Origin of the sequence: Gracilibacillus massiliensis (genome assembly GCF_001458115.1) — a bacterium.
In the GTDB taxonomy this organism is placed as follows: domain Bacteria; phylum Bacillota; class Bacilli; order Bacillales; family Amphibacillaceae; genus Gracilibacillus; species Gracilibacillus massiliensis.
In genome coordinates this window covers 173015-288357 of sequence record NZ_CZRP01000009.1, presented here as the reverse complement: position 1 = coordinate 288357, position 115343 = coordinate 173015, and the positions used below count along the sequence as shown (strand labels likewise).

Genomic DNA, 115343 nt, shown 5'->3' with positions numbered 1-115343 from the left:
TATCTCGACAGGTATACCGATTAACGGAAAATTAACAAATCAATTATTAACGAATATATTTATACCGAATACACCTTTACATGATGGAGCGGTTATTATCAATCGTGATGAAATAGTAGCGGCAGCGTGTTATTTACCTTTGTCGGAAAGTCCATTTATCTCAAAGGAATTAGGAACTCGTCATAGAGCAGCGTTAGGAATTAGTGAAGTTACAGATGCTGTAACCATTATTGTCTCAGAAGAAACAGGGAACATCTCTTGTACAAAAAACGGGGAGTTACACCGTAATTTAACAACAGAAAAACTATCAGAAATATTGGAAACAGAACTAGTAAACAAGTTTAAAACCTCTACGACAAAGGCATGGAATTGGAGGGGTAAGCGTAATGAATAAATGGTTAGAAAAGCCATGGGTAATTAGAGTTGTCGCTTTATTATTATCCGTATTACTTTTTGTTGTTGTTGCATTTGATGAGAATGTTGGTGAGGATGATGATGGTTTTGAAAATCCTTTTGGCATCACTAATAAAACACAACCTCTTGAGGATGTGCCGGTTCAAACACAAATAGATGAAGAAAAATATGTTGTAAGTGGTGTGCCAGAAACAGTCAAAGTTACACTACAAGGATCCGTAAGTATCGTTACTTCAACGGAATTACAGCGAAATTTTGATGTATTTGTAAATTTAGAAGGATTAGAGCCGGGTACACATACTGTGCCGCTTGAATACTCAGGGATTACAGATCGGCTTAATGTCTATATTGAACCACAGGAAGTGGAAGTATCAATTGAAGAAAGAGCAAGTCAAGAATTTGATGTTACTATAGATGTTGTCAACCGTGATAAGGTAGAAGCAGGTTTTGAAGTGGCAAATGTTATTGCTGATCCAGAAACAATTACGGTGACAAGTTCAAAAAGCATAGTAGATAATATTGCGATCATAAAAGGCTTTGTCGATGTGGAAGGCTTTAATGAAACACAGACGGTTGAGAACGTACCTATCAAGGTATATGATAACGAAGGAAATGAGTTGAATGTGAGAATTGACCCTCCTACTGTAGAAGTGACAGTCGATATGGCCAATCCAAACAAACAAGTACCAGTATCGGTTGAAACTACGAATGAATTACCTGAAGGTTTACGTTTGAATGGATTGGAGCCGGAAACAGAGGAAGTACAGGTTTTTGCATCGGAAGATTATTTAGCGCAGTTAGACCAAATTACAACAAAACCAATTGACTTAAGTGAAATTACGGAAAGTGGAACAATGGAAGTAGAGTTAGACGTTTCCTCCGATATAAGAAAGATAGGGACAGATACTGTAACGATTAATGTAGATATCGAGTCTATAGAAGAAGAGGTATTAGAGGATGTGGCAATCAACGTTGTAGGAGGATCAGAGGAATTTTCAGTATCCTTTGTGGAGCCTAGTACAGAAAGTATGAATCTAACAGTGCGAGGCTATCCTTCTGATATAACAAATCTTACAGCAGAAGATCTTCAATTATCCATTGATATTGGAGATCTCGCCGCTGGTGAACATCAAGTTCCAGTCGAGCTAGAAAGACCTCAAGAATTGGAAGAGGATGTTGAAATTGAATTGGAGTACGAACAAGTAACAGTAAACATCGAACAAGAAGAATAGTACATACATGGCAGAATGATTGGATAAGTATCGTAAAAGGAGAGAATTAGAAAATGGGAAAATATTTTGGAACTGACGGTGTCCGAGGCATCGCCAATAAAGATTTAACACCAGAATTAGCGTTTAAACTGGGACGATTTGGTGGTTATGTACTAACAAAAGAATCTGAAAAGCCGAAAATTCTTATTGGTCGTGACACACGAATTTCAGGAACAATGCTTGAAGGTGCTTTAGTAGCAGGTCTTTTATCAATTGGTGCAGAAGTAATGAGACTAGGTGTTATATCTACTCCAGGAGTAGCTTATTTAGCAAAAGTAATGAAAGCACAAGCAGGCGTTATGATTTCAGCTTCACATAATCCTGTAGAAGATAACGGTATAAAATTCTTTGGTTCGGATGGTTTTAAATTATCGGATCAACAAGAAGAAGAGATTGAAGCTTTGTTAGACAAGGAAACTGATGATTTACCAAGACCTGTAGGAGAACATGTAGGACAGGTCAACGACTATCTCGAAGGTGGTCAAAAATACATCCATTTCTTAAAAGAGACGATTGATAATGAGTTTGATGGTTTACATATCGCTTTAGATTGTGCACACGGAGCGACTTCAGGACTTGCCTCACATCTTTTTGCAGATTTAGAAGCAGATATTTCAACGATCGGTTCGTCACCAAACGGTTTGAACATTAATGATGGAGTAGGTTCGACGCATCCCGAAAAACTGCAGGCACTTGTTGTGGACAAGAGTGCAGATATTGGGTTAGCATTTGACGGGGATGGAGACCGGTTAATTGCAGTTGATGAAAAAGGAAACATTGTTGATGGTGATCAAATCATGTTCATCATCGGAAAATACTGGAACTCAAAAGGGATACTTCGTCATTCCAGTGTCGTTTCAACGGTAATGAGTAATATCGGTTTCTACAAGGCCTTAGAAGCCAATGAAATGCAAAGTAATAAAACAGCAGTAGGCGATCGTTATGTGATGGAGGAAATGCGCAAAGGCGGATATAACCTCGGTGGTGAACAATCAGGTCATATCATCTTTTTAGACTATAATACAACTGGTGATGGTATGTTATCAGCATTGCAACTAGTGAATGTAATGAAAGAAACAGGAAAACCACTATCCGAATTAGCGAGTGAAATGGAGAAGTTTCCACAAGTATTAAAAAACGTTCATGTTATTAAGAAAAATGAAGTAATGATGAATAAGACAGTTTTGGATGCAATTGATAAAGTAGAAGCGGAAATGGGCTCTCAAGGTCGTGTATTAGTGCGACCATCGGGTACAGAGTCATTAGTGAGAGTCATGGTAGAAGCACCAACATTAGAAGATTGCAATCGTTATGTGAATGAAGTAGTAGAAGTGATTCAGCAAGTAATGGGAATGGAAGAACAAGGTTAAAGAAGAAGCTGTGGGATATCCACAGCTTCTTCTTTTCACTTATATATGACAATTGCATAGTATTATAGTAAGTCATTTTACATTATTTGTTGATTAAAATAAGCTTTTCAAGTAAAATGAAAAGAGTCATTTCAGAAAATGACCCACTCAAATAGAGAAAGGAGTATCGAAGTATATTACTGTAAAGCGCCAGGGCTATGACGTTCGAAACAATCATAGCTGACGAGGAGGAGGTTTATCGAGTTTGATCGGCGGATACCTCCCGGTTGTACATCTCAACCGACATGTCTTTATTCGAAAGCGAAAAGGCAACTTTTTGTACAAGAAGAAAGACAAGATGCCTAATCAAACACGAGAAAGGGGCAGACGAACGCCCCTTGTTACATGTAAGGTAATTATCGGCCGTTTGTTTGCCCCTTATTATAAGGAGGAAACAACGCTATGTGCGGTATTGTAGGTTATATTGGAGCAAATGATTCGAAGAAAATTTTATTAAATGGATTAGAAAAATTGGAGTATCGTGGCTATGATTCAGCAGGTGTTGCTTTATTAAACGACGACGGTATGAATGTATTTAAGGTAAAAGGCAGAATTGCGACTTTGAGAGATAAAGTCGATCATGATGTGACCTCAACAATGGGGATCGGTCATACTCGTTGGGCAACACATGGGGAACCAAGTGAGGATAATGCACACCCTCACCAAAGTAATTCTGGCCGTTTTACGTTGGTTCATAATGGTGTCATCGAAAATTATTACGAAATTCGTGATCAGTTTTTAACAGGCGTTTCTCTTAAAAGTGAAACAGATACAGAGATTGTCGTGCAGTTAATTGAACAATTTGTTGCACAGACAAATGATGTGTTAGCTGGTTTCCGTAAGGCTCTTTCTATCTTAAAAGGATCATACGCGATTGCTTTAATTGATAATCAAAATCCAGAGCTTATTTATGTTGCGAAAAACAAAAGCCCATTACTTGTTGGTTTAGGTGACGGTTATAATTTAGTGGCAAGTGATGCGATGGCAACGTTAAAAGAGACGAATCGTTATGTTGAAATTGAAGATAAAGAAGTGGTGTTGGTACAACGTGATAGCGTGCAGATCCAAAAGCTGGATGGGACGGTAGTTGAGCGTGAATCCTATATAGCGGAAATTGATGCAGCTGATACGGAGAAAGGAACCTATCCACACTTTATGTTAAAAGAAATAGACGAGCAACCTTTTGTTATTCGTAAAATAATTCAAGAATATCAAGATAAAAACGATACAATTAAAGTGGATAAAGATATACGTAAAGCGATGAAAAAAGCGGATCGTATTTATATTATTGCAGCAGGAACAAGCTATCACGCTGGTTTAGTCGGGAAACAATTTATTGAAAAGTTAGCCGATATTCCAGTAGAGGTGCATATTGCGAGTGAGTTCTCTTATAATATGCCACTCTTATCTGATAAGCCATTATTTGTGTTCATCTCACAAAGTGGTGAAACAGCAGATAGCCGTTCCGTATTAGTCCAGACAAAAGCTTTAGGGCACCCGGCATTAACGATTACTAATGTGCCTGGTTCAACCCTTTCTCGTGAATCAGATTATACCTTGCATTTACATGCAGGGCCAGAAATAGCTGTAGCCTCAACAAAGGCATATACAGCTCAAATCGCTGTTTTAGCTATTCTAGCTGTAGATAGTGCTAGAGCAAATGGCATTGATTTATCATTTGATCCATTACAAGAGCTAGGTATTGTAGCAAGTGCAATGGAAACTCTAACAGATCAAAAAGAGGAATTCGAACGTATTTCGAAAGCAATGTTCGAAACAACGCGAAATGCCTTCTTTATCGGACGTGGTATGGATTATCATGTTGTCCAAGAAGCGGCGTTGAAATTAAAAGAAATTTCATATATACAAGCAGAAGGTTTTGCCGGCGGTGAATTAAAGCATGGAACTATTGCTTTGATTGAAGAAGGCACACCTGTTATTGCGATTTCAACACAAGAGAGTGTCAATCTTTCCATTCGTGGAAATGTTCAGGAAGTTGCAGCACGTGGAGCTAACACATGTGTAGTAAGTATGAAAGGTATGGAAAAAGACAGTGATTCTTTTGTATTGCCACAAGTGCATGAACTGTTGACACCATTGGTGAGTGTAATTCCAATGCAGTTACTTTCTTACTATGCAGCACTTCACCGCGATTGTGATGTGGATAAACCACGTAATCTTGCGAAAAGTGTGACAGTAGAATAAATGAGAACTGTCTCCCTGTAACTCTTTGTCACCCACACTTAATGTTTTTCCATAAGTCTTAATCTCTTTCCGTAAGTATTAATGTTTTTCCCTAAATGGGAAAGGAAAGAGCATTTGAGAAAGACATTTGGAGATGATTTGAGAGAAAGATGAAGTGAAATTGAAGTGGTTCAGTATCGAATAAAACTTGATATATAAAGGTTTAGAGCAGAAGTTAAGGGTATCCTTTATCTTCTGTTCTTTTTTCTATCTCCATTCAGCCTTTTCTCTATTACGGAAAAACAAAGTTACCGTTCGACAAAATTTGCAAGACGTGTTTCGGGTCAAAATCGGCTGTTTTACGGAAAAACATTAATTACGCACCATTATTTGTAAAAGCGGGTTGGAGTTAGGTGTGGTATGGGATTGAGGGGGATTTGGAGAGGGAAAGAGATTAATGTTGGGGGACACTCTTTTTACAAAATGAAAGTAAGTTTTACAAATAAGAGGTAGAGGCAAACCATTTATGTATGAACTTTATGATGGTGATTATCAGAATCGGGAACGTACAACTTGTACAGCTTCTCGGTTCTTTTTTGTTTTGATAAAAAGATGAGAAACCAAGCTTGACAAGGTTGAGAGGGATTTGGGGAGAGAAAAAGATTAATGTTAGGGACACAAATCCAACTTTGATATTATTGGGTGTTTTTTAGTTAAAAAAACAGCTCATCAATATAAAAAATTGACTTACAACTCAAAAAATAGTAAAATCCTTTCAGGAATTTACGTAAAAAGGAGGAAAATATATTGGCTACGATAAAAGACGTTGCAAATGAGGCTGGTGTTTCGATTGCTACCGTATCACATTACTTAAATAATACTAGATATGTAAGTCCAGATCTTGCAGATAAAGTGCAAACTGCTATTCAAAAAACAGGTTATTTTGAAAAGATTCAAAAAAAGCAACAGAATAATTATAAAGTGGGGAAATATTCAGAAATTGCTATCGTTATACCAAGCTTTAAAAGCACATTATATTCAAAGGTTGGAGCTGTCATAGTTAACGAATTAGAAAAAGAAGGATATCAAACTATTACATATTTTCACAATGATGATATATCCAAAGAATCAAATATTATTACCAATTTGTCACAAAAGAAAAGTATTGCCGGTGTTATCATTGTTCCAGTTAGTAGAGAAAAAAAGCAATTTAAGAAAATTATACAAAAGAATATTCCGTTAGTGTTTTTAAATCGACAAGTAGATTTTACAGGGCAAAATGTAATATTCACAGATAGTAAGGAAGCTATATATAAGGGATCTACACACCTTTTAAATGCAGGACATGAAGAAATTGCGTTTATTATTGAAGAAGATCAATTCTCCAACACAAAAGAAAAGATAGAAGGCTTCAAATTAGCATTTAAAGAATATAATATTCCTTTAAATAATGAGCTAATGATTATTGTGGATAAAAGTAATATGAAAGAGCTTGAACGAAAAATTACACATGTTTGGACACAAATTAAACCAACCACCTTCTTAGCGGGAAGTAACAGCGTCACTTTAATATTGATGAAAGTAATGTCAAGGTTAGGAGTTAATATTCCTGATGAAGTTTCTGTAATAGGTTATGGAGATGAAGAATGGACAGAAATAATTACCCCACCATTAACTAATATAAAACATAATATAAATAAATTAGGGATACAATCTGCAAATGTATTGTTGGATAACATTAATCAGCTTGCAGACATAGAGACAAAACTACAAATCCCAATGAATCTATCTATTCATCGATCAACACAAGTGATAGGTAAAGGACCATTTGGTGAAAAACCAGTATCTCCTGAAGAGTTAACTTTTTCATCAAAAGATGCAGAACTACTAAAATCAAATAATTTTAGAGTTGCTATTTCCTTCCATTTTGGTGGTACGGCCTGGACAAGGTTATATGAGGATGGTATACGACATATCTTAACTAAATATGGCGTATCCATTGTTTCAATAACGGACGCTCATTTTGATCCTGAGTTACAAGTTGCTCAGTTAGAAGGATTAAGAATACAAAAGCCTGACGCAATTATTGCAATACCAGCTGATGATGAGTTAACTGCTAAACAGTTTAAGAGTATTGCACAAGAGACAAAGTTAATATTTATGAGCCATGTGCCAGAAGGTATAGAGAAAAATGAATACTCCGCATGTGTATCTGTAAATGAGCGTGAGAGTGGATATAATACTGCTGTATTGCTAGGTAATTATTTTAAAGAAGAAGATAGTGTAAGGATCGGTTTTATTGGGCATGGGGCCCCTTTTTATGGAACACATCTCAGAGATGCAGTAGCAAAAGATCTAATTAAAAGCAATTTTCCTAACATAAGTATTGCTGATGAACAGTATTTTTATAAAATTGAAAGAACCTATGAGATATGTAAAAAAATGATTACAGATAATCCTGATATAAAAGGATTGTATATATCATGGGATCACCCTGCACTTCGAGCGATAGAAGCCTTAAAAGAATTAGGTAGAGAAGATATAGCCATTTTCACCTTTGATTTAGATAATGAAATTGCTACCTATTTAGCGAAGGACCATATGGTGAAAGGATTGTCTACACAAAGACCTTATGAACAAGGACTTGCCGTAGGGTTGGCAACAGCAAAAGCACTTATCAATAAAGACAAAGATAAATATATTGCCGTTCAGCCATATACGGTTGAGGCACAAAATTTACTTAAAGCATGGAAAGATATTATGTCAGAACCAGCTCCTAGCGAAATAGAAGAGATAGTAAAAGGAAAAATTACGTAAAAAATATAAAAAAGAAAGAAAAATTGAATTTAGTATTGACATACTTTTATAAATACTATATATTTTACGTAAAGATAACTTGACGCAAAGGCCTGGTTATCTTTGTAAACTACTTGAAAGCGCTTATCAAGTTTTATTTACGTAAAATAATCTTGGGGGGTAAAAGAAATGAGAAAATATTTAATTGGTTTTGTATTGTTAGCTTTGATGGCTATCACAGTAGCTTGCGGAAGTGATGCTAATGATGAAGCAAATACTGATAATGCAAACGGAAACAGTGAGAGTGAAGATGGTTATAATTTTGTATTTTTACCAAATACACAAAATAATACTTTTCAAATAGCTATGCATGAAACATATCAGCAGTTAGCTGAAGAACACGGTTATGGATATACGATGCTAGATCCTGATTATGATTTAAATACGCAATTGAATCAAATGGCGGACGCAGCAAATCAGGGATATGATGCAGCATTTGTTATTCCAGTTGACTCTGCTGGGATCAGACAGGGTTTAGAAAATTTTCAAAATAATGATGTTCCTGTTTTTAATGTCGACACTGCTGTTATTGAAGAAGACAGAGAATTTGTAGAAAGTGTTATTGCAACAGACGCTTTCATGGCTGGCAAGCTTATGGGTGAACAAGTAGTGGAGGATTATCCGGATGGAGCAAAAATAGCTATTCTTGATTTTCCGGAAAACGAAAGCTGTGTACAACGTGTTAATGGATTTATGGAAGGGTTAGCAAGTGGAGACGCAGACTATGAAATTGTGGCTCAGCAAAATGGAAAAGCTGCTCTAGATGAATCTTTACCGATTGCACAGGATATCCTGCAGTCGAATCCAGATTTAAATGCCTTCTTTGCAATTAATGACCCATCTGCTTTAGGGGTTGTAGCTGCATTAGATGCCAATGGTAAGCAGGAAGACGTTGATGTGTATTCAGTAGATGCATCACCTGATGGTAAGGAAGCACTATTAGATGGTTCCTTCACTTCAGTGGCAGCTCAAGTACCAATTGAAATTGCGAAGGAATCATTCCAAATGGCAATTGATCATCTGGAAGGAAATGAAATTGAAGAAGAAGTTTACTTACCATCACATATTGTGACAGAAGAAATTGCGGAAGAAACTTCAGGAGAATGGCAATAACTTTATGATAACTAGATAGAATGCGGATTGCATTCTATCTAGTTATTAAATTAAAAATATCTTCGGGGGTGAGCCAATGCCGTCTACTGTACTTGAAATGAAATCAATCTCCAAAAGCTTTGGAGGTGTTCATGCTTTAAGTGGAATAAATTTTGAATTAAAAAAAGGTGAAATTCACGCTCTATTAGGGGAGAACGGTGCAGGGAAGTCAACGCTTATTAAGGTGTTAGGTGGAATTCATAAACCTAATGCAGGCCAAATATTAGTTGATGGTAAACCTGTAACCATTGATAAAGTCCAAGATGCTCAATCATTAGGTATTGGTATTATCCACCAGGAAATTGTTCTTGTTCCTCATTTAACAGTAGCAGAAAACATATTTCTGGGAAGAGAACCTTTAACAAAATCAGGTTTTAAAGATATGAAAAAGATGAACGAACAAGCGCAAGTTATGGTGGAAAATCTAGGTCTTACAATAGATGTCAGAACAAAAGTGATTGAATTATCTATTGCGCAACAACAACTTGTAGAAATTACAAAAGCAGTATCATTTGATATTAAAATCCTTGTAATGGATGAACCTACCTCATCCCTTACCGGTGAAGATGTACAACGCTTATTCAAGACAATGGAAAAACTGCGAGAAAACGATATAAGCATTATTTATATTTCTCATAGGTTTGAAGAATTGTTTAGTATGACAGATCGAATTACGGTAATCCGTGATGGTACTTATGTCGGTACAACGATCACGAAGGAAACAGATACTGATACATTAGTAAAAATGATGGTTGGTAGAAGTATAGAAAAGCTATACACGAAAACATCCGTAAATATCGAAAAGAAAGAAATCTTGCGTGTTGAAAATCTTAGCAAAGCAAATTTCTTTGAGAATATATCGTTTAAAGTGCATACAGGAGAAATAGTTGGTTTTTCAGGCCTAGTCGGTGCTGGCCGTAGTGAAGTGATGCAGGCAATATTCGGGGCTCATTCATATGACCAAGGTAAATTATTTATACAGGGTGAAGAAATCAAAATTACCAATTGTATTGATGCTATCGATAATGGTATAGCCATGGTTCCGGAAGATAGAAAAGATCAAGGATTGGTTTTGAAAAACTCAGTAGGATTTAATTTAACGCTAGCTAACTTAAAAAACTTAATGAACAATCCTTTATTTATTAGTGAATCCAAACGTAAAAAATCAATTGATAAATATGTACAGGATTTAAAAGTAAAGACAGCCTCCTCGGATGCACTAGTTTCAAGTCTATCAGGAGGAAATCAACAAAAAGTAGTGTTAGCTAAATGGCTATCCATCCAACCGGATCTACTCATACTAGATGAGCCGACTAGAGGGGTAGACGTTGGTGCTAAAGCAGAGATATATGCCATTATCAATCAACTTGCTAATCAGGGAATAGGTATTATACTAATATCTTCCGATTTACCTGAAATATTAAATATGGCTGATAAGGTTTGTGTCATGAGGGAAGGTAAGCTAGTTAAAGAATTAGAAGAAGAGGATATCACACAAGAAACGATTATGAGCTACGCAACAGGAGGGGACAATATTAGCTTATGAATACACTAACTAATAACGCATTCGTAAACATTTTTAAAGAAAATAAAGGGATTATCGCTGTCCTTATTATATTATTTGTTGCACTATCTATTATTTCACCTGTTTTTCTTACCGCAAACAATATTATTACGCTTTTCTTACAGATAACGATTAATATGTTCTTAGCATTAGGTATGACCTATGTTATTATTCTCGGTGGTATTGACCTTTCCGTTGGTGCGATTGTAGCGATGTCAGGAACAATAACGGTCGGGTTAATGGTGAACAGCGGTTTACCAGTAGTAGTAGCCGTTTTAATCGGGCTTGCTTTAGGTGCGCTAATAGGTTTGTTAAATGGAACAGTTATTACACAATTTGGAATACCACCATTTATCGTTACCTTAGCAACTATGTATGTGGGGCAAGGGATTGCTTATATTTACAGTGGTGGACGATCTCTCAGAGTAACGGAAGAAGCTTTCACTCAGCTAGGTACGGCCAGGTTATTCGATGTCATACCTATTTCTATTATTTATATGGCTGTTTTCATTCTACTATTTTCTATTGTACTAATGAAGACTCGATTTGGTACAAGTATTTATGCAATGGGTGGTAACAGAGAAGCAGCACGTTTATCAGGGATCCGAACCAAACGAGTTGAAATCGCTGTTTATACTTTAATCGGTTTTATGTCAGCTTTTGCAGGTATTGTTTTAGCTGCTCGTATGTATTCTGGTCAGCCATCTGTAGGGCAAGGATATGAGTTAGATGCAATTGCAGCCTGTGTATTAGGTGGTGTATCCATGGCTGGAGGTAAAGGTAGAATCAGTGGGACAGTTTTTGGAGCCATTGTAATTGGTGTGGTAAGTAACGGGCTTAATTTAATGGGTGTTATTTCGTTCTGGCAATTATTAGTTATGGGTCTTATTATTCTGATTGCAGTCATCATTGATTCACAGAAAGGAAAGAAATTACCATTCAATTTAAATTTCTTAAATAAAAACAACAAAGATTAACACGTATAGGGGGTATCTTAATGGGGGATAATTTTAAAATTCAAATCATGCTTAACAACCCAGATGGTTTAAAAAGAAAAAACGAGCCAGTCATTACAAAGCTAAACTTTGATATTCACAAGATTCATAAGGATAGTCTGATTTTATATAATGATGCAAAAAAAGAAGTTGATTTTCAATTGATAGATGTAGAATTAGATGGCGAATATATTCAAGAGGCGTCGATCGTCTATCTAGTTAATATGGATAAGAAAGAATTAGTAACTTCCTATTGGTTGTATGGTAATAAGCTTCCTAATCAGAGTAAAAAGTCTATAAAGGAAGGGATAAAGATTTTAACGCCTACCCAAGCAGATGGTTTTAGAAGGCTGGATACTGGCAATTATGTGTTGGAGCTCTGTTCTGGAACAGCTGATGGAACTTCTTTCGGCAAGTGGGGTATTAGATATTTTGAAGAGAAAAATGAGAAAAGAAATTTAATAAAAGACTATTCTAATGCTATTGGTGGTTTTTATGGTCCATTTTTCACTCCGAAAAACGGCTTAATTAACCCACCTGAGCATACAACGGTACAATGTACAGTTGAAGAAGAGGGACCGCTTTATTGCCGCTATCGGTTTGAGGGAACGGTACCTGAAGGATTGGACCCTAATTTAAGGGATAAGAATTTCAACATAATATGGGAGTTTTTCTATAATACACCATGGTTTAGAAGAAAATATGAAGTAGATGATTTCTCCACTACCGTAGATGGCATTCCTGTTGTAAATAAAATTACTGTAGGGGATGAATATGAAAGTGGACAAGGCGATACAGTGTTTAATAGATTCGCTTGTTATGATGGCACGTATTATAGAGAGGGAGATTTGTACGCTAATATTCTTTATGATGGCGTGTATAAACTATTAGAGGAAGCAGATGAAACAAACTATCCAAACATTAAGAGATACAAGGATAGTATAGGAAAAGAGTTAAATGATGTTTCCTGGGATTATTTCTGGAGGTTATTCTGTATAAAAGAGGGAATCTTAAGTGCTGGAGAAATTGAAGAGCATATCTCTCACATTATTCCTGAAGCACATACGCAGGTTCACCAATCTGATAGAAATCAAGAAGTTTTATTTAGCGCGGATGGTGTAGATGTGAATAGTACACCTCAGCAGACTATCTTTCCTATGAGTGCAAATAAAACAGCAGAGATAAATGAAGAAACTGGTTATTCCATGGTTTGGTACACAAGTGAAGTAGTAGCTCGTTATCAAATTGTGCAAAGAAAAGATTCAGGATGGGTAAATTGGGGAACAAATGGTGAAAATGAATACCCTGAATTACCTACTGGCTCAACCATTTACACGGCGTACGGTCAATTTGAGGACTGGGAACGACAAGCAGACACGATGGAGAAAAATATTGATTCGAAGCAAGGTAAGGTTGAAATCGTATCATAGTAATATTATAGCTGTGCTATATAAGCACAGCTATTTAAATATAAATGTACTTAGAAAAAGGATGAGTTTAATTGTTAGGAGCTATTGAGGCAGGCGGTACAAAATTTGTACTAGCAACTGGAAATGATGTAGGAGATATTGAAGAGAAATGTGTAATACCAACAGAGCATCCAGATAAAACAATCCCGAAAATAGTAGATTTCTTTAAAGGAAAAGACATAGAGAGATTAGGGATTGGATCGTTTGGTCCGATTGATATTAATGAGAATAGTGAAAGTTACGGTATGTTGCAAAAAACACCAAAACTCGATTGGGCCTATTTCCCATTAGCGAGAGTTTTGAAAGAAGAATTGGGTATTCCGGTAATGGTAGATACTGATGTAAATGTTGCAGCTATGTCCGAAGCTAAGTGGGGAAACGCTACAGACGTATCTACATGTTTATATATTACAGTAGGGACAGGTATTGGAGCTGGTGCCTATTTTCATGGTAAAACACTAAAGGGACTATCGCACCCTGAGATGGGCCATATAAAAGTTCGTCGACACGCAGAGGATACTTTTGAAGGCTGTTGTCCTATTCATGGAGATTGTTTAGAAGGAATGGCATCAGGACCAGCAATAGAAAAACGATGGGGCATGAAAGGACATGACCTTGCAGAGGATCAAAATGTATGGGAGATGCAAGCTTTTTACTTGGCTCAGGCATTAACGAATTACATTTACATTTTGTCACCAGAGAGAATTATTTTAGGGGGAGGGGTAATGAAGCAGAAACAGCTTTTCCCTTTAATAAGAAGAAATGTATTAGAGATGTTGAATGGTTATGTTTCATCTCCTTTTCTTACAGAGAAGGAAATAGACAATTATATTGTGCCTCCTGGTTTAACAGATGAAGCAGGAATAAAAGGTGCCTTATCACTGTGCATTGGAACTCCTTTTTAAATTAGTTTTTGACCATGATAGGGGCTGTTAGTTATGAATAAAGATCATATATGCTATTAATCTAAAATAGCTAGCATACGTGATTAGCATGAAATTGGAATGAATTAATAAATATATGATTTTATTTGACTTATCAGCCCCGCCTATTAATAAAGATTGTGTGCTTGAGCTATGTTCCTTGTACAGAAAGAATCAAAGACGTTGCTTAATATAGACAATCGATTTAGCATTTTCTAAACTGAGGCATATAAAAAAGCAAAATAGACATTAAGATCGATATTCAGATGGTGTTTTACCATAATATTTTTTAAAGCTTGCACTAAAATAATATTGATTGGCATAACCCACTAGTTCACTAATATTTTTTATTTTAAGTTGTGGATTTTCAAGTAATTCTTTCGCTCGCTCCATTCTGATTTTAGTAATATATTTTGGAATGTTCGTGTCTGTTGCTCTTTTGAAAATTGAACCAAGATACGATGCATTGAGATTTATTTCTTCAGCAATACTATTAAGGTTTAAATTATAGTCCATGTAATGGTTATGGATATAGATTTTAATTTCCTCTGTAATAACCTCTGTCCTATTTGAAATGGATTGATCAAATTTACTACACAATTTTTCACATAGAATATAAAAATGTTTCGTGATTTGTTCAAGAGTTTCCATTTCATGAATGTCAACAAAAAATAAAGATACTTGTTGGTTCCATTTACTATCAATAATATTCGTATCCTGTGAGAATTTTATTATTCTGACAATTAATTTATAGATATGAGCATGAATAAAATTTTTCGATGCACCTTGATCAGTCCATTGTAATCGTAACTTATCAATAAATTGTTTTATTTCTGCTAAATTATTGGTTGAAATCAATCGTACGAGTAAGTCTTCTTCTTCATCTGTAAAAATGAGCGGAGGTTGTTGGAGATCATCTATCTCCTTAGCATTAAAAACATTTGTTTCAGGATATATGAATTGATGTTCAAGAGCCTGTTCAGCTCTGTTAAACGAAATCGAAATTTCCCAAATATCTTTTACAATGACTCCAATTCCAATTTTATATGAAAGTATTGTTTGAAAAAAGTTTGAAAATTTTTCTAAATCTCGATTAAGTTTCTTATACTGATCTATCTGAGTTCCAATAATGAAAATAATATTATCTCCTTGTTGAAAAGAGTATATGGAACCCATTGTAATGAATGAATGATAGAACGCATTTTTAAGTTGAATAAGAGAAATATGACACTGTTCAATATGATGAATTGTCATTAAATCACGCAAATTTTTGATGTCGAAAATAACACATATGTATGTTTCATCACTAGTATTGATTCCTAAAAATCTAGCTTGGTCAGCTAAATAATAGGAGGCATACTTTGGACTGGATTCAATTAAGTCAATAAAGAACTTTTCTGTTAATAAAGGTTTATTTTCTTTAATTTGATATAAAATGTCATTTTCTTCATTGATTTTTTCTATTGTTGATTCCAATAATGCATGAAGATATTTGAAATCTATCGGTTTCTCTATATAATCACATACATCTAATCTTACGGCTTCTTGAGCATAACGAAATTCATCATAGGCACTAATAAAAATTACTTTAATCATAGGGAGTAGAGCTAAGGCCTTTTTAGTCAATTCTATACCATTCATGGAAGGCATATTTATATCAGTGATGATTAAATCAATACTTTGCTTCTGTATGCATTTTAAAGCTTCTTCTGGGTTGGTGAAAATATTAACAACTTCTATATCTAGTTGTTTCCAATCCATATGACGATAAATGCCTTCACTTGTTTTGTAATTATCGTCAACTATAATAATCTTTTTCATGGTTGTTATTCTCCTTCTGAATCAAACTCGTCTTCAGAGAGCATGGGATTCATTCTCATTTCTATTGTCGTTCCTTTATGCAATTGACTGTATATTTTCAAAGGGTGGTTTTGATTTGTAAATCTTGATAATCTGAAATTAACATTACTAATACCAAAGAATTTATTGGAATCGATTTCTTTTGTTTTTAAAACATTTGTTATTTTCTGTAATCTTGTATACTCTATCCCAGCCCCATCATCTTGAATTTGGATAAGGATGTCGTCCTCGTCGTATAGGATGTTAATTTGAATATGAAGTGTATTTTTTCCATTATATAATCCGTGTTTAATAGAGTTTTCAATAATCGGTTGCAAAACAAACTTTGGTATCAAGAAATTTTCTATCATTTCATCGGTCTTAATATTCCACGAGAACGTGTTTTCTTTATTAATACTTTCTATCTCCATAAATAGTTGTACAATTTCTAATTCATCTTTTATTGGAATTAGTTCTTCTTCTTTACGTAATAATAAACGATAGAATCTAGCTAATCTCGTGATCATTTCATTAGCTTCCGATATGTTTCCAGAACTTTGACTGCTTTTAATCGAGTCTAAGATATTATATAAGAAATGTGGGTTTATTTTAGCTTGTTGCAGTTCAAACTGCATCTTTTCTTCAATTTCTTTCATTTCAATGATTTGTTCAAAATCTTCCTTCATTTTCTCCGACATTTCGTTAAATACTTGTGAAAGCAGGTCAAATTCATCATGGTATTCCGTCTGTTTTGATACAGGGAGATTTATATTGGTAAGTGCCAATTTATTACTATTAGATTTGTAACTTTTCAAGGCAGATGCTATTTTATTCACTCTTTTACTTAAATTCACAGAAATGAATAAACTACTAATAATTGCAGCAACAATCGTTAATATAACAGTAATCCATAGTATATTGATTAATATTTGTGTATTATCTCGAATGTACTTATTAGGTATTTCTGTGATCACATTCCACTGAGTGACAGGATTTTTAAGCGTAATAAGGGTAGTATCCTCTCTTTCTAATACTGTGACGCTTTCTGTTGTACTTGTCTGTATCGCATCAGCAACAGTGGCCTTATTTACAAAATTGGCGTTACCTATAATAGTTTCTCCGAATTCATTCGTAATAAAAATATTAATCGAATCTTCAAGTTCTCTTTCTTGTAATACTTTCTTGATTTCTTCTGTGGGTATATCAATAAAATAAACATACTCAATCTGATTACTGTCAGCTAGTTGAAACGCTTTATAGGAAGAGATGTAATTTTGTGGTGCATTTGAATTATATTTTACAAAGGGTTCTGTTATATCCGACATCACTTGCCAATTGTTTTGGTTCGCCTTTGCTTGTAGTTGTTCTATAGTGAGATTTCTATTTTGTAAATCATCAAAGGAAAAGAAAGTAATCCCTTCTCTACTAAAAATATAATTTTCGCTTGTATACACACTGATATTTTTGAAATTAAATGTACTACTTAAATTAAATAGACTATTGCGGACATTGCTGTAAGTGTTTAATTGACTTGTTAGGGAAGCCTTTGGCTGTAATATTAATGAATACATATGATATTCCATTACATCCGCAGCATTTCGCATTTGATTAAATCTTTCTGATAAGGAAGCGTTTAATTGTGTACTTGAATAGGTTACGGAATCAATTATTTTATCTTTAGCTATGCTATAAGCCAATACATAGGAGGATACACCAACTATAATTAAAGGGATAACAGCAATAATCAGGAAATTAACCATAATTTTATTTCTGAATTTTGAAAAAAATGATTTTATGTTTTTTTGTATTAATTGCAAATCTATTCACCAACTTTAGTGGATTCGTTATTACTTAATATACTATCTTCTTAACAAAAATTTAAGTGCACCTAGAATTTTTATAAAGAAAACCTATAAAATTTGCATTTTCTATTTCGTATGGACACTCTATAATGCAGAGTATAGGATCCTTAATACGATGTAAGCGCTTATAATTAAAGTGGGAGGTTTTATAAAATGTTAAAAAGTAAATTTCGCTCTAATTTATTGTTAATGGTCGTTGCAATGTTTTTGTCATTATTATTAATAGGTTGTGTTGGTGTGAATAATTCGAGTGAGGATGACCAAGATTCGAATAATGATGGAGAAACAAATTCAGAAGAAGGTTCTGAAAATGTAGAAGGTGAAACCATTACATGGATGACAAATGATTCTTCCAGAGAAGGATGGGAAGATTTAGAACAAAAAATCTTAGATGAAACGGGTGTAGGAATCGATGTAGTAGTTACTCCTACTAATCCCGATGATATGGTAGCAAGAATGACAACCATTCTTTCTTCTGGCGATACAGAAGTTGATATTATGCATATTAATGATGAGTTGATGACAGCTTTCTCACGAGCAGGCTATTTAGAGCCACTTGAGAATGATGTGATGACAGAAGACGTTATATCAAATTATGCAGAAGAATATATGAAGGATATACCTACTTATGAAGGAAGCGTATATTCTGTTCCAAGTTATTTAGAGATATTAGCATTCTGGGTCAACAACCAATTATTAGATGAAGCTGGAATGGAAGCGCCAACTAATAAAGAAGAATTTCTAGAATATGCACGTGCGGTTACTGATGTAGATGAAGGTGTGTATGGATATGGTGGTGCATGGGAAAGAAGTTATGTATTTAATGAAATAGGTACATTTATAAATTTATTTGGTGGAGATTATTTTGACTGGGAAAATCCTAAAACCCAAGAAGCACTGCAGTTTTTGCATGATCTAGCACATGAAGAACAAGTAACACCTGTTAGTCAACTAGCAGATATTTATGATCCAATGATTCAGAAATTTATAGATAACAAGTATGGCATGTTATTTATGTACACAGGGGCTATTCCAACATTTGATGAAGCAGGAGCTTATGGTCCTGATCAGTTAGATATTGCTCCAATGCCTACGTTTGAAACAAATGATGCTTATATTGCTTCTTGGCACCATGTCATTAATGGTTCTTCTGAGAAAAAAGAAGCATCGAAAAAAGTATTGGAATACTTGGCTTCACCAGAAGGTCAAGTAGCGTATTATGAAATGTCTGGACGTTTACCAGCAAGATTAGATGTATTAAATGACCCTGATTTTTCTGCTCCTGGATTAGAGCATGTACAACAATATATTGAAAAAAGTACGTTAAGAGGGCGCCCTTTAGTTCCACAATCTATGGAGTTTGTCACTGGAATCGGTAGTATATTCCAAAATTATGTATCAGATGAGATTACATTAGATGAAGCTGTTGAACAAGCACAATCCGAAATAGACCGACTAGCTAATCAATAGCATATTACTTATCGGGAGAAGGTAATCTTCTTCCGATAATTTTTAAAAGAGAGAGTGATCAAAATGCAAGGAACAATGAAGAAATCAGTAAAGTGGAAAATTGCCTGGTTATTAATTTTACCTGTACTGCTTGTTAGAGGTTTTACTATCGTATATCCCTTGATAGTAACATTTATTAATAGCTTTTTTGAAATTAATATGTTTAAAGGTGGGGAAGCAACGTTTATAGGTCTCGAAAATTTTTTCTATATATTCCAAGACGAAAAAATACAATCTTCTATTAACTTTACCATTATCTTTACTGTAGTCTCTATGGTTTTTCATGTGATTTTAGGTGTTTTTTTAGCTTTGATGCTTAATATGAAATTCAAAGGAAAAAAGTTTTTAAGAACGATTACTTTAATTCCATGGGCAATGCCTATGGTCGTTACGGGTATAGCAGCTAAATGGGCGTTCAATGATAGTTATGGATTAATCAATGATTTAGTAAGGAGAATTAACCCTGATTTTCATTTCGATTGGCTTATCCATCCTTGGTCTGCACAATTATCCGTAATATTAGTAGATTTATGGAAGGATATTCCGTTTTTCGCGATTTTAGTTTTAGCAGGTTTACAATTTATTCCAGAAGAAATTTATGAATCAGCCAAGATCGATGGTGCAAATGGATTAAAATCTTTCTTTAAAATAACGCTCCCTATGATAACACCTACTTTATTAACTTTATGCATCTTCTTTACAATGTGGAGAATAACCATGTATGACTTAGTGTATGCAATGACTTCTGGTGGTCCAGGCGATTCAACTAGTCTATTGGCATATCGAATTGCTGTAGAAGCATTTACAAATTTAAATATTGGTTATGCATCTGCATTAGCTTTGATGTTGTTCTTTATCATGATTGCGTTTAGTGCCATAAACCTATTATTTATTAAAAAGGCACAGTACTAGGAGGGATTTTATGAATGCAAAACAAAAGTATATTTTGCAATTTTTTGTAAGGTGGGGATTAACATTTGGTGTTGCATTTATCATTTTAGTTCCTCTATATTGGATATTTGTTTCTTCGATCACACCTAGAGGAGAATTATTTTCAACACCAATTAATTATTTTCCAAAGAATTTCACATTTCAAAATTATATTGATTTGTTTATTGACTTAGATGTAGAAGTAATGGCGTGGAACACGTTAGTTGTAACAGCGCTATCCTTAATTGCTACCATTATTTTAGGGACAGCGGCAGCTTATGCATTTGCTAGATTTGAAATATTTAGCAGCGTTAGTTGGGCTTTTAGATTATTATTATTTTCAGCATTAATACCACCTGTCATTACAGCTAGGCCACTGTATGACTTTATGAAGTCATTCAATTTAGTTGATACGTATTTAGGCTTAATTATTCTCTATACCAGTTTATTATTACCATTTTCAGTTTTGATATTATATAACTTTGTTAAGCAGATTCCAACGTCTTTAGAAGAAGCAGCGCAAATCGATGGTGCTCATTTTGGTCATATTCTATTTAGAATATACTTTCCACTTATGAAGCCTGCGATAGCAACTGTTTCGATTATTAATTTTATTCTTAGTTTAAATGAGTTTTTTACCCCACTATTTTTCACATATAAAATTAAAATGTTAAGTGTGGGAATTACAACAGTGCCAAGAGAGAGTAATTTTGAGGTGCCTTGGGATCTAATCAGTGCAATGGGCTGGTTTATCATATTACCTATTATTTTATTTGTATTATTTTTCGAGAAAAACATTATGGAAGGTATTACGCAAGGTGGCGTTAAACAATAATAACAAACTGTTTGAAGGAGTGAGAAGTTATGATGCAAGATATGTTTTTAAATAGTCTATCCACATTACCATTAACGAATAATGTAAAAACCAGAGCTATTACAGCAGAAAATCCTAAAGGAGAGAAAGGTGCTGGTGGCAAAGCGGCGAGTCATTTAGGTCCATCTCGAAAAGGATCACCTTGCTTAAGAGATGTACAACCTGGTGAGACAGTCACTTTATGTGATATAGAAGGACCAGGTGTCATTCAACATATTTGGATGACAGTTACAGATCAAACAGAAAAAAACTTTTTTGTATTACGAGATTTAGTATTACGTATGTATTGGGATGATGAAGAACATCCATCTGTAGAAACACCATTGGGAGACTTTTTCTGTAATGGATTTGGGAGAGGCTGTCAGGTTAATTCTCAACCGATTGCTGTGAATCCTACGCGTGGTTTTAATAGTTACTTTGCTATGCCATTTCACAAAAAGGCAAAAATCACCATTGAAAATCAACATGAGGGACCGATACCTGCTCTGTTTTATCAAATTGATTATGCTCTATATGATGAATTACCGAAAAACACAGCTTATTTTCACGCGAAATGGAATCGCCAAAAAATTACGAATAAAGCAGAAGACTATGTGATTATTGATGGAATTAAAGGAAAAGGACAATATATTGGTACGTATATAGGTTTAGCAACTTTGGAGAGATATTGGTGGGGAGAAGGGGAAGTGAAGATGTATCTTGATGGAGATACCGATTACCCTACTATTTGTGGTACAGGCTTGGAAGACTATTTTGGAGGAGCATGGAGTTTTGCATCTCAAGAAAATGGGAGAACGGTGGAAAACACGTATTGTACGCCTTACCTGGGTTATCCGTATTATTCACGACATGATGAAATTGTTCATAATCCTTACCATAATGATGATGTACCACCTATGCGAGGTTTTTATCGTTGGCATATTTTAGATCCTATTCGATTCGAAGAAGAACTTAAAGTAACTGTGCAACAAATCGGTGTTTACAAGAATGGACTTTTTGAAAGACAAGACGACGTTTGTTCTGTTGCGTATTGGTATCAAACGGAGCCCCATCATCCCTTTGAACCTATAGTAGATGCAAAAGAGAGGTGGCCTAGATAGTTTATTTGTTTAAAAGCTGTGCTTTGTGTAAGCACAGCTTTTGTATAAGGTTTATTATAAAAGTGTTTTTTCTGCAAGAAAAAAGTGCAATTTACAATAACTCGTATGATCAAGGTCATAGTCATATTAATATTAACTACTAACGGATATCTTAGTGGAGGTTTTAGATATTAAAGATTGATGGATAAAATATTTATAATTATATTTTTGGTACTTTTCAATGATTAAATTATTAATACATACAACAATGATTAAAAATTATATGTAATTATCAAAGAACTAAAAATATATGACAATTTTCAAAAATATTAGAATTTCATATATATAATATTTACTGTAAACTTTAATTATAGATGTAAGCGCTTATCATTTATAAAGATTTAATTATTGAAAGGGGTATCATTATGAGTAAAAAATATTTTTTATCATTAATGCTTTTATTGATTTTTGCTGTTGGTTGTAGCAGTCAGTCAAATACGGATAATGCTTCAAATAGTTCATCAACAGACGATAATACAGAGTCGCAACCAGAAAAAACTCTACGGTTCATGACAAATGGAAATGAAAATAATGGGGATTATTTAGTAGTTACTTCAATAGCAGAAGATTATAAAAATGAAGTAAATCCCAATTTTAATTTGGAAATAGAATCGATTCCAACTCAAAGCCAATATTTTCAAAAATTACAAACCTATATTGCCAGTAATCAAATGCCAGATTTTTTTAAACTACCAAACGGCCCAATTGCTGAGACTTTGGTAGAACAAGATAAATTAGTTGATGTTAAAGACACATTGCAAGAATTTGGGGAATTAGACAATTTTCATAGTTCAGTAATAGATTTTCTTTCATTTGAAGACGGTAGTTTGTATTTATTTCCAGAGGGTAGATATGGTGAAGCTTTTTGGTATTATACTGAACCCTTTGAAGAATTAGGGTTAGAAAAACCAACAACTTTTGAAGAATTTATTGATGTTTCAGAAACACTAAAAGAAGCAGGCTACACACCAATTAATGTAGCAGGCAAAGAAAGATGGCAATTAATTAGATATTTATCACATATCCCTTTACGACTTACTCATTATGATTTCATTAATGGTTTAAAAACAGGAGAAACATCTTTAACTACTGATATAGGAATGAAATCTCTTAATTTTTTACATGAATTAGGTCAAATGGAAGCCTTTCAAGTAGGATTTAGTAATACAGACTATACCGATTCAATAAATCAATTCATTGGCGGTGGACAAGGGGTGATGCATTATAACGGTAGTTGGGAAATAGCACAGTTTGAAGAAAAATATGCGGCTGGAGAAATGGATTACTTTTTTATTCCTGAAGTTGCAGGTGAAGACAACGTTGGCCCAAAGACGTCTATAACTGCTGGTCTTGCATATGCGTTTAATAAAGATACGTTTGACGAAACAACTAAAGACTTTTTTAAATATTTAGTTGAGAATTACCACGAGCGTGCAAATGAGGAAGGTTTTATGTCTCCTTTAAAAGGTGATGCCCCAGAAAATGCGAGTCAATTATTTGTAGATTTTTCTAAGGACTTAGACGATGTTGAATTGGGTGGATTATCTTGGGATGATAAGCTTGACCCTGCTAGTACAGAGGAAATGGGTGTTGCTGCAAACGAATTAGCTTTAGGAATGATTACACCGGAAGAGTTCGCTGAAAGGATAGATACTGTTATAGATGAAAATGCACCTGCATTTTTTGGAGAGTAAGCTTATCGATCATTCAACTGTTGAGCGTTTTCAATAGTCGAATGATCATAAAACAATTAAAAATTATATCAATTAAGGATTGAATGTAATGAATAAATTTTTAAGTAATAAATTAGCCGTAATAACCTTTTTACTTCCGGCTATTCTTGTTTACCTCTTGACAGTATTTTTACCATTAATATGGTCTTTAGGTTACAGTTTTTATTCTTGGAATGGATTAACGGAAATGAAATTCATTGGATTAGAAAATTACGGGAAATTATTTTTTAATGATAGTGTTTTCTGGAAAACTTTGTGGAATACATTAAAATTTACTGTGTTAAATACATTTATTCAAATTTTCCTAGGTTTAATAATGGCTATATTATTAACGTATATAAGAAGGTCTAGAGAACTCTTCCAAACAATATATTTCACTCCTGTCATTATATCAACTGTCGCAATTGCTGAAATCTTTTCTAATATATATTCCGTAAATCCAGTGGGATTACTTAATTATGTATTAGGTCTAATTAATGAAGACTGGTATACAATAGAATGGCTAACAAATCCTAACCTCTCCTTATTATCCGGAACTATTGCAGAAGGATATAGATATGCCGGAGTATATATGGTGATATTTTATGCAGCATTAATTGCTATTCCAGAAGAAATTATCGAAGCTGCAAAAATAGATGGAGCATCAGGTTGGAACTTATATAAGTGGATTAAATTACCGTTAATTAAACCTGTGTTCATCACATGTGTTGTCTTAGTATTAAATGGATCACTAAAAGCGTTTGATGTTCCTTATTTATTAACTCAAGGTGGGCCGGGGACTTCTAGTGAGTTAACAATAACTTATATGTATAAAGAAGCATTTAGCTCTTTATCTTATGGGTACGGAAGTGCAATCGCTGTTTTTATTGCACTGCTTAGTTTCTTGATAATTATTTTAATATTTTTATTTACTAGAAGAAAAGGTGATTGATCAGTGATAAAATCTTTTTTCAATAATAACAGTACTCTAAATAAGTGGAATAAATTAAACATTTCTTTCGCGTACAGAAAGCTTATATTAATCATTAGTATTCTATTAGTAACTGCTATCACAGTGTATCCCGTAATTTGGGTTGTATCATCTAGCTTTAAAACTTTAGAAGAATTTCAGACATCTAGTCCTTTAGCATTTCCAAATTCAATAAATATAGAAAACTACAAGAATGTATTTTTAAATAGTAACATTTTACAATACTTTTTAAATAGTTTCATTGTGCTAGTAGGTGTACTAATAGGTATTTTGGCATTAGCTTCTATGGCGGCATTTGCTATAGAAAAATTAAAATTCAAGCATAATCAAAAAATGTTAATGTTTTTCCTAATCGGTATTATGGTGCCATTACAAATTGCTTTAATACCACTTTTTCAAATTTACAGTGAGCTAGGGTTATTAAATTCATATACAAGTTTAATTTTACCACAAATTGGATTTGGTTTACCTATAGCATTATATTTATTTGTTTCTTTTTTTAAAAACATTCCAAACGAAATAATTGAAGCTGCTACTATAGATGGATGTTCAATTTATAGAATATTCTTCAGTATTATAATACCTATGTCAAAGAGTGTGATAGTGACTGTTGCTACATTATTTGGTGTTTTCACATGGAATGAGTTTATTTTTGCTTTTACTTTTATAAGTGATTCTAATATGTATCCAGTGACATTAGGATTAAGAGATTTCGTTGGAAACTATGGGTTAACAGATTGGGGTCAAACCTATGCTGCTATCACCTTAACTATTTTACCAACATACATCCTATACTTCTTTTTGAGCAAACATATTATGAAGGGAATGACAGCTGGAGCTGTTAAATCTTAATACACAAATTTAAATAAAAATTATGGGAGGAATTTGAAAATGCACAAATTATATTATCAACCAGAAGGATATTGGTTTGGGGATTGTATGCCTTTTTATCATGATGGGAAATTCTATTTATTTCATCAAAGAGATGGACGTAATCCAGGTCCATTACCAGTTTGCGAACCATTCGGATGGGACCTAGCAGTGACTGATGACTTTGTTAACTATGAAGACAAAGGTGAAGCCCTGAAAAAAGGCGGTAATGATGATCAAGATCAATTTATATTTGCTGGAAGTGTTTTTGAAGCGAATGGTACTTTTTACGCTATGTATACAGGGTTTAATAGAGATTATCCTAAATTAGGAAAAGCTTCTCAAGTATTAATGAAAGCAACTAGTAAAGATTTGATTAATTGGGAAAAAACTGATGATTCATTAGTTATACCTCAAGAAGGATACGATCCAGATGATTGGAGAGATCCATTTGTATTTTGGAATGAAGATACTGATGAATACATTATGATTTTGGGTGCACGGAAATTAGATGGAGACAAAGTTAGAACTGGTTGTACGGTATATTTTACATCTAAAGATCTTGAAAACTGGGCGTTCCAAGGAGATTTATGGGCTCCAAACCTTTACTCAATGCATGAAATGCCTGATATGTTCAAAATCGGTGATTACTGGTACCAATTAATTACAGAGTATAGTCATAAAAGTAAAACAGTATATCGAATGAGCAAAAGCATAGACGGACCATGGACAGCTCCAATAGATGATGCATTTGATGGTAGAGCGTATTACGCAGCAAGGTCTTTTTCAGATGGAGAAAAAAGATATCTTTTTGGTTGGGTTGCAACGAAGGAAGAAGAAAATGACTTGAATAATTGGCAATGGGGCGGAACATTAGTAGTTCATGAGGTTTATCAACGAGAGGATGGTTCATTAGGAGTCAAAATACCAGATGGTGTTTATAATGCTTTTAAAAATCCTCATGCATTAATCAACAAACCTATTACGTTATCCTCATTAGATGGTTGTGATGAAGTATATCTAGACAAAGAAGTATCTGATTTATTTAAGTTTGAAACTACCATTAAATTTACTGAGAATACTAGAGAATTCGGGATACGGTTATTTGAAGATGAAAAAACTGGTGATGCATATGCTTTTAATTTTAATATAGGTGAAAATCGCTTAACTTTTGATAGAACACCTAATCAGCCATGGAATAGATATTTCGATAAAGGATTAGATAGACCATTAAATTTAAAATGCAATAAAGAATATAAACTACAAATTATTGTTGATGATACTATTGCAACAGTATATATAGATGGTGTTGCTTTGAATACAAGAATGTATGATAAAGCAGGGACTTCTTTATCTATGTATGTTGTTGAAGGTGAATTAAACATAGATAAAGAAACAATAATTTCACAAGATATAAAATAACTAGAAATTAAAAGTAAGAGTAAGGTTCATATATAGTACCTTACTCTTATATGTATTATAAATTAAGGGAGATTAAGAAATGAATTTAGACAATTTTGTAAAAGGATTACAGCATATTGGAATTCCGACAACAAAAATGAATACTTCTATAAAATTTTATGAAAGTTTAGGTTTTTCTATAGAATATTGCGTTGAAAGTACTCAAAATCATCCGAATGTTACATTTATGAAATTAAATAGTTTAATTATAGAATTATATGAAATGAAAGATCCTATTAATAAAGTCGGTAATATTGATCATATAGCTTTAGATGTTTCAAATATTCTTGAATTGTGGGAAATTATTTATAGCGATGACTATAAAATATTAAGTAACGATATAGAATTTCTTCCTTTTTGGAGTAAAGGCATTAAGTTTTTTATTATCGAAGGTCCAAATTATGAAAGAATTGAATTTTGCCAATATTTATAATCCTAAGTTTGTAGAAACTAATAATTATAAAAATTCTCATGGGGTAAATGATTTGAGGAGCTGTTTGCAAATTGGATAAAATGAAACTACTAACAAATCCACCCTCAATTAAAAGGAAAATATTCCTGTTAGGTATTTTTTCTTCACTTATACCTTTAGTCATTATAAGTATTTTTAGTTTTATTTACTTTAGTAATATGGAAGAAAAGAAAGCGTTAACTACAACTACTAACTTCTTGAATATTGTAGATTGGAATATTGATAATTTTCTAACCGATATTGAAAGTATAGGTAAAATATTATTGGGTTCAACCGATATTCAAGAATTTCTCACACAACAAAATAATGATTTATACAGTATTCGAAGAGACACAAGTGATTTAATAGTTAATGTTGCAAACAATAAGCCATATATTAATAGCATTTATATTGGTAATGAAAGTGTCGAGTACACATTCAAAAATCATGGAACAAGCAGATATTCAAATAATATTTATAATCAAATTAAAAACACGGAAATTATTGAACAAATTATTGACAATAAGGGAAAAGGAATATTATTTGAATCAGATGAAATCAACTTATTAAGAGAATCCAATTCTATTACGTATGGAAAAGTAATAAATGACATTAATAAATTTAATCAAATTGGTATATTACTTATAAGTTTTGATGAAAATGTTTTTGAAGCTATGTTTGATGATTTAGAAACGACAGGAAGTATTATTGTTACAAGTAATGATTCAAATATAATCTATAATAAAAATCCTAAGTTACTAGCAGATAATCAAATATTTAACATGGTGACTAATTTAACTAGTAATGGAGTTAAAAATTATAATATAAACAAAGAAACTTTTGTTACTAATAATAAACTAAACGTTAGTTCTGGCTTCAAAATAATTAGTGTAATTCCATATCAAGAGGTAATAAATGAAGCAACGAATGTGCGGGATATTACACTTTTCTTAATGATTTTGTCATTTTTGATTGTGTTAATATTTGCATATTTAATAACTAAAAAGATTACAAAACAGTTAAATTTGTTAGCGAAAATTACTAATAAATTAGAAGAAAGAAAACAAAAAATTCAAAGAGTAAATTTTGATGTTAAAGATGAAATAGGTAAAATTGGAAATCGATTAATTTATTTATATAACAGAAATAATGATTTGTTAGTTCAGTTATATGAATCAAAGTTAAAAGCAAAAGAATCTGAATTGTTTATATTACAAAGTCACATCAATCCTCATTTTCTGTATAACACATTGAATTCTATTTATTGGATGGCTGAAAAATATAAGATTAAACCAATAGCTGATATGGCATTAAATATGTCCGATTATTACAAAATGATGTTGAACAATGGCCACTATATTACTACAATACAAGATGAACTACTGAGAGTACAAAGATATTTTGAAATTATGAATGTTAGACATGCCAATAAGCTAAATTTACTTTTTGATATTGATTCCAAAATTTTAGAGAAAAAAATATTAAAATTGCTAGTTCAACCCCTTGTAGAAAATGCAATAAATCATGGCCTGCCTATGAAAGAAGGAAACAAAAATTTAACAATAGAAGGTTATACAAAAGAAGATTTAATTTATATTGATGTAATTGACAATGGTGTAGGTTTTGACTATCAAGAAATGTTGATCAGTAATAAAGGTTATGCTCTTAAAAATATAAATGAACGTATAAAATTATATTATGGTCAGGAGTGTGGTTTATTTATAGAAAGTAAAAAAGATCAAGGTACAACAGCTCGTATAATAATTCGTGTTTAAACCCCAGGAGGTGATCTAATGTATAACATGGTTATTATTGATGACGAGGAAATTGTAATTGAGGGGTTAATGTCTGTTGTAGAGTGGGAAAAGTATGATATTAATATAATCGGGACAGCAACAGATGGCAAAAAAGGTTTAGAAGTTATTTTGAAAGAAAAACCAGATATTGTATTAACTGACATTCGAATGCCGGGTTTAGATGGCCTTCAAATTATTAAGAAAGCTAAAGACAACTTACATGATACAATTTTTGTGGTGATCAGTGGTCATGCAGAATTTGAATATGCAAAAAAGGCAATTAAATTAAATGTAATTGATTACTTAATAAAACCAGTAAACATTAATGATATTTTGTCCGTAATTAATAAGGCAATTGCTAAACATAAGGAAAAGAAACAAGAATTACTTATTGGTCAAAAAATTAATAAATATGAGTACGAATTAGTAGATAAGTATTATTTAGATTTGATGTTAGGTGTTAATGTTAATCCAGTAGAGATTAAAGATGAATTGAATGCATTCAAAATCATCTGTATAGGTAGTTATAAAGCGGAGTTCAAATTAGCTCTTCAACAAAAGGTTATAAATGAGCTTAAAAATGATAAGTTAGACGACTTTACATTTTGTCTTTATTATGCGATTGATGAAAAAGTATTTATTCTTATTGGTGATAAAAATAATGATCTGGACATACATGAGATCACTGCGAAAATAGAATCTGTTGTTAAAGAAAATTTATCATTACAGTTGAGAATCGGTGTAGGAAGAATTTACAACAAAAAGTATGAGATCTCTCAATCTTATAAAGAAGCACTAAAAGCCTTTGAATTGGCTAAATTTTTAAATGAAAATATTGTGTTTTTTGATGAAGTACTAGAAATTGAAGAGAAATTCTCATATAGTCATTTTTCAGAGATTAAATCGCTATTTAATCAGAATAATTTAAATAATGAATCTATTTATAAATTTATAGATAAGTTATTAGATTCAATAAAAAAACAAAAAATAAGTCCCAATAGTTTCAAAAAAACATGCTATGATTTTGTTGTTCAATATGAGAATTACTTACACTATGAATACGGAATTTCTATTGATCAAGTTATTACAGGAAAGGATATGATCATAGAAAACTTAGTATGCATTGATGATTATCATAAATATTTACAGAATATGATTGAGGAAACTGAAAAATACCTTAATAATAAAAGGATTTCTACGAAAGAAAAACTGATATATGACATCAAAAAATATATAGACCATAATTACCATAAACCTTTACAATTATCAGATATTGCTGTTGATTTCCATTTGAATGCGTCTTATTTAAGTAGCACATTTTCTAAGGAAGTTGGAGTTACTATATCTGATTATTTATTACAACTACGAATAAGCAAGGCTAAAGAATTACTACGTACTACTAATTTGAAAATTGAAACAATTGCAAAACAATTAGGATATGAGAATCCAAGGTATTTTCACCAGGTGTTTAAAAAACATGTTTGTACAACTCCAAATGAATATAGAGCAGAGCATGCTATAAAGCTAGAACACTTTTGAAATAATACCAGACAACATATAAAAGTATAGCGGGAGTGATTAGAATGTATTATGGCGCAATTGAAGCTGGAGGCACTAAATTTGTATGTGCAGTAAGTGATTCCAATTTAAACATAGTTGAAAAAATAAATATTCCAACAACTGAACCAAAAGACACAATGAAAGAAGTGTTTCGTTTTTTTAATAATTATTCTCTTCAATCAATTGGTATCGGATCATTTGGACCTATAGATGTTAATAAAGAATCAAAAAAATACGGTTATATCACTACTACTCCAAAAAAAGGATGGAGTGATTTTGATTTCGTTGGTTTCGTTCAAAATCAATTTGACATACCTATTGCTTGGACAACAGATGTAAATGCATCAGCGTATGGTGAATATAAATTGGGTGGCGCTCATCGAGCAAATTCATGTTTATACTTAACCGTAGGAACTGGAATAGGTGGTGGTGCTATTATAAATGATGGGATTTTAGAAGGTTTTGGTCATCCTGAAATGGGTCATATTCTAATTCGAAAGCATCCAGAAGACAATTTTGATGGAAATTGTCCATTTCATTCAAATTGTCTTGAGGGATTAGCTTCAGGTCCTGCAATTGAGAAAAGAATTCAAAATAAAGCTAACTCGTTAAAGGAAGACGATCCATATTGGAATATTGAATCTTATTATCTAGCACAAGCATTAGTAAATTATACATTTATATTAAGGCCGGAGGTAATAATTCTCGGTGGAGGAGTAATGGACCAAAAACACTTATTCCCTAAAATTCGCAAAGAATATAAAAACTTAATGAAAGATTATGTTAATACTTTAGATTTAGATGAATTTATTATAGAACCTGGTTTAAATGGAGATCAAGGTCTAATGGGGTGTTTGCTTTTGGCTAAAGATGAAATTAACAAGTAGCATCGCATTGAACTAAATAATATTGTTATTTAACAACTAACTTTTCTTTTTAGCACACAATACGACCATTAATTATCAAACTTTTTTATAAAAATTATTATAGGTTTTATTAGAAAGAGTCTATTTTTATCAATCATTATTATAATAGACTCTTTTTGTTTTAGATTAGAAAGCACTTAAAAGTAAGCGTCATATAATACACACCTTCTTTACTCATTCAATGCGTGAGATAATGTCATTACATTAAAACTTGTAGGAGGTTAAGCCATGACATTATCGGACAAAAGAATAGAATGGGAAGCTCGCATGAAGGAATGGAAAGAGAGTGGACGAAGCGTAGCCCAATGGTGTAGAGAACATGATGTCAATGTTCATCAAATGTACTACTGGAAGCAAAGGCTTCAAAAGGGAAATGCGGACGCCAAAGAGACAGCCAATTGGCTGCCCGTGCAGGTTACAGAAGGTTCACCTGTCATAAATAGTAGTCCCATTTTTATTCATGTACATGATTATGCAGTGGAAGTTCCTGTTGGTGCGGATCCCGTTCAAGTAGCTGAAATCCTTCGTGTTATCTCCTAATCATGCTACATAACAGAAGTTATGACCGGGTATACTTAGCGCAAGGAAATACCGATCTGCGAAAATCAATAGATGGATTAGCTGTCATTGTTCAAGAGAGTTTTGAACTCGATCCCTTTTCCCCTTGTCTATTTGTGTTCTGTAACCGCAAACGCGATAAATTAAAAGTATTAGAATGGGAACATAATGGTTTTTGGTTGCATTACCGACGACTAGAACGTGGAAAATTCCACTGGCCTTCAGGTGATAAAACCGAGGCTGTGTCTATTAGTCATCGCCAACTTCGTTGGCTCTTGGATGGTTTGCCCATTCATCAACAACATGCACATCGAGAAGTAAAAGCACGTACTATTTTATAAAATAATGATAAAAATGATGAGGATCCGACTAGTCAATTCGGATTCTTTTTCGTATACTTAGGGTATGAAAAATTCATCCACTAACCCAGAATCAATTGAATATTTTAAAGAGCGTGCCGAAAAGCTTGAAATGGAAAAGGAAGAGTTGGAGGCTAAAGTGAAATGGTATGAGGAACAGTTCCGATTAAGCCAACAACGCAGGTTTGGTGCTTCTAGTGAGAAAACTAATCCAGATCAACTATCTCTTTTCAATGAAGCAGAAGATACATCCAATAAAACAGTGGATGAACCAACTGTCGAAACGATTACATATAAACGCAAAAAGCAAAAAGGTCAAAGTGAAGCAAAACTGGAAAACCTGCCTACGGAAACGGTGGAATATCGTTTATCCGAAAAGGAACAGGTTTGTTCATGTTGCGGTGGAAATTTACATGAGATGAGTCAACAAGTAAGAAAAGAATTAAAAGTAATTCCAGCGCAAGTAAAAGTAGTGGAGCACGTTAATCACATCTATAGTTGCCGCCATTGTGAAAAGCATGAGATAGAGACGCCAATCGTCTCAGCACCTATGCCACAATCGGTATTCCCAGGAAGTTTAGCCTCGCCATCGGCGATGGCCTATATAATGTCGCAAAAGTATGTGGAAGGATTGCCACTCTATCGACAAGAGAAAAATCTTGAACGATTCGGCGTTTTTATTCCACGACAGACACTAAGTAATTGGATTTTACATGGGGCTCATACCTGGCTGGAACAGATTTATGATGAAATGCACAACCAACTATTGCAACTCGATGTTGCACATGCGGATGAAACAACCTTACAGGTTTTATCTGAACCAGGGAGACCAGCAAAATCCAATTCGTACATGTGGTTATACCGATCTGGTCATACCGATAATCCTATTATTTTATATGATTATCAACAAACCAGAGCCGCCAAACATCCACGACGTTTTCTGGATGGGTTTCAAGGATTACTACATGTTGATGGGTATCCAGGTTATAATGGATTACCCAATGTCTCATTGGTTGGATGCTGGTCGCATGCTCGTCGAAATTTCCGGGAAGCTTTGACAGCATTACCAGAAACAGCGACTACCACCAATACGAAAGCACAAGAAGGATTAGCCTTCTGTAATAAACTTTTTGATATAGAACGTGAATTAAAGGACACAAGTCCAGAAGAACGTTATGAAAAACGTTTAGAACGCAGTCAGCCAGTACTGGATGCTTTTTCAGCATGGCTTCGTGAACAAACACCACGTGTGTTGCCAAAAAGTGCATTAGGAAAAGCAATCAAATATTGTCGTAATCAATGGGAACGTTTAGAAGCTTTTCTGATAGACGGGCGTTTGGAGATAGATAATAATCGTGCAGAGAGATCTATCAAACCATTCGTGATAGGCCGCAATTATGTGCTGAACCTAGTTATGTGTTTAACATAAGTACAAAACTGTTACAGTGTGAAACAATTCTTCTAATTTCAGCACATAACAATATAAGTATTACTTCTTTTGGCAATAATAAAAATAAAAGGAGTCAATGCTTATGTGCAATGAAATCCAAATCGTTAATTTTGAAAAACATCTTGTTAAGAATGGCTATTCCAATCTCGTTATTGGGCAGTACATAAGAAAGGCAAAGGAATTTTTAAAATACAAAGATACGTATTCTGTTCAATGGACAGATTATGAGGAATTAAAGCAAGTTATATCGAAATATTTAAAGAACACCCCGTTATCGTCCCAGAAAAGTACAATTCAAGCTGCTCTCCATGCATATTATTATTTTCTTAGTGGTAACAAGATTTTTAGACGGTTAAACCTATCTGATTTTGATGTGGATATGTCTATTGAAGCTGAGATAGAAAGGTTTCGAAAGTATTTAACCGAAGTAGCTAAACTAAGCGATAGTACGATTGTTTCTCAATGCAATGCAGTAAAAATATTTTTATATTGTTGTTTTCCAAAAAAAGATTTTTCTCCTGAAAAGATAACTGTTGACCATGTTAGAGTATACCTGACTAACACGCTTCGTCATGTTTCAAATGTAACGAGGAAAACTATTATAGTCAGAATTAGAAGTTATGTAAGATTCCTTGAATTCAATGATGGTGTAAAATTTGATAAAATACTGAAATTACCAATGACTTCTCCTGTTTGGAAACAGGCAGGTATCTCAAAATATCTTACTGATTTAGAAACAAATGCTCTTTTAGCAGCATATGATCAATCAAATCCAACTGGAATTCGCGACTACGCAATTGCACGCTGTTTAAAAGATTTAGGTCTTCGCTGTTCGGAAGTGGCAAGACTTTCATTGAATGACTTTGAGTGGTTGGAGGGAACTGTAACCATTAGACAAACAAAAACAAACTCCGAAAGGAGTCTTCCACTCCACGTCGTTACAGGTAAAACTATTGAAAAATACTTATTACATTCACGTCCAGATACCCAAGAAAGAATTTTATTTGTGAGATTTAAAAAAGAACTAGGGCAACCAATGGGAACCTCCCAAGTTCGAAATACTGTAAGAAGGGCTGCTATTCGAGCCGGAATAGAAAATTTCACAGGTACTCATATGCTAAGACATACAGCTGCAAAAGAAATGATCAATAATGGTGTGGACTTAAAGATGATTGCAGATATTCTAGGCCACGAATCTATTGAAACTACCAGTATTTATACGAAGATAAACTTTACGGAGTTACAGGATGTGGCTGGAATCTGGCCAGAGGTGAGAACATGAATAATAACCTCATTTCAAGGCAAATTGAAAAGTACATTTCCTATAAAAAAGCCCTTGGATATCAGATTAAAATAGAATCCCAAGAATTAAGACGTTTTGCGTCATATACTGTCTCAATAGGATATGAGGGCTCGTTAACCAAAGATATTGCGTTCCAATGGGCTACTCTTAAACCAAATTATTCGCAATGGTATATGGCAAGAAGAATGGAGACAATCCGAACGTTTGCAAAGTATATTAGTGTTTTCGATCCTATGGCACAAATACCTCCAAACGGGATGTTTGGAAAATGTCATGGTCGGACAACCCCTTACATCTTTACTGAACAAGAAATATGCATTTTAATGCAAGCATCGTTGAATTTATATGCACCTGATGGTCTTAGATGTAAGACCATCTCAACTGCAATTGGCCTTTTATGGTCTACAGGGATGCGTCCAAATGAAGTATGTCAATTAATGGACGACGATGTTGATTTTAATGATGGCTTAATTACCATAAGGGAGACCAAGTTTTCAAAAAGCCGTATTATCCCTATTCATGAGACAGCCATTTCAAAACTAAGGTCATATGTAAATGATAGAGATAATCTAAGAAGAGATTTTTCAGATCTACATTTCCTTATTACAACAGGCAGTCGCAAACTGGTATTACGTAATTTTGAAAGTGCATTACAAGTAATCAGAGATCAGATCCTGATAGATAAAAATGAATGGGATAGACGTCCCCCAAGATTATATGATTTTCGTCATACTTTTGCATGTAACACACTGCTGCGCTGGCTTAATAATGGTATAAACATAGATAGGAAGATAATATACCTCTCCACCTATCTCGGCCATGTAAAAGTAGCAGATACCTATTGGTATCTTACGGGAACACCCGAGTTATTACAACTTACTTCTAGGAATTTTGAAGAATTCTTCTATGAGGGAGGGTGTCAGTGATGAAAAATAATGATTTCCAAGAGCTACTTCAAAACTTTTTCCTAAAATGGATGATGGGTCAGAAGAAAGTATCTCCTTCTACTATCCAAGCGTATAAGGATACATTTCGTATTCTTTTAAAGTATATGAACGAAGAACATGGCGTTAAAGCAATTTCAATAAGCATGGAAGCAATAGATGCAGATGCTATTATTAGATTCTTGCATTACCTTGAGAATAATCGAAGAAACACATTTAGGACAGTAAATAATAGGCTAGCAGCAATAAAATCATTTATGGAGTATGTATCCTACGAATGCCCGGAATATTCAGGGACTGTAAGAAAAATTAAGGCGATACCCTTTCGAAAGGTAGAAAAGAAAGAAATCTGCTATCTCACTAAAGAGGAAATGGATATATTACTTAATACTTGCGAAACAAAGAATCCTGAAGGAAGACGTGATTATCTTATGTTGCTTCTCCTTTATAATTCAGGGATGCGGGTTTCGGAAATGATATCGATACAAGGGAAAGATGCTCATTTTTCCGATAATGGAAAATGCCATTTACGAATTATGGGAAAAGGAAGAAAGCAACGAGTCGTTCCTTTATGGCAAACGACAACAAAATGTATTTCTGATTTTATGCATGAGAATGGAATTAAAGACAATGACTATTTGTTATCTGGCAGAAATGTAAAGCATTTAACACGATCTGGGGTACGTTACAGAATAGATTGCATTGTTAAGAGAGCAGCTACCAATTGTCTATCTTTAAAAAATAAATCAGTAACTCCACATGTATTCCGGCATTCGACTGCAATGAGCCTGTTGCAATCAGGTATTGATATTTCAACAATTGCTATATGGCTTGGACACGAGAGTATTGAAACTACACACAAATATATGGTAGCTGATATAAAATTAAAAGAACGTGCGCTAAACAAACTACATGAACCAGATTCGAATGCAGCTGACAATAGATATCATGCTACTGATGATATCCTTCAGTTTTTGAAATCATTATAATGAACATGTTATGTGTTGAGTTATAATAAAGAAAGTCGTTGCTTTAAAAGCACTTTTTACCCCCGGTAATAAACTCAGCACATAACTAGGTTCAGCACATAATTGCGGTTATGTGTTTAAGTACATAACCGCAAGGCCTGGCTTTTCAGCAATACCATAAAAGGTGCAAAAGCTAGTGCCATTACATACAGCGTTGTGGAGACAGCGAAAGAAAATGGATTAAATCCATTTCATTATTTGCGCTATCTTTTTGAAGTTCTTCCCAATATGGATACAACAAATAAAGATAAAGTAGCTACTCTCCTACCTTGGTCCAAGACTTTGCCGCAAGAGTGCTACGTTCCTAATGAAACTAAATAAAGCATACAATAAGTCCACATCTAATTTCTAGGTGTGGACTATCTTACGCTTACCTCTTTTTGTTTTAGATTAGAAAGCACTTAAAAGCAAACATTTTATCAAACTTTATTTTAAAGCTACAGGGGATTGTCCCCTGTAACTCTCTCTTACAAAAATGTAAGTAAGTTTTACAAATAAGGGGCAGCGGTAAACCATTTATGTATGAACTTTATGGTGGTGCTTATCAGAATCGAGAACGTACAACTTGTACAGTTTCTCGATTCTTTTTTTGTTTGGGAAAAAGGGTGAGAAACAAGCGTGACAAAATTGAGAGGAATTTGGGGAGGTAAAAAGATTAATGTTGGGGACACAAATCCAACTTTGATATTATTGGGTGTTTTTAGTTAAAAAATTCGCGCATCAATACGAAAAATTGACTTATAACTCAAAAAATAGTAAAATCCTTTCAAAAATTTACGTAAAAAGGAGGAGAATATATTGGCTACGATTAAAGACGTTGCAAATGAGGCTGGTGTTTCGATTGCTACGGTATCACATTACTTAAATAATCCTATTCTCAAATGCTACAAGGAACAGATGATTTATCAGAAAAAAGTATAGAAAAAGTAATGAGAATCCAAAAGGCATCAAAACAATTAGAGGATTTGACTGAAAATTATAGAGAATACATTAATAAAAAATCGATAGCATTTAAAATGTCTGATTTAAATACTATTATTGACGATTCGATTGAAATAACATCTGAGAGATTAAGGAAATATAATATAAATCTTGCATTTCAAAAAAGTATAAGCCTTTAAAAGCTTATGTGAACGAGGCCTACATAAAACAAGTATTTGTTAATTTAATTAAAAACAGTATAGAATCTTTTGAATCGCAAAATACATCTAATAAAATTGAAATTGTAACAGACATAAAATGGGACCATATCATCATTGAAATATCTGATACAGGTGAAGGAATACAACAAGAGAATTTTGAACTTATTTTCGATCCGCTTATTTCGTCTAAGGAAGAGGGAATGGGAGTAGGTCTTCCGTTTGTAAGAAAGATCATTTTTGAACACCGAGGAGAAATAAAGGTGAAAGAAAGCAGTGCAAGCGGAACAACATTTAAGATTACGTTGCCACAATATGAGTTTAGTGATTTTAATCAATGATTCCTTTTGCTTTTGATAAGAATAGATACAAGCAAAACGATTAGTGAACGTGTTGAATTAAAGTTTTAACTTAAACCTGAGATAAGCTGATTCAAATAAAGCGAATGTAATTGCTAGTACTTCATAGGACGTTATGGACGGTTGAAATGTGAAATTCTCTTTTATTAAACATGTATTTTTATTCAAATTATGATCTTAAGAAGAAAAAAACTCCTTATTGCGTCAATGGGGCTTTAGCGCAATAAGGAATAATCTCCTGTAATTATTATTAATACGCTGTCAACTCCATAAACGTCTCATTATTATAAATAGTGGATAACAAAGGATCATTATATGCTGTCTCTCTTAGTGTATCTTCTAATTCTATCGATCTAGCTAATTCCTCCAAACCTTGATCGGTCTCTCCTTGTTGAACAAGTGCTACACCTTTTCCGTAGTATCCAATAGCTTCATTTGGAAATTGCTCAATAATAGTGTTATAGATTTCTTCAGCTTCTTTGAAATTACCGGCATATGTAAGCATTAAACCTTTATAATCTAAAGCATTTAATGATTGTTCTGAGTTAAGCTCCATAATTTTGTCCAAATATGGAATCGTATCATTAAATTCCCCTAATGAATCATGGAGATAGACAAGGTACCATAGCGCGTCAATATCTGCGGGTTCTGCTTTTATGTATTGTTCTAAATAAGGGATTGCCTTTTCATCTTCGGATAAGAAGTAAAGTGAAACTCCTTTTCCATATAGAGCAAAAGGTGTACTGGCATCAATCTCTAAAGCTTTATTATAATAATCTAGGGCTTTTTCGTACCTTTCAAGCGAGAAATGAGCATTTCCCATGTTGATAAATTGCTCTGGTTCTTTATCGCTAATATCAATCGCTTTTTGTGCAGCGACAATCGCTTGTTCGTATTCGCCTAGTTCATTTAATGACAAAGCCTTGTTATTGAATGCACTATCCATTTGGTTCTCTAGTTCAATTGCTTTGTCTAGGGGGTGTATTGCTTCTTCATATTGCCCCATCAAATTTAGCACATGGCCTTTTTCATTATACAGTTTTGGATCGTCAGGGTATTTTTCCAATTGTTGATCCACATCTTCTAAAGCCAATTCATACTGTTCCTTTTCATACCATTTATCATATTTTTCTCTTGAAAAATCAGGATCTGCATCGAAAAAGCTACAGCCTGAAAGAATAATAAATGAAAACACAAATAAGGCCCAAACTTTTTTATTCATTTTATCACTTCCGTTTTCAGTTTGAAAATCTCTCTTATATTACCATATCTAAGGAGATAATGCATTGGATATTTTACTTGTGAAAATTATAGTATGCACAAAGCAGGTACAAAATTGCAACCTCCTTGAAACAGACATGACATAGTGAGTTCATTCCCTCTGATCACTGTTATTATGCGTTTTTTGTGGTATAATAAGGGAGTGAGATCTTTTCGGAAGGGAGCTTGTCATGCGTAAGCTAACGGTTGATTCGGTCGAATTTAAGCGCATTATGCATAACTTGCATATCGAGGAATTAGATATTTCATCTAAGAGGCAGCAGAGGTTGTTGGAATTTATTAATTCTGGTCAACAGATTACAGTTGGTGCTTTAAAGGAAATATATCAAAATGGATAAATACAGATCAATAGATAATGATCGATACTTATTGGAGAATAATCTTTTTGGTGTCTCTTCTTTAGAAGAACTCAGAGACTTGGAAGCAATCGCATTTGCAGCACGCGCAGCAGAGCTTGTTAGTGAAAAGCAATTTTTGGAGACTTTTTCGGAACAGTCCTTTAAAAAACTTCATTTCCATTTGTTTCAGGATGTTTATAAATTTGCGGGTGAATATCGCAATGTGCAGTTAACGAAAGGAAATACGAGATTTTGCCAGGCTGAGTTTGTTGCCAGTTATGCGACTAGCTTATTTGCAGAGTTAAATGATGAGCCAGCGTGGAAATCAGTTGAAGAAGCAGCGGATCGCCTTGCATATTATAAAACAGAGCTTAATTTACTACATCCATTTCGAGAAGGCAATGGGCGAACAATTCGTATTTTTATACACGCTTTTGCTTTATCAAGGGGTATCACTTGGCATTACGAAAATATTGACAGAGAAGCTTACATGCATGCGATGATTCAATCTGCAATAACTACGAAACCACTCAATCAATTGTTTGTAAATACAATAGCATTTAATAATTAATCTATATACTCTCTCTAAAACGTGAGGGTTTTTTTATTACATAGAAAGGCAACAATTGGATTTAGATCAGGAAAATTAAGATTAAAAAGGTGGAGAATGATGAACAAAAAATATAACATTTGGGCTTTTTGTTTAATAATTAGTTGTGTGGGATTAGCAGGTTATTCATTGTATTCGAATTTGAATAACACTTGGATTTTAGCCCCACCAAATTACATATTATTATTCCTTAGTTTGATAGCTCTCATTTTAGGCTTTCTCGGCTTCAAAGATAAAAGAAATGGGTGGACAAAAACAAGAAGTTGGATCACTATAATATTATCATCATTTACAACGATAGGATTATTCTTGATAGTTTCATTTACACTCCTCTTTTCATCAATGGGAGCGAATGAATACATAAAGACAGTAAGTTCTACCGATGACAATTACACGATTGATTTTTATCGTTTTAACGCAGGTGCAGCTGGTTCATTTGGTATAAGGGGAGAATTAAACGGTCCGCTTTGGTTTAAAAAAAGAATTTATCTTGAACATAATGCAGATGAAGCCAAAGTGGAATGGGAAAATGATCGTATAGTATCTATAAATAACCACACCTTAAAGTTGGATAAGGGCGAGACATACGGTTATCAATGATCAATATTCAAGATCAATGCAACAAGCAAAGTTTATTGTAAAGAAGGGTGTTCTATGAGCAAGAAAAAAATCGAACAAAGTGTCTATCGCCATGCTCCGGTGCTATTACATGAGAAAGGCTATATCAGCCCGGTTGATCTTTTGGTCAAAATGGAACGACTTACAGATAAGCAAGTAAAAGACTGGAGAATGAAAAAGATTACATATTTAGAACGTGTGGCTGCAGGAAATTTAGGGAAATTGAACCATGTGTTAAAGACATTAGAAAGGTTTGCAAAAGAGCAAAACCTCAAACCATCAATTACCACATATAAATCATGGGGGAAAGGACCAAAGAAGACTTTGCAATTTTCTAAAAGTCGCAATCCTCATATGGAAAAAGTGTATTCTACACATTATATCCGAGTCAAAAATAAATAGATGTAAAATCGTATTCTCCTATCATCGTTTTTGTTACTAATCGTATAATTTGTTTATTTTGTATAACTTTTGTATAATTAAAAAGTAGTTATTTCGAATTATAATTTTCCGCTAGAACAACTAAGAAGGGGTTGTAATATATGACGATTAACCTATCAACAAAAATAGAACATAGTAAATTAGAAATGTTTAATCAAGTTATCCCGATTATTCACGCGATGATACCAGATGTAGGAATTGGTATATCGAATACAACAGAATGGTTAAGTTATTATCCAGGTACAAAGATTAACCTAGGCGTAGAAGCAGGTTCTAAAATTGATCCAGAAGAACCACTGGCAGATTGTATTAAAAACAATAAGTTTATCAAAGAAGAAGTACCAGCAGAATTTTTTGGGTTTTCGTTTACTGGTCTAGCTAAACCTATTTTAGATGGAAATGATGTAATCGGTGCCATAGCTATTCAAATTCAAGAACAAAATGAAAAAGAACTTAAACGCATTTCTGATCAAATATTTCAGTCCCTTTCACAAGCAAATGATCGGATCAAAACGATTACAACAGGGGCGGATGATTTAGCCGAAATCACTGATACGCTTCTAATTCAATCGAATCAAGCAACAGAAGGTATGGATAATACGGATGAGGTCATTCTTTTTATAAAAAAAATTGCTAATCAGACCAATATTTTAGGATTAAATGCTTCGATTGAAGCAGCGCGAGCGGGTGATAAAGGCAGAGGTTTTGATGTAGTGGCAAAAGAAATTCGCAAATTATCGACTGAAACGGTAGCTTCTACGGATAAAATTAGCCACACGTTAACTGAAATGAAGGCTTCGATTAATCAAATACAGGAGTTAGTGAATAAAATCGTTTCGGTTAGTCGTACTCAGGCTGCTTCTACCAAAGAAGTTTCCTCGTCTATAGATGAAATTGAAGAGATGAGTAATCAATTAAAACAGTATGCAAAGGAATTATAATAATGATTTACAAGATTACGTAACTTGAAAAGAAGCACACTTGAATGTGCTTCTTTACGCTTTTCTAATGGCCCGTGTTAGATTCTTTCTAAAAAGCACCTGAACCACCACCGCCACCACCAACTCCTGCTCCACCGCCGGGAACACCACCATCACTACTGCTGGTAGAAGCTACAACGGTTGAATTTGCTTTATCAAATTGATTGTTAATGGTACTTGCTATCAGTATGAACATGACAATGTCATTTGTTTGCAAACTGGAATCAGTATGAGCAGTCGATGACAATCCGTTGCTAAGGTGTTCGCTTTTTTTCTGCATCGACTTGTTGCCGGTACCGAGAGCATAAATAAATGCTTGCATTTGTTCATCACTCATCCATTGATTCCACTCTTGTTCGCTGATGTTATCGTAGTTGGAACTGAAATTTGCCCATTGCTTCTTAATCCTAAGTCCTTGGACAGTTTTTGGTTGATAGAGAACCGCGAAAAGCAATAAAGTTAAACTTATAAAGATCGATAAAACCATCCAAATGAAAAGAGAATGAACGCCAAGCATGATAATAAATGGAATAAGGAGAAAACTTGCAACAGCTGAAGTCCATCGTATCCCTTGTTGTTTATCAACAAGATCGTGGTCATTTGTTTCGCTTTTTACAGCTTGTATCCACTTGTGAAAGTCACCATTGTACGTTGAATGGTTGTCTTCGATTTTTGTATAGGCTTCAAGTGCTTTTAAAGAGAAATTTCCATTGTCTCCGATTTTGTAAAATAGCCAATTTATAAGTATACTTTCATGCTGATGGTCTGTATTTTCATCTACAACCGTAAATTTATTATCATCCTCTCGCTGGACGTACCCTTTTCTAACAAGATCTAATAGAGCAGCGGATAAAAATTCAGTATTTGCTGACATATTTCGCATGTAAAGTATAGTAGCGGGTAAACTCATTTCTTGCTTCGGTAAGTATAGAGATTGTGAAGAGCTACGTTCTACTTCCCATAATTTCTTGCTCTTGATGCTTAGTGCCCTAAACAACAGTACGACTAAATATATGATAAATACACCGACAATATAAGGGGAAATACGGTTTAAAATGTCTTGTCTGCTTTCAAAAGCGGCTGCTTCTGCTTCAAACCTCGATTTGTCAGCAGCAATTTCCTCGCCTATTGTTTTGTTTTCTAAAAGACTAGTCGTAGGAAATAAAGAAGTATCATAAGCAACCCGGATATCTCCATTTGTCCCACTATCAACTTTTCCCATTGCAAAATGTACAACACCATCTGAATCTATAGTGGATGTATCAAATGCTTCATCATAACCTAAGGCCAGCACCTCTTCTTCAGTTGGTTGAGGCGGGTGGACATAAATATTCATATTTTCATAGTTAGATTCATTGCTTGTATCGAAGAATGGCCAATAGAATTGTGCAAAATCAGAGAACACTTCGACACCATTTGTAATCGTATAAGAAAGTTCGACTTCAACTTCTTCATATGAACCACTTCGATAAACGTTGTAAAAATTCTCTTCTTGTTCAACATCTAAAGTATTGCCGTTTTCAGAAGCTTGGAAGTCTACTATTTGCGTCTGTTCTTTAGGAATAAGTGTACGCGTAATGCCATTAAAATCATCATCAAATTGGTAAATGTGTTGTTCTGTTACTTGCACATCACCATTTTCTTGTAAGTGAGCATTGATTTCGGTATTCTCAATGGAAAAATCAACGGCAAAGACAGGTAGTGGTAGTAGGAAAATAGAAAAAGCAATAATAAGCAGTATCGCTATTTTTTTCATATGTATAAGCTCCTCTCTATATCTATATACGATTCTTAAGTGAATAAGGTTTCATCAGATAATAGAAAGCACTTCAATTCATAAAGAATGAGCGGATAAACAAAGTAAATATTATTTTTGGGTTACAAAAGGTATTAATGAATAGTTTAAAAATATGACTAACAAACATTATATAACCTTGAATAGGTAAATATTTTATGTGCTAGACCTGAATAAAAGTCATAATTAAATTTTTGCTAAGCTAATCAATAAACCTAAATGAGGTCAGGTTATAAGAAGTATGTTTATGAAATAACGTAATAAGAGAGTAATCGTTTTAATGAGATTACAAGATAAGCATATTGTCTCATTGATCCTTTTGTACTACGTAAAATTTTTCCAACAAAATTCACTATTATATATCATTTTTTGCAGAAAAGTTATATAATATGGTTATATGTGGATTTGAGTTAACAATTTACAAATAATTCTGTTAAACTATGAAACTTTCTGAACTAGATTTTACATAATTCAATCCATATGAAATCTTTCATACACTTAATTAACAGGAGGTCATAGTGAATGGCAAATAAAAAAGCAATCATGACAGTTACACTAGGTGCTGCCATTGCAACAGCAGTAGTAGGGACAGATGAAGCAGAAGCTGCGTCCCATAAAGTTCAAAGTGGTGACTCGTTATGGAAAATAGCTCAGAAATATAATACAAGTGTTCAAACGCTAATAGATATTAATAAACTTCGAACAGATATTATTTATCCTAATCAGGTTTTAGAAACAAGTACTTCTACGAGCAAGAAAAATGACAGTAATTCAAGTAAAAATGATAGTCAAAAGCAATCATCCTCGAGTAGCAGTGCAAGTAAATATACCGTAAAGAGTGGAGATACATTAAGTAGTATTGCTTCTAAACATAATATTTCTCTTAATAATTTGATGAAATGGAATAACTTAAATACTACTTTAATCTACCCTGGTAATGTTTTTGTTGTGGAAAAACCAAATTCTAATAATAATTCAAGTAGTAATAATAGTAATTCTAGTTCAAATTCAAGTTCCGATAAAAAAGTGAATAGTTCTTCTTACACTGTGTACACAGTGAAGTCAGGGGACACACTTTCTCATATCAGTAAAGACTATGGTGTAAAAGTGTCTAATTTAAAGAAATGGAACAAGTTAAGCTCAGATAGAATCTATATTGGGCAAAAGTTAAACATTGGAGCAAAACAAGATAAAAACTCTTCTTCTGATAATAAAAATGCTGAAAAAGAGCCGTCAACTGATATAGACTACAATGTTTCCAAGTTAATTGAAGTAGCAACAAGCTTGGAAGGGACAGGTTACAAGTGGGCTGGCACAACACCAAGCGGATTCGATTGCAGTGGTTACATATACTACGTTTATAAACAAGCAGGTAAAGAAATGGGACGTCATTCTAGTTCTGGGTATTATGATCGGTCTTATTATGTAAACAACCCCAAAGTCGGAGATCTTGTATTTTTTGAAGGTACCTACAAATCTGGTATTTCTCATATGGGCATATATCTGGGAGACAACCAATTTATTCATGCCGGTTCTAAAGGCGTCGAAATAGTTAGCTTAACTCACTCCTACTGGAAGAAACATTTTTCTAGTTTTAAAAGGTTCTATTAATCTTAAATAGCGAAAGTCCTCTTTAAATATAGAAGAGGGCTTTTTTATTTCGTATGCACGTTGCTTACCTTAGATCATTTTCCAATAATTATCTGATAAAGAGTGGAGGGAATACAGAAAATAGTTTATTTGTTCGAATATATTAAAGTAGAATTTGTTTAAGGAGAGTTTGAATGACAGGAAAAACACATATTATGGGTGGAATTGCTTCAACAGTCGCAATCTCCCACTTTTATACGTACGAACCCGTGATGTTTATCATCGCAGGAGCAATTGGAGGAATCATACCTGACATATGTCACGGTGGAAGTAAGATTGGTAGGAAGTTCCCGCTCATCTCGAGAGTGGTTAATACCATCTTTGGGCATCGCACGTTTACACATAGTTTATTATTTTTGGTACTGATGAATCTGGTATTATCATTGTTTATTAATAACCAATCGATTATTACGGGTCTACTAGTTGGAATGGTAAGCCATTTCGTATTAGATGCCGCAACTAAAAAGGGAATCAAACTTCTCTATCCTTTGCAGTTTACCATTCGCTTTCCGCTATCTATTAAAACCGGTGGACAAATGGAGACACTTATCTTATTAGCTTTAACTTTGGTAACCATTTATTATGGGAGGCTCGTTGTTTTATAGCATTTAGCCAGCTTATACATGGACTTTTCACCAGCTGCTTTGAAGAATGCTATATAATAAAATTATAGTCAATATTTAGTGAAGGGAGTAATTTATTTATGACCAGGTTAATAAGTATTTTACTATATTTGTTGTTTCTAATTGTAATGTCGACACTGTTATTTTTCTTAATCATTTCGTTTTTCCCAACGAATGAACCGGTTGTTGTTTATCTATTAACCTTAATTTTCACCCAACTCCTGTTAAAAGAGATTGGTACGTTGAAGATTGAAAAGCTTTAAAAATGGTTTGCGGGTGAAATGAGTTTTTTGGTGTCATCGCTATTTTATCATTGGCAACCGTTTCTTTATTTCAAGATTTGCGCATAAGCATAAGTGGTAAAATCAACATGTATTAAACTCCCACACTAATTGCCGTCTTACTTTCAAAAGGAGGAAAATCAATGTTTAACCTATTCGGTAAAAAGAAAAAGGAACAACCTGATAAAAAGCCAACCTATCACGATAAACTAGGAATATTAGTGGTATATCGTGATTTCGATCATTCTGAGGAAGCTTTATCGCAATATTTTGAGGAATACCCGGAAGAAGAATTGTGGCAATATTCTTCGGTAGGACAGTCAGGCCCTATGAGTTTTGATGAAGCAAAAGCGGAGCGTATACCTCTGCCTATTGTATTTACCTATCCACTTTTTGTTGTATATGAGCCTTCCGATTCAAAAGAGATTGAACCACTTTTTTCTTCTGTGGAAATAGAAGAAGTGAAGCGGTTTATTGAAAAATACGAGCAGTCTGCCAAGTAATTATTACACCTTGACAACTTTCCGGATTATATTAGAATAAAGATTGGCTCTTTTTTAGAGTGGGCAGGGAGAGGGAAAACTGAATAGAAGGAATTACATTGAAAAGAGATTTATTTCAATTAGAGCAACATGATACCAATGTGAAACAAGAAGTGACTGCTGGATTGATTGGTTTTTTCACGATAGCATATATTATTGCTGTGAATTCGCTTATTTTATCTGAAGCAGGAGTACCTCTTGAAGGAGCTGTTCTAGGTACAATCCTTACCTCGTTTGTTGGTTGCTTGATAATGGGAGTATGGGCAAATGCACCAATTCTCGTTGTCCCTGGTATGGGGATTAACGCCATGTTTACCTATACCTTAGTACAATCGATGGAATTAACGTGGCAACAAGCACTGGGTGTTACCGTTATTTCAGGTCTGATCTTTACACTAATCGCTTTTTCAGCCTTAACGACTATCATTAAAAACGCGATACCTAAATCACTAAAAGAAGCGATTAATATCGGTATCGGCTTATTTTTAATGCTGATAGGTTTAGAAAAGGGCAACCTGGTAGAACGTGGAGATCAATCGATCATTGCCTTAGGTAACTTTAGTGATCCACTTGTCCTGGCAACGATCATAACGTTAGTGATAGCGTTCGTGCTCTTTATTCGTAATGTAAAAGGCAATTTTTTATGGACAATTTTGCTCGGAACAGGTATTGGATTTGTATTAGGTGTACTTCCATCGAAAACGAATGATCCTTTTTCATTAGAGGGATATCAGGAAGTATTCGGAGCCTTCACCTTTACCGAATGGACCTCACTTCCATTTTTAATTGCTGTCTTTTCGATTATGATGGTGGTTGTGTTCGAAAATATTGGTTTGACTTATGGTCATGTTGCAGCGACGAATCGTCCGGAAAAGTTCAAAAAGGCTTTCCAGGCAAACGGTATTTCTATCATGTTGTCTGGTATGTTCGGTTCAAGTCCAACGGTGTCTACCGCAGAGACAACGGCGGCTATTACTGCTGGTGGAAGAACAGGGTTAACGACCATTACAACTGGTTTTTTGTTTTTAGGTGTAACTTTTTTTATACCGTATATTCAAATGATCCCTTCCAATGCGATTGCGCCGATTTTGATTATTATCGGGGGTCTCATGGTTCAAAATATCAGGAATTTAGACTTGAGTGATCTGTCTGAAGCTTTTCCTGCAATTTTTGTCATTGTCATGATTCCTTTCACATATAGCATTGCAGATGGAATGGCGATTGGGTTTATTTTATATGTTATTCTAAAATTAAGTACAGGAAATGCCAGAAGGGTATCATTCACTCTTTATGTGATAGCATTCTTGTTTTTGTTAAATTTTATTATTCATTTTGCTGTTTAGAGTCATGGTTTAGTCGTTATTTTATTAAAAGAGATCCATTTTGTTTGTAATACACAAAATGGATCTCTTTATGTTCGTATAGAGTGTTGATTAAATCAGTTATAAAAATTAAACAGATTTAATAGCATCTTCAACAGATGTATTTCCTTCGACAACTTGGAAGGCCTTGCCGATAGTTGTGTCATTCTCAAGTGCTGCTAAAATAACTCTTGCCACATCTTCCCTGGGGACTTGGCCTCTTTCTACTTTTTCAGCAAGCTGTACTTGATTTTTACCTGGATCATTTGTTAGTCCCCCAGGGTGGACAATCGTATAATCTAAGTCCGTGTTTCTTAACCATTCATCTGCATAATGCTTTGCAACCACATAGGGTGCAAATGCTTCTGGTGCAGATTGAATCGCTTCACGACTCGTATCAAAGGAGCTGACCATTATATATCGCTTCACATTTGCTTGTTTTGCAGCTTCTATAGTTTTTACAGCACCATCTAAATCAATCATAAGGGTTTTATCTTTACCAGTTTTTGGACCAGAACCAGCAGTGAAGACAATCGCATCTACGCCCTCAGCAGCTTTTGCAATTTCTTCAATCTCATCTTCTAAATCGACAATTGCAACTTCTGCACCTAACTCCTTAAAATAAGAAGCTTGTTCCTCTTTACGGATCATTGCTTTTGCTTCTAAGTTTTCATTTTCTTGAATGAATTTTACTAGATGCTTTCCAATTTGACCATTCGCGCCAACTACTAAAATTTTCACATGCTTCACCCTTTTCTAATATATTTCACTTTCTATTTTAAAGTCTATCAGCACAAAAGTTAAATGATCCAACTTGCTAACTTACATATGATTGGAAAAAAATAGCTTTTAAATGAAACCAATCGACTTATTAAAACGTCATATTAATAGAGATTATTGTCTTAGATATACCAGATTTGTGGTATACATAAAAAGAAAGACTATCCGTTAAAGAAATGGAAGGAGCATCACCGAATTGAGAAAAATTTTGATTTTCTCTATCCTATTTTTAAGTCTGCTAAGTGCTTGTAATAATGATGAAGAAAAAGTTACAATTGAGGATAAGAATTTTGCAAATATCCTCTATGTTCAAAAAATAGAAAATAATTATAGTTCAAGGGAATTAACAAAACCGATTGAAGATCAAGAAAAGATCCAAGAAGTGTTAACAATAGTAGAGGGATTACCAGCAGAAAAGATTTCAACAGATGAATTCATTCAGAAACTTGAAAATCAAGATGACTATTATCGGTTCGGTTTTGTTGGAGAAAATGGGGAAAATGTGCAAAGGGATCAGTATGCTTTTCAAATAATGGATGACGGTACCATTATATTTAATTTTGATCAAATAAATAATCCAGATCATCCTTTAGTTACTGTTACCGCTCATCATGAAATACTTGAAGAATTAAAAGAAGTTTTAGGCATACAATTTTAGAGAGAATGTACATAAAGCAAGTTAGATTGGGGGACTTACATTTGAAAACAGTAGCAGTGTATTGTGGATCAAGCTGTGGAAATGATCCGATATATGTTCAAGAAGCCAAACGATTAGGACAACTTTTAGCCAAAGAAAGCATTGATTTAGTATATGGCGGCTCGAATGTTGGTTGTATGGGAGCTGTTGCCGATGGGGTTTTAGAATCTGGTGGTAACGCGATCGGTGTCATTCCAGAAAAGCTGAGCAATGTGGAAATTGCCCATGATAAACTAACGAAACTGCATGTGGTGAACACAATGCATGAAAGAAAAGCGATGATGGCTGATTATGCGGATGGCTTTATTGCATTACCAGGTGGTACGGGAACACTAGAAGAGTGGTTTGAAGTTTTCACATGGGCGCAAATTGGCTACCACAATAAACCATGTGCCTTACTTAATATCAATAATTATTATGATCCGATTATGACTTTATTTGATCATATGATCGAGCAAGGTTTTGTCAAACCGGCATACAGAGATTTAGTTGTGATTGAAAACGAATCAGAAAAACTTATTCAACGATTAAAGGGTTATCAGGGAGAATATATTGATAAGTGGAAATAAAAGTGGAGCTCTTATAATTGATAGAGCTCCATTAATTTATGGCTTACTACTTTAATATCACGTTCAAGAGCTAATTGGAATCCATTTTCAGATAAATCAGGTAATCGTTGCTCTATAATATCCTTACTGGTTTGCTCGAAGTCTTCTAGTGTCCTTCCTTTGTAGACAGTCTGTCCATTCTGTAACCAATCCTTATAAATTGGTATATCCCTTATTAATATGGGTATTTTAGCGGCTAATGCTTCTAATAAAACGATCCCTTCCGTTTCCTCATGAGTCAAAAAAAGAAACAAATCACTGCCAGCATAAGCATCAGATAATTCTTGTCTTGAAATATATCCAGGAAAATGAAGGTTAGGTAGTTTGCGTTGAAGAGCGCGCTTCACATTAGCTGGAACCAAATGTAGATTTGTATATCCGAACCAAAAGAATTGATAAGTCGGCATTTTTTCTGCTAGTTTTACGAAATCGATAATCCCTTTTCGTTCCATATAATGTCCAACAGATAAGATGACTTTCTCTTCTTTATTTATACCATATTTTTTTCGAAAACGTTGACGTCCTCTTTCTGTCTTTTTAAAGTATCCAGTATCTATTCCGTTTGTTAAAGTATAGATCGGCCGTTTTATAGCATAGGTTTCTAATATGGTTTGAGAGTAGTTTGTTGGTGTGATTACAATGTCTCCATGGTTATAGCAAAACGTTATCCATTTCTTAAAAAGAGGTGCTAATAAATTGGAGCCAATAAATGAATCACGAAAATCCTCCATAGTAGAATGAGCATAATAGATAATCTTTTTTTTGCGGCGTTTTGCCAGCCATGCCATCCATAATGCGTTCGGAAAGATGGTGTTAAGGTGGATAATATCATATTCCTCTTTACTATTTAACGTATGTGGAATGTTTACTAATTCTAGTGCCTTCTTTTGATGCTTCATCGCTTGGCCGACTCCACTTTTATCCACTAACTTCAAGGAGCCGGCATATAATAGTACTTTCATATTTATCCTCCATTAACTCAACCATGATACGAGATGTTTGAAAATCCATTCGAGACCAAAACTAAAAATAATGATTGGAAGTGGCTTACCGATTAGAATGATTGTGATAAATTTTTGGTAGGTCATTTTTGTTGTTCCTGCTAGAAAACATAAATAATCGTCAGGTGCAATTGGTGAAAATATCGCCAATGTGAAGAGAAAGTGAAATCTGTGATGGTTAACCCATAGCTGATATTTATCCCGAAGTTTTTTACTGACAAAAAATGAAATAAAAGTAGTCCCGTAATTTCTGGCAATCGCGAAGGTAGCGATAGAACCTAAACAAATACCAATATAGTTATAAATTAAACCCATGATTGGCCCAAATATTAATATTCCTGCGAGACAACCAATTCCACCAGGCACAATAGGAAGGATCACCTGCATAAATTGAAAAATAATAAATAGAATGGGTGCCCAAAATCCAAATTGGCCAAGAAAGTTGTCTAATGCCTGCTCGGAATAAAAGAGAGCATGCTCAAAGCCATATATGATAAAGCATATCGATGCGATGAAAGTTAGAGTAGTTAAAAAGTGCCATCCAATCTTTAATAGAGATCTTCTGTTCATTTAATAAATATATTCCGTTTTTAAATAGTATGAGGCAATAGTATCGATATATATACCTTCCATTTTTACGGCAAAAGATTTTGAAGAATAATTCTGAATGGCTCCTTGCCTTGCATTATTGGAAAATTGTTGATAAAGCGTTGGAGTTGCTAAGAGTCGATCAACGATATTTTTAAAATCAGTATAATCATCATATTGCCAACCGTTCACCCCATTTGTAACTACATTTTCTAAGCATGGGTCTTTTCGGCATATAGCTGGAAGGCCACTAGCTAATGCTTCTATATACGTTAGACCTTGTGTTTCACTGTTTGATGCACTTACAAATAAGTCGGCAGCTTGGTAATAAGATGAAATATCGTTAGGTTCTATTAATCCTGTAAAAATTACTTGTTTCTCGATTGATAAGTTTTGTGCATATTGTTGTAAATAATCACGATGTGGTCCATCTCCTACAATTAACAAGCTTAGCTTTGACTGAGACAATTGGGCGAAGTAAGTTAATATCTCTTCTACATTTTTTTCCTTCGCGAGACGACCGACAAATAAAAGTAGCTGATGATCATACGGGATCTTATAGGCTTCATAAATATAACGTTTCTCTTTTACAATAGAGAACTGTTGTAAATTGATGCCGGTAGGGACAATATGTATTGGTCGATCTACTCCATAGCTAAGTAAGAGGGCGTGAACTTTTTTAGTAGGTGCTATGATAGCTGCTGCATGTTTTAATATTTTTTTACTAAATAGAGATACCATCGCTTTTCCCCATTTATGATTCGGTGAGAAGTAGTGGGTATAATCTTCATAAACAGTGTGGTAGGTGTGTAGAATAGGAATGTGTAACATTTTAGAAATGTGTTTTGCAATACGAAAGGTACTAAATTCACATTGACTGTGAATAATGTCAGGCTTCCATTCTAAAATCTCTTCTAGAAACGAATGATGGGTAGATAACGAAATTCTGGCACCAGGATATATTTTTCCAATACTTAACGAACTCATATAATAGATGCCATCTTGATGAAAGGATTTATTCTTAGTCGACAGTGTCAGAATGCGTACATCATGGTCCATCTTTTGTAATTCTTTGCGCAAATTAACGATGGATGTGACGACTCCATTAATAACAGGAAGATAACACTCAGTTGTGATTAAAATTTTCATTCGTAATCCCCCCAATGTTTTATTCATGAAAACAATATGCATGCCCGTATTAAAATAGTATAAAGAAATTTTATTAAGAAAATATAAAGTTGTGTTAAACATTTGCCAAATTTTTAGTTTTTGTTAAGAATCGTACTTTTTCTATCAGTTGAGATGAGGATTCCGTATAATGAGAAGAAGAAGGTGGTCGATTATGAAAAAAATTTCAAAGTGGATACTTTTGTTGTTGCTACTTTTTGTATTGGTTGGTTATATGACGGATTTATCAAGCTCAAAAGAAATAACGAGCATAAAAGAATTTGAAAATGATCGCTCTCAATCTCTGTTATCTCCCAATCGTATTGTAAATATTGCTCATCGTGGTGCTTCGGCTCATGCGCCTGAACATACTTTAGTATCTTATGAATATGCTCAAAAAATGGGGGCGGATTATTTAGAAATAGATTTACATATGAGTGCCGATGGTGAGCTTGTTGCGATTCATGACCAAAGTCTTGAAAGAACAACAAATCATCAGCAGTTAGTCAGTGAAATGGAATTAAAGGAGATTAAAGCGCTAGACGCTGGATCATGGTTCAACCAGAAAAATCCCAGTGTAGCGAATGATAATTTTGCTCATTTAGATGTACCTACTCTAACGGAGGTGATTGAGCATTTCGGCAATGAGGCCAATTATTATATTGAGATTAAAACTCCAAAGCTTTATCCAGATATGATTGATAAATTGCTTGAGGTGTTATCTGCTCATGATTTACTCAGAAAAGATAGAAGAGAAGGGTCCGTAATTATACAATCCTTTAGTGCCGAAGCTTTACAACAGGTTCATAAACACGATCAATCGATTCCCTTGATCCAGTTATTGAAACAACCACCAGAAGATCCAAATGCTATAAAACAATATGCAGTAGGTGTTGGGATTAATTTTAAATCGTTAGACCTGCAAAGTATCACAGAATTAAGAAAAGCTGATTTACTGGTTCATGCTTATACCGTTAATCAGCCAGATGAGATGAGAAAATTATTAGAATGGGGTGTGACAGGAATTTTTACGGATTATCCGGATCTGTTAGCGGGGATTTTAGGGTGAAAGTCTGGTAAAAAAAGGTAGGGTTATTAGTCTTATTATTTTTAACTCTTCTAGTTGGTATATCTTCCATAAAACAAAAAAAGAAGGACAAAATTGCCAGAAATGTCTAAAAAGAGTTTGAAAGTTCCATCAGAAAACGGCCGTAATGATCCATGTATGTGTGGGTCAGCAAAAAGTATAAGAAGGTGTTGAGGGTTTCATAAATAAGAGGTCTGTCTTTCTGGAACGACATAATTATGCTATAATTATGTCATGAAATATAACGGAGGAGATTTTATGCCGGAAATAAGACCGATTAAAGATTTGAGAAATACAACAGAAATTTCAGAATTATGCCATCAAAGTAAGGAACCAATATTTATTACAAAAAATGGGTATGGTGACATGGTACTAATGAGCATGGAGGTATACGAAGAACAAACAGCAAGATTAGAACTATATGAAAAGCTTGCCAAAGCTGAGGAACAATTAAAAACAACAGATTCATTATACGAAGCAGAAGCAGTATTTGAAGAATTAAGGAATAAATATGGAAAAAGGTAGCTTTTCATTGAAATTCACTGCTGTAGCAAAGGATGATATGGAAAGCATTTATCGTTATATTGTGGAAGAATTATACAACCAACAAGCCGCTGATGATTTAATGGTCACAATGGAAAATAGTTTTTTGAAGCTAATTCATTATCCCTTTCACGGTAGCTATGTTAAAGATAAAACACTTTTGCAAAAAGGTTATCGAAAATTAATCATTCATCATTATATTTGTTTTTATTTAGTTAATGAAAGAAAAAGAGAAGTGATTATTATGCGAGTACTTTATGGAAAAAGAGAATACCAAAATCTAATTTAACATAAAACAAGCCGCTCATCCATTGACCGACTTGTTTTATATCCTTAATATTCCAGAGTTCCGTTTTTATCTAAAATACCAACCTCACATGTATTGTCTATCCCTTTGAATGATATTTGAAAAGTAGTTTCAGCTCCAAAATCATACACATAAAGAAACGGTTGCCCTTTTTTCAAAGCTAACTCGCCAATACTAATTTCATCTGTATGGAACGGATTCATAACATCAAACGGACACGATATTTCCTGTTTAGAGGACCATCTTTTATTATCGAGAAAAAATGAATAGAGGTGATCATCTAGCATGTCGAATGCCTGCATAATCGCATCATGTAAGTGTTCCAATGTGTAATCAGCTGGCAAGCATACATCAGCCCAAATATCATCGGAATAATAAATATGAAATAAATGTTGCCCTTCTTGAAAAGCTAGTGTAAGATCTCGTGCTAATGATTGATGAAGATCATTAGGGAATAGTGGTTTAAAAGCATTAATAAAAGGCTCATATTCATCACTTTGATCCATGATACCTGGTATCGGATTCCAAATACCTTCTTGCGCCATAAGAGGCTTGTTCCAATATTCGATATTGCGTTTAGTATACAAAATGGTTAACAAATGTTTGCCGAAATCAGTCATCGTAAGTGAATGATAGACTTTACGAGGTTGGAAGTCTCTCATATTGTGAGCAATATCTTCATTTTCCGTATTCCAAAAACCCATCCATTCAAAATAAAGATACCAAATATTATCATCCACTAGTAATTCCTCTATTTTTAATTTTTTTTGACTTATGATCGCGTTACTACATTCAAAGCCGACATCATCTATAATGTCATAAAATGTAGCAGACGCTCTTTCATGAGACAGGTTCCAATCTAGGTCGATCCAAACCGTTTCTAACAAAACAAAATATTGTTCTACTTCATTTAATGTTTGAAACCATTCCCAATTACTTGTTACTTTAATTTCTTTTGAAGCGATTCGGATGAAATTAGCGGTTAACGCTATCGAAAACAGAAAATCAATCGTTGGATAAAAGTTTTGTCCAGCATTCTTTCTTATCCCATCCAATTTTATCGATAATAATTGGTTGATCTCAGGTAAGTATTTTAGTCCGATTTGCTTTTTTGTTTTAGTGAACTTGACATCATGTTTTTGTAAATAATCCATAAAGACATGAAAATCTTTTAAAAATGCTGTTGGAATTTGTGTTTTTTGCATAATTATCCTCCTCGCATGTATAGTTATTTTAATTTTTCTGGATAATCACAATACTCAATAATCGTTCCTTCTGTATCAGCGGGATTTAAATAAATTAAGCGTCTACCATGCTTATTGACACGTCGTGTATCTTCCATTACTCGAATCCCTTTTTCTTTTAAATCAGCTATTGCTGTATCTAAATTTTCGACCTGGTATGCAATGTGGTGGACGCCCTTGCCCTTTTGTTTAATAAAACGAGCAATCGGAGATGTCGTATTATTTGTCGGCATTAATAGCTCAGTACGTGCCCCATTTACATCAATGATCGCGATCTCACTCTCAACACCAATGGCCTCACTACGATAACGATCGATCAATTCTCCACCTAATATACCTATATAAAAATCGATACTTGCGTCTAAATCTCGAACAGCTACACCGATATGATCTAATATTTTTTTCATACAAATCACCTTCCTGCCGTTCATTGTAACATGCAAAAAGGGAGGGCTGATATGAATCAGTCCTCCAGTAAACCTTCTTCTTGTAAATAGTTTCGTGCTGTTTCTTCAGCACTTACACCTTCAACTGCTACTTGGTAATTCATTTCTCTCATTTGATCATCACTAATTTTTCCTGCTAATTGGTTCAGTACCTCTTCCAACTCTGGATAACGATCAATCGTTTCTTGTCTTAGTAGCGGTGCACCCTGGTATGGAGGGAAAAGATTTTGATCATCTTCCAAAACCTTTAAATTATATCTTCTTAATTCACTGTCTGTTGAGTAAGCATCAATTAGATTAATATCCCCTTCTTCGATGGCAGAATATCGTAGCTGCGGCTCCATTGTTGTAAGGTTTGGAAATTCTAAACCATATAAGTCTTGAATACCTAAATAACCATCCTCTCGATCAGAGAATTCTAAGGTGAAGCCAGCTTGCACTTCACTTTCCACCGCTTTTAAATCTGAGATGGTTTCCAAATCGTATTGTTCAGCGAATTCTTGTGTTACAGCTAATGTATAGGTGTTGTTGAATTCCATCGGTTGTAAGAAGGCCAGATCAAATTCTTCTAATAAACCAGCCTGTGCTTGTTTGTATACCTCTTCTTCATCATTACTTGTCGCAGTTTCATTTAAGAACTGTGATAATGCAGTACCGGTGAATTCCGGGTATAGATCAATGCTACCTGATTCTAATGCATTAAATAAAAAGGAAGTTTTACCGAGACTGGGTTCTAATTCTACATTTAGATCTGTTTCATCTTCAATTAAAAGTTTGTACATATTAATCAAAATCTCCGGTTCTGTCCCTAATTTACCACCAATAACCAACGTGTCATCTTCCTTATTTAAAAGGTTGGGTACGACGAGAAACAGAATCGAAATAACAGTGATAATGATCAGTGTAATGAATGATTTTCGGAAAGAAAATTTCTCCATCTTACGTAAAAGCAAGTCAAAGAAAATTGCTAACAATGCCGCCGGAATCGCACCTAATATAATTAAGGACGTGTTATTGCGATCAATTCCTAATAAAATGATATCGCCTAAACCACCTGCTCCAATTAGTGCAGCAAGTGTAGCTGTTCCAACAATTAATACCATGGAAGTTCGGATACCCGCCATAATGACCGGCATAGCAAGTGGTAGTTCTACTCTCATTAATCTTTTGGAAGTATTCATACCCATTGCCGTAGCTGCTTCTATTAATGAAGGATCTACCTCTTTAATTCCGGTATAGGTATTGCGCAAAACCGGCAATAATGCGTATAGGATCAATGCGATAATGGCAGGTACTTTACCGATTCCAAATAAGGGAATGAAAAGACCGAGTAATGCCAGTGAAGGAATCGTTTGTAGCACGGCAGCTACACCAATAATCGGTTCCGCAATTTTTTCTTCCTTTGTCAAATAAATTCCTAATGGAATCGAGATAAGAACAGCAAATAATAGTGCGATAAAAGAAATTTGAATATGTTCTAACAGAGCTTGCCATAACTGATCTTGTCTTGTTTGAAAAACGTCTGCAAAATTAGACATGTGTTTCCCTACCTTCGTTGAAAGACGTAGCTAAATAATGCATTAACATTTGACGATCGAGTTTACCGATAACCTCATCATTGGAAGTTACATATACTTCCTCTTCTTTTGCTAAAATCTCTAATACCTTTTCTAAGGATGTTGCAGCATCGATTCTGAAGTTATTAGATCCTGGTTGATCAGCTAAAGGTAGAATCACATTCTCTAAACGGAAATCATCGCCAATGTTTTTCGAGGAACCAACAAAATCCCGAACAAAATCATTGGCCGGATTTGTAAGAAAGTCATGTGGTGTTCCTAATTGCACCATTTTCCCATCTTTCATTAAACAAATTCGATCTGCAAGTTTCAAAGCTTCTTGGATATCATGGGTGACAAATATGATCGTTTTATTAATTTTTTTCTGAAGGTCGATGATATCATCCTGAAGCTTTTCCCGACTAATAGGGTCTAATGCACTAAATGGTTCATCCATTAAAATGATGTCAGGATCTGCCGCAAGTGCACGAATCACCCCGATTCGTTGTTGCTGGCCACCAGATAATTCACTAGGTTTGCGTTTGCGATAGGTGTGAGGGTCAAGGCCGACCATCTCTAATAATTCCGAGACGCGATTTGTTATTTTATTCTGATCCCATTTTTTTAATTCTGGAACGATCGCGATATTCTCTTCAATTGTTAAGTGTGGAAAGAGTGCTATTTGCTGTAATACATAACCGATATTCCACCTTAGTTCATTAATGTTGTAATCACTAATTCGTTTATTATCTACATAAATGGTACCTTTCGTTAAAGGAATGAGTCGGTTCATCATTTTGAGGCTCGTCGTTTTACCACAGCCACTCGGGCCTATTAAAACAAAGAATTCGCCTTCTTTTATGGCAAAATTCAGATCATTGACAGCGGTAGTGCCATCAGGAAATTGTTTGGTTACATTTTCAAAAGTAATCATCTTGTTATAGCTCCTTTATTATCAACATGCTTATCTATATACTATTACCCTAATATCAAAGGAAAAACTCCTTTTTAGTTATATATGTATGATATAGTAAATTAAACTAATTCTTTTGAGGGAGGAATGATGATGGAAGAAGCGAATATAAATCAATATTTAGAAGATAAAGATGAGAAATGGCATGATGCCTTTAGAGAATTGTATCACACCATCGATGCACGTATCCCAGACGGCTTTGAGTGTGTCATTCAATATGGGATGCCTTCTTTTGTCGTACCTTTAGCCACTTTTCCTGAAGGGTATCATTGTGAGGAGAATACACCCTTACCTTTTTTAAGTCTCGCTGCTCAAAAAAATCACATCGCTGTTTATCATATGGGAATTTATGCGGATCGACAATTGCTAGAATGGTTCGAACAAGAATATCCAAAACATATGACAACAAAGCTGAATATGGGCAAAAGCTGCATTCGTTTTACAAACCCTAGCAAGATTCCTTACGAGTTATTAGGAGTATTGGCATCGAAAGTAAGTGTCGATCAATGGATAGCTACCTATAAAGGCGGTTAAACATATATTTTTAGTGAAGAGAGGTGGCTTGATGGATGCTTGAATCTAAATATCTCACAGTATAAATTGGAAAGGATATTTAGCATGATAAAGCAATTAGAACCGAATCAAGAAGAATTAGATCAATTAATGGAGATTTGGCTTAATGCAAATCTTGAAGCCCACGCATTTGTAGGCAAGGAGTATTGGTTAGCCAAAGAGGAACACGTTAGAGAACTACTGCCGCAAGCTACGTTATATGTGGCATTCTCTAATCAGAGAATAGTTGGTTTTATTGGGATGACAGATGTGTATATTGCCGGATTATTTGTAGAATACGCTTTTCAAAAACAAGGGATTGGAAAGGCTTTACTCGCGTATGTGAAACAACTATCAGATGAATTAACAGTGAATGTGTATAAGGAAAATGAGCAAGCAGTTCGTTTTTATTTAAAAAACGGTTTTCGAATCACAGAGGAAGCTAATGAAGCTGAAACAGGTGCGATCGAATACACGATGGTTTGGAGCCGTGAGAGAGAGGGATAACATGAATCGAATTAATTTGATCTGTTTAGGTGTAAAAAGCATTCCAAACGCATTAGAATTTTATAAGAATATTGGTTTTGAAACAAGCGCCACCATGGATGCCCCAGTCGTATTTTTTAATAATCGTGGGACTAAGCTGGAATTATTTCAAATAGAAGCTTTAGCAAAAGATATTAATGAAGCGGATCCGCCGAAAATCGCAAGCGATGGATTTAGAGGGATGACGCTAGCGATTAACATGAAGTCGAAACAAGAGGTGGATGACTTTATACAGTTAGTTGAGCAACATGGTGGTAAAATTGCGAAGACTCCGGAAACGGTTTTCTGGGGTGGATATAGTGGTTATTTCATCGACCCTGACGGTTATTACTGGGAAGTGGCGTTCAGTGATGAATGGAAATTTGACGATCAGGATATGTTGGTTATTGAATAAGATAAAAAAGAGCTGATGACTTCAGCTCTTTTTTTATCTTAAGGAAACTAAAACATCACATATGAAGCAACAAAGTAGAGAATAATCGTTGCGGCAGAAGGAATTACATAGGCAATCATTCTTTTGATAGATGATCGTTGCAGTGAATAAATCGTAAGAGCAATCATCAGAAGACCTAATAAAGCTGTAGTGATATTCGACATGCTAGCTATATTCAAGATCGGTCCCTTTTGATAAAAGACATCCGTGACCACCAATAATTGCAGATTGAAAATATTACTACCCAGAATGGATCCAAATGCGAGTGAATATTTTGCCATTTGAAAAGCAGCAAATACTGTTACTAACTCTGGAAGTGAAGTAGATGCAGCGATCAGAAAGCTACCTACAAAACTAGCATTCATACCCGTTTGCTGTGCTATGGCATCACCTGCAACAGTTAGCACACTCCCTGCAATAAATACAACTAATGCAGCAGCAATAAATCGAACAACCCCTTGTTTTAATGTGAGATTTGAAGTTTGTTCAATCTCTTCTTCTTCACTATCCATTCGTTTCATAACTAGAATGTAAATAATGACAAGCATGTACATTTCAATTCCTATATTAAAAAGACTAGGCGAATTACTCCAAAAAATCGCTACAGCTAATAATGCCGTCATGATAAAACCAGTGTTGGCGATAGGGAGATGTGTTCTCGAATCTACCGAATTAAATACTTTTTTATGTCGGTAAATCAAGTCAAATACCATGAGAATCAAAATATTAAAAACGTTACTACCAAGCATATTTCCAACCGCTATATCGGGGCTGTCAATATATACAGCTGTGAGACTTGTCGTTAGCTCTGGTAAACTGGTCGCACCTCCGATTAATAATGTGCCAATCATAGCACCACTCATCGAGGATTTTTGATTAATTACATCACCGTATTTGTTCAGTTGAATAGCTGCGAGAATAACAATGATAGCAGCTAGAATAAATATGAAGAAATTCATGGGAGTCCTCCTACTAAAATAACAATCAATTAAAACTATAGGGGAAATTACGAGATTGTCAATTATTTTGAAAGATGTGGTAGAGGATTGTCGAGTGACCTGTAGCTAGTGTCTTCTTGCAAATGGAAGTGTTTTTCTTGCAAAAAAGGGAGCTCTTCTTGCAGATGAGAGTGTTTATCTTGCAAAAAAGGAGTTCTTCTTGCAGATGAGAGTGTTTATCTTGCAAAAAAAGAGCTCTTCTTGCAGATGGGAGTGTTATCTTGCAAAAAAAGGAGTTCTTCTTGCAGATAGATGTGTCTATCTTGCATTTGAACTTCTTATCTAGCATTTTTTAATCGAGTATTATCTATCAATCTAAATATAACAACATATTTTTGTAAAAGTAGCATATAATCTAATAAATGGGTAAATGTGTCGTAAATAACAATTAATTGGAACCTTTTGTAGTTTTGAATCGTATATATTATTGAAGGGAGGTTAAAATATCGAAGTATTAGATATATACTGGATACTTTTATGGACATGTTTAGGGTTTGCACTTCTTTCTATATTTTTAGGAAATATACTTGATGGTATATTAGATAGTATTTTTGATAGTTTAGGAGAGTTTTTTAATCCTTTATTGGTATTCGGTACATTGTCTGTAATCTCTGGGTCTGGTGTGTTATGGACGAAATATTCTCAAATCAATCCTGTCTACGTGTTGTTAATTAGCGTTTTTACAGGAGTAGGCGCCTATGTTTTAATCTATTATTTCTTAGTGATCCCGATGTCGAATGCGGAGTCTTCTACTTCGATTTCTGTAAATGATTTAAAAGGAAAGACTGGAGAAGTGATCACGACTATTCCTGCCACTGGAATGGGGGAAGTATTAATTTCCTCACCACAAGGGAGCAGGCATGAAACTGCGCTTAGTTTTGATAAACAAGAAATTAAGCAGGGTAAAACAATTGTTATTGTCGAAGTGAAGGATCAGCTTCTATATGTATCTGAATTAGAGGAATTATAATATTGTTAGGAGGAATAGGATGGATATTTTAATTGTAGTTGGTGTTGTAGTAGCTGTCATTCTGGCATTTGCCATACTTTTTGCTGCACGATATAAAACAGTAGGTGCAGATGATGCGATGATCGTAACGGGTAGTTTTTTAGGTAGCAAAAATGTACATAGAACGGAAGATGGTGGTGGAATTAAGATAGTCCGTGGTGGCGGTGCATTCATCTTACCGATTTTCCAACAGAAGGAGAATATCAGTTTACGCTCTCACAGTTTAGATATTTCCACACCGAATGTCTATACCGAAAATGGTGTTCCAGTAATGGCTGATGGAACAGCAATTATTAAAGTGCAAAGTACAACAGAAGGCATTGCAACAGCAGGTGAGCAGTTCCTTGGAAAAGATAATTCCGAACTTCGCAAGGAAGCGCAAGAAGTATTGGAAGGGCACTTGAGAGCAATTTTAGGGACGATGACGGTGGAGGAGATTTATAAAAATCGTGAACGTTTTGCGCAAGAGGTGCAAACTCAAGCAGCGGTTGACCTTAAGAAAATGGGTCTGCAAATCGTTTCCTTTACGATCAAAGATGTCCAAGATGAAAATGGCTATCTTGAAGCGCTAGGTAAACCTCGTATTGCCGAAGTAAAGCGTGATGCTCAAATTGCAGAAGCAAATGCGATGCGTGATGCTCGAATTCAAAAAGCATCAGCAGAACGCGAAAGTCAGAGTGCAGAGTTGCTAAGCGAGACGCAAATCGCAGAGTCCACGAAAGAAAAGGAATTGAAGGTGGCTGCATATAAAAGAGATCAAGATACCGCTAAAGCAGAAGCTGACATGGCCTATAAATTACAAGGTGCCAAATCTGAACAACAAGTAAAACAAGAAGAAATGCAGATCCAGCTTGTTGAGAAGAATAAACAAATTGAAATCGATGAAAAAGAAGTATTGCGTAAACAACGTCAATATGAAGCAGAGATTTCTAAGAAGGCCGAAGCGGAACGTTATGCGACAGAGCAAAAAGCAGAAGCAGATAAGGTTACACGAGTTAAGCAAGCAGAAGCAGAAGCAGCGCAAATTCGCTTAGATGGGGAAGCGGAAGCAGATGCAATCCGCCAAAAAGGTTTAGCAGATGCAGAAGCAAAAGAAAAATTAGCAGAAGCAATGGAGAAATACGGCGAAGCAGCTATTCTCGAGATGATTATCAAGATGCTTCCTGACTTTGCTGCTAAGATTGCAGAACCAGTTAGTTCGATTGATAAAGTGACGGTAGTAGATAATGGTAATGGCGAAGGTGATGGTGCTACGAGAATGAGTAGTTATGTTACCAAGTTGATGAGTCAATTACCAGAAACACTTAAAGATGTATCAGGTGTTGATCTAAAAGGAATGCTAGACAATGTTGCATCCAACAGTGAATCAAAAATTAAGAATAACTTAGCAAATTCTAAAACCGAAAAAGCAGAAGTTTCGGATACAGAATAAAAGTAAGAGGACAGGTTTGTGCCTGTCCTCTTAACTTTGATCAAGCTGGATAGCTTCTCTAATGTAAAATTCAAGCGTATACTCATCGATATCTTCTACCCTTTTCACTCGGATATGGCGCATTTGTTTACCCGTTCCTTCTAACAAATGGTACGTATCTTTTAATTGTGCCCCGTGATAGAAACCCAGATTCACATGATTTTTAGAAGCTTGAAGGTAACAAATGTTTTTGTGAATGCTATAGGAAGGCATCCCCCACTTTATTTCCTCCGTCCATTCACTAGAAGTATTAAGGATCAAGTGATGCAGGTCTACAGTTATTTCTTGAATGTTTTTCGGAAATTTTACAATATATTGTTCGACAGATTTTTCTGACATCTATTTATTCTCCTCTGAATACTCAGATTCTGCGACATGCTTCACTCTATCTAAAAATTTCACGACTACTTTATCACTAGCAAACAGCAAGAAAGGTTTCACATACCATTTAAGAGGATTATTTATTGTCGCATACGTAAATCTGGTTGTTTCGTTGTCTACTTTTTCTAACATATAATGGGCCGTGATGTCGAACATATTGGCAAGCTTGAACTGTATCATTAATTCTTTCTTCTGGTCCTCATCTATGTATCTAATCGTTTCAACCTCATATTCCTCGATGCGCTTGCCTTCTTGATATTTTTGGCGATAGATGCTTCCTACACCATTTTCAGTTAGCTTTATTGGTTCATGATCGACTACTTGTGGCATCATTTTTTGCATATTCTCCAATGATCCATTGAAATAGCTCCAAATTTGTTCGATTGGTGCATGGATCTCAATTGTCTTTGTCCACTTGTTCATGTTAGATGTCCTCTCTTCAATCAGTGATGGGATATCAATTCTAAGTCATAACAATAAGAATATGTGTATTTGTAATGCTAATAATAAGACTGTCCTCTAAATTTAACTGATATAATTATTATGAGATGTATTCCATTCAGCACATTTGGTTTCCTAATAATCATAGCATAGAACAAGAGAAATGTTACATCTTGATATAAAAAAATAGAAGATGAAGATACATACAAGTTCATTAAAAGTAGAAAGATTCAAATAAATCTAATAAATAGAAAAAGGCTGATCAAAGGGTGAGATACCTCTGATCAGCCTTCTTCGTTATTTAGTTATTATCATTGTCATTATTCTTTTTATTCCCTTTTGCGTATTTCCCTTGGCGGCCATATTCTTTGTTTGTATCTTCTTTGCGATTTTCACCGCTTTTTCCCTGATTGTTGTCAGCCATCTGATTTGTCTCCTTTCGTTTCTTTTGTATTCAAATAATACCCTTAATTGGATTTTATAAACATTTTCAAATATATTATTTAGTGAGTTTTTCTTGTATGGAACCATCTTTTTTATGAATAATAACAGTTGTTTGTTTATTAGCTGCTATTTCTTTTGCTCGATCAATAGCGTCTTGTTTATTTGAGAAAACATCTGATGCCTGTTTAGCATCCTGCGTTTTTACAGCCCAACCATCCTCATGGGGAATGACATGCTCCCCTTTATCTAATAATTCGGGTCGGCTTGACTGTGGATCTTCGTCACGTGAGCGTAAATCGTTATCACTCATTTGTTTGACTTGATTGATCTCTTTTTCTGTTGCATTGTTATACCATTCTTTTGCTTGCTCTGTAGCGATTGGAATCGCCTGTCCTTCTTTATATCCTTCATCAATCATTGCGTTTGCAATATCGATCGCTTTTTTGCGTGTGGCAGTATCTAAATTTTTTAAAGAGCTAGGATAATCCCCTGTATCCCAAGGCATTTTTTCACGCTCCTTTACTTAATATTATGAAAGCTTTTTACAAGCTTCAGCACAGTTAAAACATGCATCAGCACATTTTTGGCAGTGATCGTGTTGGTGCTTTTTACATTCTTCCCCGCAAGCGGTACATATTTTTACACATACAGCTGCCAATTCTTTAATAAATGGAGAATTTCTTGATATTGCAGCTTCTAAATAGCCACAGATATCGGCGCATTCCCGGTCGAGTCGAATACATTCGGCCATCATCTTTACATCATCTTCCTGTAAGCATGCATCAAAACAATGGTTACACTCTGTCATACAATCATGTAATGTTTCTAATAGATCTTGATAGTTTTGGTGACTCATGAAAATCCCTCCATTTTTAATTTGTATTACACAATCTACCATTCCCAATTTTATTAAGTATAAACATAGACAATTTTATTATTTCTTGATGGAAGAGGGGTATGCTATCATAATTCTTATCGACTTGTTCTGGAAGGGGATTCTATGGAACGAAAAAAGTTTATTTATTCCATATTAATTATCTGTTTTTTGGTAACAGTTAGTTTTGCGATATATTTTTACAATCAGTCACAACAATACCAGTCAAAACCACTGTCGCTCAATACAAGTGAAGATGACAGTCCAACTTATCATTTCGCGTTAATTGGCGAAGAAATGGATCATGACTATTGGCGTTTGGTTGGAGAAGGGGCGAAAGATACAGAAAAGAACTATGATGTTTTTGTTGAATATAAAGGACCTAGACGTTCTAATCCAGAAGAGCAGTTGAAACTGCTCGACATTGCCATACAATCACAAGTAGATGGTATCATTGTGCAAGCATTAAATGATGACTTTTTGCCAATGATTAATAAAGCAGTTGATCAGGGGATTCCGGTGATCACGGTAGATACAGATGCCCCAGACAGTGCTCGAGCTACCTATATAGGAACAGATAATTATGCAGCAGGTCAGTTGGCTGGTCGAACATTAGTAGAGGATACGGGTGGAGAAGCAACAGTTGGAATCGTAACAGGGAGTTTTAGTAATGCGCATCATCAATTGCGTGTAGAGGGATTTAGAGAGGTAGTCGAGCAAGAAGAAGGAATTGAAATAGTTGCCATCGAAGAATCCAACATTACTCGAGTAGTGGCAGAGGAGAAAGCTTATAAAATGTTAACAGATAATCCTAAAATCACTGCCTTGTATGGTACTAGTGCATTAGACGGTATCGGGATGGTAGCTGCAGCGGAGTCATTAGAGATGGATGATCTATATATGATTAATTTTGATACTTTAGAAGAGAATATTCAATTAGTACAAGAAGATAAGATCGACGTACTGATTGAACAAAAGCCTTATGAGATGGGGTATCATAGTATTGAATTAATGTTAGACATCATGGAGGGTTCATCTGTTCAAGATGTTTACCATACAGATGTTTCGGTTGTAAGAAAGGATGATCTTGGGCAAATCCAGAAGGCGGGTGATAACCCGTGATCAAAATTCGCACTAAACTATTGATATATTTTACTGCAATTCTGTTACTTGTTGTCATTTTGTTCTTTGTAAGAGAGCAAAGCGCACAGCAAATTGTAGAATTACATGATGAAAGTTCCGAACATTACTTTTTATTAAATGAAATAACCAACACTACGGATCAAACCTATCAGTCCTTGCAAATTTACGTTCACGAACCAATCGAAGAGAATTTAAATTACTACCAGGAAGATAAAGCCGAACTAGAAGAGTTACAAAAGCAATATGATGTAGCGACAGAAGATAGCGTCTCTAAGCAAAATTACCTTAACTTAATTAGAAGTTTTGTCGAACATAGTGATCAAACGGTCAATGGAGTAAATCAGGACGATGTAGAAGCGTATTCCTTTTCCTTAAATGAAGCGGATAATACAGCAACCTATATTCATGAAAAAACGTTAGAATTAATTAATCAAAAGTTAACTCAATATCAAACATTAATTGCTTTAGAAGATCAACGAGTGCAAGATACAAAAAATATGGGGACAGCCATTTTTGTTTCGATTATTATGTTGAGTATCCTCTATGCTTTATGGTTCTCTAACGGTATTACCAAAGTGATCGATCGTTTAACAAGTGCAGCGAAAGAGATTTCAAAAGGAAATTATGCTGGTGAAGATGTCGTGGTTTCTCAAAAAGACGAATTAAAAATATTAACAGATACTTTTAATCAGATGAAACGTAATATCTTACAATCTGTAAGTGATATTGAAGAAAAAGCGCGACTTGCTCAGTTATTAAAGGAAATGGAGTTAAAGAGTCTGCAGAACCAAATAAATCCTCATTTTCTTTTTAACACGTTAAATACGATCTCAAAAACTTCTTATATTGAAGGTGCGGAGCGAACAAGTGACTTAATATCATCCGTTTCTGCTTTACTGCGTTATAATATTGGCGATCTTGAACGGGATACTTCTTTAAAAGATGAGGTCAGGATTGTAAATGAGTACTTTTTTATACAAAAAACCAGGTTTGGTGATCGTGTCACATTTCATCAAGAGATCGAAGAAGAATGCTTATCGGTTGCTATTCCATGTTTGACCTTACAACCGATTATCGAAAATGCCTTCATGCATGGGATTGAAGAAATGGCTGAAGGTGCTGAGATAACGCTTAAAATCTATCCTAAACAAGAGGATGTCTATATTGAGATTATCGATAATGGAGTAGGCATGGAGCAAACAGCGATTGATCGGCTCTTAAGGGATGACCAAAGTAACGTTAACCAGTCAGGAAACAAAGGACATTCGACAGGGATTGGCATGCGTAATGTAATCGATCGATTGAAGTTATTTGCTAAAGACGCACAAGTATCGATTTTCTCTCAAGTTGGAAAAGGAACAAAGGTAATGATCAAGTTACCGAAAGGAGAAACACTATGATAAAAGTCATGCTAGTGGATGATGAGGCAATTGAACGTGAAGGTATCGAAATGATATTAAATAGAAATCGTTCAGATTTTGAAGTAGTAGCGCAGGCGAAAAATGGCAAAGAAGCCGTCGACTTAGCTTTGCTACATCAACCAGATCTTATTTTTATGGATATTAAAATGCCAGAATTTGATGGTTTAGTAGCGATAGAAAGAATACTTCAAGAACAGACTCAGACAAAATGTATAATGGTATCCGCTTTTGATACCTTTCAATATGCAAAAATAGCGATGAAATTTGGCATAAAAGAATATTTATTAAAGCCAAGCAAAGTCTCAGAAGTGTTAGAAGCATATGACAGAATGGTAGAAGAGATAAAGCAGGAGAAAGAACAGGACGCAGAAAAGCTAGCTACTAACACCCGCTTAGAAAGTGCTAGTTCATTAGTTGAGATGGAGTTTATTTTAACACTGATGATGGATCATGTGCATGAATTTGAAGCAGAAGATTGGCAGGAATGGTTAGACTTACAAGATACAACAGGAGTTGTGGCAGTCTTTTCGTTTCAAGCTGATAACTCAAAAATAGATCGTGATCAAAGAAGTAGCTGGTATCAGGCATTAAAACAAGCGTTAGAAGAAACCAACTATACTGCTTTTATTGGTCCGCTTACAGGTTTTCAAGTACCGGTTTTCGTTAAATATGATCAAGAAAACACGGAGATAGACCAATTTGCTAGAGACATGATTCAAACAGTTCAAAAAAATATCGATAATAGTCAGGTATTTGTTGGGGTGGGAGAAAAGATTTTTGAACTCCAACAATTTTCCAGGTCATATGAGGAGGCCATCTATGCATTAGAATTGGTACAGCGTCATAAAGGTGCAAAATACCTCATATATACGGATCAACTTGAATCCAAAAGAAAAGAACTGCTTCCATTTGAGCAGGAAAAAGCACTAATTGAAGCAGTGAAAAAAGGCGATCATCAAACAGGGATACAACGATTTGATAATTACTTTCAGTCCATTCAAAAAAGTGCTGATTATCAAGTCGTTCTTATTAAGAAAACGATTGAAAACTTTTTCATTGTGTTGACGAGAACTACAAAGGAATTAGGAATTAAAGATGATTTTCAAATAACCTTTGACCAATTTGAGACAACGATGCAAATAAAAGAAGCAGCAAAGGCTCATTTATTAATCATCATCGGAAAAATACGTGAGTGGCGTTCCGAAGGGGTAAGAGGCTTGTTATTAGAAGCGAAGGATTATATCGAACATCATTATCACACATCGCTGAAATTAGAAGAGGTTGCAGAAAAGGTCGGTTTAAGTTCTTATTATTTCAGTAAATTATTTAAAGAACATTTTCAAGTAACATTTGTAGAATATTTAACCTCCTATCGACTAGAAAAAGCAAAAACATTATTACTGAATGATAATATGCCGCTAAAGGAAGTGGCGTTAACGATTGGGTATAAAGATCCCAATTATTTTAGCAGAGTATTCAAAAAAGAGCTCGGTCTAAATCCTACAGAGTATCGAAACCAGCAATAATAACAAGATAATCTAGTATTTCGCAAAAAAGTGAAGATGGTTGTCCTTTTATGAAAGTGCAAACATGATAAATTGGATATAGTTTAAAGTTAAAAGCTTTTTTCAGTTAATGAAAGCGTATAAAGAAAGGGCTTTAATCTTTAGAAGTAAAAGAAAACGATATCACACTTTATCATATGGGAGGATTAACATCATGGAAAAGAAACATTCACTTTGGTATGTCATACTTATTGCATCTGCAGCAGGGATGGCAGGGTTATTATATGGTTTTGATACAGCTGTTATTTCAGGTGCAATCGGTTACTTGCAGGAAATCTATAATTTAAGTCCGGCAATGGAAGGTTGGGTGATTTCCTGCGTCATGATCGGTGGTGTTACAGGGGTAGCGCTATCAGGCTTTTTAAGTGACCGGTGGGGTCGTAAAAAACTGTTAATGGTATCCGCTATTTTCTTTATCATTTCAGCATTAGGATCAGCCTTTGCCATTGACGTAACAACATTAGTATTAGCTAGAATTCTAGGTGGTTTAGGAATCGGTTTTGCTTCGGCATTATCGGTAACATATATTAGTGAGTGTGCACCACCGGCAATTCGTGGTCGTTTAGGATCGTTGTATCAGTTATTTACGATTCTAGGTATCTCTGCTACCTTTTATATTAATTATGGTGTAGCAAACAGTGGGACATATGAATGGGGACTTGAACTTGGTTGGAGATGGATGCTAGGTTATGGAACGATCCCAGGGATTATTTTCTTAATTCTTTTATTCTTTATACCGGAAAGTCCACGATATTTAGTACAGAAAAAAGACGAGAAACAAGCGCTTCATATTTTGCAACGTATTAACGGTGAAAAAGTAGCGGCGAAAGAATTAAAAGAAATAAAGGCATCGATTGAAGTGGAACAAAGCAGTTCCGCAAAAGAATTACTAAGACCAGGTCTAAGAATGGCAATGGGTGTAGGTATTTTCTTGGCCCTGTTTAATCAGGTAATCGGTATGAATGCGGTAACGTACTATGGTCCAGATATTTTTAGAAGTGTCGGATTTGAGAATAATACAGAATTTTTAGCTACAAGTATCATTGGTAGTGTACAGGTAGTCTTTACGATTGTGGCGTTGTTATTAATAGATAAATTAGGTCGTAAAAAACTGATGGCAATTGGTTCTAGTTTGATGGCAGTGTTCATGGTATTAATAGGTGCTGTATTCTATTTAGACCTTCCCAATGCGGGAATTTTCTTAATTATCTTTATAGCTGGTTTTACAGCAGCGTTCTGCGTATCAATGGGACCTATCCCTTGGATTATGATCCCGGAAATTTTCCCGAACCACTTACGTGCAAAGGCAGTAGGGATTGCTACAATTTTCTTATGGGGCGCAAATTGGGCGATTGGCCAATTTACACCAGTGCTTATTAACAACATGGGCAGTGCATTTACGTTCTGGATGTTTGCAGTGATCAACGTAATTTGCTTTATCTTTGTTATGACCATCGTGCCAGAAACAAAAAACAAATCATTAGAAGAAATTGGCCAATTATGGAAAACGAAAGAACAAAAAGAAAACGAGAAGCAAGTAAAAGAGGAACTAGCCTAAAATATGAAATAAGCAGATCATCGTCGTATGATCTGCTTATTTTTAATATAATGGCCAAGCCTTAGTGGTTGTGAAGACTTTTCTGCCTTTTAGAATGACCACGTTGTTTCATTGTTGTCTATTGTTTCCCTTGGTTTGGTTTGTCGATACCATTGGAGACATAAGATGAAAATAATTACGACATCCACTATATCTCCTCCATAAAACATGAGCATACTGCCTTGTTCAGCTTGCTCTGAAGGAATACCTATTGGAGGATTGGCATAGATGAATTTTGCTAAAATACCGTGTCCAGCTAAGGCTGCGATTAGTATGATGGATCGATAAAGGTAACTAGTTCGATGTGGTAACGGATCAATATAAATCAAAGAAGCTGTAAAGATATAACCTGCAAGGAAGATATGAATATGGACGACGACATATATAAACAGGTGCTGATGCATAAGAACAAAAAGATTGGTGGTATATAATAGCCATAACCCGCCTATATTTAATATCGCCGTTACTAACGGATCTGTCATAACACGAAAAGGAGAGGACCTCAATATACTCGTTACTATTTTTGCGTGATGTATCGGTAAGGCTCTAAGGATTAAAGTAATTGGTGCAGCTAAAACCATTAGTAAAGGGGCCACCATTCCTAAAAGTAGGTGTACAACCATATGTAACAAGAAATCAGAATGAGCTCTTTCTGCTAAAGGACCAATAACAGATATAAGTGCAGAAAAACTTCCCAACGTCCATAAAGCTGTGCGAAAAATAGGCCATGACCTTCTTTTTCTATGAGATATTACGTGTGCTACAACATAAGCGATGAAACAGATGAGGAAAGGGAGTGTCAGAAGTATTTGGCTTATAACCAGTAACTGTGCAGATTGATTATGCATGTTCGATGGTCCCTTTCCTAGTTAATAGAATCAACCCTATTAAGATCATCCCTACAGCTATTACATTCCAAATGATGTCATAGATGATTACATTCTCTACATATCTAATTTGATGAATTCTCATAAGCTTGTGCTGAATAATCCCGTCATATAATTGAAAACCACCGCCACCAAGAAGTATACCGCCCCACCATTTATGTTTAACGAAAGCAGCCCTTCGTCTTAGATCAGCGAACATGAATAAACCACCGATCGTTGCAAACCAACTGAAAGCATGAAATAAACCATCAGAAATTAATCCAATACTAGTAGTGGATTGGTCATAAAAGTGATGCCAATGAAGCAATTGATGGAATATCACTTCATCAACAAATGCTACGATACCAAGTCCAAACAAAATACCAGATAAAATATTACGAAAAGAATAGTTGATTGTATCTTCCATAATAAACTCCTTTCTTTTCCCTCTATTAGGATACCCATGCTATTTATCATATAAACGATTATATGTAAAATATGGTAGAATGATGGATAACAGGTGGTGAAATGATGGTTAAAGCTGTTCTATTCGATTTAGATGAAACATTATTAAACAGAAAAGAATCCGTGTTACATTTCTTATCCAATCAATATGACAGGTTGTCATCCTTAAAACACATTCCAAAAGATGATTATAAAAAAAGGTTTGTGCAATTAGAGAAAAACGGATATGTTTGGAAAGACGTTGTCTACGAACAGCTCGTGACAGAATTTTCGATTACAGATATTTCGAAAGAAGCCTTATTGGAGGATTATATACAGAATTTTCAACATCATTGTATACCTTTTCCACATCTTATCCCCATGTTAGAGAATTTAAAAGAACAACATTTCAAATTAGGTCTGATTACGAATGGTAAAGAGCAATTTCAAATCAACAACATCCAAGCATTGCAAATAACATCCTATTTTGATACGATTCTCATCTCAGAATCAGAAGGTGTGAAAAAGCCTGATCCCATCATATTTCAACGAGCACTGGATAGGTTAGAGGTACCTCCTGATCAAAGTGTTTTTATCGGCGATCATTTAGAAAATGATGTGTTCGCAGCAAAGAGAGTTGGGATGAATGTACTGTGGAGAAGTGCTTCTAATTACGAGGGGATTATTTCAATTACAGACTTAAGAGAAATAGAATTGTGGATAACTAAATGGAATGGAGGAGAAACGTATGGAAATTGAGTTTTTAGGAACAGCCGGTGCGATGACCACTCCAAGACCACTATGTAGTTGTGATGTATGTAAAGAAGCTAGAGAAAAAGGAGTACCTTTTAGTAGATTAGGACCTAGTATTTTTGTTCATGGACCAAATCTATTAATAGATACGCCAGAGGAGATCACTGTACAAATAAATCGATCATCTGTCGATCAAATTCAAGGGATTTTGTATTCGCATTGGCACCCAGACCATGTAATGGGAATAAGAGTGATTGAATCTATTACAGCAGACTGGATCCATTATCCAGAGCATCCGGAGGCCATCAATGTATATTTGCCAGAGCAAGTAAAAAAAGATTTTGCTACATATATTGGCACTGATAAACATCTAACCCATTTGGAACGGCAGGGATACGCTCGTGTAGTGCAATTACAAGATGATGATAGAATTAGTGTCGAAGAGGTAACCATTCAGCCTATTCGACTTGCAGAAGAATATGTATATGCCTATCTTTTGGACAATGGCAGTAAAAAGGTGCTGATTGCCATGGATGAATTAAATAATTGGCAGCCGAGTGAACAGCTGAAAAATATCGATATTGCTATATTACCGACAGGGGTTTTTGAATATCACCCTATTTCAGGTGAACGAAAAATTCAAGCAGACCACCCAGTTCTAGAGGAAGAAGCTACTTTCGAGGAAACTATTCATATCATAGATCAATTAAAGGCAAAGAAGGTTATCTTAACGCACATTGAAGAAGCAGCTCAATTGGGTTATCTAGATTTGAAAGAAATAGCAACCTATTATAATAATAAAGGATACAACCTTGAATTTGCCTATGACACTTATAAAATTAATGTATAGATTTTCAAGAATCATTAGCGTTTCAATTTGTTGCCTTCAGGGAAAAGTATGAGAAAATAATCATCATTTTTTAGCTGGAGGTAATGACCAAAATGTCCAATCATTCGGAAACAAAACAAAAAGCAAAAAAAGCAACAGATGAAGCAAAACCTTGGTTAAGGGCTATAGCTCGTAGCGGATATATTGCAAAGGGTATCGTTTATATATTGGTTGGCGTCCTTTCCGTCATGGCAGCTGTAGGTGTGGGAGGTCAAACCACAGACGGATCTGGGGCCATTGCTGCTGTTGCGAATGAACCGTTTGGCAATGTTCTGGTTTGGATTATTGCTATTGGTTTAATAATCTATGGTGGATGGAAGATTGTGCAATTCTTCAAAGGTCCTTCAAGAGAAAACAATAAAGGAAAAGACGTAATTATGAGAATTACATATCTCGTAAGCGCAAGTATCTATTTATCGTTAGCGTACAAGTCGTTCTCTATGCTTCTCTCTAACCAAAGTTCTAGTAGTTCCAGCTGGCTCAGTATCATATTGGATTTACCCCTCGGGGAATGGATTGTATTTAGTATTGGATTAATAATAGCTTCTGTCGGGATTAACGAAATAATCAATGGTTACAAGGAGAAGTTTGTTGATAAGTTTAAGTTCAATGAAATGAGCAAAAAAGAAATAAAGCTAGGTAAAAAAGTAGGGAGAATCGGATTGATTGCTCGAGGTATAACATTTCTTGTCTTAGGTTTCTTTATTATGGCAACCGGATTCACCAAAGACTTACAAGTGGAAGCAGGTCTAGACGGTGCACTTCAGAAAATTGCTCAGCAGCCGTTTGGGCAGTGGATGCTAGGTCTAGTTGCAATAGGTCTTGTACTATACGGTGTTTTCCAAATCATGAAGGGAAAGAATCGTAATATGAATATCTATTAATGAAAATTCACTTGATTGATCCTTTTTAATGTTGTATCCATATATATAAATATATACAGAAAGTCAAACACCCTAGTTAATTCGCTAGGGTGTTTGTTGGTTTTCATTTTCCTATAAATTGTTGTGTCCAGTGGTTTCCGTCTTCGACAAATCCTACACCAATATGGGTAAAGTCACCATTTAAAATATTGGCACGGTGCCCTTCGCTATTCATCCAACCATTGACTACTTCTTCCGGTGTGCGCTGTCCTTTTGCAATATTTTCACCAGCTGTTTGATAGTTAATTCCTGCTTGCTGTATCATATCAAAAGGAGAACCGTATGTTGGACTATTGTGGCTGAAATAGCCATTGTCCGCCATATCTTGAGATTTATTTCGAGCTACTTTGCTTAGTTCCTGATCCAATTTCAAAGCCGGTAACCCTTGTTGTTGACGTTCCTGGTTAGTAAGCTCTACTACTTCTCTTTCAAATTGATTGATATCATTTGATACAGGTTCGTCTTCAGTATCATCTTGTTTAACCTCTTCTGTTGGAGCCGATTGTTCTTGCTTGGCTTCTTCTGTGGATTCTTTAGGTTCTTCCTTTACGGGCTCTTGCTGCTTGTTTTCTATATTAGCTTGTTCTTGACCTTCTTGATCTGCTTCCTCTTGTTTTTCTTCAGCTGGTTCAGCAGGTGTTGTTTCTTTTGTTTCTTCTGGAACTTCAAGAACAGGTGCTTCCTCTTCTTTTGGCTGTTCTTGTTCTACTGTCCAATCTGTTAGCAATTTATCTATTAATGTTTGAATATCGGATTCAGAGAATCTTTCTGAATTAATAGTTTGAAAGATTGTACTCTTGCTATGATGTTTTGCGGAAGCAGCATCTTCAGCTGAAAATCCACTACCAAACACGAATGCACTGATCATTATCCCTGTTATGCTTAATTTCTTAATCATGCAAAAACACTCCTCTTTTTTGAAATTTCAACTCTATCATAGCACAGGATTTTTGTAATAATTTTGGAATAAAAACCCATTTTACAACCAGTAAATACTCTTCCTTATTTGATAAGGAGAGTACTTAATTTTTAATCCAAATATAGGAAACAATAGAAATAATATTTAAAAAAGTAATCTTGACATCGATAAATAAAAGGGAAATTGTAACAAGATATTTCAGTAACTTTTCAAAGTTAACGGTTTTTGAAATAAATTTAGCAAAACAGGTTTATAAAATAAAATAAGGGGAAAACGATCAGATAAGTTATACAAAAACTATACAAAAGGAGATGTTGAGTGTGAAAAAGTTTTTATCCATGTTTTTTGTAATCGTTTTAATGTCGTCATTGTTTGTGGGTGCTGTATCGGCTGACAATCATGATGGGGAAGAGGCAATGGTTCGAATACTGCATGCGTCACCTGATGCACCTGAAGTCGATGTTTATGTCAATGATGAAGCTACAGTTGAAGGAGCAGCTTTTAAAGATGCGACAGATTATATGTCCGTTCCGGCGGGTGATCATGATGTAGCAATTTATGCTGCAGGAACATATGGAGAAGAAGATCCGGTAATCGAAACCACACTTACGGTAGAAGCTGGACAAGCATATACTGTAGCAGCAACAGGAATGCTCGAAAATTTATCGTTAGAAGTAGCAATGGATTCCATGGAAGTATCAGAAGGAATGACAAAGGTTAGAGTGGGTCACCTGTCACCAGATGCTCCAACTGTTGATGTAGGTGTAATCGATGGAGATGCGTTATTCTCTGGAGCTTCGTTCCCAGCAATTACAGACTACTCTGAATTAGAGGCAGGAACATATGATTTAGAAATTCGTACAGAAGATGGTACACAGGTATTGGATTTATCTGGAACAACTTTAGAGGAAAACACAGTATATAGTGTGTTTGCTATCAATACAGCAGATAACCTAGAAGTATGGATGCTAGAAGATTATACGATGATGCCTAGTGAGATGCCACAAACTGGTATGGGTGGTGCCCAATCAGATTCTAATGGAATGATGATTGGTTTAGCAACTGCTTTAGCTGGTGCAGTACTTGCGGGATTTGCCATTACTCGTAAAAAATCAATGAATCAATCATAATGATGATGGGCCAACGAATAATATGGCTGGTAGCGGTTCTCCTAATTATAGGAGGATCTGCTACTTTCTATACTTCATTAAATAAGACACAAGCAATGGAACAGCAAGTAAATATAAGTGCTCATACAGTAAGTTCCATAGAAATAGAGCATAAGCAAATAACGGATAAAACGGATAGTACAGAGAAGAAAGAACAGGTTATAGTCGACCAACCTGTAGCAATCCGTATTCCTTCTTTAGCAATCGATGCACCAATCATCCACACAGGATTAAATGATCAAGGTGAAATGGTTGTTCCTGATAATGGAGAAGAAGTCGCTTGGTTTGAACTTGGACGTATGCCAGGAGCAAATGGCAATTCCGTCTTAGCTGGCCATGTTGATGATTATCAAGGTCCAGCAGTGTTTTTTCAGCTAGAAAATATTGAAATAGGTGCAGAGGTCATCATAGAAGGTGATAATGAAGAAACGTTAACTTTTGTTGTAGAACGTATTGAGGCATATCCTTATGATGATGCACCAATCAGAGAGATATTTGGTCCTACTGATGAAAAGCGTTTAAATCTTTTGACATGTACAGGCTTATATAATCAATCAATGGAGACACATGAAGAACGATTGGCAGTTTATACGGTTTTGAAAGAATGAGAGACATAGTCTGATTACATAGACAATGTCTCTTTTTTTTCTCTAAGTTAAGATGGTTTTATCGACGATGACGGTGCAATTTTTGTGATTGTGCAAAACGGAAGCAGGGAAATCCTCTGTGACCTTCCCTTTTAATAGCTGTCTATACGCATCCTTTTTCTCTTCACCTGCTACAAGTAACAAAATCTCTTTACTTCGCATAATGGTTTCGATCCCCATCGTAATTGCTTGTGTAGGAACCTCATCAAGACTATCAAAAAAACGAGCATTAGCTTCAATCGTAGACGGAGCGAGTTCTACTATATGTGTACTTTGGTTAAAAGGAGTGCCAGGTTCGTTAAAACCGATATGCCCATTATTGCCTAATCCTAATATTTGCAGATCAATTTCGCCTGCTTCTTCTATTAATGCATCATATCTGCGGCATTCCTCATGAAAATCAACTGCCATACCATTTGGTATATTCGTTTGATTTGAGGGGATGTCAATATGTTGAAATAGCTGATTATTCATGTACTGACGATAACTATTAGCATGTTCAGCTGGCAATCCAATGTATTCATCTAGATTAAAAGTCACTGTATTTTTAAAAGAAATCGTTCCATCACGGTGTTCAGAAATAAGTTTTTTATATAAACCTATTGGGGTAGAACCAGTGGCAAGTCCTAAGACAGGATGATGGATCGACTGTATTTTATTAATTACAATATTAGAAGCAATCTTACTCATCTCCTGATAGTTTTCTGCTTTAATAATCTGCATCCTGACCCTCCTTAAAAGCAATAGATCCTTGACAAATCGTGTAGTGAAGGTTGAGCTCCTCATCCACTAACAACATATCAGCGACTTTTCCTTCTTGTAAACTACCTTTCTGTGTATAAATATCGATTTGTTTAGCTGGGTTTACCGAAGCCATTTTGATAATGTCTCTAACTGAAGCATGTGCGTATTTTCGCATGTTTTTAGCAGCATCGATCATAGTTAAGGTACTGCCGGCTAACGTGCCATCTTCTAAGGTGGCTTTATCCGCTTCAACAGTTACTTGATATCCACCTAAATCATAAACACCTGAAGATAACCCTTTAGCTCGCATCGAATCTGTAATCAATAAAAGATTTTCACTGCCAATATTGTCATATACTAGCTTTAGCATTTCCGGTGCCACATGAATACCATCAGCAATAATTTCCGAACGTAATTGTGAAAATGTGAAAGCAGCACCGATTGGGCCAATCTCGCGATGATGAATGCCGTTCATTGCATTACACAAATGGGTTAACTGTTGTAATCCTTGTTTTAATGCTTTCTTTATATCTTTGAATGTAGCATTTGTATGACCTGCAGAAATATTAACATTTTGTTCGGATAAGAAAGTCATCAATCCTGCCATTTCGTCTAATTCCGGTGCGATTGTAACGGTTTTTATTTTTCCTTTTGCACTATCCTGCCAATATGCGAATTGTTCAATAGATGGCTTTTGGATATATTCAACTGGTTGGGCTCCAGCTTTCTGTTTTGCTATAAATGGACCTTCGAGATGAATGCCAACGATTTCAGCCTCAGTTGCTTGAGGGTTGTATTCCGCTATATTTTTGAGAGCGGAAGTAATAGAAGATGGGTGTTGTGTGATCGTTGTTGGTAAAAAGCTTGTTACCCCTTCATTAGGTAAAAAAGCAGCAATGCGTTTAATGGCATCTGGAGTTCCGTCCATCACATCCGCTCCATTCGCTCCATGAATATGTCCATCAATGAAACCGGGTATAGCATGTAACTTCCTTCCATCGATTGCTTTTGCTTGCTCTAAATTTGGTGGTTGACCTGTACCAATTTTAGCTATGATGCCTTCTTGTATTAGAATATATCCATTCTCAATAATACTTTTTTCGGTGTATATCTTTATATTGTGTAGTAATAGAGGTTGTTTCATTTGAATCCTCCTCATCATATTAACAAAATAATATCATCTTATTGTATATATGTCTAGACATTTAAATGTGTATACATATTTACAAGTTTTTGTTAAAATATAATGTATTAAGGACAAAGGAGCGGGTTACGTTGATAGATAAAAATTCTCCCCTTCCGATTTACTACCAAATCGAACAAGAAATAAGAGAACAAATTAAATCAGGAAAGCTAAAACCCGGTCAATTGCTTCCTTCAGAGCGTGTTTATACGGAACGATATAATATTAGTAGGATGACCATCAGACAGGCATTGCATACCTTGACGAGCGAAGGGTTGTTAGTAAGAGAAAAAGGACGAGGGACTTTTGTAGCGGAACAAAAGTTAAATCATCATTTGACTGGTATTACTAGCTTTAGTGAAGAGATGCACCAGAAAGGATTGCAAGCTACGTCAGAAATTATCGCTTTTGAAAAAGTTCCAGCACCACACAACATTGCTGAACATTTACAAATAAATCAGTCGGAAGAAATATATATGATAAAGCGTCTGCGCAAAGCGGATAATATCCCGATCGCTTTTGAAATATCCTATATACCTGTAGCGATTGCGAAGGGTTTGAATGAAGAAGAAATGACTCGATCTTTTTATCGATATATTGAAGAGGAATTGAACTATATCATATCTCATGGCGAACAAGAGATTGAAGCGACCTTGGCCAAAGAGGTGGAAAGTAATCTATTGCAAATTGAAAAAGACTCACCTATCTTACTGATTCACCGCTTAACCTATATCAAAGGCGATATCCCTTTTGAATATGTTCAGACAAGCTACAGAGCAGATAAATATAAATATTCGGTACAGTTGCCACGAACAGAATAGAAGAGACATGCTCCGTTAGGGACCATGTCTCTTCCTTGCACGCGGAAAATTTGAATATTTTCCTATTTGGTTGTTGATACCGTTCTTTTTGTCTTGAGCAAACTGTCTTGCAACTGACGACCGTTCTTCACTCGTCTTTAGCAGTTTGAAGCAACTGGCTCTTACCTTATTCGGTAGGAATATTGCAACGATCACAATCTCACATTAGCCAGTATCAAAAGCACTTTCCACAAAAAATCACTTACAACATTAATCTTACACTTGACGAGTTTCTTTCGTCAGTTAAGCAAATTTTCCGCCAAGGCTGTGCCTTTCACTAGAAGTGTTTCGCCTTGTAATAAGCATTACCCTCTATAGAAGATATCTAAACCTATTTTTTTAGCTAATATTCAAGATAAATATAGTATTCATTTCACTAGGAATCATATATACTAGTCAGTATAGTTTCTCTAAAAAAGGAAGGTTTCTTTGATGACAGATGAAAATCAAAATATAACAAGAATTGAACTAGATGGGAAAGAATACATACTAATTGGCACAGCACATGTTTCCAAACAAAGTGCTGAGCAAGTAAAGCAAGTTATTGAAGCTGAGCAGCCGGATTCGGTATGTGTCGAGCTTGATAAACAACGCTATGAATCGGTTGTGAATGGTAGCAAGTGGAAGGATATGGACATTTTTCAGGTAATCAAAGAAAAAAAAGCAACGCTATTGTTAATGAATTTAGCGATTTCTTCATTTCAAAAACGAATGGCAAAACAGTTTGGTATTCAACCTGGACAAGAAATGATCCAAGGTATTGAGTCTGCAGACGATATTGGAGCAGAATTAGTGTTAGCGGATCGAAATATTCAAATAACGTTTGCCCGCATATGGGGAAGTATTGGATTTAAAGGGAAAATGATGTTATTAACACAGGTATTAGGTGGTGTGTTTTCTAAAGAATCCATTACCGAAGAGGAATTAGAAAAAATGAAAACACAAGATTCCATCGATAGTGTTTTAAGCGAATTCTCTCAAGCTTTTCCTCGCTTAAAGAAACCATTAATAGATGAGCGCGATCAATACTTAGCACAAAAGATTAAAAAAGCACCCGGCGAAAAAATTGTAGCCGTTCTAGGTGCTGCTCATGTCCCAGGAATAACAAAAGAAATTCATAAAGAGCAGGATTTGAAAAAACTAACGAAATTGCCACCTAAGTCAAAAGCACCGAAGATTATTGGTTGGTCGATTCCAGTGGTTATTATTGCGTTAATTGCTTACACCTTTTTATCTGATCCTGTTTCAGGATGGCAACAGGTGATGAGTTGGCTGATCTGGAATGGTGGCTTTTCGGCATTAGGTGTAGTGCTTGCCTTGGGCCATCCGTTAGCGGTATTGACTGCACTAGTTGCAGCTCCGATTACATCACTTAATCCACTGATGGCAGCGGGATGGTTTGCAGGATTTGTTCAAGCACTAGTAAAAAAACCGCACGTATCTGATTTTGAATCTTTATCAGACGATGCCCATACGGTAAAAGGCTTCTGGCACAATAAAGTGACGAGAATACTTTTAATTATTGTGTTTGCAAACTTGGGAAGTACCTTAGGAACCATTATAGCGGGTACCGATATTGTACGTGTATTTATTAATAGTTTATAAGAAAATGGACTTTTCTAGGAGAAAAGTCCACTTTTTTATCTTTGAGTAGAACGTTTGTTCTGTTATGTGTTATACTAAAGACAACCCTCTCGAAAGAAAGGGGGTGGGGAATATGGAAGTGGTATTAACGTTGGTTGCTTTAAGTGTGAGCATTGTAGTTGCTTGTCTGAACTTAACAACTGCAATTATGAACTTAAAAAAACATAAGAAAAAGGATCATCGCTCTGCCAAGCGACGACCCAAGTAAACCACATGAGTGTGAGGAGAATTCCTCGCACTCACTCCATATTCTATTTCTATTATACAAGAAATATGTGTGCGATGTAAACGAATTTTGCTTCCTAACTAGAGTATGTCTTCGATTGTTTGTTCAATTGTTGCATATTGAAAAACATAACCTGCATCTACTAATCGTTTAGGCAGAGCCCACCTGCTTTTCAAAATAAGCTCTGTTTCCGTTCTTAGAAAAATAGCGCCTAGTTCCAATAACGGTGCAGGAGCTGGTAACCCTATCGGACGATTCAAATGTTGGCGTAATGCCCGCATTAAATGGTGGTTTGGAATTGGATTTGGTGAAGAACAGTTAAACACACCTGTTAGTTGTTTTTCCTTTTTTAGAAATTGTGTAATCTGAAATAAGTCCTCCACATGTATCCAACTAAACATTTGGTTTCCATTCCCTTGGATGCCGCCAAGTCCGTATGAAACTAAGTTTTTATATGGAGTGATCACACCGCCATTAGGTCCAAGGACGATTGCAATTCTTAGGGCAACTTGACGCGTATGTGGTAATGAAAAACGAAAAAAAGCTTTTTCCCATTTAGTAGCTACATCTACAGAGAAACCTGAGCCTATCTCTCCATTCTCTTCGGTCATTGGCCGATCTTCCGCATGACGGTAAATCGTTGCCGTACTAGAATTAATCCATAACTCAGGAGGATTGACACATTTCTTAATGGCATCCCCAAGCAACTTTGTCGTCCCTGTTCGAGAAGTGATGATTTCCTTTTTGTTTTTTTCGTGATAGCGACAGTTCACCGATTTACCTGCTAAATTAATAACTAATTCTGCGTTTTCTAATGCTTCGATCAGCGCCTCTTGATCATTCCATGTAATAGCTGGAGATCGGCGCGCAATAATTTTAACGTCATAACCCTTTTTAATAAATTGCTGTTTAAAATAATTTCCGATAAATCCAGTTCCACCTGCTAATACCACTTTTGGTTGCATCTGCTACACTCCCAATTTTTGCATTTTCTTTATCATAACAAAAGTTGCGTCATTGTAAAATTTTTCTGACAATTATAAGGGTATTTGTTATAATTAACAGTTATAAAGATCTTTAAGTACATAGAACGAATCATAGGAATAACTCTTATTAAATGAATGGAGATGAACCTTGATGAAGAAAGCATTAATCAATATTGATTATACAAATGACTTTGTCGCAGAAAATGGTGCATTAACATGTGGTGAACCAGGACAACAAATAGAGGACAGAATTACTGCTATTACGGAAGACTTTGTGAAAGAGGGAGCATATACTGTGTTTGCCATTGACCTCCATGAGAGAGAGGATCGATTTCATCCAGAGTCAAAACTTTTCCCGGCACATAATATTCGAAACACAAAAGGACGGGATCTATATGGAAAGTTAAAAGCCCTCTATAATCAGTATGAAAATGAAGAACATGTATATTATATGGATAAAACGAGGTATTCTGCTTTTACAGGAACGGATTTAGAGATTAAACTAAAAGAAAGAGGAATAAATGAGGTCCACCTGGTTGGTGTTTGTTCTGATATTTGCGTATTGCACACAGCAGTGGATGCGTATAATAAGGGATATGACATTGTTATTTATCAAGATGCGATCGCCTCATTTAATCAAGCAGGACATGAGTGGGCACTTGGACACTTTAAAGATACATTGGGAGCAACGGTAATAGAATCTGGAGGGGAATAACAATGACTTACGAAGATGATAGCTTAATGCTTCATACCGATCTCTATCAAGTGAATATGGCAGAAACGTATTGGCGAGATGGCAAGGCACAGAAAAAAGCAGTATTTGAATTATACTTTCGTAAACTACCATTCGACAATGGATATGCTGTTTTTGCAGGATTGGACCGTGTATTGGACTTTATCGAAAATTTCGGGTTTACCGAAAGTGATCTCACCTATTTGAAGGAAATTGGTGGGTATGAGGACGATTTTTTAGATTATTTAAGACAATTACGTTTTACTGGTACGATTCGTTCCATGAAAGAAGGGGAGGTTGTTTTTGCAAATGAACCTTTAATGAGAATCGAGGCACCTTTGGCAGAAGCGCAATTAATCGAAACACCTTTACTTAATATTGTGAATTACCAAACATTAATAGCCACCAAAGCGGCAAGAATTAAATATGTGGTAGGAGATAATACGGTAATGGAGTTTGGTACAAGAAGAGCACATGAAATGGATGCAGCGATATGGGGAACGCGCGCTGCCTATATCGGAGGATTTTCTGCCACCAGTAATGTAAGAGCAGGGAAACTTTTTGGTATACCAATTGCGGGTACACATGCTCATTCGATGGTGCAAGCTTATCGTGATGATTACGTTGCTTTTAAAAAATATGCGAGCACTCATAAAGATTGTGTCTTTTTAGTAGATACCTACGACACATTACGGTCTGGCTTGCCAAATGCGATTCGTGTCGCAAAAGAATTTGGTGACAAAATTAATTTCCGAGGGATTCGCCTAGATAGTGGAGATATGGCCTATTTATCGAAAAAAGCACGAAAAATGCTAGATGATGCAGGTTTTCCGGATGCGAAAATCATTGCTTCCAATGACTTGGATGAATATACAATTCTAAACTTACAGGCGCAAGGGGCTCAAATTGATATCTATGGAATTGGTACCAAACTAATTACTGCTTATGACCAAGCAGCACTTGGTGGTGTTTACAAGCTAGTAGCAATAGAAGAAGACGGTGACATGATTGACACCATTAAAATTTCAGCTAATCCTGAGAAGGTAACAACTCCAGGTAGTAAAAGGGTTTATCGTATTATTAATAATGAAAACGGACATTCTGAAGGGGATTACATTGCTTTAGAACATGAAAACCCCCAAGCAGAAGAACGTTTAAAAATGTTCCATCCGGTGCATACATACATTAGTAAGTTTGTTACTAATTTTACAGCTAAGAATTTACATAAAGATGTTGTTCTGAATGGCAAGATCAATTATAAAAGTCCATCACTAGAAGAAGTTCAAAACTATACGACTAGTAATATGAACTTGTTATGGGAAGAATATAAGCGAACCATGAAGCCGGAAGAGTATCCAGTGGATTTAAGTGAAGAATGCTGGGAAAACAAAATGAACCTTATTCGTAATATTAAGAAAAAAGTAAAACAAATGGTAGAGTAGCGGAAAGGAGCCTTAATTGTGCGTTCATTACAAAAAGAAATTATTGAAACCTTACAAGTACAACCAACCATTGATCCCAATCAGGAATTTCGACGTAGTGTAGAGTTTGTCAAAGCTTATTTGAGTAAACACTCTTTTTTGAGAAGTGCTGTATTAGGGATTTCAGGGGGGCAAGACTCGACTTTGGCAGGTTACATTTGTCAAACAGCAGTCAATGAGTTAAACACTGATCAAAAAGATGAAAAGTATCAATTTATTGCAGTCCGTCTGCCATATGGGGAGCAAGCAGATGAAGATGATTGCATCGACGCTATTAATTTTATCAAACCGAGCAGGGTAGTACGTGTCAATATTAAAGCAGCGGTTGATGCCAGTGAAATAGCAGTGGAAAAAGAAATCGGCAATATAAATGAGTTTGTCAAAGGTAATACCAAAGCTCGTGAACGCATGAAAGTACAATATGATATAGCAGCTGCGTGTGATGGTGTTGTGATTGGTACAGATCATGCAGCAGAAGCGGTTACCGGCTTTTTTACGAAATATGGGGATGGCGCAGCCGATATTTTACCATTATATCGTTTAAACAAAAGACAAGGAAGATCTATTTTAAAAATGTTAGGATGTCCAGAGCATTTGTATACGAAAGTACCAACAGCAGATCTAGAAACTGATAAACCACAAATTCCTGACGAAGTCGCATTAGGAGTAAGCTATGAAGCGATTGATGATTATTTAGAAGGTAAAGAAGTAAACGAAGAGCAAGCGAAAACGATTGAAAATTGGTATACGAAAACACGTCATAAACGAGAAGAACCAGTAACGGTTTTTGATCAATGGTGGAAGTAACCTTTAAAAGGTGATTGCCTTATGTGGCATCACCTTTTAATTGCTTTTTCATATTGGATTTGTTATATTTATCTCGAATTCAAACTATTAGAACATCTTTGTTAGGAGATGAGTGTATGAACGGCTTAAAAGGAATGCACCATGTAACAGCTATTACGAGTAGCGCAGAAGAAAATTATAAATTTTTCACATATGTACTTGGCATGCGTCTAATCAAAAAAACAGTTAATCAAGATGATATTCAAACCTATCATTTGTTCTTTGCAGATGATAAAGGTAGTCCGGGTACGGATATGACCTTTTTTGATTTTCCAGGGATTCCAAAAGGATCACATGGAACAAACGAAATTTACCGAACTGCTTTTAGGGTGCCTTTAGATGAAGCGTTAGAGTATTGGGAAAAACGATTTAATCGCTTGAATGTGCAACATGATGGAATAAAAGAACAGTTTGGCAAAAAAGTGTTATCATTTGTTGATTTTGATGATCAGCAATATCAGTTAATATCAGATCAAAATAACGAGGGAGTAACTTCGGGCACACCTTGGCAGGATGGACCGATCCCATTAGAATTTGCGATCACAGGCTTGGGGCCGATCACTGTACGAATCCAAGATTTTAAATACTTCAAACAAGTTATGGAAAAGGTATTGATGTTTAAAGAGATCGATCATAGCGATTCTTTTCATTTGTTTGAAGTAGGAGAAGGTGGAAATGGAGCCCAAGTGATTGTAGAAGAAAATGTCGTATTACCGATGGCTCAGCAAGGTTATGGAACGGTTCATCATGCAGCATTCCGAATTGATGATTTGGAGACATTGCATCAATGGGATCAGCATTATCGCAGTTTTGGTCTGCAGACATCTGGATATGTCGATCGCTTTTTCTTTAAATCCTTGTATACGAGAGTAGCTCCACAAATCTTGTTTGAACTTGCAACAGATGGACCAGGATTCATGGGTGATGAGCCTTACGAAACATTAGGTGAAAAACTGTCCTTACCACCATTTTTAGAAGATAAAAGAAAAGAAATTGAGGGTATGGTACGACATATTGATACGGAAAGAAGCTCAAAGCATTTTGAAAAAGAATACGAATAATTGCCTAATCGGTTAGGACAAAAGTGATCCGGACGTTGCAAATTCAAAGGGATTTGTGGTCGTTCGGATTTTTTAATACAAAGAAATCTTTCAACAGCGAGTAATCCTCATTAATCCTTCCAAAGCATGTTGTATATTTTAGAGGAATGATATAATATATTCAATAATTGCGGAGGAGGTATTTACGGATGACACAGATACATTATGTTGAAAACAATAGGGCACACAACAGCAATTTTGTTATTGATGTTCCAGAGGGATATCATTGGCTTCTTGTCATCACGAAGACCCCCGCACAATTCTGGGTGAAGGGTGACATTAAGGAATATCCGGCATACACCACCATTCTCTATCGTCCTAAACAGAAAGTATATTACAGAGCCTGCACGGATCAATTTATTAATGATTGGATTCGTTTTGAATCCGATGCCCCTTATATAACGGATTCACCGCTGCCATTCGGCCATCCCTTTTCTGTGAATGATCCAAATTACTGTCACAAACTATTTGAACTATTATCTATAGAACACAACTTCAATCGAGATTACAAAAAATCTTCCATCGATTATTTGTTGAAGACATTATTCAATAAGCTAATGGAATCGTACTTTCATGGAGACATTTCACCCCAATACTACAATTTGTTAAAGATTCGTACCATGATTCAAAATAATCCAGGGGAAGATTGGACGGTTTCAAGGATGGCAGATTACCTCCGAATTAGTCCAGGATATCTGCAATCTATATACAAAAAAACCTTTGGGATTTCCTGTATAGACGACGTAATTGACAATCGAATTCGATTAGCTAAAGAATACTTAGTTCATAGCAACGAAAGTATTGCAGAAATCGCTTCTCAATGCGGGTATCAAAATGTAGAACACTTCTTCAGACAATTCAAGCATATGACAGGAAAAACTCCAAGAGGATACCAAAAACATAGTTCTTGAACTTATCTTACTCAGAGAGGGACCCCATGATTTTTTGTCCCTAGATCAGGTGCTCGATCCTAAACAGTAAAAATGAAGTTTCACTGCTAGCCCTTCATTAACCTGCTGAGGCTCTAACTTTCCAATCAGAGTCTTTTCGTTTAACCATGAGTACCGACCACTTATTGAGGTCAAAAAGCTGGGGCGTGTCCAGATTGTATCTCCGTCATTATTACCATGGACTCCTTCGTTAATAATGGAAATTAATGTTCCGTCATCCGTCTCCATGGTATACCTTGCCCAGACTTCAGTACTTCCATCTTCACGAACTGTGTTCCAATCTGCTCCGCCAGGTACGACTCTTCCTTTAATCGCCGGTCCTTCAAAGGTCCCTCCTACAATTGGTATGACGCGAAGAAATCCTTTAGGAGTATTTCCAATTTCCATTGGTTCTGAACATTGAACATACACCTCCATTATCTTTTCTAATTCCATCGTCTGACCTCCTTTATCTAGATTTGTTTTTAATTACTGTGTTGATTCGATTATAATAGTAAGAAGAGGACGCAAGGCGTATTCCAACAAAATGCTGTATATGTTGAAACCGCCATATGCGTATCTGTAACTAAAATATTGAAAAAACGGGTCTTAACATATGCGATACGATTATTCTTCGTTTTCAAAAAGATCTGGCAGTATATCGTAAATATACTGATTTTGCCAATACCATGAATGTGTCCCACCATCAGCGTCAATAAAGTAAAAATTGCCCTTACTTGAATCAGATGAGTAGTTAAAAACATCTGTTAATTCTTTCATCGCATCGATCTGAGGTTTCAAGTTCGGATACGCAATGTCTTTATTGCCTGTGGCACTGAAAATATAGTAATCCTGAGATGTATAACCTGATGCTCTTACAACATCCGCAAGGTATTCAGCTGTTTCCGCCGGCTTGCTTCCACCAGCATTTGAACCTAGTGCCCAGCTGTCACCACTTAAAGGTATATAATACTTGAAATAATCCAGGGCTTCTGTAAATGTAAACCACGTTGTTACTGCTCCCATAGAGAAACCGCCAAATGCCCGATGTGCTCTGGTTGCTTGTAGATCTTCCATACTTGCCGATTCGGCATAGGTATGATATTCGGTCTCCACTAATGGAACGATGTCATTAATCAACTCATCGTGGAAATGTTCGGGTTCATTTTTTCCTCCGTAAAAAGTAGGCGTAACCACAATAAGAGGTTCAATGTCCCCATTTGCAATCATGTTGTCCAATATTTTCATCAACTCTTTACTTTCGCCTGGTCCACCGAAAATGAGGTCCTCATTCTCACCGCCCCCATGCATTAGATAAAGAACATTATATTTCTTGCTCGAATTTGCTTCATCATAACCGTTCGGGAGATACACATTTAGCTTCTTTTCATCTGTCCCATTATCTAAATTAGGCGTTTCATATTGTAATGTTTGGATGGTCCCCGGCTGATCACTTTCCATTCGATATTCATCTGGAACCGGTTCGAAATATTTTTCATTTGCTGCTTCTTCTGTCATTTCCAATTGGCTAATCGCATCTTTTAATGCATCGTATTGTTCATCAATTTGACTTTGAGTGACTTTGTTATTGATTAGTGTACTTTCAGTAACATTACCAATGGCATCGGTTACAATATTTGAATTTTTGTAAAGTGTAAAATCCATCTCAAGCGTACTCTTGACCAAATTTATGAGGTCATATGGATTCAATCCGCTAACCTGTTTCTTTTTTTTGCCAGCCAGTACAATCTCACCAAATTGACTTGTATCATTCCAGGCATTGCCTGTTGAATCGAAAACATTAATGCTTCCTGCTCTCTCTGATTCGATTGCATCATTTACCTGCAATTCAACACCTAGCACTTTTCCGTTTTCTGGAATGTCCTTGAGTGCAATTCTTGTTTCGATTACATAACCATTATCCGTTACTTTGGCAGAACTGAAATAATCCTCGACATTGCCGATATCCACGGTAAGCATATTTTCATAGTTTACTCGGATATGCAAGTCATCTACTCCATATTCTTGAGACTTATCATTATTTCCGTCTAAAAAAACTTCTAATGAATCTTGCATGTATGGCGTATCGGATTGTACGGATAAATTTTCGTCTTGGACTTCTGCAAGGATATACAATGCACGCTCGTCCCATAACGCCTTAAATGTTGCCGATGCACTATCAGTAGACACGTGTTTCGGTGTAACCTCAGGTATCTTTTTCCATACCTTATCTACTTCTCCGTCAATGAGAGGAGATCCGAAATAGGCAACCATTCTTCCCTGTGAATCAAATCCGTCCTTATCTACTGGTACTTTAGCAGGTACCGTATTTGGTTTACCTGGGTGATTCCCTTTGCCTGCTGCAGAGACATCAGAGAAATTGCTGATCGAATATGTGAACACAAGAGTTATAACCACTAACAGTAACATTCCAGGAAAAAGAAACAACCGTTTTACATTTTTCATAAAAATTCCTCCTCAGTAATTTTTTATTAGAAAGCGGTTTCAATAATATTTAAGATATTACATATGTTTTCTATTTTTTAAAAAGTTGTTGAGAGAAATGATAAAGTCCACTACTCCAGACAGCTGGTTCATGTCCTCCTTGATCTAAATACCATTTATGAGGAATATTATTTTCTGTTAAACTATTATGGAAGTTTTCACTAATAGATAGTAAACCGTCTTCATCGCCGCATGATAGCCAAAGTAAATGTAGACGCTTAGAAATTTTCTTTGGATCTACAAGCAATTCTTCTGGTGCCTTTGTATTTGGTGCTGCAGAAAATGCTCCAACCCAAGAAAAGGTATCTAAATTATTTAACCCAAAGTTTAATGATTGACCGCCTCCCATAGATAATCCTGCCAGTGCGCGGTGATGGCGATTTTTCCAGACTGGATATTCTGATTCTATATGTGGGATAAGATCATTTAGTAAATCTCCTTCAAACCTTTCAAATGCGGCAATTTTCTCAGGATCAAAGATATCTCCAATGGGACGATCATCTTCCATTGCCCGACCATTTGGAAAAACAACAATCATAGGTTCCAGTTTATTCTCCGCATATAGATTATCAAGGATGTTTTGAGGATTCATTTGATCATTCCATTCATTTTCGTCCCCACCTATTCCATGCAGAAGATATAAAACATTGTATTTTTTCTTTGGTGAATAACCTGGAGGAGTATAAACCAATGCATTACGATTAACTCCAACTGTCGTAGAATAATACGTTATCATATTCATTTCTCCATGAGGAATTCCACTTCGATATTCATCATATCCAGGAGGAGCGGGTTCTGTTTTCTCAGAAGCTGTAATGGAGCCTGGAGCCATTGCAAAAAAGATACAAAAAGTTAATGTCAACAAGTAAATCTTCCTCATTTTTTCACCTTCCTACTTTTTATTGTAATAACTCTATTTTCTTACGAACACTAAAATACTCTTATCCTCAAGTCATTTATCCCCGCCTTTCAACAGTTAGTGAATTACAAATCTTTTGATAAACTCTATTAACAAATACAAAGTTACTATATTCAGTTTGATCATGACAATGATCTATACGAATATAAAATTGATCTATCCTAATATAAAATGCTAGAAATACAAAGTTTCGCATCACAAGGTTACTACTAAAAAATATAATAAATACTTCTTGATCTCCTCTAATATACGACTTTACGAAACTTTTACTCCACGTTTAAACAAGCTTAATAAACCTCTATTAAACTAAAAAGTAGATTCAATTTGAGCTTTACAGGGGGAAATATAAAATGAAGAAAATTTGGTTTTTGCTTATAACTATGCTATTTGCTGCTGTTTTAGTGGCATGTGGTGAATCAGAAGAGGGATCGGCTGAAGAAACAGAGGAAAGCAATACTGTAGAAACTGAAGATAATACTGACACAGACACAGAGATGAAGGAGGAAGAAGCTAGTAATAAAGAAATCGAGACACTTTCTATAGGCTTTGTTCCTTCACGTGAACCAGAGGAAATTATTACAGCAACGGAACCGTTAAAAGACCTATTGAAAACAGAAATGGCAACACTTGGTTACGATATTGGTGAAGTGGATATTACAGTAGGTACCAATTATGAAGCAGTGGGAGAAGCGTTGTCTGCAGGTACAACAGATATCGGCTTAATCCCGGGAGGTACATATGTGCTTTATGATGATGGTGCAGAAGTTGTGTTAACGTCAACTCGTGCTGGCTTAAATAATGATTCTGATAGTGCGAAGGATTGGAATGACAATAAACCAACAGAAGCTAGTGATGAACAAGTAACTTATTATCGTGCTTTAATGATTGCAGGACCATCTGACAAAGGACAAGAGTTAGCAGAAAAAGTGAACAGTGGAGAAGAGCTTACTTTTGACGATGTTAACAGTGCAACATGGGCAGTAATGTCATCTTCATCTCCTGCAGGTTACATCTATCCAGCGTTATGGTTAAAAGACAATTATGATAAAACAATTACAGATTTAGACAATGTCGTGCAATCTGATTCTTATGGAAGTGCCTTTGCTCGCTTAGCTTCCGGTGAAATTGATGTGATGGTGACCTATGCAGATGCCCGTCGTGATAATGAAGAAACATGGGAAAGTGATTTCGGACGCGAGGCATCGATTTGGGATGAAACAAATGTGATCGGTGTAACGCCTGGTATCTATAACGATACAATTAGTGTCAGCAAAAACTCCGATAAAATGGATGATGATTTAAAAACAGCCATCCAACAGGCCTTTTTAAATATCTCTGAAACAGAGGAAGGAAAGGAAGTCATTTCGATTTATAATCACGAAGGCTACCAGGAAGCAGAGGATTCTGACTATGACAACGAACGCCAAGCACAAGAAATGGTGCAAAGCTTAAACTAAAAACAAAACAGATGAGGCTTGATCAAAAGAAATTTATAATTACAAAATCCAAACGATAGACTTTGAATCGTTTGGATTTTTATGCATAGTAGGAACAAACTGCGACATAGCTGAAGAGGTAATTATGAGATTTTATATGTGCTTTGCAACCGCTGCGGCTTGCCCGCTTTCCTTTCCGCGGGTTTTTACCCTAAGCTAACTTTTTAAGCAAAGTTCGCTTAAAAAGTGGATCTTAGGGTAAAAACGTCCCGCAGGAGTGAAAGCGGACGCCTTCGCTTTGATATACTCGACAACTTAAGCAAGAGTATTCATATTGGCTTTTTTCACTATTTTTTAGTAGGAAATCAAAGTAGTAGCATTTGTAAATGTTGTAGAATCTCATTCAGCGTAGGCGGCCACTCCAACTCCTATGGGACTCGTTTTTCCTGAAGATCCACTTTTTCAAGCGATTTTTGCTTGGAAAAGTTAGCTGAAGGAAAAACCCCATGGAAAGGGGAGTGGCCAAGCCGGAGCGGATACTACACACTTACATCATGTCAAAATTACCACAAGGTTATGTCGCAGTTTCCTTGTATTACGCAACAGTACTTATTGTATCGTTCGTATTTGTTGTTAAGACAATCGGTGATATACTAATCTCATTTTTAGCTAGCTACTAGAATAGGCCTGTTAAGTAGAAAAGGGATTTAAAGAATGGAGCATAAAAATGATTGAATTTATAGATGTTGAAAAAACATATTCAAATAATGTCAAAGCATTGCAGAATATTAATGTAAAAATAGATAAAGGTGAATTTGTCGCAGTAATAGGTTTATCAGGTGCAGGTAAATCTACCTTTATTCGTTGTATTAATCGGATGCATGATATAACCGAAGGAATAATAATCGTAGATGATATTCATGTAGGCGAACTGAAAGGTAAGCAAATAAGAACATTTCGCAAACGAATTGGCATGATTTTTCAATCGTTTAACCTTGTCACACGAACCACCGTATTAAAAAATGTGCTAGTCTCCTTTGTGCCAGAATTAAGCTGGTGGAGAAAAGTAACAGGTCTTTTTACAAAAGAACAGAAAATAAAGGCGTTAACTGCTTTAGATCAAGTTGGTATCTTAGATAAGGCATATGTACGTGTTGATCAATTATCCGGTGGCCAACAGCAGCGTGTCGCATTAGCGAGAACATTAGCGCAAAATCCGGACATTATCTTAGCCGATGAGCCTATTGCTTCATTAGATCCTGTGACTTCCAAACAAGTGATGGATGATTTCAAAAGGATTAATCAGGAAATGGATATTTCCCTGATCATTAACATACACCATGTCGAGATGGCGCTTGAGTATGCGGAACGAATTATTGGCGTACGAGAAGGTCAAATTGTTTATGATGGGAAAGCATCGGAAGTAACAGAAGAAGTACTCGATCATATTTACAAAGGTAAAGTAGCAGAAGGAACAATGGAACTTGAAGGGAAACATGCTTATGTTTGATAAAGTATTTCCTCCAAAACAAATGGAATTACCCAATGGAAAAAAGATTCTGGAAAAAAGATCGCGTATACCTTTTGTGCTATTGGCATTGTTGATTGCGCTGATTTATTCGATAGAAGTTACGGATTTTGAATTAAAAATACTGTTTGAAAGAGGAATTCAGTTTTTTATCATAATTCTAGACATGATTCCACCAACATGGGAGTATCTTCCCCACTTATGGCAACCATTGATGGACACGATAAAAATGTCACTGTTAGGTTCAGTACTCGGCTCTGTTGTAGCAGTACCAGCTGCATATCTAGCAGCTTCGAATGTAGTTCACCTTAAATCGATCGTTAATTTGACCAAGATTTTACTTAGTATACTACGAACATTGCCAACATTGGTGTCGGCTTTAATAGCTACTTTTGTTTTTGGTTTAGGAACGCTAGCTGGTACTGTTGCGATTTTTTTATTTACATTAGCTTACGTCGGAAAGCTCTTATATGAGCAGATCGAAAATGCGGACATGGGGGCATTTGAAGCGATGGAGTCAATTGGGATGACAAGAGTACAAGCATTTCGCTATGCGATTCTTCCGCAAGTATTACCCAATTTTTTATCAACCTCCTTATTTTGTTTTGAAGGAAATGTCCGTTATGCGGCAATTTTAGGGTATGTTGGTGCTGGTGGTATCGGATTATTACTGAATGAACGAATCGGGTGGCGTGATTATGCCAGTGTCGGAATGATTTTACTGATGCTTGCCATCACTGTCTTCCTTATTGAGACGGTAAGCGAACATTTTCGGAAGAGGTTAATGTAAAGGGGAATAAAAGAATGGATGTAGTTGAAAAGCAATTATATGCTTCACCTAGAAATTATCGTTATTTAATCACGACCAGCACTATTTTATTCGGTTTGTTTATATGGTCGTTAACTGCTGTTAATATAAATAATATTGAAGAAAGTGGCTTAGCAATTGCTCAAAATATTATACTGGGCATTATTCAGCCAGATTTAGAGTTACTATTAAATATAAGTGATAAAGGCGTGCTCTATCTATTAGTGGAGACAATCGCAATTGCTTTTTTAGGAACAATTATTGGTTCTTTCTTGGCTGTGCCGTTAGCCTTTTTATCAGCATCAAACATCGTACCGAAGCCTGTTTCATTTATAACTAGGCTGTTATTAATTGCTATCCGCACAGTGCCAGCATTGATTTATGGACTGATGTTTATCAGAGTGACAGGACAAGGACCGTTTACAGGTGTTTTAACCATTTCTTTAGTTTCTATTGGCATGTTAGCTAAACTATATGTCGATGCGATTGAAGATTTAGATACTAGTATATTAGAATCGATGACCTCCATTGGTTGTACCACTTTTGAGAAAATACGCTATGGCATTATTCCACAACTATTTGCGATGTTTTTATCGATCGTGATTTATCGATTCGATATGAATTTACGTGAAGCATCAGTCTTAGGGTTAGTGGGAGCAGGAGGTATTGGAGCGCCTTTAATTTTTGCTATGAATGCCTATCGTTGGAATGAGGTAGGTTCGATTTTGATTGGTTTAGTTGTTTTAATTTTACTAGTAGAATGGTCGTCCAATCGTTTTCGTAATAAATTAGTTCGTGGCTGATTTTGGTATAGACACTGTTTGCATTTGGATATAATTAAAGATACGATAAACGTGAGACTTTATCGATTGGCTGTTTTACCCACAGTTAAGCCAAGATGAAAAAATGGAGCGGTTGCATGAAAAAAATTGACAAAGCGGCAAAATTGCTAGCAGAGCAAGCATCATTGTTTTGGTGTCCACTTTGCCAGAAGGATATACATGTTGAAGGCACATCGGTCATTTGTAACGATGGTCACCAATTTGATTTTGCCAAAAAAGGTTATGTAAATTTCTATGGAAAACCCTCCCCACCTGATTATGATCGTACATTATTTGAAGCAAGGTATGAATTAATTCAACAAGGGATGTATGATCAGTTGCATGATAAAATAACAGAGTGGCTGAAACAGCAATTTCCTGAAAAACTACATATTCTGGACGTCGGATGTGGTGAAGGTTCACACCTTAAGAAAATATTAAATAAAATGGGCACCGATTCACGAGGAATAGGCATTGATATTGCGAAAGATGGGATTATAACAGCCGCTAAATATCATGATGATGTAGTATGGACAGTGGCTGATTTAGCTAAAAGTCCTTTTCAAACGAATCGATTTGATAGTATCTTGAATATTTTGTCACCAGCGAATTACCAGGAGTTTAATAGGTTATTAACAGCCAATGGTGCGGTGGTTAAAGTCATTCCTAATCAAAATTACTTAATCGAGATTAGGGATCAACTTACAGATACAACGGAGTCTTATTCCAATCAAGAGACAATAGAGCATTTTCACAAGCATTTTTCAAAGATAACAACGGACACGATCCATTATCAGTGGAAGGTTCCACCAGATATGCAAGAACGATTATGGATCATGACCCCTTTAACTTGGAGGAGAAAGCAAAAAGAAAAGTTCGCTACTATTACAATAGATCTTACCGTATTGATCGGTCAAAATGAGTAACAAGATAGGTGATTATTTCGATAAGGAATAATCTGCCTATCTTTTTTTATTGAAGATATTTATGAATTGTTTTAAAATTTTGGTACAATTGAATTAGGTAAGTCAAATTAGTGATGCTACTACTTAATGAAAAAGCTACTTAGTCTTTACATTCACTACCCTTATTATCCATTTTATTGAAAGGGGTTACAACATGCGGAAATTATTGTTTATTTATTTAATATTAATCGGTTTGTTTGTAGTATATGTCTATCAATATCAATCAGAAGAAACAACGAATAATCAATGGTCTGATCGTGAGTTAAGAGGAACCATTGATGAAAATTATGTGATGGTTACGTTTCAGGCAGGTATTGATTATTGGAAGCGACCATTAAAAGGGTTTGAAGATGCAGCAGAATCGTTAAATGTCTCAGTGGAATACCGAGGTGCTACTCAGTACGATGTTAATGAAGAGATCACGGTGTTAGAACAAGTAATTGCTAAAAATCCTTCAGGAATTGCTGTTTCAACCATGGATCCAGAAGCTTTGAATCCGGTTATAAATAAAGCAGTTGATTCGGGTATCCCGATCGTCATGTTCGATGCAGATGCCCCAGATAGCAAAGCATATGCTTTCTTAGGTACGAATAACCATTATGCAGGTGTTACAGCGGCACATAAAATGGCAGAGTTATTAAATGAAACTGGTGAAGTAGGCGTGGTAACACATCCAAACCAATTAAATCATCAGGAACGTACACAAGGCTTTCGTGAAACAATCGAAAATGATTATCCAGAGATGACGGTAGTAGATATCAAAGATGGTCGAGGCGATCAAATGATATCGAAAGAAGTATCTGAAGAATTAATCCGAGAACATCCTAATATTAAAGGTATTTTTGCCTCAGAAGCAAATGGTGGAGTCGGAGTTGGTAAGGCTGTTCTAGACTTGCAAAAAAAAGGGGATTTACATATCATTAGTTTTGATACTGATAAAGGTACATTGGATATGATTGATGAAGGTGTTATCTCAGCGACAATGGCTCAGGGTACATGGAAAATGGGATATTGGTCGTTGCAGTTTTTGTTTCATTTGCAACATGATTTAGCAGGTGAGCTAGAAGGTGAAACCAATTTGCCACGGTATATGGATACAGGAATCACAGTGGTTACAAAGGATAACGTGAACGAGTACTATCCGGTTGAATAATGAGGGTTTTAAATTCTTGTTAATAGTTAGTAAAGCGTATTGGAAGGTTATCTTTGGTGTATATTCCTTACTTAGTTTATTGAATACATGAAACTGTCAGTGGTTATAAACCTTTGTGTAGTGCCACGTTAAAGTGAGACTTCAGTCAGTGAGAGTTTTAAATTCTCGTTGATAGCGAAACTTATCAGGAAGTTAGCGTCCGTTTTCCCCCACTTTGCTTTTTTGCTGTCGCTCGATTCTTGAAGTTGGGGTTTTACGTACGATTACATCGTGATAAAGAATGGATGGATGCTTGTGAAGCGCTGGACTCAAATTAATAATTTTCCTATTCGTTATAAGCTTATATCACATTTTTTGCTTATTAGTATTTTGCCTATTTTCTGTTTAGCTTTGTTAATAAGCTGGACAGTTGAACGTGTAATGGAAGAACAAGTGAATGATAATACCATTCAGTTAATAGATAAAGTAAATGAAACATTTGAATTTTATATTAGTAATTTACAAAGCCATACCTATATGATTGCTAACGACGATGATGTTCAGTTATTTTTAGAGGATGCGGAAAGTGATCCAAATGATGAATCTGAAACTAGATATCAAATACAACGATTTTTAAGAGATTTTACGGCCGTTTCTTCGGAAGTGGCAGGGATCATGGTGGTAAATCATCAAGGTGATTATATTAGTAATGAGTTATATGCCCCCTCTATAACGGATTTAACCGAAGCCTCCTGGTATCAAGAGGCCGTAGAGAATGAAGGGATTTTTAAAATAATTGGACGACCTGATGGGAGACGCTTAACGTCAATCGTTGATTATAAGAATGATGATATTGTTACAGTTGTAAGAGCAGTAATCGATCCTTTTACAGAACAAGTACAAGGTGTTGTATTAATAGATTTGAAATTACGAGTAATTGCAGAAACAGTGAAAGATGTTACATTGGGTAAAAGTGGTTACTTAATGGTTGTCGATGAAAATGGTGATAATATATATCAGCCTACGCAACCGATTGTAAATCAAATTCCAATTAACTGGATCAACGAACAGCAATCAGGGGATTTTTCAAAAACAATAGATGATGAAAAAATTCAATTTATCTATCAACGATCCCCTTTTGTCAATTGGGTAACGATTGGTGTATTCCCGGCAGATGAAACTGTCTTTGGGTTACGTGAAATTAACTTTTATTTAGTTGTATTTATTTTTATTATCATGTTATTTGGTATTCCGGTATCTTATTTTCTATCCCATTCTATATCAAAGCCAATTGTAAAATTGATGTCTCTTATGAGAAAAGCGGAAAGTGGAAATTTCAACGTAAGGTATAAAGAAAAAAGAGATGATGAGGTTGGCTTACTAGGCAGAAGTTTTAATGCGATGTTAGCAAAAATAAACGAATTAATGCATCTTACGGAAAGACAGGAAAGGCAAAAAAGAGATGCAGAGTTTCGTAGTTTACAAGCGAATATTAATCCGCACTTTTTATATAATACATTGGACACGATTCAGTGGATGGCTCGTAAACAACATGCAAATGATGTGGCAGAGGTTGTCGAGTCTTTAGCTAAACTATTCCGGATTGGGTTAAGCAAGGGGCGCGACGTGATCTCGTTGAAAGAAGAGATCGAACATATTGAAAGCTATTTAAAGATACAAAAAACGAGATATAGAGAGAAATTGAATTATAAAATTGATGTTGAAGATTCAATTAAAAATCTACCAATATTAAAATTTGTTTTGCAACCAATCATTGAAAATGCCATCTATCATGGCATTAAGGAACGAAGAGGTCCTGGACATATTTTGATAGATGCTAAGGAAGTGGAAGATGGTATTCTCATTACAATCAGTGACGATGGTCAAGGGATGCCGACAACTCAATTATTAGAAATGCGTGAAGCTTTGGCACAATCAATTTCAAGGACAGAAAACCCCGAGGAAACGAGAGATAAAAAGGGTTATGGCATGTTAAATGTACAAGCAAGAATCCAATTAACGCATGGTTTGAATTATGGAATATCTCTAGAAAGCGAAGAACGAAGCGGTACGACCGTTACGATCTTATTGCCGTTAATAAATGAACCTGATCAAGAAAAGGAGCAATGATAAGTATGTCAGAGTGGAAAGTTTTAATAGCAGATGATGAATTTATAATACGGGATGGAGTAAGATCGTCAGTAAATTGGTCTGATTATGGCATGGAAGTAATCGCAGAAGCGGAAGATGGTGAAGAAGCGGTAGAATTAGCGCTTGAACATGAAATAGATATATTGTTAATTGATTTAAATATGCCAATTATGAATGGAATCACAGCAATGAAGCGGATTAAAGAGATTCTGCCAGAGTGTCGCATGGTAGTTATTTCGGGATATGATGATTTTAGATATGCGCAAGAAGCAATTCGTTTACAGGTTGAAGACTATTTATTAAAGCCGGTCAATCCAGATAAGTTGGTAGAAATTTTAGTTGAAATAAAGCAACAGTTAGAAATAAAAAAACAAGAAGAAGATTATCTGCATCAAGCATCTTCTCAAGTGAAGAAAAACCATGAACAACTTCGCCAACGTTTTTTTCATGATTGGATTGAAGGGAGATTGGAAGAAAGTGAAGTAGCGGGACAGTTACAGTTTTTAAATTTACCGCATGATCCGCCAACATCTTTTATTATGCTGAAATGGGCTGAAGGAGAAGCGGAGCACAACTTGTTAGAAGAAGCAGACCGACAGCAACAGTTACAAGCTATTAAAGAATTGTTGGATGAGGTAATGACAGATTATCTACATGCTATTTTTATAGAGGATGCTCATTTTATAACCTTATTTTTGTGGAAAGAGGTACGATCAGATGTAACAATAGAAATAGAAGAGCGAGTAATGGAACAATTGAATCAACGTCTTTACTCTAAATACATACCATTAGATGCAACAAATATCACCGTACAGTATAAAGAGACAAAACAAGAACTTAACCAGTATATGCGTTTATCGCCCTTGGTTAAACAGTCCTTGCAATATATACGAAAACATTACCGGGATCCTGATGTGACATTGGAAACTATTGCGGCATCCTTGCATGTGTCAACGGTATATTTAAGTCGAATGATTAAACAGGAACTAGGTAAATCTTATGTTCAGATTCTTACACACATGCGTTTACGTGCTGCCAAAGAACTCTTGCAGACTACGGATCTTAGCATAAGAGAAGTAGCAGAAAGAGTGGGTTATGACTCGCAACACTATTTCAGCACAGCCTTTCGAAAATCAGTCGGAATAACACCAAAGCAATATAAGCAACAAGACTAAAAAGCACCGATCGTTATTTTAAACGATCGGTGCTTTTTAATAGGTGAAGTGTAAAATAAAACAACTCCAAATTAGACACAAACTGCGAAGTAACTGATGAGTATTTACTAGCCTAAGTGGTAATTTTGAAATCTTTTATTTACTAAATATTCGCTTCGGCTGCCCACTTCCCTTTCCGTGGGGTTTTACCTTCAGCTAACTTTTTCAAGCAAAGGTCGCTCGAAAAAGTGGATCTTCAGGTAAAACATTCCCACAGGAGTGAAAGTGGGCGGCCTGCGCTATAAAAATGTTCTACAACTGTTGTGACAGTTATCAATTTGAGCTTCCGATACCTATTTCCATTTAAATGATGAGATAGAAGTCGTAATTAAAACTCTGGCATAACTTTATCGAGCGCAGGCGTCCACTTCGACTCCTAGGGGATCAGCGTGATCTGAAGATCCACTTTTGTAAAGTGAACTTCTTTACAAAAGTTAGCTGAAGACGCGCCCCCTGGAAAGCGAAGTGGGCAAGCCGGAGCGGTTGTTACGCATTTACTTTCATTCGAAATTACCACATTTGGTACTGCGCAGTTGAGTTAAATGCGAATTAATAGATCAATATTACAACAAAATTACATTTAGATTAAAATTTTATAAAAACAGTTTAATTTTATGTAAAGCCTTACATTGGGAATGGTGGTAAAGTATTAAACAAGCAAGAGATTAAAAACACTAAAGGTTGAAAGGGGTTACACAAATGAAGAAATTTAGTTTATTGGCACTATTATTTGGTCTTATTTTATTTTTAGCTGCCTGTGGTGGAGATGATAGTGCAGAAGGTGGTACTGATGATGGAGGATCTTCTGATAACGGAGGAGAAGAAGCATCAGAATCTGAAGGTGGTCTAATCGGTGTTGCAATGCCGACAAAATCGTCTCAGCGTTGGGTAGATGATGGGAACAACATGGTAGAGCAATTAGAAGCATTAGGTTATGAAACAGATTTACAGTATGCGGAAGATGATGTAGACAAACAAATCGAGCAAATTGAAAACATGATCGTAAAAGGTGCAGACGCATTAGTAATTGCATCCATTGATGGAACCGCTTTAACAAATGTATTACAAAAAGCAAATGACCAAGGTATTCAAGTAGTATCTTATGACCGTTTAATTATGGAAAGTGAACATGTAACGTACTATGCAACATTCGATAATTTCCAAGTAGGTGTACTTCAAGCATCTTATATTGAAGAAGCACTAGATTTACCAAATCAAGAAGGACCATTTAACATCGAATTATTCGGTGGGTCACCAGATGATAACAACGCGTATTTCTTCTGGGATGGTGCGATGAGTGTTCTTCAAGATTATATTGATGAAGGTAAATTAGTGATTCAAAGTGAGCAAACAGAATTTGAACAAGCGGCAACAATGCGTTGGGATGGTAACACTGCGAAATCTCGTATGGAAAACATTCTAAGTAGTTCATACTCAGGTGGAGAAACGGTAGATGCAGTACTATCACCATATGATGGTATTAGCCGTGGTGTTATTCAAGCATTGAAAGGTGTAGGTTATGGTTCTGGTGATCTGGAACTTCCTGTAATCACTGGTCAAGATGCCGAATTAGCATCGATTAAATCAATTATTGCTGGTGAGCAGTCACAAACTGTATTTAAAGATACTCGTGACCTTGCAGCAGTAGCAATTGATATGACAGAGGCAATTTTAAAAGGTGAAGAAGCAGAAGTGAATGATACAGAAACATACGATAACAACGTAAAGGTTGTTCCTACTTATCTAGTAGAACCTGTATCAGTTGATATCGATAACTATCAAGAAGTTGTAATGGACAGTGGTTACTATTCTGAAGATGAACTAGAATAAGTTCCACAAATTATATGGAAAGAGAATTTAGTGGTGGTTTCGATCACCACTAAATTCATTCCTATTAGATTTTGAAGGTGGTGAAGCTAATGTCTGATAATATATTAGAAATGCGCAATATTACGAAGACATTTCCAGGTGTAAAGGCCTTGGATAATGTGAATTTACAAGTGGAAAAAGGCGAAATTCATGCATTAGTAGGTGAAAACGGAGCAGGAAAATCAACACTTATGAAAGTGCTAAGTGGTGTATACCCACATGGTACTTATGATGGATCTATTTATTTTGAAGGGCAAGAATGTCATTTCAGAGATATTAAACAAAGTGAGAATCTGGGCATTGTTATTATTCATCAAGAATTAGCATTAAGTCCATTCTTATCTATCGCTGAAAATATATTTCTCGGTAACGAGCGACAATCACGAAAAGTGATGAAATGGCAAGAAACATTTTCCGAATCAAAGAAACTATTGGAAAGAGTGGGTTTGAAGGATTCACCTGAAACACCTGTAATGGATATTGGGGTAGGGAAGCAACAACTAGTTGAGATAGCAAAAGCACTATCTAAGAATGTTAAGCTTCTAATTTTAGATGAACCAACAGCAGCATTAAATGAAACAGATAGTGAGAATTTATTAAAGTTATTACTTGAATTAAAAGAGCAAGGTATTTCCTCTATATTAATCTCCCATAAGTTAAATGAAGTATCCTATGTTTCGGATTCTATTACTGTACTTCGTGATGGCCAAACAATTGAAACATTAGATACCAAAGAGGAAAAAGTTTCGGAAGAACGAATTATCAAAGGGATGGTAGGACGAGAGTTAACAAGCCGTTTCCCTCAAAGAACAGCAACTATAGGTGAACCAGTATTTGAAGTGAAGAACTGGAATGTCTTTCATCCACAACATCAAGATCGAAAAATATTGGATAATATCAACTTTTCAATAAAAAAAGGTGAAATTGTAGGTATTGCAGGATTAATGGGTGCTGGGCGTACAGAATTAGCGATGAGTATTTTTGGTAAATCGTATGGAAGAAGAATTAGTGGTGAGCTTTATAAAAATGGAAAACAAATTAAAGCAAATACAGTAAGTCAAGCGATCGAGCAAGGGATTGCCTATGTATCAGAAGATCGAAAAACGTATGGTTTGAATCTAATAGATGATATTAAACGAAATATAACATTATCTAATTTGAAGCGTATCTCTAAATCTAGTGTTATTGACCAAAATAAAGAAGTAGTAGAATCACAAAGTTTAAGAGAAAAATTAAATATTAAAACACCATCCTTAGAACAAGTAGCAGGTAATCTTAGTGGTGGGAATCAACAAAAAGTGGTTTTAAGTAAATGGATTTTCACAGAACCTGACATTTTAATTTTGGATGAGCCTACTAGAGGTATTGATGTTGGTGCCAAATTTGAGATTTATACGCAAATCAATGAACTAGCTGCACAAGGGTTAGCAGTATTAGTGATTTCTTCTGAGCTTCCTGAAGTATTAGGGTTATCAGATCGAATTTATGTGATGAATGAAGGAAAAATAACAGGAGAATTACAGCGTGATGAAGCAGATCAAGAAAACGTGATGCGCTATATGACCGGAACAGGGGGAACTAGTGATGCAAACGCTAATTAATTTATTTCGAAATAATATTCGCGAATATGGGATGATTATAGCACTCGTATTAATAACTGGACTATTTTTCATTTTAACAGACGGGATTAACTTTAAACCGTTAAATCTTACAAATTTAATCTTGCAAAATGGGTTTATCTTAGTATTAGCAGTTGGTATGGTGCTTGTTATCATAACAGGAAACATTGACCTTTCAGTAGGTTCGATTGTAGCATTTATTGGTGCAATTGCTGGTGTGTTAATTATTAATATGAATGTACCTGTCTGGCTAGCAGTTATTATCGCTCTCATAGCAGGTGCTTTAATCGGTGTTTGGCAAGGTTTTTGGATATCCTATGTAGGAATTCCATCGTTTATTGTTACTTTGGCAGGAATGCTTATTTTTAGAGGTTTAACTCTATGGTTATTAGATGGTCAATCGTTGGCGCCATTCCCAGAATCGTTCCAAAAAATCAGTAGTGGTTTTGTGCCAGACTTATTTGGTTCAGGGAATTTACACATTTTCACGATTGTATTATCCATTATATTATCATTAGTATTAGTTTATTTAGAGTTTAATAAAAGAAAAACTCAGATACAGTATGATTTCGAAGTGGTCCCACTATGGGTAACGGTAGCAAAACTTGCGATGCTTTTATTTGCGATTAACTGGTTTGCTTATCAGTTAGCTTTAAATAAAGGTATTCCGACTGTGTTAATTATTGTATTTGTATTGATTGTCATTTACACGTTTATTATGAAAAATACGATTATGGGTCGTCACATTTATGCAACGGGTGGTAATAAGAAAGCTGCCGATTTATCAGGTATTAAAACGAAACGAGTAGTTTTCTGGGTATTTGTTAATAATGGTGTATTAGCTGCTCTGGCAGGTTTAATGTTTGCGGCACGATTGAATTCTGCAACACCTGCTGCAGGTAACATGCTAGAACTTGATGCGATTGCTGCCGTGTTTATTGGTGGTGCATCTATGGCTGGTGGTGTTGGTACTGTAATTGGTGCGATTGTTGGTGGTCTTGTAATGGGTGTCATGAACAATGGTATGTCCCTTATCGGTATCGGTATTGACTGGCAACAAGCGATTAAAGGTATGGTATTACTAATCGCAGTTGGATTTGACGTTTATAATAAGAACAAAGGTTAAGAAAGACCGAACTAAAAGTATTTCAACAAAATCAAACCCGAACGATGACGCAATTTCTATTAGAATTTGCCATCGTTCGGGTTTTTAAAATTGCAGATAAGCAGGACAATGTGACATAACTCTGGTAGCATTTTTGAAATGGTATATTTACATGGTATTCGCTTTGGCTTGCCCACTTCCCTTTCCGTGGGGTTTTCCATTCAGCTAACTTTTCCAAGCAAAAACCGCATGGAAAAGTGGATCTTCATGGAAAACGATCCCACAGGAGTGGAAGTGGCCGCCTACGCTGAATGAAACTCTACAACTATTGCAAATGCTAGTATTTTGGTTTGTTACAGATAGGAACATATTTTGTTAATTATGATAAGTGATCTAAAGACAAATTCATAGGCGACATGGAATAACGCCAATATGATTTTTCTTACTTTAGTTGTAAGGCATTAAAAAGCGCAGGCGTCCGTTTCCACTCCTGCGGGAAGTTTTTATCCGAAGATCCACTTTTTAAGCGAACTTTGCTTAAAAAGTTAGCTGAGGAGAAAAACCCGCGGAAAGGGAAGCGGACAAGCCGGAGCGAGTGTCACGCAGTCATAATATCTCATAATTACCACTACAATAGTGTCGCATTGTCCTGCTATTGTTCATTACTCCGATTGGTTAGACGCTGTTTTTTCTTTAATAAATCTTGAAATTCATTTTCTAATTGTTCAGAAGGCTCTATACTTAACCGTCCTAGCACTTCTGTTATTTTTGTTTCAATAGCTAATAATTGATCCTTAGTATCGTCTTGCTCAGTCGGTACTTTGCTTTTCTCTATATATTCTTGATAACCGCCATCAAACGAAATTACCTCTTTTTCTTTAATCTCCACTATTTTTGTAGCGACCTTTTCTACAAAGCGACGGTCATGGGAAACAAAGATAACCGTACCTTCGTATTCGATTAAAAGTTGTTCTAATGCCTCAGTTGCTTCAATGTCCAGAAAATTAGTTGGTTCATCTAATACTAAGGTATTACTATTACTTAAAAATAGTTTCGCTAATGTTACCTTCACTTTCTCTCCGCCGCTTAAAACTTCTACTTTTTTATGGACATCATCTCTGTAAAAATGGAGTCTTGCTAACACAGTTCGAATTAATGTTTCATCATGCAAGGAATCTTCCAGTATATTCTCCACAATACTTGTTCCATTATTTAAAATCGATAAGTCTTGTTTGAAGTAGGCGATTTGACAAGCAGGGGAGAGGTGTACTCCGCTGGATCGATCTAGTAATTTCCGAATTAATGTTGTTTTGCCACTTCCGTTATTCCCTATTATAGCTACTTTTTCTCCGCCTTTCACCTGAAAGTTAGCCTTTTCCCATAACTCATTATTCCCAATTCGTCCACCAAGGTTTTCAATTCTAATGACTGTTCTGCCAAAGATTTTTTCTTGTTGTGGTAAACTCATTTTTAAAGCTTTCTCTTCATATGGCTTATCTACTTTCTCTAGCTTTTCCAATCTTGTTTCAATCGATTTTGAAGTTTGTTGTAATTTCTTTTGTTTTTTTGCGAAGTATGGCTTGGCACCAGTAATACTTGCCTCAGATTGACTCACTCCTTTGGGTTTTTTAGTAGCACGAGCTGCTTTTTCATCCTTTAGACGGAGCGCTCGTTCTAATTGTTGTTTCTTATTTTGATATTTTTCGTATTCCGTTTGTTGATGTAAGAGTTCACGCTTCTTATGTTCCTGATATTGCTTGTAATTCCCTTTGTATGCCGTGATTCGTTGCTGATCCAACTCCCATATCTTATTACAAACCGTATCCAGAAATGCTCGGTCATGAGATACCACTACAAAAGCACCTTGCCAATGCTTGAATGTTTTTTCTACCCACTGAATATGCTGTTTATCCAAGTGTGTAGTTGGCTCATCTGCCAAAAGAAGCTCAGGCTGTAGACTGAAGGCTTGTTGGATATAGGTTTGTGTAATCTCACCGCCACTTTTGTTACCAATTGGTTGTTTGATTTGCGGCAGTAAATCGATAGTAGTAAAGACGTTAATTTCGCCTTTTTCAAACATTTCATAATTTAAGATTGCCTGCAACAAGGTTGTCTTCCCAGTGCCGTTCTTCCCAATTAATCCAATCCGATCTCCCTTATGGATTTCCAAGTGATCAATTTCTACTAATGTTCTAGCTGCAACGGCTAAATGAACATTATTTATTTCTAATAACATATGCATCTCTCCTAGTTATGAGGAGACTAAAAAAAGCCTCCTATATTCATTACAGAATAGGAGGCTACCGGATAAAGGTGAAAAAACGTACACAAAAGAAGCTTGAGCACTAATTCTCCCTACATAAAGTACCAATCCTATTCTGTATATTTTCGAAAAAGACACACACTACCCTTGGGTGCATGTGAAACGTCTTATGAAAATATAGCTTGAGAAATAGGATTATAACTTCATTGTAATAGGGTCACCCTTTCATTAATTTGAGTATAAGTTTATATAAAATTCTTGATTAAGTCAATCGTAATCGTTTTCTATCAAGAAAATATTTTTTATAAATCTGATCAATACTTTTTTCATTAGCTCCTCCTTTTCTTTCTCACTATATCACGCTTGAAACAAGTAAAAGTTACAAAAAATTCGCAACAATTTTAATAAAGGTGCCTTACTACTATTCATTTTGAAAATATTTCTAAAATTATTTATTTACATAGGAAAAATGTTATAATTTGTATGACTGATATAAGAAGGTGCGGATAATATGTTTAAAAAGTTTTTCAAAAAAACGGAACCAACTGAAGAAGAATTCCGTCTAGTATATGACATGTTTTATTCAAGGGTATATCGTGATGTTTATTTCATTACAAAAGACACTCATTTAGCACAAGACGCATTACAAGAGACTTTTGTAAAAGCTTATAAACACATGCATAATTTGGAGGATAAGGGCAGGATGGGGGCTTGGCTCTCTACGATTGCGACAAGAACTGCCATAGATATTCTTAGAAAACGAAAAGGATCAAATGAATTTTTAACAGATGATATTACGGTACAAGAACGACATGCACAAGTAAAAGATCCGGATGTCTCTTTTTTGGTAGAATCCAAATTTGTAAAAGAAGAAATTATCGAAGTATTACATGAAATGAAAGTGGAGTACCGAGAAGTATTGTTATTACGCTATATACATGAATTGTCGATAAAAGAAATCGCAGTTAATTTGGACTTAACAGAAGGAACTGTAAAAACAAGACTTCATCGTGCTCGCAACGCCATGAAGCAGAAAGTGGAAAATGACCCTGAAAGACAATGGATTGGTGGTGAAAAATAATGACGAATAAATTAAATAAGTGGGAGAATTGGCTAAAGGAAGATTACCAATCCCCCGACCCAGCACCCCTTTCGAAAGAAGAGAACTGGAAAAAAATAAAAATCGAACTATCAAAAACAAATAGTAGACAAAAACGTTTACTCCCCAAAAAGAGTTTATTGGCAGTGGCGGTGTTTGCAATTGTTATATTAGGATCAGTATTCGCGACTTCCAATCAAATTCAAGCGTTTGACTGGTTTGTTAATATGTTTGTAACGACAGATGGCGATACGACACAAATAAGCCAAACTACTATAGAGGGGCAGGGTTCTTCGTCAGATGACCTTCCCGATTTTGATAAAATTACAACAGAAGATGTTGAAATAGAAAGAACGGAAGTGACGTTTGAGGACGCACAAAGAAAGACAAACTTCAACATCTCCAAACCTGCTTACACTCCAGGTAGTTACCAGTTGCAATATGTGGAAGTAATTAGTGAGAATTCTGAAAGTAACCAAGTTCAGCTTCATTATTCGGATGATCAGAATGAAACCTTTACGTTAACTCAAACCTATCAGCCGAATGATTTCGCTAGTGCAAAAGTGGTCGATAATGACGATACTAATGTAAAAATAGTTGATTTAGATGGGGGAGAAGCACGTTTTATAGAATTTAAAGATGCAAGTAAACAACTGATTTGGAGTACGCCACAGTTGAATTGGTTGTTAGAAGGTAAAGCTTCTGAAGAAGAGATAATAAAGATAGCAGAATCAATCGAATAAAGAAGGGCGTTCCTATCTACAAAGGAACGCTCTTCTTCTATTTTTTAGTATTTAATTCGCCCTGTAATTGCAGTTAATTGTTCTATAATTCCATATTGTGATGTCGTATGAAGTGTTCTTATACGATATTCATATCCAGTCTGAATAGCGAAATTAGTACTACCACTTACATAAGAAGAATAATAATTGACAAACCTTTTACTTTGGCCAGTATTCGTCCATTGTCCTGTGGATTTATTTTTTACTTGGAGATTGATGTTACAGGATATTTGTTGTACAGACGAATAACTAGATGTATTACAGCTACTTCCGACTGTTCGAGAATTGACTCTTCGTATAGAAGCGTTACCTTCTTTAATATAATTCGTTGATTGTGCTTGGATGAGATCTTCTTTAATTTCTGGCTTAACTGTTATCTCCCGTTCACTTGCACTAATATCAGAGGTGTAAAAAAATAATCCTATGAGAGCTAAAAAAGTAATCATTACATATTTTTGTGCCTTTTTCATTCCACAACCCATCCTTTCCTTTTATTTTCAATTTATAGACGGAATGGTGTTCAGAAAGGTTACGAGAAACGAAAAGTGGCTATGCTCGTTGGAAGATATAGTCTCACACAACTTTGTGAATTATGTATGAATTTTGGGAAGTGTTCGTTGTTCCTTAGTAAATGAATTTAATTATTTGAGTTTAGGCTAGAAAAATCGCTCCGTACCCAAGGGCTCCAAGTATAACAAAGGCTGGATGAATTTTAAGTTTCACTAAAAAGAGCCAGCTGAGTCCAATTAGTAGTAACGTCTGAATGGTACCTTCGTTTTCATACGATTGGAAAAAGAATTGAAAGGTTAAAACCCCTAGCAGCACGGCTATAGTTGGTCGAATGAACATCGTCATTTTTTTTACTTTGGGTGAATTTTTAAATTTGTATAGTATACTTAAAAGGATGATCATTAATAGTAAAGAAGGGGCCACTGTTGCAAAAATTCCGACCCCTGCACCTAAAACACCTGCTTGCTCATAGCCGATATAACCAGCCATCTTGGTTGCAATCGGTCCCGGTAAGGCATTTCCTATTGCAAGGACTTCTCCAAATTGTGAAAGGCTTAACCATTCATATCGATTTACTACTTCATTTTGTACGAGAGGAATACTCGCAGGTCCCCCTCCATAGCCAACAATTCCAGGAATAAAAAAAGCGAGAAATATTTCCCAATATATCATCTACACCTGCTCCTTTTCTTCTTGTTTTGATGTCGTCGTAAAGGCGATCACTAGTAAAATAAAAATGACAATAGCGGGATGAATATTTAATAACTCAAGTAAAATGAGACTGGAGACAAGTAATATCACATTAAACTTCCATCCTAAGTCTTTTTTTCCTTTTACGACAAAATCCCATGTAAGTATGGCAAGCATCACACCAACTACAGGAACGATAGCATGTGTCATTCCGTTAACCCAAGATAGTTCACTAAAATTACTCAACGATACTAATAATACAATCATGGCAATAATTGACGGTATTATTGTTGAAAGTACAGCGTTAACCACTCCTAACCATCCTGCTACACGATAACCAATGTATCCAGCCATTTTTGTTGCGATTGGCCCTGGGAGTGTGTTTCCGATTGCGAGTATGTCTGAAAACTCATTGTTATCCAACCATTCATAGTGGTCTACTACTTCTTTGTGCACCAGTGGTATTGATGAAGGACCGCCGCCGTATCCTAGTATTCCTACTTTAAGAAAAGCCCAAAAGATCTGAAAATGCTTCATAAAAGTTTTATCTCCTTTTATCATGGTTAATCGTCCGAAATACCTTAAAAAAGATTCGAGTTATAACAAAGGAGCAAAATAGAGGTAAACGGACGCTAACTTCCTGAGACGTTTTGCTGAGGGTAGTGAGAGTAATAACTCCGACGGATTCTCTGGAAGTGAATACGGTGTTATATTAACATAGAAAGTTTATTTGGTCTGAAAGAATCGATGTGAGATTGTTAGTGGCATACAGTGGCCATTGAAATATTATTAAGAATTCACCTATCTAATACGGATTTTTCTACTCATCTTTAGAATGGTCTAATGCTTTCATAAAGTATGCTGTAGGTAATAAAATACCGATGGCTGCCTGAATA

Annotated in this window: 111 protein-coding genes and 2 pseudogenes (2 of these 113 running past the window's edge); 81 read left to right on the top strand and 32 right to left on the bottom strand. The window is 35.4% G+C overall.

Translation table 11 applies throughout. The features are described 5' to 3' along the window. The 10 genes from cdaA to BN3107_RS02190 all read left to right on the top strand — a co-directional run. A protein-coding gene (gene cdaA, locus BN3107_RS02240) for a diadenylate cyclase CdaA (RefSeq protein ID WP_058306017.1) crosses the window boundary here: on the top strand, window positions 1–394 show its final stretch. 428 nt of this gene lie to the left of the window's left edge; the window shows 394 of its 822 coding nt (coding positions 429–822); its start codon lies off the left edge, out of view; its stop codon occupies window positions 392–394. Further along, on the top strand, window positions 387–1646 hold the full coding sequence (locus tag BN3107_RS02235) for a CdaR family protein (RefSeq protein ID WP_058306016.1): 1260 nt from the start codon (window positions 387–389) through the stop codon (window positions 1644–1646). The genes cdaA and BN3107_RS02235 overlap by 8 nt, the downstream gene beginning before the upstream one ends. A 53-nt stretch (window positions 1647–1699) precedes the next feature. Then, window positions 1700–3055, top strand: coding sequence for a phosphoglucosamine mutase (gene glmM, locus BN3107_RS02230; RefSeq protein WP_058306015.1), 1356 nt, complete (start codon window positions 1700–1702; stop codon window positions 3053–3055). 441 nt (window positions 3056–3496) lie between these two features. Next, window positions 3497–5299: a glutamine--fructose-6-phosphate transaminase (isomerizing) gene (glmS, locus tag BN3107_RS02220; protein ID WP_058306013.1), complete on the top strand. Its 1803-nt coding sequence runs from the start codon at window positions 3497–3499 to the stop codon at window positions 5297–5299. A gap of 786 nt (window positions 5300–6085) precedes the next feature. Continuing rightward, window positions 6086–8095, top strand: a complete 2010-nt coding sequence (locus BN3107_RS02215) for a LacI family DNA-binding transcriptional regulator (RefSeq protein ID WP_058306012.1) — start codon at window positions 6086–6088, stop codon at window positions 8093–8095. A gap of 168 nt (window positions 8096–8263) precedes the next feature. Then, window positions 8264–9247, top strand: coding sequence for a sugar ABC transporter substrate-binding protein (locus BN3107_RS02210; protein ID WP_058306011.1), 984 nt, complete (start codon window positions 8264–8266; stop codon window positions 9245–9247). A 76-nt stretch (window positions 9248–9323) separates the two neighbouring features. Continuing rightward, window positions 9324–10832: a sugar ABC transporter ATP-binding protein gene (locus BN3107_RS02205; protein WP_058306010.1), complete on the top strand. Its 1509-nt coding sequence runs from the start codon at window positions 9324–9326 to the stop codon at window positions 10830–10832. Beyond that, on the top strand, window positions 10829–11827 hold the full coding sequence (locus tag BN3107_RS02200; protein WP_058306009.1) for an ABC transporter permease: 999 nt from the start codon (window positions 10829–10831) through the stop codon (window positions 11825–11827). Before BN3107_RS02205 ends, BN3107_RS02200 begins: the two co-directional genes overlap by 4 nt. Window positions 11828–11847: 20 nt before the next feature. After that, on the top strand, window positions 11848–13275 hold the full coding sequence (locus tag BN3107_RS02195) for a hypothetical protein (RefSeq protein WP_058306008.1): 1428 nt from the start codon (window positions 11848–11850) through the stop codon (window positions 13273–13275). Window positions 13276–13346: 71 nt separating this feature from the next. Next, complete coding sequence (locus BN3107_RS02190; protein ID WP_058306007.1) at window positions 13347–14219, top strand: ROK family protein; 873 nt, start codon at window positions 13347–13349, stop codon at window positions 14217–14219. A gap of 267 nt (window positions 14220–14486) precedes the next feature. Here BN3107_RS02190 and BN3107_RS02185 read toward each other — a convergent pair whose 3' ends face one another. Beyond that, window positions 14487–16058, bottom strand: a complete 1572-nt coding sequence (locus BN3107_RS02185) for a response regulator (protein ID WP_058306006.1) — start codon at window positions 16056–16058, stop codon at window positions 14487–14489. A gap of 5 nt (window positions 16059–16063) precedes the next feature. Beyond that, the gene (locus tag BN3107_RS02180) at window positions 16064–17893 is read right to left on the bottom strand and encodes a sensor histidine kinase (protein WP_058306005.1); all 1830 of its coding nucleotides are present in this window, start codon (window positions 17891–17893) and stop codon (window positions 16064–16066) included. 198 nt (window positions 17894–18091) lie between these two features. Here BN3107_RS02180 and BN3107_RS02175 point away from each other — a divergent pair, with 198 nt between their 5' ends. The 21 genes and pseudogenes from BN3107_RS02175 to BN3107_RS02085 all read left to right on the top strand — a co-directional run bounded on the left by BN3107_RS02175 (window position 18092) and on the right by BN3107_RS02085 (window position 39279). Then, window positions 18092–19408, top strand: coding sequence for an ABC transporter substrate-binding protein (locus BN3107_RS02175; protein ID WP_058306004.1), 1317 nt, complete (start codon window positions 18092–18094; stop codon window positions 19406–19408). 63 nt (window positions 19409–19471) lie between these two features. After that, entirely contained in the window at window positions 19472–20359 is an 888-nt protein-coding gene (locus BN3107_RS02170) for a carbohydrate ABC transporter permease (protein ID WP_058306003.1), read from the top strand. A gap of 10 nt (window positions 20360–20369) precedes the next feature. Continuing rightward, the gene (locus tag BN3107_RS02165) at window positions 20370–21212 is read left to right on the top strand and encodes a carbohydrate ABC transporter permease (protein WP_058306002.1); all 843 of its coding nucleotides are present in this window, start codon (window positions 20370–20372) and stop codon (window positions 21210–21212) included. 29 nt (window positions 21213–21241) lie between these two features. Further along, window positions 21242–22351 (top strand): glycoside hydrolase family 172 protein, encoded by a 1110-nt coding sequence (locus BN3107_RS02160; RefSeq protein WP_197412034.1) that lies wholly within the window; start codon window positions 21242–21244, stop codon window positions 22349–22351. Between the two features lie 404 nt (window positions 22352–22755). Beyond that, window positions 22756–24084: an ABC transporter substrate-binding protein gene (locus BN3107_RS02155; protein ID WP_058306001.1), complete on the top strand. Its 1329-nt coding sequence runs from the start codon at window positions 22756–22758 to the stop codon at window positions 24082–24084. An 88-nt stretch (window positions 24085–24172) separates the two neighbouring features. Then, the gene (locus BN3107_RS02150; protein ID WP_058306000.1) at window positions 24173–25054 is read left to right on the top strand and encodes a carbohydrate ABC transporter permease; all 882 of its coding nucleotides are present in this window, start codon (window positions 24173–24175) and stop codon (window positions 25052–25054) included. 3 nt (window positions 25055–25057) lie between these two features. Next, on the top strand, window positions 25058–25945 hold the full coding sequence (locus BN3107_RS02145; RefSeq protein ID WP_197412033.1) for a carbohydrate ABC transporter permease: 888 nt from the start codon (window positions 25058–25060) through the stop codon (window positions 25943–25945). 39 nt (window positions 25946–25984) lie between these two features. Then, window positions 25985–27385 (top strand): glycoside hydrolase family 32 protein, encoded by a 1401-nt coding sequence (locus BN3107_RS02140; protein ID WP_058305999.1) that lies wholly within the window; start codon window positions 25985–25987, stop codon window positions 27383–27385. Between the two features lie 79 nt (window positions 27386–27464). Further along, complete coding sequence (locus tag BN3107_RS02135) at window positions 27465–27857, top strand: VOC family protein (protein WP_058305998.1); 393 nt, start codon at window positions 27465–27467, stop codon at window positions 27855–27857. A gap of 80 nt (window positions 27858–27937) precedes the next feature. Next, complete coding sequence (locus BN3107_RS02130) at window positions 27938–29650, top strand: sensor histidine kinase (protein WP_231735238.1); 1713 nt, start codon at window positions 27938–27940, stop codon at window positions 29648–29650. Window positions 29651–29668: 18 nt separating this feature from the next. Further along, complete coding sequence (locus tag BN3107_RS02125; RefSeq protein ID WP_058305996.1) at window positions 29669–31210, top strand: response regulator; 1542 nt, start codon at window positions 29669–29671, stop codon at window positions 31208–31210. A gap of 44 nt (window positions 31211–31254) precedes the next feature. Beyond that, window positions 31255–32118 (top strand): ROK family protein, encoded by an 864-nt coding sequence (locus BN3107_RS02120; protein WP_058305995.1) that lies wholly within the window; start codon window positions 31255–31257, stop codon window positions 32116–32118. 267 nt (window positions 32119–32385) lie between these two features. Continuing rightward, on the top strand, window positions 32386–32697 hold the full coding sequence (gene tnpA / locus BN3107_RS02115) for an IS66 family insertion sequence element accessory protein TnpA (RefSeq protein ID WP_058305994.1): 312 nt from the start codon (window positions 32386–32388) through the stop codon (window positions 32695–32697). Window positions 32698–32699: 2 nt separating this feature from the next. Then, window positions 32700–33056 (top strand): IS66 family insertion sequence element accessory protein TnpB, encoded by a 357-nt coding sequence (gene tnpB / locus BN3107_RS02110; RefSeq protein WP_058305993.1) that lies wholly within the window; start codon window positions 32700–32702, stop codon window positions 33054–33056. Between the two features lie 64 nt (window positions 33057–33120). After that, window positions 33121–34467: pseudogene (gene tnpC / locus BN3107_RS02105) on the top strand (IS66 family transposase); the annotation flags it as partial. A gap of 139 nt (window positions 34468–34606) precedes the next feature. Next, window positions 34607–35806 carry a tyrosine-type recombinase/integrase gene (locus tag BN3107_RS02100; RefSeq protein ID WP_058305991.1) on the top strand — a complete coding sequence of 400 codons (1200 nt, stop codon included), beginning with the start codon at window positions 34607–34609 and terminating at the stop codon, window positions 35804–35806. Then, window positions 35803–36753, top strand: coding sequence for a tyrosine-type recombinase/integrase (locus tag BN3107_RS02095; RefSeq protein WP_058305990.1), 951 nt, complete (start codon window positions 35803–35805; stop codon window positions 36751–36753). The genes BN3107_RS02100 and BN3107_RS02095 overlap by 4 nt, the downstream gene beginning before the upstream one ends. Next, window positions 36753–37760: a tyrosine-type recombinase/integrase gene (locus tag BN3107_RS02090; protein ID WP_058305989.1), complete on the top strand. Its 1008-nt coding sequence runs from the start codon at window positions 36753–36755 to the stop codon at window positions 37758–37760. Before BN3107_RS02095 ends, BN3107_RS02090 begins: the two co-directional genes overlap by 1 nt. 120 nt (window positions 37761–37880) lie before the next feature. Then, window positions 37881–38120 (top strand): annotated as a pseudogene (locus tag BN3107_RS19565) (transposase domain-containing protein); the annotation flags it as partial. 477 nt (window positions 38121–38597) lie between these two features. Continuing rightward, window positions 38598–38720 carry a LacI family DNA-binding transcriptional regulator gene (locus tag BN3107_RS19930; RefSeq protein WP_231735235.1) on the top strand — a complete coding sequence of 41 codons (123 nt, stop codon included), beginning with the start codon at window positions 38598–38600 and terminating at the stop codon, window positions 38718–38720. Window positions 38721–38928: 208 nt separating this feature from the next. Then, window positions 38929–39279, top strand: a complete 351-nt coding sequence (locus tag BN3107_RS02085) for an ATP-binding protein (RefSeq protein WP_058305988.1) — start codon at window positions 38929–38931, stop codon at window positions 39277–39279. 268 nt (window positions 39280–39547) lie between these two features. Here BN3107_RS02085 and BN3107_RS02080 read toward each other — a convergent pair whose 3' ends face one another. After that, window positions 39548–40519 carry a tetratricopeptide repeat protein gene (locus BN3107_RS02080; protein ID WP_058305987.1) on the bottom strand — a complete coding sequence of 324 codons (972 nt, stop codon included), beginning with the start codon at window positions 40517–40519 and terminating at the stop codon, window positions 39548–39550. A gap of 229 nt (window positions 40520–40748) precedes the next feature. Here BN3107_RS02080 and BN3107_RS19705 point away from each other — a divergent pair, with 229 nt between their 5' ends. From BN3107_RS19705 to BN3107_RS02060, 5 genes are all read left to right on the top strand, one after another. Then, window positions 40749–40916 (top strand): hypothetical protein, encoded by a 168-nt coding sequence (locus BN3107_RS19705; protein ID WP_156416103.1) that lies wholly within the window; start codon window positions 40749–40751, stop codon window positions 40914–40916. Continuing rightward, on the top strand, window positions 40909–41487 hold the full coding sequence (locus tag BN3107_RS02075) for a Fic/DOC family protein (RefSeq protein WP_058305986.1): 579 nt from the start codon (window positions 40909–40911) through the stop codon (window positions 41485–41487). The genes BN3107_RS19705 and BN3107_RS02075 overlap by 8 nt, the downstream gene beginning before the upstream one ends. A 96-nt stretch (window positions 41488–41583) precedes the next feature. Continuing rightward, window positions 41584–42126, top strand: coding sequence for a DUF5412 family protein (locus BN3107_RS02070; protein ID WP_231735234.1), 543 nt, complete (start codon window positions 41584–41586; stop codon window positions 42124–42126). Window positions 42127–42180: 54 nt separating this feature from the next. After that, complete coding sequence (locus tag BN3107_RS02065) at window positions 42181–42546, top strand: hypothetical protein (RefSeq protein WP_058305984.1); 366 nt, start codon at window positions 42181–42183, stop codon at window positions 42544–42546. 140 nt (window positions 42547–42686) lie between these two features. Then, the gene (locus BN3107_RS02060; protein ID WP_058305983.1) at window positions 42687–43526 is read left to right on the top strand and encodes a methyl-accepting chemotaxis protein; all 840 of its coding nucleotides are present in this window, start codon (window positions 42687–42689) and stop codon (window positions 43524–43526) included. 88 nt (window positions 43527–43614) lie between these two features. Here the strand turns inward: BN3107_RS02060 and BN3107_RS02055 are convergent, their stop codons facing one another. Further along, complete coding sequence (locus tag BN3107_RS02055; RefSeq protein WP_058305982.1) at window positions 43615–45321, bottom strand: DUF2207 domain-containing protein; 1707 nt, start codon at window positions 45319–45321, stop codon at window positions 43615–43617. Between the two features lie 561 nt (window positions 45322–45882). On the opposite strand from BN3107_RS02055, the gene BN3107_RS02050 reads away from it, so the two are divergent. From BN3107_RS02050 to BN3107_RS02035, 5 genes are all read left to right on the top strand, one after another. Continuing rightward, window positions 45883–46971 carry a C40 family peptidase gene (locus tag BN3107_RS02050; RefSeq protein ID WP_058305981.1) on the top strand — a complete coding sequence of 363 codons (1089 nt, stop codon included), beginning with the start codon at window positions 45883–45885 and terminating at the stop codon, window positions 46969–46971. Between the two features lie 173 nt (window positions 46972–47144). Beyond that, window positions 47145–47615: a metal-dependent hydrolase gene (locus BN3107_RS02045; protein WP_058305980.1), complete on the top strand. Its 471-nt coding sequence runs from the start codon at window positions 47145–47147 to the stop codon at window positions 47613–47615. A gap of 98 nt (window positions 47616–47713) precedes the next feature. Next, window positions 47714–47896, top strand: coding sequence for a hypothetical protein (locus BN3107_RS19700; RefSeq protein ID WP_148434620.1), 183 nt, complete (start codon window positions 47714–47716; stop codon window positions 47894–47896). Window positions 47897–48057: 161 nt separating this feature from the next. Then, window positions 48058–48417 carry a hypothetical protein gene (locus BN3107_RS02040; RefSeq protein ID WP_058305979.1) on the top strand — a complete coding sequence of 120 codons (360 nt, stop codon included), beginning with the start codon at window positions 48058–48060 and terminating at the stop codon, window positions 48415–48417. Window positions 48418–48515: 98 nt separating this feature from the next. Beyond that, window positions 48516–49799 carry an NCS2 family permease gene (locus BN3107_RS02035; protein WP_082631204.1) on the top strand — a complete coding sequence of 428 codons (1284 nt, stop codon included), beginning with the start codon at window positions 48516–48518 and terminating at the stop codon, window positions 49797–49799. Between the two features lie 108 nt (window positions 49800–49907). Here BN3107_RS02035 and BN3107_RS02030 read toward each other — a convergent pair whose 3' ends face one another. After that, window positions 49908–50558, bottom strand: coding sequence for an SDR family oxidoreductase (locus BN3107_RS02030; protein WP_058305977.1), 651 nt, complete (start codon window positions 50556–50558; stop codon window positions 49908–49910). Between the two features lie 235 nt (window positions 50559–50793). Between BN3107_RS02030 and BN3107_RS02025 the strand changes: the two genes are divergently transcribed. Continuing rightward, window positions 50794–51255, top strand: coding sequence for a hypothetical protein (locus BN3107_RS02025; RefSeq protein ID WP_058305976.1), 462 nt, complete (start codon window positions 50794–50796; stop codon window positions 51253–51255). Window positions 51256–51296: 41 nt separating this feature from the next. Next, the gene (locus BN3107_RS02020; RefSeq protein WP_058305975.1) at window positions 51297–51863 is read left to right on the top strand and encodes an LOG family protein; all 567 of its coding nucleotides are present in this window, start codon (window positions 51297–51299) and stop codon (window positions 51861–51863) included. Between the two features lie 11 nt (window positions 51864–51874). Here BN3107_RS02020 and BN3107_RS02015 read toward each other — a convergent pair whose 3' ends face one another. From BN3107_RS02015 to BN3107_RS02005, 3 genes are read right to left on the bottom strand one after another with little or no spacing between them, the layout of a single operon-like run. Then, complete coding sequence (locus BN3107_RS02015) at window positions 51875–52864, bottom strand: glycosyltransferase (protein ID WP_058305974.1); 990 nt, start codon at window positions 52862–52864, stop codon at window positions 51875–51877. 12 nt (window positions 52865–52876) lie between these two features. Beyond that, window positions 52877–53473, bottom strand: coding sequence for a TVP38/TMEM64 family protein (locus tag BN3107_RS02010; protein ID WP_058305973.1), 597 nt, complete (start codon window positions 53471–53473; stop codon window positions 52877–52879). Further along, window positions 53474–54640: a glycosyltransferase family 4 protein gene (locus BN3107_RS02005; protein ID WP_058305972.1), complete on the bottom strand. Its 1167-nt coding sequence runs from the start codon at window positions 54638–54640 to the stop codon at window positions 53474–53476. A gap of 193 nt (window positions 54641–54833) precedes the next feature. Here BN3107_RS02005 and BN3107_RS02000 point away from each other — a divergent pair, with 193 nt between their 5' ends. From BN3107_RS02000 to BN3107_RS01990, 3 genes are all read left to right on the top strand, one after another. Further along, window positions 54834–55727, top strand: a complete 894-nt coding sequence (locus BN3107_RS02000) for a glycerophosphodiester phosphodiesterase (RefSeq protein ID WP_058305971.1) — start codon at window positions 54834–54836, stop codon at window positions 55725–55727. A gap of 276 nt (window positions 55728–56003) precedes the next feature. Continuing rightward, the gene (locus tag BN3107_RS01995) at window positions 56004–56270 is read left to right on the top strand and encodes a type II toxin-antitoxin system Phd/YefM family antitoxin (protein WP_058305970.1); all 267 of its coding nucleotides are present in this window, start codon (window positions 56004–56006) and stop codon (window positions 56268–56270) included. Continuing rightward, window positions 56257–56577, top strand: a complete 321-nt coding sequence (locus BN3107_RS01990) for a type II toxin-antitoxin system RelE/ParE family toxin (RefSeq protein WP_058305969.1) — start codon at window positions 56257–56259, stop codon at window positions 56575–56577. The genes BN3107_RS01995 and BN3107_RS01990 overlap by 14 nt, the downstream gene beginning before the upstream one ends. Window positions 56578–56621: 44 nt before the next feature. On the opposite strand, the gene BN3107_RS01985 is transcribed toward BN3107_RS01990, so the two are convergent. Genes BN3107_RS01985 through BN3107_RS01970 form a run of 4 tightly spaced genes read right to left on the bottom strand, consistent with a single transcriptional unit; the run spans window position 56622 to window position 60775 of the window. Continuing rightward, the gene (locus BN3107_RS01985; RefSeq protein WP_058305968.1) at window positions 56622–57800 is read right to left on the bottom strand and encodes an IS1096 element passenger TnpR family protein; all 1179 of its coding nucleotides are present in this window, start codon (window positions 57798–57800) and stop codon (window positions 56622–56624) included. Between the two features lie 23 nt (window positions 57801–57823). Then, window positions 57824–58246: a VOC family protein gene (locus BN3107_RS01980; RefSeq protein ID WP_058305967.1), complete on the bottom strand. Its 423-nt coding sequence runs from the start codon at window positions 58244–58246 to the stop codon at window positions 57824–57826. Between the two features lie 56 nt (window positions 58247–58302). Further along, window positions 58303–59823: an osmoprotectant update ABC transporter permease/substrate-binding subunit OpuFB gene (gene opuFB / locus BN3107_RS01975; protein ID WP_058305966.1), complete on the bottom strand. Its 1521-nt coding sequence runs from the start codon at window positions 59821–59823 to the stop codon at window positions 58303–58305. After that, the gene (locus BN3107_RS01970; RefSeq protein WP_058305965.1) at window positions 59816–60775 is read right to left on the bottom strand and encodes an ABC transporter ATP-binding protein; all 960 of its coding nucleotides are present in this window, start codon (window positions 60773–60775) and stop codon (window positions 59816–59818) included. The genes opuFB and BN3107_RS01970 overlap by 8 nt, the downstream gene beginning before the upstream one ends. 132 nt (window positions 60776–60907) lie before the next feature. Between BN3107_RS01970 and BN3107_RS01965 the strand changes: the two genes are divergently transcribed. The 3 genes from BN3107_RS01965 to BN3107_RS01955 all read left to right on the top strand — a co-directional run bounded on the left by BN3107_RS01965 (window position 60908) and on the right by BN3107_RS01955 (window position 62306). Further along, on the top strand, window positions 60908–61348 hold the full coding sequence (locus BN3107_RS01965; protein WP_316245012.1) for a DUF1801 domain-containing protein: 441 nt from the start codon (window positions 60908–60910) through the stop codon (window positions 61346–61348). Window positions 61349–61432: 84 nt separating this feature from the next. Continuing rightward, complete coding sequence (locus tag BN3107_RS01960; RefSeq protein ID WP_058305963.1) at window positions 61433–61873, top strand: GNAT family N-acetyltransferase; 441 nt, start codon at window positions 61433–61435, stop codon at window positions 61871–61873. 1 nt (window position 61874) lies between these two features. Then, window positions 61875–62306, top strand: a complete 432-nt coding sequence (locus BN3107_RS01955; protein ID WP_058305962.1) for a VOC family protein — start codon at window positions 61875–61877, stop codon at window positions 62304–62306. Between the two features lie 47 nt (window positions 62307–62353). On the opposite strand, the gene BN3107_RS01950 is transcribed toward BN3107_RS01955, so the two are convergent. Then, a complete protein-coding gene (locus BN3107_RS01950) occupies window positions 62354–63304 on the bottom strand; it encodes a sodium:calcium antiporter (protein WP_058305961.1) in 951 nt (316 codons plus the stop codon). A gap of 637 nt (window positions 63305–63941) precedes the next feature. On the opposite strand from BN3107_RS01950, the gene BN3107_RS01945 reads away from it, so the two are divergent. After that, window positions 63942–64313, top strand: a complete 372-nt coding sequence (locus tag BN3107_RS01945) for a hypothetical protein (RefSeq protein ID WP_187370983.1) — start codon at window positions 63942–63944, stop codon at window positions 64311–64313. Between the two features lie 19 nt (window positions 64314–64332). Then, window positions 64333–65784: a flotillin family protein gene (locus BN3107_RS01940; protein WP_058305959.1), complete on the top strand. Its 1452-nt coding sequence runs from the start codon at window positions 64333–64335 to the stop codon at window positions 65782–65784. A gap of 30 nt (window positions 65785–65814) precedes the next feature. Here the strand turns inward: BN3107_RS01940 and BN3107_RS01935 are convergent, their stop codons facing one another. The 5 genes from BN3107_RS01935 to BN3107_RS01920 form a co-directional block, all read right to left on the bottom strand. Next, a complete protein-coding gene (locus tag BN3107_RS01935) occupies window positions 65815–66162 on the bottom strand; it encodes a DUF1801 domain-containing protein (protein ID WP_058305958.1) in 348 nt (115 codons plus the stop codon). Beyond that, entirely contained in the window at window positions 66163–66627 is a 465-nt protein-coding gene (locus BN3107_RS01930; protein ID WP_058305957.1) for an SRPBCC family protein, read from the bottom strand. A 319-nt stretch (window positions 66628–66946) separates the two neighbouring features. Beyond that, window positions 66947–67069 carry a hypothetical protein gene (locus tag BN3107_RS20200; protein WP_262359929.1) on the bottom strand — a complete coding sequence of 41 codons (123 nt, stop codon included), beginning with the start codon at window positions 67067–67069 and terminating at the stop codon, window positions 66947–66949. Window positions 67070–67144: 75 nt separating this feature from the next. Next, window positions 67145–67594, bottom strand: coding sequence for a DUF2188 domain-containing protein (locus tag BN3107_RS01925; protein ID WP_058305956.1), 450 nt, complete (start codon window positions 67592–67594; stop codon window positions 67145–67147). Window positions 67595–67618: 24 nt separating this feature from the next. Next, complete coding sequence (locus tag BN3107_RS01920) at window positions 67619–67945, bottom strand: four-helix bundle copper-binding protein (RefSeq protein ID WP_058305955.1); 327 nt, start codon at window positions 67943–67945, stop codon at window positions 67619–67621. A gap of 144 nt (window positions 67946–68089) precedes the next feature. Between BN3107_RS01920 and BN3107_RS01915 the strand changes: the two genes are divergently transcribed. The 4 genes from BN3107_RS01915 (at window position 68090) to BN3107_RS01900 (ending at window position 73650) form a co-directional block, all read left to right on the top strand. Next, window positions 68090–69085 (top strand): sugar-binding protein, encoded by a 996-nt coding sequence (locus BN3107_RS01915; RefSeq protein WP_058305954.1) that lies wholly within the window; start codon window positions 68090–68092, stop codon window positions 69083–69085. Then, a complete protein-coding gene (locus BN3107_RS01910) occupies window positions 69082–70506 on the top strand; it encodes a sensor histidine kinase (RefSeq protein ID WP_058305953.1) in 1425 nt (474 codons plus the stop codon). Before BN3107_RS01915 ends, BN3107_RS01910 begins: the two co-directional genes overlap by 4 nt. Further along, window positions 70503–72053, top strand: coding sequence for an AraC family transcriptional regulator (locus tag BN3107_RS01905; RefSeq protein ID WP_058305952.1), 1551 nt, complete (start codon window positions 70503–70505; stop codon window positions 72051–72053). Before BN3107_RS01910 ends, BN3107_RS01905 begins: the two co-directional genes overlap by 4 nt. A 109-nt stretch (window positions 72054–72162) precedes the next feature. Further along, a complete protein-coding gene (locus BN3107_RS01900; protein WP_331456348.1) occupies window positions 72163–73650 on the top strand; it encodes a sugar porter family MFS transporter in 1488 nt (495 codons plus the stop codon). Window positions 73651–73739: 89 nt separating this feature from the next. Here the strand turns inward: BN3107_RS01900 and BN3107_RS01895 are convergent, their stop codons facing one another. Both BN3107_RS01895 and BN3107_RS01890 read right to left on the bottom strand, forming a co-directional pair. Continuing rightward, window positions 73740–74537 (bottom strand): cytochrome c oxidase assembly protein, encoded by a 798-nt coding sequence (locus BN3107_RS01895; protein ID WP_058305950.1) that lies wholly within the window; start codon window positions 74535–74537, stop codon window positions 73740–73742. Then, window positions 74530–74982: a DUF2243 domain-containing protein gene (locus BN3107_RS01890; RefSeq protein WP_058305949.1), complete on the bottom strand. Its 453-nt coding sequence runs from the start codon at window positions 74980–74982 to the stop codon at window positions 74530–74532. Before BN3107_RS01890 ends, BN3107_RS01895 begins: the two co-directional genes overlap by 8 nt. Window positions 74983–75083: 101 nt before the next feature. On the opposite strand from BN3107_RS01890, the gene BN3107_RS01885 reads away from it, so the two are divergent. The 3 genes from BN3107_RS01885 (at window position 75084) to BN3107_RS01875 (ending at window position 77525) form a co-directional block, all read left to right on the top strand. Beyond that, window positions 75084–75758 carry an HAD family hydrolase gene (locus BN3107_RS01885; protein WP_231735233.1) on the top strand — a complete coding sequence of 225 codons (675 nt, stop codon included), beginning with the start codon at window positions 75084–75086 and terminating at the stop codon, window positions 75756–75758. Next, window positions 75748–76602, top strand: coding sequence for an MBL fold metallo-hydrolase (locus BN3107_RS01880; RefSeq protein ID WP_058305947.1), 855 nt, complete (start codon window positions 75748–75750; stop codon window positions 76600–76602). Before BN3107_RS01885 ends, BN3107_RS01880 begins: the two co-directional genes overlap by 11 nt. A gap of 92 nt (window positions 76603–76694) precedes the next feature. Next, on the top strand, window positions 76695–77525 hold the full coding sequence (locus tag BN3107_RS01875; protein WP_058305946.1) for a DUF1206 domain-containing protein: 831 nt from the start codon (window positions 76695–76697) through the stop codon (window positions 77523–77525). 103 nt (window positions 77526–77628) lie between these two features. On the opposite strand, the gene BN3107_RS01870 is transcribed toward BN3107_RS01875, so the two are convergent. Further along, window positions 77629–78462, bottom strand: a complete 834-nt coding sequence (locus BN3107_RS01870) for a CAP domain-containing protein (protein WP_058305945.1) — start codon at window positions 78460–78462, stop codon at window positions 77629–77631. Window positions 78463–78803: 341 nt separating this feature from the next. Between BN3107_RS01870 and BN3107_RS01865 the strand changes: the two genes are divergently transcribed. Together BN3107_RS01865 and BN3107_RS01860 are read left to right on the top strand one after the other, a co-directional pair. After that, window positions 78804–79613: a DUF4397 domain-containing protein gene (locus tag BN3107_RS01865; protein ID WP_058305944.1), complete on the top strand. Its 810-nt coding sequence runs from the start codon at window positions 78804–78806 to the stop codon at window positions 79611–79613. Next, window positions 79613–80260, top strand: coding sequence for a class F sortase (locus tag BN3107_RS01860; RefSeq protein WP_058305943.1), 648 nt, complete (start codon window positions 79613–79615; stop codon window positions 80258–80260). Before BN3107_RS01865 ends, BN3107_RS01860 begins: the two co-directional genes overlap by 1 nt. Window positions 80261–80302: 42 nt before the next feature. On the opposite strand, the gene nagB is transcribed toward BN3107_RS01860, so the two are convergent. Then, window positions 80303–81022 carry a glucosamine-6-phosphate deaminase gene (gene nagB / locus BN3107_RS01855; protein WP_058305942.1) on the bottom strand — a complete coding sequence of 240 codons (720 nt, stop codon included), beginning with the start codon at window positions 81020–81022 and terminating at the stop codon, window positions 80303–80305. Continuing rightward, window positions 81009–82187 carry an N-acetylglucosamine-6-phosphate deacetylase gene (gene nagA / locus BN3107_RS01850; RefSeq protein ID WP_058305941.1) on the bottom strand — a complete coding sequence of 393 codons (1179 nt, stop codon included), beginning with the start codon at window positions 82185–82187 and terminating at the stop codon, window positions 81009–81011. The genes nagB and nagA overlap by 14 nt, the downstream gene beginning before the upstream one ends. Window positions 82188–82318: 131 nt before the next feature. Here nagA and BN3107_RS01845 point away from each other — a divergent pair, with 131 nt between their 5' ends. From BN3107_RS01845 to BN3107_RS20195, 3 genes are all read left to right on the top strand, one after another. Next, window positions 82319–83047 (top strand): GntR family transcriptional regulator, encoded by a 729-nt coding sequence (locus BN3107_RS01845; protein ID WP_058305940.1) that lies wholly within the window; start codon window positions 82319–82321, stop codon window positions 83045–83047. A 471-nt stretch (window positions 83048–83518) separates the two neighbouring features. After that, window positions 83519–84691, top strand: coding sequence for a TraB/GumN family protein (locus BN3107_RS01840; RefSeq protein WP_058305939.1), 1173 nt, complete (start codon window positions 83519–83521; stop codon window positions 84689–84691). Between the two features lie 112 nt (window positions 84692–84803). Further along, entirely contained in the window at window positions 84804–84938 is a 135-nt protein-coding gene (locus BN3107_RS20195) for a hypothetical protein (RefSeq protein WP_262359928.1), read from the top strand. Window positions 84939–85036: 98 nt separating this feature from the next. On the opposite strand, the gene BN3107_RS01835 is transcribed toward BN3107_RS20195, so the two are convergent. Beyond that, a complete protein-coding gene (locus BN3107_RS01835) occupies window positions 85037–85921 on the bottom strand; it encodes a TIGR01777 family oxidoreductase (RefSeq protein WP_058305938.1) in 885 nt (294 codons plus the stop codon). Between the two features lie 172 nt (window positions 85922–86093). On the opposite strand from BN3107_RS01835, the gene BN3107_RS01830 reads away from it, so the two are divergent. The 5 genes from BN3107_RS01830 to BN3107_RS01810 all read left to right on the top strand — a co-directional run bounded on the left by BN3107_RS01830 (window position 86094) and on the right by BN3107_RS01810 (window position 91013). Next, a complete protein-coding gene (locus tag BN3107_RS01830; RefSeq protein WP_058305937.1) occupies window positions 86094–86657 on the top strand; it encodes a cysteine hydrolase family protein in 564 nt (187 codons plus the stop codon). 2 nt (window positions 86658–86659) lie between these two features. After that, window positions 86660–88117, top strand: coding sequence for a nicotinate phosphoribosyltransferase (locus BN3107_RS01825; protein WP_058305936.1), 1458 nt, complete (start codon window positions 86660–86662; stop codon window positions 88115–88117). Between the two features lie 18 nt (window positions 88118–88135). Continuing rightward, window positions 88136–88963: an ammonia-dependent NAD(+) synthetase gene (gene nadE / locus BN3107_RS01820; protein WP_058305935.1), complete on the top strand. Its 828-nt coding sequence runs from the start codon at window positions 88136–88138 to the stop codon at window positions 88961–88963. Window positions 88964–89079: 116 nt separating this feature from the next. After that, window positions 89080–90063 (top strand): ring-cleaving dioxygenase, encoded by a 984-nt coding sequence (locus BN3107_RS01815; RefSeq protein ID WP_058305934.1) that lies wholly within the window; start codon window positions 89080–89082, stop codon window positions 90061–90063. 188 nt (window positions 90064–90251) lie between these two features. Then, window positions 90252–91013, top strand: a complete 762-nt coding sequence (locus tag BN3107_RS01810; protein ID WP_058305933.1) for a helix-turn-helix domain-containing protein — start codon at window positions 90252–90254, stop codon at window positions 91011–91013. 45 nt (window positions 91014–91058) lie between these two features. Here the strand turns inward: BN3107_RS01810 and BN3107_RS01805 are convergent, their stop codons facing one another. The 3 genes from BN3107_RS01805 to BN3107_RS01795 form a co-directional block, all read right to left on the bottom strand. Further along, complete coding sequence (locus BN3107_RS01805; RefSeq protein WP_058305932.1) at window positions 91059–91487, bottom strand: DUF3237 domain-containing protein; 429 nt, start codon at window positions 91485–91487, stop codon at window positions 91059–91061. A 171-nt stretch (window positions 91488–91658) separates the two neighbouring features. After that, complete coding sequence (locus BN3107_RS01800) at window positions 91659–93497, bottom strand: sugar-binding protein (protein ID WP_058305931.1); 1839 nt, start codon at window positions 93495–93497, stop codon at window positions 91659–91661. 70 nt (window positions 93498–93567) lie between these two features. Beyond that, window positions 93568–94368 (bottom strand): alpha/beta hydrolase, encoded by an 801-nt coding sequence (locus tag BN3107_RS01795; RefSeq protein ID WP_392389046.1) that lies wholly within the window; start codon window positions 94366–94368, stop codon window positions 93568–93570. A 437-nt stretch (window positions 94369–94805) separates the two neighbouring features. Here BN3107_RS01795 and BN3107_RS01790 point away from each other — a divergent pair, with 437 nt between their 5' ends. The 11 genes from BN3107_RS01790 to mmsB all read left to right on the top strand — a co-directional run bounded on the left by BN3107_RS01790 (window position 94806) and on the right by mmsB (window position 109124). Next, window positions 94806–95912, top strand: a complete 1107-nt coding sequence (locus tag BN3107_RS01790; RefSeq protein ID WP_058305929.1) for a phosphate/phosphite/phosphonate ABC transporter substrate-binding protein — start codon at window positions 94806–94808, stop codon at window positions 95910–95912. A 706-nt stretch (window positions 95913–96618) separates the two neighbouring features. After that, entirely contained in the window at window positions 96619–97401 is a 783-nt protein-coding gene (phnC, locus tag BN3107_RS01785) for a phosphonate ABC transporter ATP-binding protein (RefSeq protein WP_058305928.1), read from the top strand. Continuing rightward, the gene (phnE, locus tag BN3107_RS01780; RefSeq protein WP_058305927.1) at window positions 97394–98209 is read left to right on the top strand and encodes a phosphonate ABC transporter, permease protein PhnE; all 816 of its coding nucleotides are present in this window, start codon (window positions 97394–97396) and stop codon (window positions 98207–98209) included. Before phnC ends, phnE (BN3107_RS01780) begins: the two co-directional genes overlap by 8 nt. Window positions 98210–98223: 14 nt before the next feature. Then, on the top strand, window positions 98224–99030 hold the full coding sequence (gene phnE, locus BN3107_RS01775; protein ID WP_058305926.1) for a phosphonate ABC transporter, permease protein PhnE: 807 nt from the start codon (window positions 98224–98226) through the stop codon (window positions 99028–99030). A gap of 116 nt (window positions 99031–99146) precedes the next feature. Beyond that, the gene (locus tag BN3107_RS01770; protein ID WP_058305925.1) at window positions 99147–99974 is read left to right on the top strand and encodes a putative RNA methyltransferase; all 828 of its coding nucleotides are present in this window, start codon (window positions 99147–99149) and stop codon (window positions 99972–99974) included. A 193-nt stretch (window positions 99975–100167) separates the two neighbouring features. Beyond that, entirely contained in the window at window positions 100168–101166 is a 999-nt protein-coding gene (locus tag BN3107_RS01765; protein ID WP_058305924.1) for a substrate-binding domain-containing protein, read from the top strand. A 288-nt stretch (window positions 101167–101454) separates the two neighbouring features. Continuing rightward, window positions 101455–103275 carry a cache domain-containing sensor histidine kinase gene (locus BN3107_RS01760; protein ID WP_058305923.1) on the top strand — a complete coding sequence of 607 codons (1821 nt, stop codon included), beginning with the start codon at window positions 101455–101457 and terminating at the stop codon, window positions 103273–103275. A gap of 5 nt (window positions 103276–103280) precedes the next feature. Beyond that, window positions 103281–104471 carry a response regulator gene (locus BN3107_RS01755; protein WP_077065026.1) on the top strand — a complete coding sequence of 397 codons (1191 nt, stop codon included), beginning with the start codon at window positions 103281–103283 and terminating at the stop codon, window positions 104469–104471. A gap of 738 nt (window positions 104472–105209) precedes the next feature. Next, window positions 105210–106340, top strand: a complete 1131-nt coding sequence (chvE, locus tag BN3107_RS01750; protein WP_058305921.1) for a multiple monosaccharide ABC transporter substrate-binding protein — start codon at window positions 105210–105212, stop codon at window positions 106338–106340. A gap of 89 nt (window positions 106341–106429) precedes the next feature. Beyond that, entirely contained in the window at window positions 106430–107980 is a 1551-nt protein-coding gene (gene mmsA, locus BN3107_RS01745) for a multiple monosaccharide ABC transporter ATP-binding protein (protein ID WP_058305920.1), read from the top strand. Next, window positions 107964–109124: a multiple monosaccharide ABC transporter permease gene (gene mmsB / locus BN3107_RS01740; protein WP_058305919.1), complete on the top strand. Its 1161-nt coding sequence runs from the start codon at window positions 107964–107966 to the stop codon at window positions 109122–109124. The genes mmsA and mmsB overlap by 17 nt, the downstream gene beginning before the upstream one ends. A gap of 631 nt (window positions 109125–109755) precedes the next feature. Here the strand turns inward: mmsB and BN3107_RS01735 are convergent. After that, the gene (locus BN3107_RS01735) at window positions 109756–111345 is read right to left on the bottom strand and encodes a Vga family ABC-F type ribosomal protection protein (protein WP_077065025.1); all 1590 of its coding nucleotides are present in this window, start codon (window positions 111343–111345) and stop codon (window positions 109756–109758) included. A 532-nt stretch (window positions 111346–111877) separates the two neighbouring features. Here BN3107_RS01735 and BN3107_RS01730 point away from each other — a divergent pair. Next, on the top strand, window positions 111878–112447 hold the full coding sequence (locus tag BN3107_RS01730) for an RNA polymerase sigma factor (protein WP_058305917.1): 570 nt from the start codon (window positions 111878–111880) through the stop codon (window positions 112445–112447). Continuing rightward, window positions 112447–113208 carry a DUF4367 domain-containing protein gene (locus BN3107_RS01725; protein WP_058305916.1) on the top strand — a complete coding sequence of 254 codons (762 nt, stop codon included), beginning with the start codon at window positions 112447–112449 and terminating at the stop codon, window positions 113206–113208. Before BN3107_RS01730 ends, BN3107_RS01725 begins: the two co-directional genes overlap by 1 nt. 44 nt (window positions 113209–113252) lie before the next feature. On the opposite strand, the gene BN3107_RS01720 is transcribed toward BN3107_RS01725, so the two are convergent. The 4 genes from BN3107_RS01720 to BN3107_RS01705 form a co-directional block, all read right to left on the bottom strand. After that, window positions 113253–113717 carry a hypothetical protein gene (locus tag BN3107_RS01720; RefSeq protein WP_058305915.1) on the bottom strand — a complete coding sequence of 155 codons (465 nt, stop codon included), beginning with the start codon at window positions 113715–113717 and terminating at the stop codon, window positions 113253–113255. 181 nt (window positions 113718–113898) lie between these two features. Then, window positions 113899–114429 carry a chromate transporter gene (locus tag BN3107_RS01715; RefSeq protein WP_058305914.1) on the bottom strand — a complete coding sequence of 177 codons (531 nt, stop codon included), beginning with the start codon at window positions 114427–114429 and terminating at the stop codon, window positions 113899–113901. Further along, window positions 114430–114984 carry a chromate transporter gene (locus tag BN3107_RS01710; protein WP_058305913.1) on the bottom strand — a complete coding sequence of 185 codons (555 nt, stop codon included), beginning with the start codon at window positions 114982–114984 and terminating at the stop codon, window positions 114430–114432. 283 nt (window positions 114985–115267) lie between these two features. Further along, window positions 115268–115343 carry the 3' portion of an ion channel gene (locus BN3107_RS01705; RefSeq protein ID WP_058305912.1) on the bottom strand. Its footprint extends 323 nt past the window's final position, so only the last 76 of its 399 coding nucleotides appear in the window; its start codon lies beyond the right edge, outside the window; it ends in the stop codon at window positions 115268–115270.

Bases quoted from the DNA above. Each gene is read 5' to 3' on its own strand.
- BN3107_RS02095 (WP_058305990.1), top strand. From the start codon at position 35,803: ATGAATAATAACCTCATTTCAAGGCAAATTGAAAAGTACATTTCCTAT.
- chvE (WP_058305921.1), top strand. From the start codon at position 105,210: ATGAAGAAATTTAGTTTATTGGCACTATTATTTGGTCTTATTTTATTT.
- BN3107_RS01950 (WP_058305961.1), bottom strand. From the start codon at position 63,304: ATGAATTTCTTCATATTTATTCTAGCTGCTATCATTGTTATTCTCGCA.
- BN3107_RS02140 (WP_058305999.1), top strand. From the start codon at position 25,985: ATGCACAAATTATATTATCAACCAGAAGGATATTGGTTTGGGGATTGT.
- BN3107_RS02055 (WP_058305982.1), bottom strand. From the start codon at position 45,321: ATGAAAAAAATAGCGATACTGCTTATTATTGCTTTTTCTATTTTCCTA.
- BN3107_RS01735 (WP_077065025.1), bottom strand. From the start codon at position 111,345: ATGCATATGTTATTAGAAATAAATAATGTTCATTTAGCCGTTGCAGCT.
- BN3107_RS02090 (WP_058305989.1), top strand. From the start codon at position 36,753: ATGAAAAATAATGATTTCCAAGAGCTACTTCAAAACTTTTTCCTAAAA.
- BN3107_RS01725 (WP_058305916.1), top strand. From the start codon at position 112,447: ATGACGAATAAATTAAATAAGTGGGAGAATTGGCTAAAGGAAGATTAC.
- BN3107_RS02070 (WP_231735234.1), top strand. From the start codon at position 41,584: ATGATGAACAAAAAATATAACATTTGGGCTTTTTGTTTAATAATTAGT.
- BN3107_RS02170 (WP_058306003.1), top strand. From the start codon at position 19,472: ATGCAAGGAACAATGAAGAAATCAGTAAAGTGGAAAATTGCCTGGTTA.
- phnE (WP_058305927.1), top strand. From the start codon at position 97,394: ATGTTTGATAAAGTATTTCCTCCAAAACAAATGGAATTACCCAATGGA.
- tnpB (WP_058305993.1), top strand. From the start codon at position 32,700: ATGCTACATAACAGAAGTTATGACCGGGTATACTTAGCGCAAGGAAAT.
- BN3107_RS01835 (WP_058305938.1), bottom strand. From the start codon at position 85,921: ATGCAACCAAAAGTGGTATTAGCAGGTGGAACTGGATTTATCGGAAAT.
- BN3107_RS02075 (WP_058305986.1), top strand. From the start codon at position 40,909: ATGGATAAATACAGATCAATAGATAATGATCGATACTTATTGGAGAAT.
- BN3107_RS01965 (WP_316245012.1), top strand. From the start codon at position 60,908: ATGGAAGAAGCGAATATAAATCAATATTTAGAAGATAAAGATGAGAAA.
- BN3107_RS01765 (WP_058305924.1), top strand. From the start codon at position 100,168: ATGCGGAAATTATTGTTTATTTATTTAATATTAATCGGTTTGTTTGTA.
- BN3107_RS02165 (WP_058306002.1), top strand. From the start codon at position 20,370: ATGAATGCAAAACAAAAGTATATTTTGCAATTTTTTGTAAGGTGGGGA.
- BN3107_RS01810 (WP_058305933.1), top strand. From the start codon at position 90,252: ATGACACAGATACATTATGTTGAAAACAATAGGGCACACAACAGCAAT.
- BN3107_RS01710 (WP_058305913.1), bottom strand. From the start codon at position 114,984: ATGAAGCATTTTCAGATCTTTTGGGCTTTTCTTAAAGTAGGAATACTA.
- BN3107_RS01755 (WP_077065026.1), top strand. From the start codon at position 103,281: ATGTCAGAGTGGAAAGTTTTAATAGCAGATGATGAATTTATAATACGG.
- BN3107_RS02125 (WP_058305996.1), top strand. From the start codon at position 29,669: ATGTATAACATGGTTATTATTGATGACGAGGAAATTGTAATTGAGGGG.
- BN3107_RS02210 (WP_058306011.1), top strand. From the start codon at position 8,264: ATGAGAAAATATTTAATTGGTTTTGTATTGTTAGCTTTGATGGCTATC.
- BN3107_RS01805 (WP_058305932.1), bottom strand. From the start codon at position 91,487: ATGGAATTAGAAAAGATAATGGAGGTGTATGTTCAATGTTCAGAACCA.
- BN3107_RS01955 (WP_058305962.1), top strand. From the start codon at position 61,875: ATGAATCGAATTAATTTGATCTGTTTAGGTGTAAAAAGCATTCCAAAC.
- BN3107_RS02045 (WP_058305980.1), top strand. From the start codon at position 47,145: ATGACAGGAAAAACACATATTATGGGTGGAATTGCTTCAACAGTCGCA.
- BN3107_RS02200 (WP_058306009.1), top strand. From the start codon at position 10,829: ATGAATACACTAACTAATAACGCATTCGTAAACATTTTTAAAGAAAAT.
- BN3107_RS01905 (WP_058305952.1), top strand. From the start codon at position 70,503: ATGATAAAAGTCATGCTAGTGGATGATGAGGCAATTGAACGTGAAGGT.
- BN3107_RS01900 (WP_331456348.1), top strand. From the start codon at position 72,163: ATGAAAGCGTATAAAGAAAGGGCTTTAATCTTTAGAAGTAAAAGAAAA.
- BN3107_RS01825 (WP_058305936.1), top strand. From the start codon at position 86,660: ATGACTTACGAAGATGATAGCTTAATGCTTCATACCGATCTCTATCAA.
- BN3107_RS01885 (WP_231735233.1), top strand. From the start codon at position 75,084: ATGATGGTTAAAGCTGTTCTATTCGATTTAGATGAAACATTATTAAAC.
- mmsB (WP_058305919.1), top strand. From the start codon at position 107,964: ATGCAAACGCTAATTAATTTATTTCGAAATAATATTCGCGAATATGGG.
- BN3107_RS01880 (WP_058305947.1), top strand. From the start codon at position 75,748: ATGGAAATTGAGTTTTTAGGAACAGCCGGTGCGATGACCACTCCAAGA.
- BN3107_RS01760 (WP_058305923.1), top strand. From the start codon at position 101,455: ATGCTTGTGAAGCGCTGGACTCAAATTAATAATTTTCCTATTCGTTAT.
- BN3107_RS01815 (WP_058305934.1), top strand. From the start codon at position 89,080: ATGAACGGCTTAAAAGGAATGCACCATGTAACAGCTATTACGAGTAGC.
- BN3107_RS01730 (WP_058305917.1), top strand. From the start codon at position 111,878: ATGTTTAAAAAGTTTTTCAAAAAAACGGAACCAACTGAAGAAGAATTC.
- BN3107_RS02080 (WP_058305987.1), bottom strand. From the start codon at position 40,519: ATGAATAAAAAAGTTTGGGCCTTATTTGTGTTTTCATTTATTATTCTT.
- BN3107_RS19700 (WP_148434620.1), top strand. From the start codon at position 47,714: ATGACCAGGTTAATAAGTATTTTACTATATTTGTTGTTTCTAATTGTA.
- BN3107_RS01860 (WP_058305943.1), top strand. From the start codon at position 79,613: ATGATGATGGGCCAACGAATAATATGGCTGGTAGCGGTTCTCCTAATT.
- BN3107_RS01720 (WP_058305915.1), bottom strand. From the start codon at position 113,717: ATGAAAAAGGCACAAAAATATGTAATGATTACTTTTTTAGCTCTCATA.
- BN3107_RS01980 (WP_058305967.1), bottom strand. From the start codon at position 58,246: ATGAAAAAAATATTAGATCATATCGGTGTAGCTGTTCGAGATTTAGAC.
- BN3107_RS01840 (WP_058305939.1), top strand. From the start codon at position 83,519: ATGACAGATGAAAATCAAAATATAACAAGAATTGAACTAGATGGGAAA.
- BN3107_RS19705 (WP_156416103.1), top strand. From the start codon at position 40,749: ATGCGTAAGCTAACGGTTGATTCGGTCGAATTTAAGCGCATTATGCAT.
- BN3107_RS02060 (WP_058305983.1), top strand. From the start codon at position 42,687: ATGACGATTAACCTATCAACAAAAATAGAACATAGTAAATTAGAAATG.
- BN3107_RS02065 (WP_058305984.1), top strand. From the start codon at position 42,181: ATGAGCAAGAAAAAAATCGAACAAAGTGTCTATCGCCATGCTCCGGTG.
- BN3107_RS02135 (WP_058305998.1), top strand. From the start codon at position 27,465: ATGAATTTAGACAATTTTGTAAAAGGATTACAGCATATTGGAATTCCG.
- BN3107_RS01875 (WP_058305946.1), top strand. From the start codon at position 76,695: ATGTCCAATCATTCGGAAACAAAACAAAAAGCAAAAAAAGCAACAGAT.
- BN3107_RS02235 (WP_058306016.1), top strand. From the start codon at position 387: ATGAATAAATGGTTAGAAAAGCCATGGGTAATTAGAGTTGTCGCTTTA.
- BN3107_RS01915 (WP_058305954.1), top strand. From the start codon at position 68,090: ATGGAACGAAAAAAGTTTATTTATTCCATATTAATTATCTGTTTTTTG.
- BN3107_RS02010 (WP_058305973.1), bottom strand. From the start codon at position 53,473: ATGAACAGAAGATCTCTATTAAAGATTGGATGGCACTTTTTAACTACT.
- BN3107_RS01770 (WP_058305925.1), top strand. From the start codon at position 99,147: ATGAAAAAAATTGACAAAGCGGCAAAATTGCTAGCAGAGCAAGCATCA.
- phnC (WP_058305928.1), top strand. From the start codon at position 96,619: ATGATTGAATTTATAGATGTTGAAAAAACATATTCAAATAATGTCAAA.
- BN3107_RS02160 (WP_197412034.1), top strand. From the start codon at position 21,242: ATGATGCAAGATATGTTTTTAAATAGTCTATCCACATTACCATTAACG.
- BN3107_RS01995 (WP_058305970.1), top strand. From the start codon at position 56,004: ATGCCGGAAATAAGACCGATTAAAGATTTGAGAAATACAACAGAAATT.
- BN3107_RS01920 (WP_058305955.1), bottom strand. From the start codon at position 67,945: ATGAGTCACCAAAACTATCAAGATCTATTAGAAACATTACATGATTGT.
- BN3107_RS02130 (WP_231735238.1), top strand. From the start codon at position 27,938: ATGAAACTACTAACAAATCCACCCTCAATTAAAAGGAAAATATTCCTG.
- BN3107_RS02000 (WP_058305971.1), top strand. From the start codon at position 54,834: ATGAAAAAAATTTCAAAGTGGATACTTTTGTTGTTGCTACTTTTTGTA.
- BN3107_RS01925 (WP_058305956.1), bottom strand. From the start codon at position 67,594: ATGCCTTGGGATACAGGGGATTATCCTAGCTCTTTAAAAAATTTAGAT.
- glmS (WP_058306013.1), top strand. From the start codon at position 3,497: ATGTGCGGTATTGTAGGTTATATTGGAGCAAATGATTCGAAGAAAATT.
- BN3107_RS02120 (WP_058305995.1), top strand. From the start codon at position 31,255: ATGTATTATGGCGCAATTGAAGCTGGAGGCACTAAATTTGTATGTGCA.
- BN3107_RS01960 (WP_058305963.1), top strand. From the start codon at position 61,433: ATGATAAAGCAATTAGAACCGAATCAAGAAGAATTAGATCAATTAATG.
- BN3107_RS02005 (WP_058305972.1), bottom strand. From the start codon at position 54,640: ATGAAAATTTTAATCACAACTGAGTGTTATCTTCCTGTTATTAATGGA.
- BN3107_RS01795 (WP_392389046.1), bottom strand. From the start codon at position 94,368: ATGGCTCCAGGCTCCATTACAGCTTCTGAGAAAACAGAACCCGCTCCT.
- BN3107_RS01870 (WP_058305945.1), bottom strand. From the start codon at position 78,462: ATGATTAAGAAATTAAGCATAACAGGGATAATGATCAGTGCATTCGTG.
- BN3107_RS02205 (WP_058306010.1), top strand. From the start codon at position 9,324: ATGCCGTCTACTGTACTTGAAATGAAATCAATCTCCAAAAGCTTTGGA.
- BN3107_RS01970 (WP_058305965.1), bottom strand. From the start codon at position 60,775: ATGATTACTTTTGAAAATGTAACCAAACAATTTCCTGATGGCACTACC.
- BN3107_RS01990 (WP_058305969.1), top strand. From the start codon at position 56,257: ATGGAAAAAGGTAGCTTTTCATTGAAATTCACTGCTGTAGCAAAGGAT.
- BN3107_RS01930 (WP_058305957.1), bottom strand. From the start codon at position 66,627: ATGAACAAGTGGACAAAGACAATTGAGATCCATGCACCAATCGAACAA.
- BN3107_RS01890 (WP_058305949.1), bottom strand. From the start codon at position 74,982: ATGGAAGATACAATCAACTATTCTTTTCGTAATATTTTATCTGGTATT.
- BN3107_RS20195 (WP_262359928.1), top strand. From the start codon at position 84,804: ATGGAAGTGGTATTAACGTTGGTTGCTTTAAGTGTGAGCATTGTAGTT.
- phnE (WP_058305926.1), top strand. From the start codon at position 98,224: ATGGATGTAGTTGAAAAGCAATTATATGCTTCACCTAGAAATTATCGT.
- BN3107_RS02185 (WP_058306006.1), bottom strand. From the start codon at position 16,058: ATGAAAAAGATTATTATAGTTGACGATAATTACAAAACAAGTGAAGGC.
- BN3107_RS01830 (WP_058305937.1), top strand. From the start codon at position 86,094: ATGAAGAAAGCATTAATCAATATTGATTATACAAATGACTTTGTCGCA.
- BN3107_RS01985 (WP_058305968.1), bottom strand. From the start codon at position 57,800: ATGCAAAAAACACAAATTCCAACAGCATTTTTAAAAGATTTTCATGTC.
- BN3107_RS02100 (WP_058305991.1), top strand. From the start codon at position 34,607: ATGTGCAATGAAATCCAAATCGTTAATTTTGAAAAACATCTTGTTAAG.
- BN3107_RS01800 (WP_058305931.1), bottom strand. From the start codon at position 93,497: ATGAAAAATGTAAAACGGTTGTTTCTTTTTCCTGGAATGTTACTGTTA.
- BN3107_RS01790 (WP_058305929.1), top strand. From the start codon at position 94,806: ATGAAGAAAATTTGGTTTTTGCTTATAACTATGCTATTTGCTGCTGTT.
- glmM (WP_058306015.1), top strand. From the start codon at position 1,700: ATGGGAAAATATTTTGGAACTGACGGTGTCCGAGGCATCGCCAATAAA.
- BN3107_RS02175 (WP_058306004.1), top strand. From the start codon at position 18,092: ATGTTAAAAAGTAAATTTCGCTCTAATTTATTGTTAATGGTCGTTGCA.
- BN3107_RS20200 (WP_262359929.1), bottom strand. From the start codon at position 67,069: ATGGCTGACAACAATCAGGGAAAAAGCGGTGAAAATCGCAAAGAAGAT.
- nagB (WP_058305942.1), bottom strand. From the start codon at position 81,022: ATGCAGATTATTAAAGCAGAAAACTATCAGGAGATGAGTAAGATTGCT.
- opuFB (WP_058305966.1), bottom strand. From the start codon at position 59,823: ATGTCTAATTTTGCAGACGTTTTTCAAACAAGACAAGATCAGTTATGG.
- BN3107_RS02040 (WP_058305979.1), top strand. From the start codon at position 48,058: ATGTTTAACCTATTCGGTAAAAAGAAAAAGGAACAACCTGATAAAAAG.
- BN3107_RS02050 (WP_058305981.1), top strand. From the start codon at position 45,883: ATGGCAAATAAAAAAGCAATCATGACAGTTACACTAGGTGCTGCCATT.
- BN3107_RS01935 (WP_058305958.1), bottom strand. From the start codon at position 66,162: ATGTCAGAAAAATCTGTCGAACAATATATTGTAAAATTTCCGAAAAAC.
- BN3107_RS01895 (WP_058305950.1), bottom strand. From the start codon at position 74,537: ATGCATAATCAATCTGCACAGTTACTGGTTATAAGCCAAATACTTCTG.
- BN3107_RS02155 (WP_058306001.1), top strand. From the start codon at position 22,756: ATGAGTAAAAAATATTTTTTATCATTAATGCTTTTATTGATTTTTGCT.
- BN3107_RS01715 (WP_058305914.1), bottom strand. From the start codon at position 114,429: ATGATATATTGGGAAATATTTCTCGCTTTTTTTATTCCTGGAATTGTT.
- BN3107_RS02015 (WP_058305974.1), bottom strand. From the start codon at position 52,864: ATGAAAGTACTATTATATGCCGGCTCCTTGAAGTTAGTGGATAAAAGT.
- BN3107_RS02150 (WP_058306000.1), top strand. From the start codon at position 24,173: ATGAATAAATTTTTAAGTAATAAATTAGCCGTAATAACCTTTTTACTT.
- BN3107_RS02195 (WP_058306008.1), top strand. From the start codon at position 11,848: ATGGGGGATAATTTTAAAATTCAAATCATGCTTAACAACCCAGATGGT.
- tnpA (WP_058305994.1), top strand. From the start codon at position 32,386: ATGACATTATCGGACAAAAGAATAGAATGGGAAGCTCGCATGAAGGAA.
- BN3107_RS01940 (WP_058305959.1), top strand. From the start codon at position 64,333: ATGGATATTTTAATTGTAGTTGGTGTTGTAGTAGCTGTCATTCTGGCA.
- mmsA (WP_058305920.1), top strand. From the start codon at position 106,430: ATGTCTGATAATATATTAGAAATGCGCAATATTACGAAGACATTTCCA.
- nagA (WP_058305941.1), bottom strand. From the start codon at position 82,187: ATGAAACAACCTCTATTACTACACAATATAAAGATATACACCGAAAAA.